A 114,984-nucleotide genomic window follows, 5' to 3' on the forward strand; every position below is an offset into this window, starting at 1 on the left:
CAAACTACCGCACACGTTTTTTCGTGTCGGTTCGCGTTTCGTTCTCCACTTAAACAGCCTTAATACATACGCATGAAGCGTATTTATACTCTTCGAGACTGCACGAGGTTCGAGAGTTTTGAAGCTCGTTTACCTCAGCGCAGGTCGCGCTGTTTGCGAGGTAACATCATACGTTCTTGAGAGATATAAATCCTCCGAACTTCTGAGTGTTGCCAATCAGACGAAAGAACTCGTCCGATTTCTCACAAAACACATAGGTGACTGTGAGCCAACAACATAGGATGAGGAGAGATATAAAGACAGCGAAACAAAATCCGAAGCCAATAGAAAGAAAATCAGAAAACAAACAAACAAAAAAATTACCAAAACAAAACCGATCTCAAAAAAATATCAGAAAAGAAAAATGAGGATGAGGGAAAAATCAGATACTCATCATTCTGCTCAGAGCATCATACACCATACGCCGCCAGTGCTCCGGACCAAACCGATACGTCTCACGCGCAAGAAAAACATCCGCATCCGGCTGTTCTACCAAGGAAGCATCGACTCTCTCCAGTGTCGCGCGAGCAGTGTCTAAAATCCAGAGGTCGCGCGTCTCCTGATCCACAACCAGCACAGACTCCGCACGAACCGAGGTGAAAACCTTCCCGTCCGGCGACGTGTAGACACTCGGTTTTCCGATAACCGCAACAAACACCGGCATCTCAGGATCGATTTTCGCCAGCTGATGCATCGCCTCGGGCTGATACGACCCTGCCGTCACAAAGAATAGACCGGTCGGATCTGAGATCCGCGCACGATACAGAATATTCTGATCACCCACTTTGTCCTTCTGGGTAATCGTACCCACCAAAAGAACGCGGTTACACCGCTCGCCGGTCGGCAGAAGAACATACAGCGGACTTTTTTCATCCTCAGTATCCTTAAACGTCTTCGTAGCCTCACGCAGCTCTGCGGCAAACACCCGTTTTGCCGGCTCACGTTCGTACGACATAAAGTTAGAATTAGCCTCGCTCATGACTGTTCACCTCCAAACACAGAACCCGCGCGATTCATCAGCTCCGCAGTAACTGACGGATCCAGACGGACAAACTCAGCAGACTTCACCAGAATTCTTCCCTCAAAATCATTGCCGAAACAACGGAGATATCTGCCGCAGAGTTTCTCCACAAACTGTGCCTGCACCTCCTCAAGACCAAGAGGGCTCTCTGACGCAAGATCAATCGCCCGCTCCATAGTAAATCCGGTCAGAGCTTCTGTGACCTCGCGGCCGATCAGCACATTGTATGCTTTTTTTCCGTCATCCAGAACTCCCTTGATCCGCAGATCATAATGGAAGTTCGGTTGAATCTCATGAACCGGACAGAAGTTCTGACGCGAAAGAACGCGGTTACATCCTTCCACCGGACACCGCTTCACAAGGCCAGAGCCGCCTGAGATCTGCACAACCGCGCCGGAAAACTCATCAGTTGCTGTACCGACCGCAATATCAACCTCAGGCTCATCAGCCTCATAGGTTGCCGGATTCAGCACGAGCGAAAGCCGTCCGTTGTACTCATCCACCTTTGCATTCGTCACATGATACACGCGGCCAGGCTCAAGCTTCTCCTTTGTATCATCCTTCCAGAGAACAAACTTCACGCGGCCGGTCTCATCACCAACAAGACCGGTCTGCAGCATGCGGTCGCTCCGCGACTCCCACTCCTCAACAAACTTCACCCGCAGCGAAGCATACCCGACCGCGAGATCGCGAACACTCGTCACCGGAAGAGGCGTCGTGGGCGCCACACCTTGCACCGCAATATCCACGTCGTCCTCGACAACCGAGTACTCGGCACTGTTCAGCGCAAGCGAAAGCCGTCCATTATACTCATCCACCTTCGCATTCTTGATCAGATACACCTGACCGGGGACAAGTTTCTCTTTGGAAGCATCCTTCCATAACACAAACTTCACACGACCGGTCTCATCACCAACAAGACCGCTCTGCAGCATACGCTCGCTCCGCGACTCCCACTCTTCGGCAAACTTCACGCGAACGGTCGCGTAGCCCACCTTCAGATCGCGGATGCTTGTTATCGGCAGCTCTTCTTTGGGTGCAGCAGTCACGACAGGGACATCAATCTCTGCATCCTCATCCTCCATCCACACGCCAGAGTTCAGCGCAAGCGACAGCCGCCCGCCGAACGTGTCCACGCTCGCATAGAATATATTATACACCGACCCAAGCGAGAGTTTCTCTCTGCCTTCGTCCTTCCACAGAACAAATTTCATCTTACCTGACGCGTCCGCAACAAGGCCGCTTTGCAGCATACGTTCGCTCCGGGACTCCCACTCCTCAACAAACTTCACCTGCACTGACGCAGCAACGCCCGGAGAAAGACTTGCCAGAGGCACCGGAGGTGCCGGCATCAGACTCCGGTCGTCATCAATCTGGGTAACCTTGGATCCTGAATGAATCTTCAGACTCGGCACGTCACGGAACGAATCAACTACAGCCGACTCGATTCGGTACCACTGCTCAAGCTCCATCAGAGGAATACCATCAGCCTTGGAAAACACCACGAACCGCACCGCGCCCGAACTGTCCGCAAGGACACCGGTCTGCGCAATCGAGGGAGAGTTCGGCGTCTGCAAAGACACAACTTTCACCTCAATGGTGACCCAGTCGTTGGGCTGGATGTCGGCAAGAGCAAACACGCCTCCTTCCGGCGCAGCCGCGGCAGCAGGCTGCTCGTCAGCCGGAATATCATACAGCCGCAGCTGGTCGGACAGAACCTTGCGTTCAGCCTCATATGCAACCACACCGAACTCGTTGATGTAACTTGCAAGTTTTTCCGTAATGCTCTGCCTGTCCGGCGAAACTCCTTTGGATTCTAATTTTTGGGAGATTCTGTCGGTAATCTGCTGGATCTGTTCTGGGTCCATAATGATCTCCAACAAACTGATTGGTGTGTTGGGATATAAAACCCTGACCACGCGTACTGAAAATGCTCAGTTCGGAAACATCAAGTAGTAAAGTAGCTAATCTACTATACATGGCAATCACCATCGATTCAACGATCGCAGAGCTTCTCCGCGAGAAACCGCAGAGCGCCGCAGTTCTTCAGAGCTTCGGCATGGGCTGCCTTGGTTGTGCAATCGCAAACAACGAGACCATTCGCGAGGCAGCAATGGTTCACGGCATCCCCTTAGAAGAGCTTACCAAGAAGCTCGGTATCTAAGTCTCTACATAATTCACTTTTTTTGAACAAGTTTCAGTTCGGCAACGCCAGCTTCAGGATTTTCCAGCAAATGAGAGGCAACGTTCGGCACGTGAACGAGCCGGCAGTCCATGCAGCTCCAGACATCTCCGTTCGGCGTTTCGATCATGGCGCCAAGCGAGAGGTCCATGCATGGATAGAGCGGGCAGTAGCAGAAACTGCACTGTTGCTCAGCATATTTGTGACATGGGTAGTAGGGGCAGCCTTCCGGCACCCACTCGGTCCAGTGATCTCCGCCGTACCGGCTGTAGATAAAATAGGAGGGACGCGTTCGTTTGACAAAACCGGGAGCGTCCCGCGACCATCCACGGGAGACGCCCCAGGTTGAAAGGAGATAGTTGTCAAATCGTATCAGCGCTTCAGTAAGCGCCTGACGAACTGCTTTGGCAATCCTCTCTCCGGTTTCGGTGAGGATTCCTGCAAACATCTCAGGGGTGGAGAGGGATTTTTCTGCGGCAACGACGACAGCGTCCGTGGGGGACGCACCGGAAGGAAGTTTTCGGTCGGCAAGTACCTGCATTTTGACTTCGGTTGCGGTAGTCATTGCGCCAAGCAGTGCGGCGTCGGAGAGAGGACGGGTTGAAGTGACGATGATGTTTATAGTGCGGTTGCTGTCAGAGACGCCTGCGGTGACGAATACGGTGATGTAGTCGTACTTGGCGATGCAGAGATTGGTTATCGGGACTGCGGTTAAGAGGCCGAACTGGGGCTGAAGGAATCCCTGTTCGCTCGAGATGCGGTCGATCTCTCTGGACGCGTCGCCGGAAAAATTTCTTGGGACGGTGATGTTGAGAACTGTCCGGACGTCGGCAATGCCGCCGTCCACTCCGCTGCTTGCGGCGCGGAAGTTTCCCCGAACGATCAGGACATTTTCTCTGAGATAGTACCGCATGAGGAGTTAGACGTCTTTTTGGTAGGTGTAGAGCGAATAGTAGTCGACAACCGTTTTTTCAACAGATTCTGCTGGTTTCTTTTCAAAGATTTTTCCAAGCAGGCCTTTTTTCGACTCTTCGGCAGCCGGGTTCGGGTCGACCATGACTGTTTTGACGTGGCGGTAGCCGCGGGAGATTTCGCCTGCCGGGACGAAACCGGATTTGGTGAGGAAGTTCATTGCGGCAGGGTTCATGCCTGAGATGCGGGGGCAGACGAGTGCGGCAAAGCCGAGTTCACGGGCGGTTTTGCTCGAGTGTTCGCTCATGGTTTTCCCAACGCCAAGGTTGCGGAAGGAGAATTTGACGGCGTAGAGGACTTCGGCGATGTGGGAGCCTTTGCCGAGGTTGAGTTTGCGGAGCAGGTAGACGCCGGCAACTTCGCTGCCGATTTTTGCGCAGTAAACGCGGTACTGGTCCAGAAACTTTTGCATCTCTTCGGGGATGAGAGCGGTTTCTTCGAGGAATGCGTCTCCTTCGGCGATGATGGAGTTCCAGACGGTCATGACATGGTAGAGGTCTGCGGATTCATAGGGACGGATGGTAATATTCATGGTACTATACAGTTATTGGGATGAATCTGATATAAGAACAATCCTGTGAGTACTGTATGATTTTTTTGAAAAACGCGAATGGCGCGAATAGCGCGAATAAAAATCGCCAATGGTGATTTTTCAAAGGTTTACTATAATTACTTATTTTTCAGACAAAACTCTCAATTTCAAAAAACATCAGTTATTTTTTGAAAAATCGCCATTGGCGATTTTTTTATTCGCGTTTTTTTAATTCTTGATCAGAAATCCCCGTCCTGTTCGAAACTTCTGCCGAACCGAATCGCAAGCTCTGCTTTGTAGAGTTCCTTACCGAGATATCCGGCATGGTCAAGGAGCGAGACACCGTTCTCGGCGAGGATTGTCGAGAAGACATCATACCAGTTTGTGCCGCGAACGGCACGGCCGTTTCGCACCGCAACGATCATGCCGCCTTCAATGCCGATGCGGAAATTGCCGCAGGGGTCGTACTGGGCGAGATCGTCTGATGCCGCTGGCGCGTCAGAGATTTTTTCATACACGAGAGGAGGTTCTCTTCTGCATCGTTTTTCTTTGAGGATCAGAAGATCAACGCCGACGTCTTTCGGGTAAGGGCGGCCTTCTGATAACACCATCATCTCTGCGGCACGCCGCATCTCAGCAGTTGCGCCATGGGTTTTATCGGAGTGTTCGGAGACAAGCACGGCAGCAACACCGCACTCTGCGGCGGCTGAGGCAAGCAGGGCACAGATACCCGGGCTGTCGGCGTCAACCATCTCAATCACGTTCACGCAGCCGAGAACTTTGGGGCAGCCGAACTCAGGCAGGTAGCCGGCAAGCGAGGGGACGAGACCGGAAAGCGGCGGCTGAAGAAGCGGGTCGGCGAGAATTTTCGATAAGCCTGCAGCCTTTGCGGCGGCAACGGTCTCTTCAAGCGTTGCATTGCGGGGGATGAGAACCGCTGCGGCTCCGCACTCTCGGACTGCATCAGCAAGGAGGGGGATGGTTTCCTTGGTCAGGGAAAAGATCAGATCGCACCGGAACAAGGCGGCTCTGATAAGCTCAGGGTCGAGGGTATCGACCGAGAGCGGGATGTCGATGTCTGCGATCGCGGAAAAACAGCGGACGACGTCGTCAGCGGTCGCGTCAAATCCGAACCCGATATCCACGACGTCAGCACCGCAGGAGATGGCGGCGAGAACTACGTCCCGCAGGGCAGGATGGCGGTGGGCGTCCATGATCTCATGGATGACTTTGATGCGGGAAGTTCCCCCGAACTTCACGCCGCGAATGGTAAACTCAGGCGTTGCCGTGTCCTCTGATTCGGCAAGTCGGGACGCGGCAAGTTTTCGCCGGACGTCCGCGAGGAGATCATCAGCGGGAATTGTTTTCGAAAGTTTTCCTTCCAGAATCAAAGGAACAGAGAGCCGCATGTCTGCGGCATGGCGGGTTCCTTTTCGCACCGGAACTCCTGACTGCTGCTCAACCGAGTCAAAGGATGCCGTACACATGCCGGAGACGACGACGCAGTCGTAGACTCCTGCTTCGATGAGGCGGGTGAGAACTCCCGGAGAAAGAAAGGATGCAATTTCCCCAATCGGCACGATATCAAAGGTAAACGCATCAACATCAGCGAGAGCGGCACGCAGTGACGCCTCGCTCTGATGGCCGGTAGGGAAGAGGACGTGCATAGATGATTTATTTTATTGTGCTCCAACATCGAAATAGTTGGGGTTGGGTGTAGCCGGAGGATGCGGCTACAAAATAACCAGTGTTTGCGAAGCATTTTGGAAAAATACCTGAGTATGCAGAAGATAAGAATCTTGTAGCCGCTAAATCGACATTGTGATCTTTGGTAAAATATTACTCATAAACAGAATAGCAAAAACTCGGCTACATCGGCTACAAAATTTTTGAAAAACAAAAGAAACCCACTTATTTCAAAAATTACCCGAAATAATTGAAAATTTTGTAGTCGCACATGCGGCTACATTTGCCCAGTTCGTAGAAACACAGTAGCAATGTTAATCAGGAATAAGAGAGAACTCCCTAATCATCAAAATGGTCCTTCTCAAATGTGATCTGCATGTTCACACAAACGCGTCGCGAGACGGCGAGAGTTCGGTCGAAGAGGTCATCGCATCAGCGATTGCCGCAGGACTTGACGCGGTTGCCATCACCGATCACGACACAACAGAAGGAGCCATCCATGCCCTCACCCTGAAAAATCCGGGAATTATGATCATTCCGGGAATTGAGGTCTCCACAAAACAGGGACATCTTCTGGTGCTTGGCACGGCACAGGTTCTTGCGCCAAAACAGGATGTGCTCAAAACAATAGCCGAGGCAAAAGCCCTTGGAGCGGTAACGGTCATTCCGCATCCGTTCCATCGATGGCGGCACGGTGTCGGCCTCAAGTGCCGGATCGCACTGAAAGATGTGGATGCGGTCGAGGCGTTCAACAGCAGATACATTATCGGCACGGCAAATCAGAAGGCGGCAAAAGTCGCGAAAAAGTATCAGCTGCCGGTTACGGCTGGCTCTGACGCCCACAACTGCAAGTATGTCGGTTTCGGGGTAACCGAGATCGATGCTGAGGAGAGATCAGTTGAGGCAATTCTTGCGGCGATGCGAGCAGGAAGGATAACCTGCACCTGCAAAAAAACGCCGCTCCGCACCTATACCCGCCAGTCATGGGACAACACGGTCCGAAAGGTTCGCAGACGCGTGCCAAAGTTCCGGCACCGGCCACGGCGGCGGATGGTTCACAGGAAGAAATGAAGCTGGCATTTCTTCTCGGATACAAGGGTGACGAGTTTGCCGGCTCGCAGTTTCAGCCGAACAAGCGAACGGTCGAAGGAGAGTTTGTTGCAGCAGGCGTAGGCCTCGGCATTTTTTCTGATGCAAAGGATGCGCATTTCCGAATTGCCGGCAGGACAGACCGAGGGGTTTCCGCACGACGGCAGGTTGCATCCATCACTACGGATTATCCGGAGAAGGCTGTTGACGCGCTGAACTTCTGGCTGCCTGATGATATCTGGTGTCTGGGCTCAGCTGAGGTGGATCCAAATTTTTATCCCCGCTATGCGGTTACGAACCGGACCTATCGGTACTATTTTCCCTATCCGGCGAATATTTCCGCAATGAACGAGGCGACGGAGAAGTTTGTTGGCGTCCACGACTTCACGCGGTTTTCCAAGATGGAGGAGGGACGAGATCCGAACCGGACGGTGACGAGTGCTTCGGTGTTTGCGGGAACTGACGGGCGTCCGGTCTTTGAGGTGTCGGCGAAAAGTTTTCTCTGGAATATGGTGAGAGGGATGGCAGGCGTTCTGGCATTGATTGGTGCCGGGATTGCAGAACCTGCGGTAGTTGATGAGCTGTTGAGCGAAACTGGCCACCGTGTGCATCCCGCACCCGCCAAGGCGCTGATATTCTGGGATGCTGAGTGCGGAGTTGTGTTTCAGCCGATGCGGCAGGCACGGGAGACGGCACGGATGCTCGGACGGGCGTCCGCTGCTGCGCGGATGCAGGCGATGATGACCGAGGCACTTATGGATGAAACACCAGAGGAGATGTGGCGGCTGAGGCTTGCGCGTGAGTATCCTGATATCAGGAAGAGTTGAGCAGGCCTGCAATCCGCCGCCCTTCGGACTCGGCCTTTGCCACTGATTCGGGCCAGCCCTTTACCCCGCCGTGCTGATCCATCCCCGGGAAAAGAACATTTTCCGTATAGGAAAATCCGGCATCATTGAAGAACGCACACACCACAGGAAACGCCCCGTCAAAGATGTGGAGAATATCCTGGCCTGATGTCCCCAGATACACACCGATATGGTTTGCAAGGTGTTCTGGCGAAAACGACAACGTCTTCGTAACAAACTTCTGCGCCCAGAGAAACTGACCGCGGTCGATGAAGGACTTCATCTCGGCGGTGACCGTCATAGAGTAGATGGGAGATGCGAGCACGAGGATGTCTGAAGACATCACCTCTTCAAAGATCGGTGTCAGATCATCGGTCAGGATGCAGACTCCTTTCTTGTGGCATGCATTACAGCCCCGACAGTTTTTATGATCAATATCCACGAGAGTTATCTTCGAGATTTCGGCACCCGCACTCTCCGCACCACGAAGAAACGCGTCGAGAACCGTTTCAGTATTGCCGCGTTTGCGCGGACTTCCGTTGATAGCAAGAATACGGGTCATAATTCCTCAATAGCTGCCGCAAGAACTGCGGCGGTTTCTTTTGTTCTGGTGACCGACACCTGGCTGTTCACAAAGTCGGTCTTCTTATCAAGACCATTGAGAAGGAGAAGCATTGTGTGTTTCGGTTTGATGCCTGACACATCAAACAGAAATCTTGCCACAGGCACAGTGTGTTCAAAGATATTCTCACGGGTCTGACCTGCGGTTGCGATGAAAAGGCCGACCTTTTTTCCCTTTGGTTCTTCAAAGGTGTGCAGCACGTACTTCCGTGACCAGAAAACCTGGCATCGGTCGATCAAAGCTTTTGCCTGCGAACAGACCGACATTGAGTAAACGGGGGAAGCAAAGATCAGCACATCTGCTGCGAGGATTTTTTCGGAAAGACCCTGAAAGTCATCCTCCTGAATGCAGCGGCCGAGCTTTTCACATGCCCCGCATCCTTTACAGGGAGCAACCGAGAGGTCGGACAAGACAACTTTCTCCTTCGTGAAGCGGTCGCCAACCTCTTCGAGAACCATATCAAGCGCAGACTCGGAGTTGCCGTGGCGGCGGGGAGAGGTTGTTATGGCAAGAATATGCGCAGACATGATTGAGTATATCGACAGGATGAATGATAAACTCAATGGAATATGCAAATATTTTCGGAACGACCGGAAAAAACAGTGCGAGGGGAGGGATTCGAACCCGCGAACTCCTTGAGAGCAGATCTTGAGTCAGCCTCCGTTGGCCACTTGGATACCCTCGCAAAAAGACGGATAATATATTAGAAGGAGGAGAACATCAACCTGTCGCAGATTTTGGCGAAAGTTTTTCGAGTGAAAAAAATAATTTCCGTGTTTGGGGAGTCTTAGTAGGAAACATTTCTCGGAATAACCACGGAATGCACGGAGCATACGAAGTTTCACGGAAAAAATGCACAGAGAACGCCTGCGCCGCAGGTGTTCTCCGTGCATTCCCGCGAAGCGGTGAGCAGACCAAAGGTATGCGATTTTCAGTGAAGTTCCGTGAAATTTCAGTGCATTCCGTGGTTACTCCAAGTAAGCCACACACAAAATGTCAAAAAAACAAAAATCACTTCTCCGGCATCTCGCAGTGCACATGAATCGGGCACCCCTCATCCGCATGACCACCGTTTCGCATCACCCAGGTAAGCAGGGGAATAAGCAGCTCACGCAGTTCCCATCCCGGAACCGTCAGATAGTACCGCACAACAGGAGGCGTCTGATCCACCACCTGACGGCTGATAAGTCCGGCCTCCTCAAGATCCTTCAGTGTGTTTGACAGCGTCTTCGAACTGATGTTGCAGAGATAACGTTTCAGCTCATTAAATCCCGCAGACCCGTGATTGCCGATAACCGCAATGATCATCAGAGCCCATTTCTTACTGATCGTATCAAGCAGCCCATGCAGCGGACAAAAACAGATCTCAGAATGTACTGGCAACTCCTCAGAGATGATAACCACCTTACTTCAGTACTTGGAATTTTCTCCATGATAAACTACGACGCCCAATTAATCAGGGAGGCCAGTGATAAATCAGAACACAGTGTAAAGATTATTTAACAACCACTCGCATATACTTATTATTATGGGAAAGAACAGCGCGGAAATTGTCGCAGTAGTAATAGCAGTAATGGTAGTATTCGCAGGAATCGCCGCAGGCTTTGGAGGGTTCATGATTCAGGACACAGGTTCCACATATGCAGACACATTTGCACAAAAAACAGGAACCACCCTGACAACGGTTGTAGCACCGGCAGACTATGATGTGGATCAGGTAGCAGTATTCCAGATTCCGGGCGGGGCCTACATCGATGCAAAATCCCTCATCAGCGCATACAACGGCAACACCGACAGCGTAATCGTCTATAATGTTGTGGATGGAACAATCGTTGGCGAACAGAGTGCCCCGATCACCTTCAACCATGCAGCAGGACTCCTGAATACCGCAATGGGAAAACAGCTGATCAATCTCGCAACAGCAGCTCAGACATAAAACCCAATATGCCAAAACATATCAAAGACCCAGTACACGGATATATCGAAGTACCTGCAGATCTTGTGCCGCTCGTGGATACCACGATTGTGCAGCGTCTGCATCATATCCGTCAGCTGGGATTTGCATACTTGGTATATCCCGGAGCAAACCACAGCAGATTTGAACACTCTCTTGGAGCGATGCATCTTGCTTCGCTTCTCTGCGGCAGACTCGGACTCGGAGAATCCGAGACAAAAACCATCTGTGCCGCAGCACTTCTTCACGATATCGGGCACGGCCCGTACTCCCATGCAAGCGAACGGCTCATGCAGGAGTACGAACACTTTTCTCACGACGACATCAGTATTCATCTGGCGGATCCTGCAATAGATGCCCAGCTCAAAAAAATATCCGTCAGTCCTGATGAAGTGGCGGCACTTGTTGCAGGCGGACATCCTCACTCAGGCATCATCCATGGAGATCTCGACGTCGACCGGATGGACTACCTGCTCAGGGACGCCCACTATACCGGAGCACCGTACGGAAACTTTGACACAGGAAGACTCATCCAGTCGCTTGAGATCGTTTCTGGCAAACTGGTGCTCAACCAGTCCGGCATCTCAGCAGCCGAGTCGCTTTTGATCGCACGAACTCTGATGGGACCGACCGTCTACTATCATCATGCATGCAGAATCGCCGAAGAGATGTTTCTTCTTGCAGGCCGCTCCCACTTCGGCAGTGATGCCACAGGAGTTGAACAGTTCATGCATCTTGACGACGTGACAGCAGCCGCAGTTCTGCTGAACTCGCCTTCGGCAACGACGCGGGACCTGATCGACCGCATCAGAACGCGGCGGCTCTACAAACGTTCGGTCTACGCTGGCCGCGAACTCGTGGACATCGACCATCTGCCGCAGACCAAAGAAAGCGTCAACCGCATGCACCAGGCGATTGTGGAGACCGCAAGCGTCAGAGACGAAGACGTCATCCTTGACATCCCGCCGCTTCGTAAGGAAATTCGCATGGACGTTCTGGTCAGAAGGCATCATGACCTTGTGCCGTTCAATGAAATTGTTCCCATGCTTGAGATGATGAACGCAACCCGTCACGGCCAGTGGCGGCTTGGTGTGTATGCACCTGCCGAACTTCGCGACCGGGTCGGGGAAGCCGCCCGCGAAGTACTCTCCCTGCGTCACGCAACAAAACAACATAAACTCACAGGTATAATATAAGAGAGATGAAGCGGATCGTTGTCGGAGTTACCGGAGCTTCCGGTACGCTGTACGCAAAACGGCTCATTGAAGCCCTCACGAAAACGGACGGCGTCGAAGTGTATCTGATAATCTCCGACACCGCAAGAACCGTGGCTCGCCTCGAGGAAGTTGATCTTTCCGGCTATCCGGTTCACTATGAAGAGAACTGCGACCTTGCCGCAGGCATTGCAAGCGGCTCGTTTTTGTTTGATGCAATGGTTGTCATACCCTGCAGTATGAAGAGCCTCGCCTCAATTGCGGGCGGTTACGGAGCAACACTGATCTCCCGCGCCGCAGACGTCTGCCTCAAAGAGCGCAGAAAACTGATTCTTGTACCCCGGGAGACCCCGTACTCCCGCGTGCATTTAACCAATATGCTTGCCGCACACGACGCGGGAGCGGTCATCATGCCTGCCTCCCCTCCGCTCTACACGCATCCGGAGACGATCAATGATCTTGCCGACATGATCGCCGCCCGCGTACTGGATCACTGCGGAATTTCCCACACACTTGGATCACGGTGGAAAGAATGAGAGAATTTATCAAACGAATGATTGCCAACGGACTGGTCGAGGAGATATCTGAGCCGGTCTCTTCCATATACGAAGCACCGAAGCAGGCCTACTACAACAGTAAGAAGATGCTCTACTTCCACAACTGCGACGGACACGAATGTGTGATGAACACGATCTTCGACCGCAGGAGTCTCTCGGTTGCGCTGAATATTCCTGAAGACAAACTCGTGAAGACGCTTGCCTCCTGCACCTACTCAGGGAAAACCCATAACGCAGGAAAACTGACGTTTGTTCCGGCAAAGCTTTCGGCACTGCCAATCATGAAACACTTCCCCAAAGACGCAGGCAGATACCTGACGTCGGGCGTGGTCTTCTCTGCACTGGACGGAGTGGAGAACGCTTCGATTCACCGGTTGGAAGTGCTGGACGACACGCATCTGATCGGAAGAATTGTGGAAGGCCGCCACACCTACAAGCTGCTTCAGCAGGCAAAGGCTGCCGGCAAAAAACTCCCGATCGCAATAACTGTCGGAACACATCCTGCGGTAACGTTTGCCGCATGCACCCGCGTGCCGGAAGGAAAGGAGATGGCGTACGCAGCAGAAATTCTTGGTGAGGACATGCCGCTCTATGAATGCCCGAACGGCATCCGCGTACCGGACGCAGAGATTGTTCTCTACGGCTACATGACCGCGGACCTGCATGAAGAAGGTCCGTTCGTTGACATCAGCGGAACGTATGACCCTATCCGCATGCAGCCAGTGATCGAACTCGAAGGCATGGCATGCAAGCCTGACTTCATCTATCACGGCATTGTGCCGGCAGGCGCAGAACACAAGATGCTGATGGGTGCGCCTTATGAGCCGAGGATTTATCAGGCCGCAGCAAACGTGACGAACGTTCGCGACGTGTACCTGACGCCCGGAGGAGCAGGATACTTCCATGCGGTAGTGCAGGTAAAGAAGATGACCAACGGCGACGGCAAGAATGTGATCATGGCAGCGTTCGCCGCCCACACCTCACTGAAGCATGTCGTCGTCGTTGACGAGGACATCAACATCTATGACCCGAACGATGTGGAGTTTGCTATCGCAACACGCGTGCGTGCGGATCAGGATGTGATGATCATCGCAGGCGTTCGCGGCAGTTCACTTGACCCGTGCAGAATCGGTGACGGCATGAATGTGAAGATGGGTATCGACGCGACGATGAATCTCGGGCATGAGGATGAGTTTATCCGTGCCGGATGGGATGAATAAGTAAGGAGTGAAAAATGGAACTGGATACATACGATCAGGCACTGCTAAACGGCGAACATGGCGAGAGCCGTCAGAAGATGATGGAGATACTGCTTGCTCTCGGCAAAATTTTCGATGCCGAACGCTTTATTCCGGTAAAGAGTGTGCAGGTTTCCGGAGCTTCGTTCAAAACGATTGGCGACGCAGGTCTTGAGTGGCTGTCAAGCATTGATGCAAAGGCAGTCGTGCCGGCATTTTTAAATCCGATCGGCATGCCTCGCGAAGGTTGGGAAGAGCTCGGCATTCCGGGAAGTTTTGCCGAGAAACAGAAACAGGTAAACGAGGCATACATCAGGCTCGGCATCCGGCCGACCTGTACGTGCACGCCGTATTATTTCAGCATTGTTGAGCGCGGCGACCATCTTGCATGGTCCGAGTCTTCGGCTGTCAGCTACGCAAACTCAGTGCTTGGCGCACGAACGAACCGCGAGGGCGGACCTTCCGCTCTCGCGGCTGCCCTGACCGGCAAGACGCCTGAGTACGGTCTGCACATTGTGAAGAACCGGTTGCCAAAGATTGAGTTCCGCTTAGATGATCCTGAAGCCACAAAAAACTGGACGAATGCTGAGTACGGTGCGCTCGGTGTTGTTGCAGGTGCAGTTGCCGGCAACAAAATTCCTCTGTTCATGGATATTCGGCCGAACCGCGATATGCTGAAGAGTCTTGGCGCTGCAATGGCCGCGTCCGGAGCGGTCGCACTCTATCATGTAAACGGAATTACACCTGAGTCAAGGTTCCCGTTCTTCAAGAAACACTTCGCCGAGGACGATCTTGAAGTCGTCACAATCGAAGTTGCCGAAGTGCTGAATGTGTTCGCTGAACTTGAAGTCACGGCGGTTGCCATCGGCTGTCCGCATCTTTCAAAGGAGGAAGTGACACGCGTTGCCCAGCTGCTTTCCGGCAAAAAAACGGTGATGCCGTTTTATGTGTTCATCGCCGAAGAGATGCGGGCATCCTGTTCTGCAGAGCTCGGGATAATCGAGAAGTCAGGGGCAAAAGTTGTGCCTGACACCTGTATGGTGGTGTCACCGTTAATGGATCACACAGGAAGCGTCATGACCAACTCAGGCAAGGCGTTTTCCTATTTGCCTGGAATGTGCGGCGTGACTCCAAGAATGGGAACACTCGAAGAGTGTGTGCGTGTCGGGTGCGGTGAGTAACTTGAGTCTTCTTGAAAAGATCTCTCCGTTTGAAAAGCGGGACCTGCTGATTGCGTGGTTCTGTCTTGCGGTCGCATTCACGCTTGGTATCTCAGGAGGCATTGCATTTGTCACCGACTTTACGAAAATTTCGATCGACACGCTTGCGCTGACGTTTGTTGTGGCAATCATAACGGTCGGGCTGTCTTTTGTTCTGCATGAGATGGCGCACAAGTTTGCGGCAATCCGGTACGGATACTGGGCAGAGTTTCGCAAAAATACGCAGATGCTGCTGCTCGCAGTCGTCATTGCGGTGGTGACCGGCATTGTGTTTGCCGCGCCCGGAGCAACGCTGATCAATACTGCCGGCCGCGAGATGACGAAAAAAGAGAATGGTATCATCTCTCTTGCGGGACCAGCAATAAATCTGATTCTTGCAGTTCCGTTCTTTATCTGCATGATTGCAGGAATTCTTATAGGAGGGGCAGAGGTTAGTCAGTTCACGCTTCCCGGGTTCCTGTTCTATCTGGGAATGATTGGTTTTCAGGTAAATGCGATGCTGGCATTCTTCAACATGCTGCCGGTGGGCCCGCTTGACGGCAGAAAGATTCTCCGCTGGAATGTGGTGGTGTTTGTTGTGACCATTGTTGTGTCGCTTCTGCTTCTCTACGTCTCGCTGCAGCCGTGGATGTTTGTGAAGATGCTGGTTTATAGTTGAGGGATTTCCCTCCGCAATTTTTTTTGTAGCTCCGCCCACGGAAAAACGGAACACACTGAATATTCTCGGAAGAAAAACATCACGGAGCAGACGGGAACAGCACGGAACTCTAAAACATTGATACAACAAAAAAATCTAATTCGTTTTTTGAAAAAAATATCACGAAATATTTGATGACATCGTATGGAAATCTAAAATAATTCATTTCCGTGATGTTCACGTCTGCTCCGTGATGTTTTTCTGTGAGATTTCCGTGTGTTCTGTGTGCTCCGTGGGCGGAGCAGAACGTAATGCACAAGGATGACCAAACCCAAACTTTTTTTACGTTCCCTCCCATATGCTGTAGATATGCAGCTTCCGAAACTTCTTCCGACAACAGTTGTCGGTTCCTTTCCGTGCGTGAAAGGTTCCGGCTTTTTCGGTCTGGTTGATCCCTACAAACATGCAGTGAAGTTTGCGGTTGCCGAACAGCTGAGAGCAGGCGTTGATATCATCTCGGATGGACAGGTGCGGGCCGATATGGTGCAGGCATTTGTCTCAAAGCTCCCGGGCATCAACGGAAATACAGTGATAGGGCCGATCGGCATTTCGGAAAAACCGATCACGGTCGCAGACACCAGATATGCTCTGACGCAGACAAAGTATGTGAAGGGAATTTTGACCGGGCCGTGTACTCTCGCGTATGCGCTGAAGATTGAGACTCCTTCCTACCGCGACCGCGAGGAGCTGGTGCTGGATCTTGCATCAGCCCTGCACTCTGAAGCGAAATTTCTTGCGGCAACCGGAGCATACATGATTCAGGTGGATGAGCCGATTCTCTCAACAGGCGCGATGGATATTGAGACGGCAAAGGAAGCACTGAAAATTATTTTCCGCGGTATTGAAACACCGACATGTATTCACACCTGCGGCCGGCTGAATACGGTCTCGTCAGAGTGGACGCGGCTGCCGGTGGATGTGATTGATTTTGAGTACTCGGTGAGCCCTGAGAATCTCTCCGACATCTCGCGTCATGATCTGCGGAACAAAAAAATCGGATGCGGTTGTGTGAAAAGTTCGGAGACACAGGTGGAGTCGGTCGAAGAGATCGAGAAACGCGTGCGGTTCTGTGTGGAGTCGTTCGGAGCTGAAAATATTCTGATCGATCCGGACTGCGGGCTGCGGATGCTGACACCAGAGGTGGCGTTTGCGAAGCTCGCGAATATGTGCGAAGCGGTGAAGAACGTCAGGGCTGAGTTATAGGACGTTGACATCTGTCACTCGCAATTTTTTTCAGAAAAAAATAAACGAAATTTTTTTCAGCATCACATTTCATAATTCCTATTGAAAAAAATTTCAAAAAAAAATCGAGTGAGTTTTTTTTCATGAATCACAAATAAAAATTCAAGCCAAAAAAAATTATTCACCGAACCGCATCATGTACTCATCATGACCGGTCTCGGTCGACCGACGCAACATAATTACAAAACCAAATTTTTCATAAAATATTTTTGCCGCAGAATTTTCCACATACACACACAACGTAAGATCTTTTGCGATCTCCTGCACATAACGAATCAGTGCAGAGCCGATGCTCTGTCGCTGAAAATTTGGCGCGACAAAAAGTGCGCCGATAATATTTCGATCAAGGATGCTGACAAAACCGCGAATGAGATCATCCTCGACAAAAACATAAGTCTCCGAGATTGGAAGGTACTGATCTCGTACAACCGAAAACTGCTCCTGCCAGTAGGAAGGAGAAATAAAATCATGCGCAACAATACTCGCGTCAAGCCATATTTTCATCACCACATCGGTATCTGAAGAGCGGAACTGGCGAATCATAAAAAAAGTTAGAAGAAGGTTACCGCAGCAACGCCCGCGAGGACTGCGATCACCAGAATGATCACGCCTGCATCTGCGAGATGATACTCCAGTTTTCTCCGGTACTCAGAAGCCAGGCGGTAACCACGCATATCGATCGTTAATCCAAGGGTGTCAGCTTTTGCAAGCGAGTTCAGCATCAAAGGAAGCATGACGGGTCCAAGCTGCTTGAGTTTTCCGACAATTCCTCCGCCAGGGAAGTAGCCGCGGGAGAGCTGGGCCTCGTTGATTCTTGCGCCTTCTCTCTGAAGCGTCGGAATGAACCGGATGGCAATCAGGAACATCAGTGCATAGTCGCCCGGAATCCGCAGAGTGTAGAGGGCATTCACCAGATCACGCGGTTGTGTCGAGATGACCAGCAGCTGGAAGGCAAATATCAGCACCGCGAACCGCAGAGCCATCTGCACCGCGAACAAAATTGCTCCCGTTGTAATTGGCAGAAGATTGTTCGGCAGCAGATAGACGATGACTTCCCCGGTGGCGTTCGTGAGAACCGTCAGCACGACCAGTGCGAGACCGAGAATGAACAGCAGCGGAACCTGACGAAGCAGAACCTTGAAGAGACCACCGGCTGCGGCAATTATCAGCACGACTGCAATCAGTCCTGCGAGGATCGCAAGGTTCGTGGTGAAGATTGCGGCAAACATCATGCCGACCGCGAAGATAATCTTCGTCATCGGCGACAAGCGGTGAACAAACCGGTTGCCTGGGATATACTGCATAATGTCTTCCATTTTCACGCACCTCCATTTGCGGATGCACGAACTTTTGTCACATGCCCAACTTCCATCTCAACAATTCTGTCGGCAAACATCTCGGCAAGCGGGGGGTTGTGCGTAACCATCAGAATGGTTTTGCCATTGTTTCTCATGCCGGTCAAGACCTGCATAATCTCGTATGACTCCTGCATGTCAAGACCCGTGGTCGGCTCATCCATAATGACGATCTGTTGATTCATCGCAAGCACACAGGCAAGAGCGAGTCTCTGCCGCTCGCCGCGGCTTAAGTGGCGGGGGTTGACCTGCGCTTTTCCGGCGAGGCCGACCGTCGCGAGTGCTGAAAGCGCTGCGGCAGGGTCAGGGTTGCCGACATTTTTGAGACCAAAGAGGATCTCTTTCTCGCAAGTGTTTTCAAACAGCATAGTGTCAGGATTCTGGAACACAAGGCCGACGGTTTTTGCAATCTCGGAGACGGACTTCTGGATGATATCCTCGCCATTCAGAAGAACTCTGCCTGAGTCAGGACGAAGAAGTCCGTTCAAGTGTTTGACAAGAGTCGTCTTGCCTGAACCGTTCTCGCCAAGGACTGCAACAATCTCACCTTTGGCAAAGGTGACAGAGACGTTGTCAAGCGCAAGCACGTCACCGAAGCGGTGGGTCAGGGACTCTGCCGCAAGGACGGTTTCTGTGCCGGCAGGGGTCTTCGGAATTTTCGCGAAGGAGAGGTTGTCGGCTACGGGCTTTCCATCGTAGACAATTTTTCCTGCATCAAGCCGGATCATTCTGGTGGCAAAGTCAAGCGTCTCATCGGTCATGTGCTCGACAAGAATGATCGTGTGGCCGCGGTCGGTCAGGCTCCGAAGGAGGGTGTAGACCTGACGGCGTGCATTTTTGTCGAGCTCAGACGTTGCCTCGTCAAGTACGAGGATTGGGGTTTCGCGGGAGAGAGCAGCAGCCATTGCGACACGCTGCTTCTGACCGCCGGAGAGGGCGTGTGGTGCCCGGTCTTTGAGATGGCCGGTGCAGGTGACTTTGTAGATCTCATCCAGCTTTTGTGCGACCTCATCTGCGGAGAGTCCGCGGGTCTCAAGAGCGGTGAGAATTTCTTCCTCGACTGTTGTGAAGATCAGCTGTGCGTCAGCGTCATCGAAGACCATGCCGACCTCTTTTGAGAGAGCTGTCACATCCTCGTACTCGTCTGCGTACTTTCCGGCGATCGCAATTGAACCGGTAAGGTCACCGCCGTAGGCATGGATGAGAACTCCTGAGACCGCACGGGCGAACGTAGTCTTGCCGGCACCTGATGGGCCGGTAACCACGACGAACTCACCCTTCGCAAAGGAGAGGGAGATGTCGCGAAGCGAAGGAACGTCTGATGCCTGATAGGTGAAGCCGACATGATCGAGAACTATCGGAGCATTGGTCGGGGCAGGCGTTGTGTGCGGGGAGGCGGTAACATTGCGGGTTTTTTGCATGACGGCTGTTGCCGGCATTGCGATTATCTGGGCAATGATTATGTTGACAACTGCGGCGCTCGCAACGATTGGGATCATGGCGATGGCAAACGCAAGCACGGTTCCAACAGTTGCGTCCGGAGCTGTTGCCAGCATGACGCAGCAGGTGATGCCGATGAAGGTAAAGCCGCTTGCAGGTGTTGCAATTGCGGTCGCAATTGCCGGAGCAAGTCTGGTGTGATCTTTGATTAGTTTATAGACCGCAAGACACACGACCGCACCGATGGGTTCGGAGATGAGGTTTCCGAGAGGAAATATGGAGTGCGAAAAGACCGCACAGATGATACCGGCCACAAGGCCGATGCCGAGTGCTTCCCGAAACTTCGGAACTACAAGGATGATCGCAAGACAGTAGAAGGCAATCGTTAGGTTTGCAACGATTGCTCCCGGGACAAACAGGGAGATGTACCGGGCGATGGCACCGGCAGCAAGCAGTATGCCGACCAGTGCAATATCGCGTGATTTCATGAAGGTGACTTCCAGATATTGATATTATGAATTATGAGAATTTTTCACGAAGCTCGCGTCTGAGGAGCTTCCATCCGTTTACGCGGGGAAGAGCGTCCACCGTGTAAATTTTTCTGGGAACTTTGTACCCTGCCAGATGCTCCTTGGCAAATGCAAGGAGACCGGCTTCATTGCCCGAGCCGTCCCGGCCCGCCCGCCAAACAACAGCGGCTGCCGGAACTTCACCGCGATGCGGGTGCGGGATACCGAAGACCGCAATCTCGGCAACTTCCTGATACTGAAGAAGGGTCTCTTCGACCTCGGTCGGATAAATTTTCCAGCCTGACATGACGATCATGTCCTTTTTGCGGTCAGTTAAGCAGAGCCTCTGGTCTTTGTCAAGGTAGCCGATGTCGCCGGTGAGGAACCATCCGTCCGGAAGAAATGCCCGTGCGGTTTCTTCCGGCAGTCCCCAGTATCCTTTGGCAACGGCGGGCCCCCGAAGCGCAATCTCGCCCGGGGTTTCGGGAGGCATTACTTTGGACGCGTCAGCTTCGTCAACAATTTTTACTTCTGAGAAGCAGACCGGATGCCCCACACTCTGGAACCGGTCGGCGGAAGCATAGTCTTCCGGCCGGATCACGGTTCCGGTACCAATGACGACGGTCTCTGAAAGGCCGTAGGCGTTGATGACCGGAATGTTGTACCGGTAATGGAAATTTTTCCAGGTTTCATGGTGCAGAGGCCCTCCGCCTGAAATTATTTCGCGGGTGGTTGCAAGCATCTCTTCGGTTCCTGCGGGCGCCCCTTCCAGAAAGTGAATGACCGGCGGCATGCCTGAGAGAACGGTGACATGATGTATTTTGCAGAGGGAAAGATAGGTATCAGGGTCATACCTCTCCATCATGATGTAGAGTGCGCCCGCACGCATTGCAGCAACTCCCCATGAGAGACCGACGTGACCCATCGGGTAGATGCCGAGATACACGTCGTCCTGCTTGAGGGTGAGCACATCGCATTCGTTGTGAACTGCGGTAAGCCAGTTGCCGTGGGTGAGCATGGCACCTTTTGGTTTGCCGGTTGTGCCGGAAGTGTACTGGAGCTGGCAGAGGTCATCTGACTCAGTCGGTTCGGGAAGAAGTATGGGAGCAGTCCGATAAAACTCGATATTTTCCGGAACGAAAACAATCACACCCAGATCTTTTGCGATCGCGGTGCCCTCGGGATCAGTAATGAAGACGTTTGCCCCGGCATCTTTGATCATATAGCTGAGTTCGGTTGCGGTGTAGACGCGGTTTGTCGGAACAGCGACCGCACCAACTCTCCAGACGGCAAGGTACGAGAACAGATATTCGGGGCTGCTGTTCAGGTAGAGAAGTACCCGGTCACCTTTGGCAACGCCAAAGGATTTGAGGGTGCGGGCAATCTCTGAACTGATTCCAAGAACTTCGGATGAGGTGTAGGAGGTGTTCCTCTCAGGACAATAGAACACCGGCTTTGCAAGACGGCAGGCATTGGCATCAAGGAACGTGGTTATATTCAGCATCATACATCACAACATACAGACGTTGATGTATAATTATGTTCATCATAGATATAAATGTGATAGATTTAGCGGGAGTGTCTGAGGGCGTCCCCGCGAAATTATTTCATGAGAAAAATAATTCTTCAGAAAGCGAGATTTCACAGAAAAATGGTTTCGTCACTGACAAAACATCTATGTGCGAAAACACGCATATATTCACGTATCTATGGCAGATGCACCAGAGGGGATGATAGCACATGAGCAGCAGGTCTGCGCATGGGTGATTCCTCCAAAAATAGGGGAAGAGGAGGCTACAGCAATTGTCCGCAAATGGCTGGGGTCAGATACGACTCCCTTCATTTCGATGGACAAGGTTCGTTTTGGAAAAGCCGTGATGGTATACTATCCGTTCTGGCGATACCGGCGTGAGGACGGCGGAGAAGACAAGACTCTCTACCGGCCAGCCGCAGGCACACTGCTGACCGGACTGCAGAACATCAGGTACTATGAGGAGACGGGTCTCATTGAAACTCCGAGTGATGCCGTCATTCTTCCGGCAACTGTGGATTCTTCCGTGTATCTGCCAGACCTTCACGGAATTGCTCGCGGAGAGGAGCTGATCGGTATTCCGCTGTGGCTGATCAGCTACAAAGTGAAGAGCAATGTCTACATGATCAAGGTGGATGCGAACTCAGGCTCGGTGTATCCTGAGTGGCACCCGATCAAAGAACCGATAAACTGGAAGAAGACAGCACTCACCGCATTTATTCCGATGTTCGCCCTCAGTCTTATTGCGATCTATCTCAACCCATGGGTTTTCATTATTGTGGTGATTCTTCTGTTCATCTTCCTCTACCAGAGTGAGATGCTCGGAATAATTACCAAGAAGGAGAAGGAGGAAGCACATGGGCCTTGAACGTTCGATTGAGGACCGCATCGCCGAGGTGATGTACCGTCCGAAGATAACAAAGGGAGTCGCAGACCGTACCGTGCGCGACTGGTTCACGAAGGGAATCAAGGCACCTGACCTTCCGGCTAAAGCGAACATGAACGAACTGTATATGGTTTACATTCCGTTCTGGCGGTTTATTGCTCAGGGGAAAGCGATCGCATGCGGGTACTCTGAGTTTGAGGAAAAAACCGGCAATGTGATCCGCAACATCTTTGAGGAGATCATCGATGATGAGTTTGTGTGGACTGAGGCGGCGTGTGATACCGGAAAGTACGGCATAACAACACTCTGGCTGGACCCCGGGAATGAAGTTCCGTTCACTCCGGGAAAAGTTGTTTCGATGGAGCCGGGAGGTTCAGCCATTGAGGCAAGCAAGAAAGGGCGGACGGCTGTCCGGCAGATGATCGATGATGCGGCAGCAAAGCGTATCGAGACGCTGACTCTCGAGAAGTCGTTCCTGCTGCCGAAAGTGTTCGAGCTGGTGTATGCACCTATCTGGGTTGCGCACTACGAGTATCTGGACGGAGACTACACAGCAATCGTTGATGCGGTGCGTGGAGAGGTTCTGGGAGGGACCGCCCCCATGAATCTGACGGCGAGATCAAGAATGATGATTCTCGCTCTTGCTGCGGGAGGTATCATGATTGGATCTTCTGTTGCGATGCTGCTGCACACAGGGACCCATCAGATATCCGAGCTGTTTCAGGTAATTTTGCTGCTGCTCGGTATTGCGATGTCGATGGCTGCGTATCCGGCATTTAAGGAAGGACGAACGTTTGTGACTTCCGGCACGATGAAAAACATCAATGCTCTCAGGCCTGCAACCCGCGTGCCAAAACAGCTGACTGATCATGAGATTCTCAAACGCGACTCAACCATTCTTGTCTGCCCGAAGTGCGGAGAGGCAGTTGAGCAGCCCTGGGGAGAGGTCATCTCGGTCTGTAAGAAGTGCAGCAGGCTCCTGAATGTAACAGCAGACGAAGTAAAAATTGTGCCGTACGATATTGCGGAGGCTGATATTCTTGCAAGAACTGCGATGGAGGACGAACCAGAACATATTCCGTTCTGGAAGTTTGATGTGGATATTTCGGTGACCGACAAACTCGCAGGCGGATCAACCGAGACAGGTCTTCCGGAAATTGCAGGAAAACGCAGCTACTACATCTGTGCGGCAAACACTCCCCGCTATCTTGCGGAAAAGTGGGAGGTGGATCTCACCATCCGCAATCCAGTAATTGCCGAACTGCCGCTGGATCAGGAGGTTGAACTCCAGCCGATCGTTATCAATCAGAACACGGCACGGGAACTGACAGAGTTTTTGTTCCTCAGATATGAGGCGGAAAAGCCTGGTGTGTTGCAGGTGCTGCGGTATGAGTATGCGGTTGATGAGGCACGGATTGTGTATGTGCCGTACTATCAGATGAATAAGATGTACATTCCCGGCATCTGAAATTTTTTTTCTTTTTTTAGACGTGGATGGATTTGCCGCCCACGATTCGCATGCCTTCGGCCTGCTCACTGCTTCGCAGGAAAAACAGAAGACACGGAGCTTCACGGAAAAAAGATCACGGAGCAGATGTAATGGAAAAAATTATTCGATCTCAAGACTCACGTCGGCGTACTTCACCGAGTGCGTAAGAGAGCCCATGCTGATAACATCCACATCAACCCCCGCCCACTTCTGCACATTCTCCGCAGTGATGCCTCCCGAGACCTCAAGCACCACACGCTCCCGGAAACCCCGGGAAGCAAGTGCGGCAATAGATCCATGCACCGCAGAAGGCGTCATGTTATCAAACATAATAATATCAGCGCCTGCTTCTGCTGCCGCGACCGCATCGATCAGATTTTCCACCTCGCACTCCACCTTGTGGTAGACCGAGTACGCCTTCGCACGGCGAACGGCTTCGGCGACCGGAAGGAGTGCACGGTGGGTATCCTTGATCAAAAACGCATCCGATAAACTGTCGCGGTGCGGCTCACCGCCGCCGAGACGAATCGCTTTCTTGTCAAAGTAACGAAGGCCCGGAGCAGTTTTTCTCGTTCCCGCAACCTTCACATGATCATTCACTGCGGCCACAAGCATTTGCGCAGCAGCGGTCGCGGTCGCAATCCCGCTCATTCTTCCAAGAAGATTCAGACAGGTACGCTCAAGCGACAAAATCGCATGAACCGATCCTGCGAGCGAGAGAATTTTTGTTCCCGCAGAAATTTTTTCGCCGTCATCAGCGTGAACCGTTGCCCCGACACCGAAGTGTTCAAAGAGCCAGACACACTCCTCAACACCTGCGAGAACCATGTCACTCCGCGCCTCAACGCGGGCCGCGACAACCTTGTCCTCGACAAGAGCAAGTGTCGTGATATCTCCGAAGGGAACATCCTCGGCAAAAAAAGAGAGAAGTTGATCAGTTGGCAGCATCACTTCGAGACCTCAATCATCCGCTCGATCGCGGTCCGAGCCTTTGCGGCGATGTGATCAGACACCTGCACAGGATACACACCGTCGCGAAGCGTCACATAGAGATCAGAGAGATCAATCAGCTTCATGTTCGGGCAGACCGCAGACGCCATCACGTGAAAAATTGTGTCAGGATATTTTTTCCGTAACGGGTGAGCGATGCCTTCCTCAGTGAAAATAACCCACTCCTTTTCTGTTCCGCAGTTGCGGATCATGTAGCCGGTCGAGCCAACCATGTCGCTTGCCAGCTGAACCTCTCTGCTGCATTCTGGATGGCAGATGATCGTTGCATCAGGATACTCACGGCGGGCGATCTCAACATCCCGCACCGAAAAGTTGTGATGCGTCGGGCAGCCGCCGTTCGGTGGAACCGGGATGATCTCTTTGTCCGGCAGCTGGGCCTGCACCCACGCAGCAAGATTTGCATCAGGGCCGAACAGAATTTTTTTCTCGGGCAGGGATGCTGCGACAGCCGCCGCGTTTGCTGAGGTGCAGGTGATGTCACATTCAGCTTTTGTTGCTGCGTTTGAGTTCACATACACCACAAACGGCGAGCCGGGATGAGCGGCCTTTGCCGCACGCACGATTTCCGGAGTCAGCTGATCAGCCAGCGGGCATCCCGCGTCAGGACGCGGGATGAGGACGGTCTTTTCCGGCGAGAGAATTTTTGCCGTCTCTGCCATGAAGTAGACGCCGCAGAGAACAAGTGTTGACTCCTTTGCTTCCTTGGCAAGCCGGGCAAGCTCGAGTGAGTCGCCCGTGATGTCGGCAGCATCCTGAATCTCAGGCGGCTGATAGTTGTGGGCAAGGATCACCGCATTTTTTTCTGCGGCAAGTTTTTTGATCTGCTGTTCGTAGTTCATGCGCCTATCACCAGAGGGTTGTCAAGATTTTTCAGGAGTGTGAGAATCGATAAGGCCGCAAGGTAGCTGGTTGCCGGGTTGTCGGGCGAAGGGAGGTTTCTCACTCTGATGTATGCTTCGCCGAACTCTCCTTCGAAGAATATTTCATGCATGTTGCGGTCTTCGTTTGGGTCCATCCACAGTTCGACGTCAACGTCGCGGCCGCAGGCGATCGACAGCGACTCGGCAACGTTGGTGTTCTTCGGATACTGACGGACACAGTCATGAGCTTTTCCTGAGAACAGCTGGGTCCGCTCGGTTGCTTCGCGGGCGAGGGATGCCGGGTTCTTGGTTGTTCTCAGAACAAATTTGTCGATGCGGCTGATCTGGCCGATGCTGATGTTGTCAAGGCCCATGATGGCGCCGGACGGGATATGGATCTTGCGCTTCAGCTGCCGTGCGGTCTCGATAAGTCTGGAGCGGTACTCAATATCTGCAAGTGCCCCGACACTCATGATGACGATGTCTTTTCCGGCCTCGAGTACCTCCTGCGCATGTTCGGTGGCGGCGAGAACTGACGCTGCTTCGACGATGATATCGGTTGGTTCGGCAAGGAAGGCGGTGAAGTCTGAGAATGGTTTTGCGTCGAACTCTTTACCGAATGCCTCTACCCGCGCCGGAACTACGTCATACACGGCGGTTATTTTGAAGTTTTCCTGACCTGCGGCGATAACGCGGCCGATATTTCCGCATCCAAGCAGACCAACGGTGATCATATTACTAAATATCAGAGTTTACGTAGTTAAGGATTATGTAGAGGGGCGTTTTCGATGCTTTGATCACACTTGATTTAATCGAGGAGAGCAGATTTTATTTTACTCATGTCAACGAAGCAGACGGCGGTTCTTCTGATACTATTCCTTGGAATTTTTGCTGCCGTTCTGATCTTTGTTCCGTCGGAAATTCCGCAGACTCCTGAGGAGATTGTCGTACCTGCTCCGGCAGAGATTCCACAGCAGATGATTGACACCAAAACCGTGATTAAATCCTACGGGACAACATGGAACGAGAGAGGGGACCGCTATGATCATGACTATGATGTGTACCTGATGTGGGAATGGTTCAATAATGATACGACATTTGACGTGAAAGTTCAGAACCATTACGGAAATAACAGCCCCATACATGTGATCTTTTACGGAGAGTCAATTGGGTTCGGAGTGTATCCGTCCACCACTGTAGAAGAGATGGACATGATCTACGAATGGCTGAATGAGTCAGCAAGTGAAGCAGGATTATGGCGTATTCCGGCAAAGTTCCGGTACTTCGGGAAACTCATGATCGGGCCTGCCCCGACAGTGGTGCGAACCCCTGAGTACAATACTGTTATCCAGACTTATGGGGCAACGTGGGAGGAGATATGGGAGCGGGAAGGAAAGGAGTATGATTACGGACGGGTCTGGAGCTGGTACTACAATAACACCAACTATCAGGGAGAGTTCTGGGAGAGTGTGGAAAACTATTATGGAGATGTCAAAAAAAGTCCGATAAACCGGATTGAGTACGGCTGGACGATTACCGTCTGGACTGATCCGATCTCGCTTACGGAGATGGATCAGGTCTATGAAAAAATAAATCGATCAATGGCCAAAGAAGGACTCTGGGGAATTCCTGTTCAGTTCAAGTACGGAGAAAAGTTCATTGCAGGTTCCGAGAACTACACTGTCTACATCACCGGTCATCTCACGTCAGGGTTGACGCTTACTGCGGAAAAAGATTCCATCGTCCGAACGCGGCCGCAGCAAAATCATCTCAAATCATTTCTTCTCATCCTCCTGACCGCTGTGGTTGCGGTGGTAGGATTTTTCCGGATTCTTGAACTCCCAAGCGACCCTGAGTCGCGGCCGCAGAGAATTGCAAAATTCATCGAAGCACATCCGGGCTGTTCGCAAAAAGAGATCATCGATGCCACCGGCTACTCGCGGGGCTCGGTTCTCTACAATCTCAAACTGCTAAAACAGAAAAAAATCGTGCAGGAGGACACATACTATGGAACCATTCGCTACTTTTCGCGGGAAGCGAACACGTCGGCGATGGAGAGAATGTTTCACACCATCCTTGATCAGGAAAAACCTGCACGCGTACTTCGTGCGATTGCAGAAAGTCCCGGGATCAGTGACGCCGAGCTCGCAGAAAAAATTAGCGTTGCCAAAACAACGCTTGCCTGGCATCTTGGCAGGTTTGCCGACGCAGGCATTGTCATGAAGACAAAGGAGGGAAGTACACTAACGCCAGAAGCTCTTGACGTCTGGCAGCAGCTGGCGGAAGAGCCGCATCACTGACTCTCTTCATCAGGCTGATACTCAAGAATATCGCCCGGCTGGCAGTTGAGCGCCTTGCAGATCGCCTCAAGCGTCGAGAATCGTATCGCACTAATTTTTCCGGTCTTGATCTTCGAAAGATTGACATTGGTCACGCCGACTTTTTCTGAAAGCTCGTTCAACGACATCTTTCGGTCGGCCATAACGCGGTCAAGTCTTAAAATGATGGACATACTACCTCACAGGGTCTCGTCTGCCTGCTGCTGCAGGAGAACACCGTACTCAAATATATGGGCGAGGCTGTAAATAACTGCCGAGGCAATCAGAAGCTCAATACCCAGTGGTATCAGCTCAATGTAGACGCCTATGATGAGACTTCCGACAACACCGATCAGGTACGGAACAATCGCAACGAGAGCCATATAGATGGCAGCCTTCTTCAGCCGCTGAGCGTTTGCAGCGGTAAACGGCAGCAGGGTTTTTCTGACTTCGGAAAATATCTGCCCCATCGAGCGAAGCATTCCTGCAAGCAGTCCCACATAAACAATTGCGGAAACAAGAAACACCGCGCCGGTCCGTACAAACATATCAAGGGGAGTAACTCCTGCTGGAAGAACAATTCCCGGACCGAAAACTTCCATAACATTTTCAGTGGTGATAAACACGGAGAATCCTTCCGGCCCTGCAGCCGCATAGATCAGAAGCGTCAGCAGAAACACTCCGCCAAAGATCACAATGATGATCCACAAAAGGATCCATGCGATCTTCACGGCAATGTCGGCAATTCGCGCACTTTTTTCAATATTTACTTGAATGGTATTCATAGAGATACACGTTTTTCTACATATAAATTTGGTCTTTGTTCTATACGAAATTATCGTGAAACGATAAAAATTCTCCATCAGAGACGGAGTTGAGTACTTTTTTTTGTCGTAGACTTTGGTGAGTCAAATTATTTTGAATACAGATTGGTTCATGTTAGAGTTCCTTCTGCAAGCCGCCAGCACAACCGGTTATGGGAGCCGCAAGGGCTCCACGTTTCTGAATTTTGCGGGTGGTATGCAGGTACATGGAGATTGAGCGGTACAACAGTGTCATCCAGAGAAGGAGGTACATGATGCCGGAGGTGAGTATGACAACAGCGGCAATGGAAAGAAATACAGAGATCGATACAAGGTGAATGCCGGAGAGTACCGCCCATCCAAGGAGGATAAGGAACACAGTGAATGCCGCCGCAGTTATGGCGGCGGCAAGAGTCAGCCGGTAAAGGTACTCGGATTTTGCTGTTGTCATGGTTTTCTTGGTTGTGTTTGGGGTTAGTCGAGATCAACTTTGATGCCGCCAAAAATTCCGGCGGCGATGTTGTAGACGAAGGCGGCAATAGCACCTGAGATGAAGCCGACGATTATTCCGGTGACGGCAATAATGAGCATGGTGAAGGCCAGCGTGGCGAGGCCGCCTGAGAGAGTGAGCGTGGTGGTGTATGCGTCAACCATGTTGATGCCGAAGTAGAGGAAGATGGCAGAGAAGGCTGCACTGATCAGCGAAAAGATGAGGCTGATTGCGGCACAAAATTTTGCGACGGAAAATACGCCGACATGTTTGATCTCGTGGGTTTCCATCAGAAGTTTCTCCGGGGGTTGCGGGTCGATTTGTTCAGGGAGCTGTTGTTCTGTTTTGTTGAAGATGCATTCATGTTGAACGTCATCACATACCTATGCGTTAGCATACGTTAATAAATTATCGTTTAACGATAAATAATATCTGACAAACACCAAGTAGTTCGGAAAGGAATGGTTCATGTAAGAGAGAGGTCAATAGAGTATCAGAAGGGCCATGAGCGAAGACACGCATGTTGCGGCGGTTGATCTTGGCGCAACGAACATTCGTGCGGGAATTATTCGTAAAGACGGGACGATTGTTGCATTTTCCGTGGAAGGTGTTCCGAAAAATTCCTGTGAGAACGGCAGTTTCGTGACTGAGAGGATCGCATCCATGATCTCGTCCATGGTAAAAGAAACCGGCATCACTCCTGATGCGGTCGGCATCAGTACAGCAGGGCCGGTTGATCAGAAGGCAGGGTCGGTTATTCAGTCGCCAAATATGCAGTGTTCGGAAATTTTTCTCCGTGAACCGCTCGCTGATCTGTTCGAGGTTCCGGCAGTGATGCTCTCTGACTGTAAGGCAGGAGTTCTTGGCGAGTACTTTTACGGCGACGCCGCATCAGCTCACACCGTAGTTTACCTGACATTTTCAACCGGGATTGGCTGCGGCGTGATTGCAAACGGATCGCTTCTGACCGGGGTTGATGGAAATGCCGGAGAGGTTGGGCATGTTCTTGTTGATACGAGCTATCATGTCCGGTGCGGCTGCGGAGGTTTCGGCCACTGGGAGGCGTATGCGAGCGGGACCGGCATTCCGAAATTTTTCCGCTCATGGTACGAAAAAAAGTGCGAAGGCCGCTGCGTGGCAAAGGCAGATCTTTCGACCGGGCAGGTTTTACAGTCTGCAAATCTTGGAAGCAAGATGTTTCTTGAGTTCACCGAAGAGCTCGCGGTGGTGAACGGACGGGGACTCTCAACAGTGATTGCTGCATACAATCCTGATCTCGTGATCCTTGACGGTCCGGTTGTCAGAAATTATCCGTCCCTTGTTGCGGGAAAGATGGCAACGCAGGTTGAAGGGTATTTGCGGAGGCCTGAAATCAGGCTGACAAAACTTGAGGGGAGAGCCCCGTTGATAGGGGCGGCTGCGGCGGCGTTTCGGATCGGGGTTTTGTAACTATATATTTTGCAAAGAGTCAAGTCGGAGTATACCTTGTAAAAGGATTTGGCAAAACACATCAATCTCTGAGAACTGTTGGGACTGAGCCTAAATTCGTTTACCGAGAGAAAACCCTCTCAATACTTCGTGATTCCGCGGTGAATTCACAAATAAATGTACAAAGTCACGATTGGAGTTACTTTTATAATAGGTTATACTGAATATACTATTATCGGAGGATTTTTACCCGCTAAAAAAACCACATTTGTCGTAGAAAATAATTGATTTATCGAATAATCACGAGAAAATCAATTTGATCTGAAAAACATCCGATAATCGTGGAGTCTGCCTTGAGTTTGGACAGAACATGATTTTATTGCGAAAGTCATGTTGATGAACACAGCCTTCCTTCGGATATCGGTATCAGAGCAGAGGTTGCGGTTATCCGGCAATTAAGTCAGAATCTCACGGCTCGGACTGCTGCGACAGAAAAAAAACATGTGTGTGAAACCAAGGAAAATACCAAAATGGCAAGTTACAAACAACCCTGTATTCATTGTGGAACGCTGGTTGATCGGGACGTTCGATTTTGCCCGTCATGCGGGAGTCAAAGTCCATTCGGATATCAGTGTCCCTCATGTCTTCTGCCGATTGCAAAAGGCCAGGCACGATGTTCCGGATGCGGCAGGCCGCTCTATGTTATCTGCCCGCACTGCGGAGAACAGACCTTTGTACAGGATACATGCGAACGCTGCCGCGAGAGCATGATGGTGACGTGCGAGAACAAACGCTGTGGTGTTCTGCAGTTTTTTGAAAACACCAAATGTACCGCCTGCGGAAAAAAGATCAAACCAAAGCTTGACAAAAAATGAGGTTGAGAGAGTATGCTGAAATCATTTACCCGGAACTTTGAGGACAACTCAACAGATGCCGGATTCCAATTTACCTTTTACTGCGACATCTGCAGTGACGGATACAAAAGTTCCTTTATCGAGAGTGAGACCTACAAGAAGAAAAGCGGCCTGAAAGGACTGGGTCAGGGCATAGGGATTGTAGGAAGTCTATTCGGGGGAGTGGCAGGTTCTGTCGGCAACGCCGCACAACGAGGAGGAAGTGTTCTTTCCGAACGATTTGACGGAAAGAGCCCTGAGTGGCAGAAAGAGCATGAACGTGCCTTTGAGATGGCACAGAATGAATCAAGGCAGCACTTCCACCGCTGTCCGTCCTGCAACAAGTACGTCTGCGATGCCTGCTGGAACGAGGATGAAGGTCTCTGTACTGACTGCGCCCCGCGTCAGGAAATTTATGCGGCAAAAACCCGTGCGGGTGCGATGAAGCGTAACATCGATTCGGCAGGCGAGACAGCAACGGTCTGGCAGGGAACGATTGAGAGCAAAACCACCATATGTCCGGTCTGCGGAAAGCCTGCCGGAAATGGAAAATTCTGCAACAACTGCGGAACTTCAATGGAGCTGAAGGCCTGTCCAAACTGCGGAGCGAAGAATGCTCTGACAGTTCGGTTCTGTAACAACTGCGGTACCAATCTTGCTGAAGCCGCAGTACCGGCACCGAAACCGGGTACATGTCTTTCCTGCGGAGCAGAAAATTCTCCGGGAACCAAGTTCTGCGGAGAATGCGGAACAAAACTCTGAGTAACAATCGGGCAGGGGATCCTGATGTTTGATCAGCTGATGAAAGGTATGTCTCCGGAGGGAGAAGAGAAGACCAAAGAGGAAAAACCGAAAAAATCAGAGTTCGAGGGGTTTACAGAGTGTCTGCTGTTTTCCGAAACTACGAAAATAACCGTTGATGAAGAGGGGGTCCTGATCTCCGCAGTGCTTGATCAGCTGCCAATCCCATACGATGAGATCATCAGCTTTGTGTTCACAAACTACCGGTTGGAGATTGTGACCGTTCACGGAACGATCACAATCTCACGAATGGGGCAGTCCGGGCAGTGGTTGTATGATCATCTGTATGCTGCCTATAATGCGGCGGTGCTGAAGGCACTGCTGGTAGAGGGCAGTCATGAGGCAGAGGTCAGAGGAGTATTTGAAGCTGAAGAGAACGGCGAGATCATTCGTGGAGAGGCGTTTTTCCGACTTTACAAGGACTGCGTCTGTATTCTTCCGGCAGATGATCACGGCCGTAGGCTTCCTCTCTGTTTTGTTTCCGGGATGGAGAAGGACAGACTTCGTGTGACTCTTTCCCTTGCAACCGGAGAGCGGTACATGTTCTCGATGATGGGATCTGAGACCGATTTCTTTATCGAAAAACTTGCTGCGGCACTTCGATCACTTCGAGAGCGGTCAATGAAACAACTGCGGGATATGGATGATTCTCTTGGTTCGATGCAGGCATCGATAGCGGCAAAGCTGATGCCTGAAGGTGTACATGCTGCAGTCGAAAAACTTTCCTTGGCAGTTCCCACACTGATGACAACGTTCGAACATCTAATTCAGGAGAGCAGAATTTCAGACAGTTACCAGGTACTGAAAAGTTTGTGCGGAAATGATCGGCTATTCCTTGGTATAAAGAGTTCCACAAAAGAAGAAAAAACGCAGTCGATGCTAACGGAACTTTCTGCCGGAGAGAAAGTAGTCGGTCAGCTCATCTGGCTGATAGGTGTGAGTCGTTCCGGTACAAGGGCAGCAGTGGAACTGGCACTGCCGGGTAATGAGGCGGCCGCAACCTATCTTTACGATGTGCAGGGAGAACCAGAAAGATTTGCGATGATGTTGAACCGCGGGATGGAGGCAACGAAGTTCCAAAGAGAACTGTTCACATTGTCGAATGAGGAGCTTGTAAAATCCGGGCACAGGACTGAAGCCATGTTGATTCACCGAACGCCTTCGCTGCAGTTGATGCGGAAATGTTTTGTCGGACGCGTGATTCACTCAAGTCAGGATAAGTGGAAGAAAGAGATGGAAAAATATTTCTCATCCGTACGTGAAGACGAAACTCAGGAGAGAGAGGGAAAGGGAGAGCAACAGACGCGATTCTGCACAAACTGAGGTGCAAAGATCAGTAGCGGCGCTAAATTTTGTGGAGAGTGCGGAGTGAAAATATCACCCTGAAATTTTTACAAATATTTTCAGAAAAATACTGCGATGAAACTTTGTGGATGAGCTGATGAGAAACCATCACAAAACTTTTTTGCAAAATGAAATGACAACAACGCCGAAAAAAAATTTTAAAAAAATTATGCAGCATCCTCACCAAGACCGCTGGAAATTTTTCTCTCCATCAGATGCGGGAACGCAATACCTGCAAGAATGATCAACACACCAAGCCACTGCCATGCGGACACCGCTTCAACAAGAACGATCGCTGCGGCAAGCACCTCAACAGGAAGCTCGATAGAGTTTAAGATCGTCGCCATACCGGTACTGATTCTCGGAGCACCAATTGCAAGGAAAAGAATTGGCAGCGCAACACCAAACAGACCAAGGGCAATACCATAAACAATCGCATCACTGCCGAAGATTCCAGCAGGAATTGCCGCCGGGCTGTCGATGCAGGCAATAAGAGCACAGACAAAAATGAATCCGGCAGTCGCAATGAAGAAACTCCGGTTCATCGGCCGCATCGAAGGCTCAACACGTCCGCTCAGGAACACGAAGAGTGCGTAGAAGAATGCTGCAAGAAGACCAAGCACAACACCGAACGGATTGATGTCCATACCAAATCCGATTGTTCCTCCGGCAAAGATCGTACCGACAAAGATAATCAGCACCGCAATAAGCTGATTGCGTGACGGCATCTTGTGGTTTGCCACAGCCTCAATGACCACACCCATCCATGAGAACTGGAACAGAAGAATCACGGCAACCGAAACCGGCAGATAACTTACCGAGTAGAAGTAGCAGACCGTCACCAGACACATCACAATTCCGGTGAAGAAGAGAACAACACCGCGTTTCCACGGCGGCAGCGTGCTTTTTGCCGGCTTATCAGTTCGCGGAAACAGGAAGTGAACCACAATCACAAGAGCCAGAAGGATGACCCATCCGTAGAAGAATTTGCCAACCAGAATTACCGGGATTCCCACACCGTTTCCAAGAGCGATCTTTACGATCGTTGATAAAATACCGTAACAGCAGGCGGCAAGCAGCACGAGGACTGAGCACAACACCACTGAATTGGAAAGTTTTTTCAGATCCATACCAATCTGAGGTATAGTGGGTGAAGAATCCTATAATAATTATGTATTTATTTTTTGTAACACAGATTTACTTGATAATCGAACAACTAAAAATGGGAAAAACTACTTTAGCAGAAGAAAAGATCTATTGAGTATTATGGACTTCTCGGAGATTGAAACAATAACCCAAGGAACGCTCCCAATCATGAATCCGATTTCCGAAGAGAAACTCATCCGGGCAGGAAATATGGCAGGACTCGCTCCCGGAAAGCGGGTGCTTGACATCGGCTGCGGCAATGGAACCACGCTTTCCCTCTGGCACAAAACCTTTGGCATCACTGGAACCGGCATTGAGTTGCGGCAGAGCTCTGCGGCGAAGGCGAGAAACATTCTTGCCGGAACCTCGATTGAAATCCGCTGCGTTGATGCCACAACAGTTGTTCCAAAAGAGTATTACAACACAGTTGCGGCTCTTGGCACATCCTTCATCTTCGGGGGAGCTGAAAAAGCCCTCGCATATCTTGCCGAACATGCGGACGAAAACGGCAGTACAATTGTTCTCGGCGACCGGTTCTGGCACACCGACAGAGTGCCGGCAGAGTTCGCACGGGAGTGGACCGAGGTTCCGACAGCCTACGAAATTGCCACGACCGCACGAGATCTCGGGTTTACGCTTGCCAGCATGATAACCGCATCAACTGAAGAATGGGATGCGTACGAATCAGCAATCTGGAAAAATGCCCTTGAGTTCATCGATGTACGAGGCCGCGATCCCGCAGCGGAAGAGGTGGCGCTCTACCTTGAACAGATACAGAATGAGTACCTCGCCTACGGCCGCGAGTTTATGGGATGGGGACTGTTTGTCCTGCGGCAGTGAACTGAGATTCTGAAACAAACGCGAATCGCGCGAATAAAAAATCGCCAATGGCGATTTTTAAGAAATTATCAAAATAATTTATTTTTAGACAGATCCATTCGTTCAGAAAAAAAAACAAAAAAAATATTTTTCTAATGAAAAATCGCCAATGGCGATTTTTTTATTCGCGCTATTCGTGCTATTCGCGTTTCTGAATCCCCGCCAGCCCATCACTCATTCGTTTTTCTTTTCAAAAAAAATTAGTGTGATAAATTATAATCGTAGGTCAGAATCTCATTCCATTTTAACGACTGCCAGGAACCATCACGAATAACCATCAGATCGTACGCAGGCTGCACATCGCCGTTATCATCAAACACTCTGGGGCCCACAATGCCGACGTGTCTGATCTTATCGAGTGACTCCTTCACTCCCTCATACGTGTACCCGCCATCCGCAATGCAGGTCGCAAGAAGTATCACCGCATCATAACCGTACGAAACCGGGAACGAGATAGACGTCGTCTCGTTATAGATCTCCTGATACCGCTCACCAAAAGACGGAGTCGTCAAGCGGTGAGCCTGCGTGAATCCGATCATTCCCTCCGCATACTCACCGACCTCGATTGGAACATCATGCGAGGTCATCGTATCCGAACCAAACCAGATAGGATCAAGACCCGCAGCTTCCGCGGCCTGCATGATGTCAATGCCCTGATCAGGATACACGATCAACACGACTGCATCAGGATCAGCCTCTTGCATCACAGCCGTCACCGCTGCCGTGTCGATCGGTTTGTTTTCATCAATCTCGACCGTGGTAACTGAGGTCATCGGCAGATAATAGCCGGTCTCCTCCTCAAACGAGTGAAGCAGACTCTTTCCGTACTGATTTCCCAAGTAAAAAACAACCACGGAATCCATATCCTCAACGCCGCCGAGGATTTTGGTCATGCCGCCTCCCTGATACACATCAGAAGAGACCGTCCGGTATGCATCCTGGAAGTTGGTCAGGGCCGCCGCGGTTGAGCCCGGAGACAGCATCAGAATATCATAGGCCTGCGCGTACGGAGCGATCGCAATCGAGTTTCCGCTGCCGATCGCACCAATCATTATCGGAATTTCCCTGTCCCGTATCTCATACATCTGTTCAACCGAGATGTTCACATCGCCCTTATCGTTAAAGTACTCAACCCTCAAAGGAACGCCGCGGATACCACCCGCCGCATTCACATCCTCCACCGCCATCTCGATACCGTGCTGGTACTCAACACCGAAATCATGCAGAGGACCTTCCAAAGGAAGCATCGCGGCAATCACCACTTCATCCTCAGGGAACGGCTCTGAGAGTGTTGTCCCGAACGGATGAAACACGATGACGAACAAAATGATCATTATCGCAATCAGCAGTACGTCGATAAGATTCGTCCATTTCGTACGCGGCGGTTTACTGTGATGGCTACCTGACATTGTTGTCCTCCGTTTCTGTTTCTTTTTCCTCTTCCTCTTCTTCCGGCGGATTCATCAGCTCACGCAGATCATTGCGGAATTTTTGCAGATCAAAGAGCCGGGCAGTTCCTGAGGCGAAGGCGTCATATGTTCGCACAAAGTAGGCAAAGATCAAAAGACCTGCGATGTTGACCATACACATCGGAAGAATGGTAATCGTAATGACACTGAGAACACCTTCCGCGGTCATTGTTCCAAACGGAATGGTAAGGGTCGGAAGAACAACCAGCAGGTGCAGACATTCAACAAAGATGGCGAGGACCACTGCCCGGAACATCGAGAGTCGTCCCTTCCAGTAATGAATCATCAGTCCGGCGACAATTCCGGCAAGAACGGTCGCGGCAAAACACGGCAGTGCGGTCGGCCCTCCTTCGAGATAGCGGTGGATGCCGCCGATAGCTCCAGCCGCAGCTCCGATAAAGGGACCGCCGATCAGACCCGCAATCATGGGGCCTACATCGCGGAAGTTGATGATGATGCCGCCAACATCAACCGGAATGCCGCGGACCGTTCCGTAGATGGAGATGGCGCCAAACAAGATCACCGTCCAGAATTTGTCAAGAAGGTTGGCGGTTCCGTTCAGCATCTTTTTGAACAGCTGGGTTTTCGAGAAGATGAAGAGCACGAACGCAACGACCAGCATCCGTTCGATTAAGGGGACGCCGTAGGTGAGGAACGCGGACTCCAGCAGGAGAGCGACGTAAATCGAGATGACGCTCCCGATTCCCATGATCATCAGCCACAGTCGGTTGCCGCGGGCGTACTTCGGGAGTTTAAGATCCAGATAGATGACGATGAATCCGAAAATACCAAACACGATCGCAGAGAACGCGGCAATTCTTCGGATGATCAGCATCGGGTCGCTGATAACAAAGGAGGCGATGATGATTCCTGAAAAGACGAGGAGCATTATCTGGTAGAGCGTGTGTTCGGAAGGAAGTTGTCTGCCGGTGTCCTCGCCGACTCTGCCGATGACTTTTGCTATTGCACGGGCACGGCCGTCCATTCCGACAACGACCGCTCCAAAGAAGATGAAGGCGACAAGTGCGAGGAACACGTAGGCACCGTAGGGGATACTGCCGACGATGTAGAGTACCTGGGTGATGAGGGTGTCAAGGCTGAGGGTTGCACCGTGACCCATGAAGGAGACGGTGTAGCCTGAGTAGCCGAGGAAGAGGAAGCTGATGGTGATGAGGGCGACGAAGAAGAAACCGATCAGAACGTCAACATTGACGCTGCGGATGTAGCGGCGGAAGTGGGTCTCGTTCAAGAGGTCGCAGGATTTGTCGATCACTGCATGGCGGCTGGCTTTTTCATGCAGCCAGACAGAGTAGAGCATGAGGTTGAGACCAGAGCCAACCACTCCGATAATTGCAAGGATTGCCATCTCGGAGCCTGCGGGAATTGTGGGAATGACTCCTTCGAGGAAAAGGTTGAGCGGAATCGGAAACTCAACTAAGGAGATGACGATTGCAAGCGAGAGAACGCCGACGAGGACTGCGATGAACAGTTCGAGTATTTCATACGAGTTGGTCCGAAGCATTGCAAGGGCAACGACGAGTAAGAAGAGGGCTATCAGTACCGCATTGTAGACTCCGGGCAGCAGGTAGTCGAGGAAGTATGCGGCGAACATGAGCATGCCGCCGATGGCAAGCATTTCGACTAAGTAGACGATGATGACAAGAACAGAACCCCAGTACTTGGGACCCGGAATACGGTTGAGGGCATCAAATATTGTGTGGCCGGTCGCAAGAGTGTAGCGGGCGATGCCGTTCGTGAATGCGTATTTGAAGATGAGTGTAAACAAAACAACCCAGATAAGTGCGAGACCGTAGTGCGCACCAATCTCGGTGGCCTCGGTTACTCCTGCTTCACCTGCTGCGGTGATTGCAAGAAGGAGACCTGGACCGAAAAACACGAAGTTTTCCCGGAACCATTTTTTGAACTTGTGCAGTAGAGAGGTTTCACTCATCGTTCGTTTTCGAGTTTATGTTGAAAAGGAGACCATATATAATTTGGGGGAGGACGAACCCGCCCTCGCTCTTTTCGAAGGGTTTTGAGTACGGCGGCCGAAGATGAAAGGCCCAAATCAGGAAAAATTTCCGTCCGCGCCATACATCTGTTATAGATATGTCAACGTCAGTTCAGAATGAGTGTTAAGATATGGACGAGCGATGATGAGGTTTCGAAACGCGAATAGCGCGAATAGCGCAAATAAAAAATCGCCAATGGCGATTTTTGAAGATTTACGAAAACAGAAGTATCACGATGATGAATGTTTTGAAACACGAATAATTTTTTTTTGAAAAATCGCCATTGGCGGTTTTTTATTCCGCGAAGCTGCGAAGCAGTGAGCAGGCCGAAGGCATGCGATTCGCGTTCTTCGCGTTTCAAAAAAATCATGGCATTACAGTATTCCGGATAAAAAAAATATGGGGAGATCAGAACAAAGGAAGTTTTTTGTTCTGACTGAAAACGGCGAACGCGAGATAAACCGCAATTATCAGCTGAATCACATTCATGGAACAGAGAAAAAGCGCGTTTTCGTCGCTGCCGAGGATCGAAAACAGCAGTACGCAGGATCCTGACAGTACGACCATTATCGCAGGAAGAATTCTTTCATCATCTCTGAGTGCCAGGAAAAGTCCGACGAAGATAACCATCATACCGATAGGGACAAGCATTTCGATTGAACTCGTCTGCGAACCGAGAGCGAAGAAAAATCCGAGAAGAAAGAACATGATCGGCGTGAACTTCATTTTTGCAATCGCCCAGAGAAGGATACCGACAAACATCAGCATAAGACCGGTCGCAATCTCAAGTGCCACGACGTTTTCGGATGCGATAATTGTCCAGCCGGTAATGTGCAGGACTGCCCACATCGCAAAGATCATGCCAAGCAAGAGATATCCCAGAACCGAGGCACTGGCTTTGAAGTCGGTCTCGGTATCTGTTCTGAGTATGTCTGAGCCAGGCAGTTCAATTAAATCACTCACAGAAGCGAAGGCATAGTAGCTCAGAATTACTGCGGCAACAACGGAAAGAATCGCAGTGAAAATGCTCTCTCCAAGAATCGACATCAGGATCCAGTAGACGGCGATAAGAATGAGAGGAATAGATAACAGGTATTTTGTTTTATCCTTTGCAGTGAGAATAACCAGGGCTAAAATGAGAAGGAACACTCCGGTAATGAGGGTGGCTACGTCAGGAAAGGCATTCGTCACCGTCTGAAGTGCCGGAAACGCGGCTACCAGTCCGGTCATGAGAAATACAATTGCGGTGATGTCGCGCTTTCCCTCAATCGCAAGAATTGTTCCAAAAATTATCAGCGCAAGAGCAGAGAATAAAGAAATATTTCCCATCGAGGCCGCAGGTACTATCTGGCAGATAAAAAACTCCAGAAGAATAAATGCCAGAACGAGAAACCCTGCCGCAGTGGTGTAGTTTCTCATCTCTGATAATGAGAATTCATTCATGATTTTTTATATCGACTCAAGGGTGATAAAAATATTCTTGGGCTCGGGAATTATGTTATTAATCTTCGACACATACATTTAGTAACTGTCCCATGTTGTTCCGTTACCAGATTGATGACCGGGTTCCCCTCAAGGAGTTGATAACATCCGGCATCATGTGGTCGATCTGTTCCTCAATTTTCGTCATAATTGTCGCGAGTGTGGTCGGAAACCTCTACGGTTTCACCCTCGCAGATACCATCTGGTACACCCAGAAGATGCTCATCATCTCAGGAGTCGCCGTAATTTTGCAGGTGCTGTTCGGCCACAAACTGCCGGTGGTGTTCGGGCCGTCCGTGATATTTCTGACAGCTGTTGCCGCGTCGGCTGATTTTTCCGTGGATGTTCTTGCAACATCCATCATTCTCTGCAGTGTCGCAGGAATTATTATTGCGAGGACACGAGTTCTTGAGTTCGTGGCACGGCTGTTTACGGTGAGGGTTATTGCGACCGTTCTGATGCTTTTGTCGATCACGCTTGTTCCGACATTTGTCCGCCTTCTGGTAAATATGGATCAACCGGGAGGGACTGCGGCGAAACTTGTGTTTGCGTTTGTGCTTCTCGTCTGTATCATTGCCCTGAACCATCGGCTGAAAGGATTCTGGCGGGCGACGTTGATGTTGTGGATGCTGGTTGTTGGAACGGTTGCGGCACTTTTCTGTTTTCCGGGAACAACAATACCGTTTGTGGACGTGTCAGAGCAGACCCAGGCCTTTTCAGGCCTGTTCATCACGCCCGGGTTTGCTCCCGGAGTGTTTCTGTCGGTGTTCATCTGCTATCTTGCGGTGATGGTAAATGACATCGGGAGTATCAAAAGTGTGGTTGAGGTTACCGGAGCCGATCAGGCCCAGACCGAGCCGCGTCTGCGGCGTGCTCTTTCGATTACCGGCATGATGAATATTATCTCGGGAGCGTTCGGTCTTATTGGCGGTGTCAACTATTCTATTTCTTCAGGGATGGTGCTTGACACGAAGAATGCGAGCCGGTATCCACTGATTGCAGGCGGAGTTCTGATGATTGTCTGCGCCTGTATTCCAACGCTGATACTTCTCATCGATTCCATTCCAACGGTCGTCACCGGCTGCCTGCTGATTTTTATTATGACCAGTCAGCTTGCCGCAGCGTTCGGTGTTCTTGCCGGACGAGACGATGCTCCTCCGATGACCTTCAACGGCGGAGTTATTATCGGATTTTCCTTACTGATAGCGGCAACCGTTGCGTTCCTTCCTGCGGAGTTAGTGGATACGATTCCGGCAGTGCTGCGGCCGGTGGTTGCAAACGGGTTTGTGGCAGGAACGGTTGCGGTGATGATTCTGGAACATGTGATATTTCGGAAATCTGATGATGAAATTTTGAAACGCGAATAGCGCAAATAGCGCGAATAAAAAATCGCCAATGGCGATTTTTCAAAATAAAATTATTTGTGACTTTCGCAACATAGAACTGTATCTAAAAATAAGTAATTTTAGTAAATTTTCAAAAATCGCCATTGGCGATTTTTTTTATTCGCGCTATTCGCGTTTCATCCAAAAAGTCAGATGACCCGCTTGTGGAACAAAAGCCACAACAGAATCGCCGAGACACTGAGGGATCCTGCAATCAGCAGCAGGAATGCAAACGGATTGTCGGAGAAAAGATCAGGGATGATGACGTTCATGCCAAAAAAGCTCGCGATCATGGTGGGGATAGTGAGAACGATTGTCACAACAGTGAACAGCTTCATGATGCTGTTGACATTGTTGTTAATGATAGAGGCACACGTATCCATGATGCTGCCAAGGGTACTGCTGTAGGTCTGCGCCATCTCGAGTGCCTGACGGTTTTCAATGATGGTGTCATCAAGGAGATCCTCGTCCTCTTCGTACATGCGGACCTCGGGTGTGGGAAACCGGGAGAGTTTGTCCAGCACGGCACCATTCGCCTTGAGAGCGTTGGTGATGTAGACGAGGGATTTTGAGACGCGGAGCATGTCATACAGCTCCTCGTTTCTCGTAGCCTTGTAGAGTCTGTGTTCTATGTCGACCGTAAGCCGGTCGATTTGACGCAGATGCATGATGAAGAGTTTGGCATTTTTGTATAAGAACTGAAGAAGGAAACGCGTTTTTTTCACGGTGGAAAAATTTTTCACTTTTCCTTCGATGAACGACTGAATTACGGGGTTTTGCCGAAGAGAGACGGTGAGGATGATGTCTTCCATAACTATGAAGCCGGAAGGTATGGTGGCGTAGCTTGCAACACCATTCGTTGTGCGGGCGGAATTTTCATCAAGATCGTCGGTGTCGATATAAGGTGTGTCAACAATGATGAGGGTCCTGCCTTCGTCATGTTCAATGCGGGGGCTTTCCTCATCATCGAGAAGTGTGATGATGTCGTCGCGGGGTATTGACAGGGTGGTACAGACGCGGGTGATCTCTTCTTCGGTCGGCTGAATCAGGCGAACCCAGCATCCGCTGGTGATCTCGCTTACGCGGGAAGGGGTCGCGGAGTTATCTGTGGTTCGGTAGATTTCAAGCATCGAAATTTCCCCGACAGTAGTTTGTGCGGGTTCTAATTGATGTATTTGTATGGAGAATATATAGGTCCTCGGGAAGTACTGGAACTATAGGCTTTGATTATAAGTTCGTTTGTTGGCAGCCAATATTTGGTATTGATCGCAGCTCCGCCCACGGAAAAACGGAACACACGGAAATTGATTATTTTAGATTGTTTTTGGATTCCGTGCTGTTCACGTCTGCTCCGTGATGTTTTTCTGTGAAGCTCCGTGTTTTCGGCTTTTCCGTGGGCGGAGCTACGAGAAAAAACCGAAAGTGCCGGAACTACGAAAAAAATAATGAGAAGTCACTCATGCGGAAATATTCGCATACCGCGGCCTGCCCGCTCGACCGTGACAAGATCATTCTTCTCAAGCCTGCCCAGATGCCACGTGAGTGTTCCTGAGGTGATGCCCGCACATGAGGCAAGTACGGTTCCGGAGATGCCGGGATCTTGTTCGATGATCTCCAGAATTTTTTCGGTGGTGGGATTTTTGCACAGCGTCATTTTGACAGTGTCATGATAACTCAGTGTTGAACCGTTGGGGAAGTAGTAGTAGGTGTGTCCTGCTTTTCTTGAGACAATCCGTTGTTCTCTTTCCAGAACTGCGAGATGATATCTGAGTGTTGCGTGATGGATGCCGGTTTTTTCCCTGAGAGCTGATGCGGAGCTGCCGGGTGCTTCGCGAATCTCGGAAAAGATTCTGTCGCGCACCGGACTTGGCGGAGCCTCGCGGGTTTTGCCGATCATAATCGGGAGAAAGTGAAGGGAGGCGAAGACGATTACGGCAATACCGGAGATGCCGGCGGCTGCAAGAATCCATGAGGGAACTTCGGACTCGGGGCGGGCAGAGTCGGCACGATTGATGTCTGAAAAACCTCCCGGATGTTCGGGAGGATTTTCATTGACATAGTAGCCTCCTTCAGAAGGAGTTTTTACTCCAAGTCCTCCGATGATCCATGAGGGAACATCAGCAAAACTGCGGGAAACTTCGTTACTCGCGGCGGTCTCGTCATCTGCGGCCGCTGCGGGTATGAAGCAGAGACAGATGATGAGGACGGCGGCAACCAGATTAAATAGTGTAGTTCTGAACTCCATCGACTTTCACTCCCTGAATGCAGTACCACCATTCGCCTTCGGCAACGTTGTCGGGACGGACAATGTAGGTGTGAATCTGCATTTTTTGCGGATTACTGTAAAACGATTCTGCTTCGATGAACGGACCAAACACACATCTGTCCGGTGAATAAATGGTGATGCTGAGATTGTTTTGGACGTTGGCGGGATTTTCCCACTGGAGATCAACAGAAATTCGGGTCACATTTGCGGTGACATTTTTGGAGAACCATTGTGTCTCACCTTCGGTGATGGAGGCACCACCGCGAACGCCGGCATCCGGACCACGCTGGGCACGCACCATACCACTCATATGTTTTCTGAGATCATCAGAGAGATCTAAATAAATCTCAGTCTGAGCAATTGCCTGATACTCACCTTCGGTGATCTCCAGTTTCTCAATGGCATCCATCAGAGCAAAACGCTCTCTGCCGATCGCTTCATTGAGAGTAAATCCAATACCTGTTCCGCCATCAGTTCGATCAAGCTCTTTCAGCTCCCAGATATGAGTGAAAGCAGCGAGTTTTTTCTTGTGTTCGGGAGAGATTTTTGCATACACCTGAGGCCAGATAATTTCCAGATATTCAGCGGTGGTCATCTCGGTCCCGTTGTACTGTTCCATCAGATCAAGACTTTTTTGAATCTGCAAATAATTTACCTCTGCTGGATCCATGGCGAGAGCGGGGATTGTCAGCAATAAAAACAGGAAACCTGCCAGAAGAATGGTTTGAGATATTTTCTTAATTGGTAGCACCTCCATCGTTCGATATGCTTTCATTCGCAGGGAGGCGTATATAATATCTCTGGCAGTTGTGTCAAAATGAATGTGAAAAAAATTTGAAAAATTATTTTTTTCTCCAGAGAACGGCAAGCACACATGCCAAAGCAAATGTAATCAGGCCGACGATCATGCCAAGTGGTGTTCCGGTTTGTGTAGGCTGCGGAGGCAGAGCTTCTTCTATTGTTGGATGAGTCGTGGATTGTATGGCCAAAGGCATGTCAAGTGTGGCGAGTTGTACCACAAGTCTGCCGGTAGATTCATCCTTTTTCCAGAATGTAGCGTACGGAGGATAAATATTCAAAGGACTAAGATGCTTGGAAAACGTCACCGGTTTGGTTTCCTTCGTTCTCAGATTGATGAGATAATATTCTCCGAAATAATTTCCATTCGCATCACCCTTTACCGGCACCTGATTATACAGAAGTGTTTCTCCCCAGATGCAGTCAATCGACTGAACATATCCGTCCGGACGCTCAATGTCATAGGTTTCCTTGGAGCTGATGGTGTAAACATGAATGTACCGGTCTGTTGAAACAGGGCGGTCCCGCCCATCATCAGCATAAACCACATAATCTCCGGACACGCCAAAATGATATGAATCCGGTTGATTTGCGATAGGAAGACGTTCCCATTCGCCTGTTCTCAGATCAAATAGTGTGAGAGTTCGTTCAAGTACTCCCTCACGCAGTACTTCACTTCGTATCATGGCAAGATGTACTCCATCAGTCGCAAAACGACTCAAATGACAGTTTTGCGGAATTGCAATCTCAACAGGGGCAGGATCACCAGGTGTGTACTGATAGTAGTGAGTGGTGTACTCCAGATACTCAAAACCATCGGGGGCAGTAACTTTCTTTCCATAGGAACCATCTATCCAGTACACCGTTCCGCTTTCCATGATCGCCCATTCAGAAGGAATTTCTCCGGGAATTTTTTCCAGTATTCCTCGTTCGATATCATACAGATACAATGAGCCGAGCCATCGATATCCTTCAATGGGCTTACCGGTTTTTTGGGCATCATTGGGTTTTCTTTCCGCGATAAGGACGTAGTTCCCGTCTGTTGCCACATTGTTAAAGAAATAACCTTCCTGAAACTCGTAGATCGTCTGTGGCTCTCCAACAATAGTAATTGGAACAGCTGCGGCAGACGCGGTACAGATGATCGTTATCAGGAGAACGAGGGGAAGAAAAACAATTTTTACCATGCGGCTGTTTTTGCTGCAAGACATATTTATGTTCTCTCGCAGTTCCGTCAAAAGGTCAGCACAAAAAAAATTCAAAAAAATATTTCAAAAAAAGAAAGGGAAAATTATCAGATCATTTTTCTAATCAGATATTTTTCCGCATGTTTGGTATGCGGGCAAGATTTTCACGTGTACTATCATCCATATCCAGATACAACTCAGGATTGACGATCTGCATATACTCAGCCTCGGAGATATTCAGCTTCTCAACAGCATCCTGAATCGCGAACCGCTCCGGTCCCTGCGGATCATTGAGTGTCAGACCGATTCCGCGACCGCCCTCCGTAACATTCAGAGGTACCAGTTCCCACACATGGGAAAACGTCGAAAGCTTCTCTTTGTGTTCCGGCGCAATCATCGAATACACATCCGGCCAGACTTTTTCCAGAAACTCAGCAGACGTCATGGCTGTTCCGCTCAGTTCCTCAATAAGAGCAAACCGTTTTTTACCGGTCAGATCATCTACAAGTCTGGCAGCAAGGCGATCACGTTCCTCCTCGGAAACAACAACCGGTTGAGAGATTGTGGTCTCTTTTGGACGGTGCATATTCGGCATGTGGGCAAGCTGTTCACGATTTGCCTCGCTCATATCTGCATACAACTCTGGCCATACAATCTGCATATAGACAGCTTCAGAGATGTCAAGATCTGAGACGGCATCCATCAGAGCATATCTCTCCACAGCCTGCGGATCCTCAAGCGTCATGTCAAGACCATGACCACCTTCGGTTTTCTTAATTTCTTTGTACTCCCAGACGTGAGGAATGGAAGAGAGAATATCTTTGTTTTCAGGCGTGATCTGGGAGTACACGTCCGGCCAGTACGTAGCAAGGTACTCTGCCGAACTCATCGGCTGGTTGGCGGGTTCCTCAGAAGCACTCATCGGAACTGCTGCAAATGCAAGCAGCAGAATTACGACGACAACTCCGAGAATACCTGCAATTTTATAGGATTGTTTCATGATAATTCACCTGTTCTATCAGGAATATTCCTGACATACAGCAAACTGGGCATTACAGGATATAAGAAAACTCTCTCAGATCTATCAAAATATCAGAAAATTGCAGAGGATAGGATAAAACAGATCATGAAAAGAGTTGGGGAGAACCAAAAAAATTTGTGAAGGACCAAAACAACGGGTACTGTCATCTGTTTTTCAGTTCATGTGGTGTTACAAAATAAAATACGACATATCAGCATATAAACCCCGGACCGCGCGTACTGAAAGTGCTCAATATTCATGCTCGAACCAAAAAAACATAACAGAAATAACACCCTCGAAAACGAAAAACTCCGATGTCCAAAATATTTTGATCATCAGTCACAAATTCCTGCGAAAAGAGTAGAAGAGGCAGGGACTCATGAAGGACCAAAACCAAGGGTACTGTCAGAGGGCCACTGTCTCGAGGGGTGTTACAAAATACAATACGACATATCAGCATATAAACCCCGGACCGCGCGTACTGAAAGTGCCCCACGAATTTTCGAACGAAATACGACTCTCCCAAAAAGGCAGAGCCAGAAAACAGAATAGCTGTCTGAAAGGATCGAAAGGCATGCCAAAAAACCCTCATATATTCGAATTTTCAGGTTTTTGAGGACTATTACAACACAAACCCTCATTTTCAGAAGGATGGATTACTCCATGGCACTATATAAAGTGGCTTAAAAGGCGTTTATAGAGGTCAGAGATGAGACAAGTATCCGAGCAGAATAAAAAGATGAAAATTTTAACAAATTTAGAGAGATCTTACCATCTCAATACCCCCACATGGCGGAGATAGAGAGTTGACGCGATAGTGTATCTTTAATGCCCGAAAACTGAAAAATTTTACCTGATATTCACGCATAATTTATTAGGTAATTAACGGAAATAACTTATCTGAGTAACTATGGATATTGTGATTCTCGCCTGTTTTTTAATTATAAACCTCGGTCTTGCGGCATTGTCCGGTTATTACCTTGGGAAGACGAAGCTGTTGGATATTGAAGGAGGCAAACTGACCGGCTGGGCCCGCAACCTCTGCGGAATTGTGATTTTTGGGGCAATCTCAATTATTGGAACTCTGTCTGCAATCGATGTGAACGGCACAGTTCTGAATAACCGGGACAGCGGGCCGGTTTCCGGCGGTCTCTACTTCGGACCGGTAATCGGTATCGGGGCTGCAGCACTGAGTGCACTTTTCCGCGTAACGCAAGGGGGCGTTACGATGATCCCCTGCAGTCTTGGAACATTCTTCGCAGGATGCATTGCCGCAGCTGCAGGATACTACTTCCGCGAACGTCCGTCCATCTGGCTCGCCGCAGTTATCGGAGTAATCGTTGTTCTGGTACACTCGATTCTCGTGATCTTCCTTACCGAGGGAGGGATTGAAACAGGATGGCACATCGTCATGCAGACGCCGGCCGCCGCAGGATACGGAATCACGGTAATTATTTCGATCATTCTGTTCTCGTGGACTTTCCGTATCGCGAGAGAGAAAACAGAATAATTTTTTCTTTTTTCGATCTCGTTTCAAAGATTGATCTGCTCCGCCCACGGAAAAACGGAGCACACTGAATATCTTTGAAAAACATCACGGAACAGACGTGAACAGCACGGAACTCACATTCAACGTGATATTTCCGTGGTGTTCACGTCTGCTCCGTGATGTTTTTTTCCGTGAAATTTTCTGTGCGTTCCGTTTTTCCGTGGGCGGAGCGATCAAAGCCAAAGTCACCCACACCTTATACCATTCAAACACAAAGAGATCATAACGAATGTCCTTTCGCTACAACGTCAATGACAAAGTCCCCGCAAAAGAGATGGCAACGTCCGGCCTCATGTGGACGATCTGTTCCGCGGCATTTGTCATCATCTTTGCAAACGTTGTAGCAGGACTTTATCAGGCAAGCCCTGCGGAAACCGTCTGGTACGCCCAGAAACTTTTAGTGATCACCGGAGCTGCGGTAATTTTGCAGGTGATGTTCGGTCACAAACTTCCGGTGGTGTTCGGGCCGTCCGCAATTCTTCTGACCGCCGCAGTTGCCGCGACCGACTTTGCACCCGCGGCATTTTCAACAGCCCTTGTTCTCTGCGGTGTTCTCGGTATTGTGATTGCGCAGACAGGACTGCTTGGCATGCTTGCAAAACTGTTCACACCCAGAGTAATCGGGACAGTGCTGACGCTGATTCCTCTCACGCTCGTGCCGACATTTGTGAGTCTTATCGCAAATCCAAGTCAGCCAGGGAGCCTGACCGGAAAAGTCATCTTCGCATTTGTTCTGCTGATTGTAATCTTTGCAGCAAATCATCGGCTGAGAGGATTCTGGCGGGCGACGCTGATGCTGTGGATGCTGATTTTTGGAACGGTTGCGGCTCTCGTCTGTTTCCCGGGAACGATGCTTTCGTTTGGAACACAAGGAGTTGTTCCCCTGACCGAGGGGCTGCTGCTTTCGCCGCTTGTTGCTCCGGGCGTTATCATCTCGGTATTCATCTGTTATGTGGCGTTGATTGTGAATGATGTGGGAAGTATCCGCGGCGTTGCGGCGGTGGCGAAGTCGCCGGTAACGGAAATCAAGGGTCAGCTCCGCCGCGGAATTACGATCACCGGCATTGCAAATATTTTGTCGGGCGGGGCAGAAGTAATCGGCGGAGTAAACTACTCCATCTCGACAGGAATGATTCAGGATACGAAGAATGCGAGCCGGTATCCTCTGCTGATCGCAGGAGTCGTGATGATCATCTGCGCCGCAATTCCGCAGGTGATTGCGTTGATTTCTTCGATTCCAACAGTTGTCACCGGCTGTCTTCTGATCTTTATTATGACGAGCCAGCTGTCTGCGGCTCTGGGTATTCTGATCGATCGTACAGAGTCAACGCCGTTCACGTTCGACAACGGGGTCGTGATAGGATTTGCGATAATTATTGCGGCGACGTTTTCGTTTCTGCCTGAAGCAGCGGTTGCGGCAATTCCTGCGGTCATCCGGCCCGTGCTTGCAAACGGATTTGTCGCGGGAACTATCGCGGTGATGGTGCTTGAGCATGTGGTGTTTCGAGAGAGGAAGGGGCGGTAAAAAATACACCAGCGTGGAAAAAATATTTTCAGATAGGAGTTACGCGGTGTGGTTCTGTGATATGTGGTTTTGCTTGAAATAACCACGGAGTGTACAGAGCACACAGAATTTCACGGAAAAAAATATGGCTATGTCACGGTAAAGCGGGCGTAGTAATAGGATTCATTCCAGATAAACGGGTAGCCACCGTATCTGTTGTATGGCTGCAATGCCTCCAGTTCAGGTTCAAAGACACGAACCGAACTGCCTTCATCCGTCAGATTACAGAGGAAAATCTCATACAACACCGGAATTTCCAAGAGTTCTTCTTCATGAAATGCGTGAGCATTGGGATACAAAGAATACTCTTTCTCAGAAACTGGGACAAGACGTAACCAGTGCTCTTCTTGCGCTCCAAGAATCTGACGTCCATAGCCGAGATTGTGCCGAAGAAGGTACTCAGCAAATGTCACCTGAGGCTGGGTCTCAAGATATCTGTCATAATCGATTGAATACCGTAGGGGAAGATAGTCGGCAAATGATCCTTCCGGCGTCTGGTTGAGATACTCAAGATATTCCTGATGTTCTTTCAGACGTTGCTCGCTGTACATCTGACGCTGTTTCTCCTCATCTTGGCTCGTCATAAAATATTTGTTAAAATTTTCCAGCGAATCATTCTGGCGGTACAGTGTATAATACTCAGGGATTGCCTCAGGTGTTTCGTAAAACGAGGAAACCGGTTCCAACACCTCCGGCTGATCTTCAGGCTGAATGCATCCGGAAATCAGAACGACACCAATTATCAGAACGACCGCCCAGAGTAGTTTACGCATAGCTGTTTACTATTTTGTTCGCGATCTACGAATTATTTTGCGTTATGAAAAATTTGATATCAGGAGATACGTGGTGTGATGTGGTAAAAAAGATCTTAGTTCTTTTTTTCAATAGAACTTACGCGGTATGAAATAGTATAAGGAAAAAGGGATTTTCTGTCCTTGGTTTTGTTTGAGGTAACCACGGAACACACTGAACACACGGAATTCCACAATGAAACTCATCACCGCGTAACTCCGAATTGAAAAAATATTGAAAAAAATTCACTCAATAAAATTCGTCATAAGATGTTCCTCGTACACAGGCCCCGGAACGCCCGCCTTCCTCCCAGCCTCAATACATCGAAGAAGCCACGCCATATTTTCCGCAAGCGTTCGCATCGTCTGAAGACCCTCCGCATCCTTTCGCACATCCTCAGGCGTAAACCCGTGAACCTGATTCCAGTACTGCGAAGAAACAATCGGCATATTACTGATCGTAAAATACTTGTTCAGCCGATCAAACGCAGCAGACGCACCGCCTCTGCGGCAGGACACAACCGATGCACCAAGTTTTCCTGCCATTTTGCCGCTGGTTGAAAAAAACAACCGGTCCAAAAACGCAGTCAGCTGGCCCGAAGGACCCGCATAATACACAGGTGATCCAAAAACAATCGCATCAAACTCATCAAGGCGGGCCGCAACCTCATTCACCTGATCCTTAAAGGCGCACTTCCCCATCTCCCGACACTTCATACAGGCAATACAACCCGCAATCGGTTTCTTCCCAAGATACAAAATCTCAGTATCGACATCATGACGATTCAGACTTGACGCAACCTCAGACAACGCCGTAAACGTACAGCCCTCCTTATTCGGACTTCCGTTGATCAACAGAACCTTCATACAACCGACCTCCCGAGCGCCTCAGCCTCAAGAAGAACAGGCTTGCCGGAAATATCCCCGACCTCCATCACGCCTCCCGCAAGAATCATTCCTACATCTTTCCATCCAAGATTTTCCGCAAGAGTCTGATAATAACTCACTACCGGAGCAAAATTTTTCTCAGAATCCTCCTCGGCAGGCATCAGAAGAATACACTCCTTTCCACTCGAGCTTTGAAGATCGCTCTCCATCACCGCAAACAAGCGATCAACACATGCCTTCAACTGCGCAGTAAAACTCCAGAAGTACATCGGGCATGCAAACACCACAACCTCCGCCTCCTGAAAGACCGGATAAATCTCATCCATCGCATCCTTCTGAACGCACGGACTTTTTGGATCCTTTCCGCCGGACAGACATCCAAGACACGGATGAATATCCATCTTCTCCAGATCAAACCGCGTAACAGAATTTCCGGAAGCGACCGCTCCCTTCACAAACGAATCAATCAGCACCGCAGTATTGCCTTTCGGTCGCGGGCTGCCGTTGAGAATCAGAATTTTTTTGCTCATACCAAAACACCTGAGAATTATAAATAAAAGATAAAAAATTTCACCGCACTCAGAACTGACGCTGTAAAAACTCAAACGCCGACAGAACTTCTGCGTACTCCTTTCTTCTGTACGGATTTACTGATGGATCATACTTATCGCGGAGATCACGAAACGCTTTTGCTGTCGTCGAAAAATCCGAGCCTGCCGGAACACCAAGGATTGCATATGCCCGTTCCGTCGTCATCTCATCAGCCATAGTATAACCTCCGCAGTAAAAGAAGAAAAATGTTCGGGAAGGATTTCAAAGATCCTTCATCAGAAGATACCAGGTCTTCTTGTCAGGACTCGAAATCTTCTCGCGTTCCTCCATCTCGGCCTGAGTCCTTGGCGCAGGAACAATAACCTTGTCTCCCGGCTGCCAGTTTGCAGGCGTTGCCACATGATACTTCTCATTCACCTGCAGTGCATCAATCACCCGCAGAATCTCAGGCACATACCGGCCGGTCGTCAGCGGGTAATAGATCATCGCACGAAGAACGCCATGTGGATCAATGAAGAACACCGCACGGCACGCGGCGGTTGTGCTCATTGCCGGCTGGATCATGCCGTAGAGTGAGGCAACTCTCGTATCCAGATCAGCAATGACCGGGAAGGGAACGGCAACTCCGAGCTTTTCCTTGATGTCTTTTATCCAGGCGAGATGCGAAGAGGCGCTGTCAATCGAAAGACCGATTAATGCAACGTTTCTCTTCTCAAACTCTGGGTAGACTTTGGAAAATGCCGCAAACTCGGTCGTGCAGACAGGAGTGAAGTCTGCCGGATGGGAAAACAGCACGACCCATTTCTTGTCTTTGTAGTCGGAGAGTTTGATCTGGCCGTGCGTAGTTTCCGCGACAAACTCCGGAGCCGGTTCACCGAGACGGGGCATCTCGTGGTAGTAGTCAACGCAGTCGCACTCGTTGTCAAATGAGTCGCATGTACAAGTCTGGTCGTCGCACATTTTTTTGTTTCACCTGATCTGTCTTTTGCATCTGTAAGAGAATAAGGGTTCAGTTGTCGGCAAAAAATCAGGTTTGATTTGGAAAAACTTTATTCGGATTTTGTGTCTTTATCTGATGGGTCGTCCATGAAAATCCGAAATACATGGAGTAACCACGGAATGCACTGAGCACACAGAGCTTCACGGAAAAAGAAAATGCACGGAGAACGCCTGCGGCGCCGGAATGCACGGAAAGATCTCCAAGACAATTTATTCTCTTTTACTCTCTCAAAATATGAATGTGACACCACGAAAAGATTTAGTCGATTTTTTCTGGGAAAAGTAAGAGGGTAAGTGGTGAGCGTGGATTTGCGGTTTCCTTTTCTCATCATGCCCACTCACCACTTACCCGCTTACTTTTCCAGAAAAAAACGGACTAAATTTTTTTGTGAGAGTACACTCTCAAAATATGAAAAATATATTCCGTGCATTCCGGCGCCGCAGGCGTTCTCCGTGCATTCAGTGAAGCTCCGTGTGGTCTGTGCATTCCGTGGTTACTCCAAGCAAAGCCTAAGAGCACATAAATAGCATGTTGACAAACTAAGTAAGTTGCAGTAAGTTCGCGTATTTGTGCCCGAAAGCCCGGTGTGGGGCTGAAGGAAAATACCACTGCCGGGGGAATATTTTGTGTTAGATTGGAACTTAATTGGTATCGGAGCGGCATTCATAATTTATTTTGCCGTAATGATCTACATCGGGTTCTTCTATTTTAAGAAGACCAAAACCACAAGTGACTACGTTCTCGGAGGCCGTAAGCTGCACCCGTTTGTTGCGGCAATGTCTGCCGAAGCATCAGATATGAGCGGATGGCTCCTGCTTGGTCTGCCGGGTCTTGCCTATGCAACCGGCATGTCTGCGGCAGGCTGGACTGCAATCGGTCTTGCAATCGGTACCTACCTGAACTGGAAGTTCATTGCAAAACGCCTGAGAATCTATACCCACAAGGCAAAGGATTCTCTGACCATTCCTGAGTTCATCACGAACCGTTTCAATGAGAAGAGAGGATTCATCACTGCAATTGCATCAGTTTTCATTCTGATCTTCTTCATCGTCTACACCTCTGCCCAGTTCAAGGCAGGAGGAGTTCTGTTCAGCTCCCTGATGACGATCTACGGCGTTGACTTAAGCGCAATCGGTATCACGGATGTTTCCACACTCTATGTCGCAGGCGTTCTTGTCTGTGCACTGATTGTGGTCTGTTATACCTTCACCGGAGGATTCCGTGCAGTGTGTATCACCGATACCATTCAGGGTCTTCTGATGCTGTTCGCTCTGATTCTTGTGCCGGTCATTGCCTGCATTGTTCTCTTCGGCGACGGCATTACGTTTGCAAGCGCAGGAATTGATCCTGAGATGTTCTCGCTGTTCCATCAGTATGATGCGGCAAGCGGTGTGTTTGAGTTCGTGTCGGTGTTTACGATTGTATCAGGACTTGCATGGGGATTCGGTTACTTTGGCCAGCCCCACATTCTGCCAAGATTTATGGCAATCGAGAATCCCGAAGAGGTGCCAAAGGCACGTATGGCTGCAATGGTCTGGGTTATTCTGTCTTTGTCTGCGGCAATCTTTGTTGGTCTGATCGGTCAGCTGATGTTCCCGGATCCGGCAACTCTCGGCGGAAACCCTGAGGAGGTTTTCATCCAGATGACGGGATCGGTGTTTGGTGCTCTGCCGTTTATTGCAGGTATCATCTACTGTGGTATCCTCGGGGCAGTGATGAGTACTGCTTCGTCCCAGCTTCTTGTTGCATCCTCTTCGATCTCGCAGGATATCTACAAGAATCTGATCAATAAGTCTGCACCTGACAGAAGACTTCTGATGATCTCTCGTGTGACGGTGCTGGCAGTTTCTGCAATTGCAATCATCCTTGCCTTAAATCAGGCAAGCACGGTGTTCAATATTGTGGCAAATGCCTGGGCAGGTTTCGGCTGTACGTTTGGTACGGTAATTCTGCTTGGACTGTTCTGGAAGAGAATGAACTGGCAGGGGGCACTTGCTGGTATCATTGTCGGAGGAGTGGTGTCTCTTGGCTGGGGTACGTATCTCGCAGGCCCGACCGGTCTGTATGAGATGGTGCCCGGAGTTATCGCGAGTCTGATTGCAATTTATGTGGTCTCAAAGCTTACGGCAGAGCCGGAGAAGGAGATCACGGATTTGTACGATGAGTACGTTGCAGAGATTGGCGACCGAAGTACCTGAACGCGGATCAAACTCCGCATTTCTTTTTTTTTTGTTTACGTTTTGCTCCACCCACGGAAAAGCGGAGCGGAACATAAGTGAGCGAAACATAAGTAAGCAGAACGATAAAACGAGTATTTGTCCACAGTACTCATATACTGTGAAGGATCAATGACAGAAGTACACAAAGATGATGAGTATTGATTCTGCGGCAACGGGTGAGATGGCGAGAGTTGCCGCATGTATCCGGGAAAATCCCGGGATATCATCAGATGCAATAGCGCAAAAAACCGGCATCCCGCAGTTCTGGACAGATCATGCAGTCCGAAAACTGAAGAGACGATCACTCATTCTGGTAATCATGAGAGACGGGGTCTCTACCTACTGGGTGCGGCGGGAACCAAAATGTGCCGAGGAAAAAATTTTGCAGGAGATCATGGGCCGTGATGTTCTTCACCGGATATTTTCAGAAATTTTCGAGAGACCGGGAGCTTCAGCAGAAGAGATTGCAAAGCGGACCGGGCTGTCCGGAGTGCGGGTCGGCTGGCATCTCTCGAGGCTGGAGATGTTTGGTGCAGTTGTTGGAGAAGAGGTTTTGGGATTGAAAAAATATCGGACTGCGGATATGTTTAGAGAAGCGTACGAAATATATCAGTGAAAAAATATTTTTTCAGGAAAAAAATTCCATGAGAGCTGAGAGTGACTCATCGGTTGCGTCATCATCAAGCGTGATGAACATTTTTTCCGCGAACGAACTCACGTGACCTTCAGGAGTACACGTGAATCTGACGATGTGAGCGATCAGATCTTTTGGTTTTTTGTCGCGGTTCCATTCAAGAGAGATCTCTGCGTATGTGGTACTGTTGTCTGAGAGAATTTTTTCCGAGATGAAATTTCTGGTTGACCACACTCCTTCTTCGGTCCAGTTGGTAAAACCGGTCGCATGCTCTCGTAGGACCGGATGGGGAATTGGAGGATTCACGCCGTCGTACTCAAAGACCATGACGATGCTGAGGTTCGTCGATGGTCTGCCAAAGAAAGCTCCTTTGTCAGAGGAGGACTCTTCTTTTGATGCAGTACGCAGTTTTTCTCCATGAAGGGAGAAGAGATCATACACTGAACTTGTTTCTGCGGTGATGATTCCATCAGGCGAAAAGGTGATCTGTAAACGGCAGCCGTAGATGTCAATGCGGGTGCTGCCGTCGGGACCAGACAGATTCGGATACCGGGCCTGATATGCTGAAATAATTTCTTCGTGAAGAGCGGGAGCGGTTGTGTAGAGAGTGCGGCCCAGCTCTTCTCTGAGGAGAGTGAGATTTTTGGATGACGGAATCTCGGATGGATCGAAGACTGTTTTCAGCGGCAGTGCTGCGTGTTCATCATACAGGACATGATCGCTCTGATTGTACTGCGTTTCAATGACTGCGGCGGCTGCCGGAGACGCGGCAAGACAGAGTGAAAAAATCAAAAGAAGGCAGAGGCAAAAAGTTCTGGGCTGCATGTTTGAATAAACGTCAGCCGGATATTTATAGAGAGTGAGCAATTCTTCGGTTTGAAGAGTTGCTCAAATGATTAGGACTTACGCGGTATGAAATAGCATAAGAAAAAAGGGTTTCTCTGTCCTCGGTTTTATTTGGAGTGTACTCTCACAAAAAGATTTAGTCGATTTTTTCTGAAAAATGTAAGCGGGTTAGTGGTGAGTGGGGTTTCGCTTGAAAGAAAACCGCAAATCCACGCAAATCTCGCTCGCTGATGCTCGCTCCGCAAATCGCGTTTGCTATTTCGTCGCTCTCATCCCGCCGGGTTCCGGCGGGCTCGTTGCTATCGCAACCGCGACGGCAAACGCTGGACGGCGCCAGTCGGGCGCCGTCTATTGTTTATCGATAATATTCATGGTGTGGCACTGCGTGAAAAGTCGTTGCGTCGAAAACTTTCAGATCGTCCTCACGTCGGCGATCCATTCAACCCATGGCGGCGCCCGACTGGCGCCGTCCAGCATTTGCAGTCGCGTCACCGATTAGGTGCTCCACCCGCCCAATCTTGGGCGGGAAGGAGAGCGACGGTTCGCAAATGCGATTTGTGGAGCCCGAAGGGCGAGATTTGCGTGGATTTGCGGTTTCTTTTTCTCATCATGCCCACTCACCACTAACCCGCTTACATTTTTCAGAAAAAAAACGGACTAAATTTTTTCGTGTTATCACATAGCGAGACCACCTACAAAAAATCCCAAACGATGAAACTCATCACCGAGTAAGTCCTATTATAATCAAAATTCTCTCCATACCATGTATCTAATATTCAGTCAGACGTCCATAATCATTCCAGTCTCCGAACATCTTTCCTGCCGCAGACTGCTCAATCAGTTTTTTCACTCTTTTTTCAAACACAGCTCTGTCTTTCTTTTTGTCACGCTGTATGGAATCGATACGGACACGCTGATAGAGAGAAGGAAAACTTTTGAAATTATCCCATGCCGCCGGATTTTCTTTGAACGCCAGCATGATCTCATCATCTATGACAAAGCTCTTCTCCGACATATCCGGCAAAACCGCACGCCCTGCGTCCGTCACAAGCCCCAGTTTTTCTAATCTGCGGCAACGTTCCTTATTTAATTCCGACCACGGGCTCCTCGGTGCCCGGGGAGTGAACTTCTGCATATCCACGCCATCGATGTTTTTATGTGTTGTATCTATCCATCCAAAACAAAGGACTTCTTCCACTGAATCAAGATACCAGACAAAATCTTCAGGCGGTATTTTTCCTTTCTTTGCGATCATCCAGCATTCCGTTTCCTTGTCATGATTTTCTGCTAACCACTCCCGAAATGCCTCTCTTGTGGTGATGCCAAGAATATTTTTTGCCTCCATGGTAATCCGCCCTGTTCAGTAATTGTTCGACTGTTCTGCAAAGAAAGTATTTGGATTCATACTTGAGTCCTCCTTTGTTTTTGTCACGTCGCAGCACACAGCCGGATATTTATAGAGAGTGAGCAATTCTTCGGTTTGAAGAGTTGCCCATATGATACACATCAAAATCCTCTCCATGAATGAGGCTCATGATCTCCTTCCATGCATCCTTGAGTTCCTTAAGAGAGCCCGGTCTTTGGAAAGAGTTGGAGTTGGTATAGGGTAACTCGAGTGACGCGGGCGGAGTGTCGGTGTACTCAGTGGAAAAAGTTCCTTTTCCAAACGACCCGTCAGGCCTGAACTCAAGAGTCAGCCGGTTGCCGTAATGATAGATATATTTGGCATCTCCATAAGGAAGTTCAGGATAGCGGGCCTGATATGCCATCACAATTTCTGAGTGAAGCGAAAGATTTGACATATAGAGATCATACCCCAGTGCCTCGCGGGCCGCGGCGCGATCATAGGTCTGTGGAATGGAGGTTGGATCAAAGCTGTCTGCAAGTACCAGACCCCTTTCTCCATAGGAAAAACGATTTTCTGTATCAATGTCGATGACCACGACCTGAAGAGAGTCGTCACTCTCACTGTATCGGGAGACAGAGTATCCGTAGGAAAGTCCGTCATCAGAGACGGTATCATTTCCGTCAACAGTTTCTCCAGCGGCAAATCCTGTCACAAAAAAACTGAACAACAGAATGCAGAAGAGAGCAAATGCCCCACCGTGACGGTTCATACTACAAAGTAGGAGAAACCGGTATTTATAGAGTGTGAGCAGTTTCTCGGTTTACATTTTTTCCAGAGTTATCTCCAGATCCTGCAAATCGATCATCTGGCCGGAGCCGGACTTGGCAAGTCTGATGTTTTTGATATGATAGACATAACCTTTGGTGAAACTGAAGTTTTCGAGAGTGAGTGAATCATATCCTTCAGCCTCAATGCGAACAGTATGTACTCCCGGGCTGATGCCCGTGATGTGAATATCCGGATAGTACACACTGCCGAAGAAATGTTTTTTATCCACATACACCTCGGACTCGAGCGGAACTGCATTCACCACAAGTCCTGCCGAAGAGACTGATCTGTTCAGAACAGCAGCGATCTTAGCGTTCGATTCATCAGAGATGTTCACCTCCATGCAGTACTCATCATACCCTGCCTTCGCAACTTTCACCATATGGTTTCCAGTCGGAATGTTGGTCCATGGATGATGACCGTCAGCGTACCCGATAACCACATCATCAATAATGACATACGCGTCCGGCGGCACGGCTTTCACCAGAAGTGATCCGGTTTTTTCTGCAGGATACACAGGCGAGTGGAACACAACATCCGGATCATCACGCATATAGACGATATGCACCCGATGAAAAGATCCTACTCCCTCTTTGGTGGTTGGAATCTGTGACACATATTTTTCTGATTGAATGGGATGTATCTCGATGCGTTTTTCCTGCCAGGGAATGCTCGCTGAAACAGCGTTTCCATAACCGAGCCGAATATTAAACAATGTTGCAGGATCTTCGGTGAGCTGCCCCCAGTAGATTCCATAATATCTGCTTTGATTGGGAACACTGTTTTTCAGAATGCAGGTGTACGGGTCTCCGTAGATCAGAAAGGTGAGCTGAATGGTTTCCGGCGGATCCAAAAGATAAGGATTGTCAAAAAACATCAGCGTGAAATCCTGCACATTCGTCGGAGGAGAAAGCGGGCCATAGGTTTCATTGTATTTTTTCAGATATTGATCAGAGGTCAGATTCTCCTGCGGAAGAATGGTACTGTGTCCAAAAATTGCGAAAGGAACTTCTGAGTAATCTGTTTCGGTTGGCGTCCCGATACATCCGGATGATGCAAAAACGATCACAAGGAGCAAAACTATCATATAGCGATGTATGCGGATCATCTGAAGTCCTGTACTGATACCTGAGTTGTTCTGATATTTATAGTCCGTGAGCAGTTTTTCGGTTTTGTTCAAACCGAAAAACTGCTCACACCCTTAATATATTCAAAAAAACTATTCATTCCATATACCAGTTTCATGAAGCCCAGCAGAAGATACGATCTCTCACTCGCACTCAACATACTTCTCATAGCAGCTCTCTGCCTCCTCGCATTCACCGCTCTTGGCACAACGCCTGATCAGCTGCTGCGGGATCAGATGATGCGGGGAGAGTATCCAAAAGAAGACTACGAAGCATACCAGTCCTCACTCGATGCAGGGTTTTTCATGAGCTATGAAACCTATCTTCAGAAAAAATATCCTGTCAACTTTATCGACTGGAAGGAACAGGGACAAAAAATCAGCTTCCTCCATTTGCGCGAGGTGACAAAGGATGAGATTGACAAAAATCCTGAAGCGGTCATAAAAGATCTGACCGGAGACGAACTCGCCCTCTATCCTCTGCTTGACGACCTCTTCATCGCAGACACTCCCTTCTCCCTAAAACAGGCGTACCGGTACGAACTGGAAGCGGTTGAACCCTTCACCGCCAACAACACCTATGTACTCTGGCACAACAAAACCTACCGGCTGTGGGAACAGGAGGTGTAAAAACGGATTCAAAAACGCGCCTTCGAATTTCACTTCTACTTAATCTTCTTCTGCTCGCAGCAATATGCTGTCTTCTTCTCATCTCAATCACCGGAGAAAATTCTGGATCATATTCAGACGACGAGTACCGTGCCTACCAGAACTCGGTCTATTACGGACTTGACGCAACCTACCCCGAGTACCTCGCACAAAAGTATCCGGAAAAATATACCAACACAAAGCTCGGCATCTTTTATCTCGCAGACGTTCGGCCCATCACCTCAGACACGCTGAAGATCAGCGAGATGAAGACTGTGATCAAAATCACCGACGAAGACTTCCGCAGTCATCCTGCACTTGGAAAAATATTCATCGCAAACGCTCCCTTCACCACCGTACAGCTGAGTCAGGAAGAGTACAACAATCTGGCGATCTACTTTCAAGAAGGAGTTATCATCGAATGGAACGGTACCCTCTACCAGTCATTCGTCGTCTCAGGCATCATGCTCGGAGCGGCCGCAGTACTTGGAACAGGACTCTTTCTCTTCGCCTGCACCAGAAGAAAGATCTCAGATGACCCGGCGTCTCGTGTGATGCAGATTGCCGAGTACATCAAAACGCATCCCGGCTGCTCCATGAGTGACATCATCACCAACACCGGATTTTCCAGAGGTTCTGTTTCCTACAATCTTCACAGGCTTAGAGCCGCAGGACGGATACAAAAAATCACCCGTCACGGTGTCGTCCGCTACTACTCCTCGCATGCAGAGACGAACACTCTTGACGAGTACCTCTCAGACATTCTCAGAAAAGAAAAACCTTCACAGATTTTTGAAGCAGTGCGGAATCATCCCGGGATTACCCAGAAAGAGATAGCAAAAGCAACAAAACTGTCGGTCTCAACCGTACAATGGCATCTGACACGAATGGTTTTGGACGCTGTCATAGAACAGACGCGGGAGAAGAAGATGAACCATTATATGATACGACCTGAGTACCTCGATGTGCATAAAGAGATGCAAAACAGAACAACCAAACATAAATGACCAAAACAGGCACTCAGTCAAAGCCTGACCAGAACAACCGGCCGGGGAGTTAGGCTCTGACCAGAGTATTTGATAGATCCCAAAGCGAAAGTCGTGTGGAAAATCACCCGTAAAATCATCAACTGTCTTGACATTTTTGCGGTAATACCTGATGGAGAGATTTGTGCCAACAACAAGCATCACCAGCGGCAGAAGAAATTTTGAAACCTGCTTCAAACATTTCTCGGACGCGGGGGATACATAACTCCATCAAGTAGTACAATTTAGCAATCTCTCATTCTGAGAAGATAAATCTCTTGGACATAAATTAGGTTTGCCCGAATACCAGATTATTTGAGAAATTTTTGGAAAGCAGGGAACAAAAAATAAATCAGGGCAACTGCATGGAAATATCATAAAAAGCATTCATTCTACAACAAATTGAGAAAAAATATTCTGGCTTCGGAAAAAAATCCGCGCCAAAAAAATACGAACAAAACGTCAGTTTGCGTCAGCTACCCCCAATCATCTGACCGCGAACTGCTTTCCCCAAACACCACAGCATATGCTTTTATCATACCAAGAGAAAAGCATACAGTAGTATGATCAAGGTCGCAGTCAACGGATACGGAACCATCGGAAAACGTGTGGCTGATGCAGTAGCCGCACAGCCTGACATGGAGATCATCGGCGTCTCCAAAACCAAACCCGGTGCAGAAGCATTCGTCGCAAAAGAACGCGGGTACCCGCTCTATATCGCAGACATCACCAAAAAGGAAAGCTTCGAGAAAGCAGGCATTCAGGTTGCCGGCAGTGTCTCGGACATGATCCAGAAGGCTGACATCATCGTTGACGCAACTCCCGGAGGAGTTGGCGAAGGCAACAAAGCCCTGTACGAAAAATACGGCAAAAAAGCAATCTGGCAGGGCGGCGAGGACCACGAAGTCGCAGGATTTTCCTTCAACTCCTCCTGCAATTACGCAGAAGCGATCGGAAAACAGTTTGCCCGCGTGGTATCCTGCAACACCACCGGTTTATGCCGGATCATCAACCTGATCGACACAGCCTTTGGCGTCAAAAAAGTACGGGCCACCATGGTTCGCCGCGGAGGCGACCCGGGCGATGTCAAACGCGGGCCGATCGATGCAATTGTTCTCAATCCGGTGACCATTCCCTCCCATCACGGCCCTGATGTGCAGAGCATTCTGCCAAACATCAACATCGTCACCTCTGCAATGATTGTGCCGACAACCTTGATGCACATGCACTTCCTCAACATGGAGCTGAAGAATCCTGCAACCAAAGAGCAGGTCATCGAACTTATCAAAGCGCACTCAAGACTCGGTCTTATTGAGAAGAGCACTGGAATTATCAGCACCGCAGAACTCAAGGAGTATGCCTGCGACCTGCTTCGCCCGAGAGGCGATCTCTGGGAGAACGGCATCTTCAAAGACTCCATCTCGGTTCTCGAAGGAACGGATCTCTATCTGTTCCAGGCGATTCATCAGGAGGCAGACGTTGTTGTCGAAACTGTTGACTGCATCCGTGCGATGGCTGGCAGCGTGAAGACCGCATCCGAATCGATTGCGATCACCAACAAAGCGGTCGGCCTTACCGCCATCAGATAATTTTCTTTTTTTATGAACTTCGATGATCTGATCCCAAGCTCAGACAGGACGCATCATCTCTACGAAGGGATACCGATCTATGAACGAAGATTCAAAGATATCGGGCCGTTCAAATTTCCGGGACTCGCGGTTGCCTGCGATGCGGCAGGGGCATGTCACATAACATTCTCCGGAGAGCCTGCGTATGCTGAGCGATACGACTGGACCGGAGACTTTGCCGAAGGAGTTGCCGCAGTTAGGGACGCAAACGGCCGCTACTTTCACATCGATCAGAACGGAAAACCGATCGCTTACGACACGTATCTGTATGCGACGGATTTTGTCGCTGGTTCTGCGGTTGTGTATCATGAAACATTCGGGGCGACCCACATCACCACCGCAGGCGAGCTGCTTTACGGAGACTGGTACTTTGATGCCCGGCCTTTCAAAGAAGGAGTCGCCGAAGTTCGGGATGAAAACGGCTGGCTGATGATTGATCCGGCAGGAACAGTCCTTGGCCAGGCCAAAAAGCCTGTAGATATATTTCCCGTCCACGGAAACGTCCGCCGCGTTCTTTCGGAAAACCAGATCCCCAAAGTTTTGCAAACCTCAGACTGGGACGCGGCAGCAGTTCTGATGCGGCATGGAGAACGCCAGCCGTTCATCAAAGGAGAGCCCGGCTCAACAAAAGTTCTGACCGCACGTGGAAGAAGGCAGGCGCGGGAGTTTGGAGCTGCACTTCCTGATGTGCCTGTCTGCACATACGCAAGCCCGATGGTTCGATGCGTGCAGACCGGCAATGAAATTCTTGCAGGAGCAAAAGCATCCGGAACAACAGAAGAGAGTCTGATGCTTGGAACGCCGAGCGCGTATGTTGCAGACGATGAACTGGTCCGGGAGTTTTATGTGGTAAATCCGGTTAAGACGATGAGCCTCCGCTATGTCGCAGGCGAAACCCTGCCCGGGCATTATCCTGCGGATGTCGGTACCCGCCGGATGTTTGATTTTGTTTCAGACACGCTTGCCGACGGAGAAATTTCCGTCTGCGTCACGCATGATGCATGGATTGTTCCTTTCGTTTCCCTCCTAACCGGCTATGATTTTACGAATGACTGGCCCGACTTTCTGGACGGCTGCATTCTGATGCGGCGTGACGGGAAATATTTCCTGTGGTGGCGGGGAAGAGAGTATCCGATAGCTCGGTGAAATTTTTTTGAAAAAAATTATTTTTCTTTTTCGGGATTTTAGTATGTGGACTCACTTGGAGTAACCACGGATCACACAGAAATATCACGGAGCTTCACAGAAAAAATGCACGGAGAATACCTGCGGCGCCGGAATGCACGGAAAAATTTCCGAAAATTTTTTTATTTTTATTTTACGTTTACAAAATCAAAAAATGAAAAAAATATTCTTCCGTGCATTCCGGCGCCGCAGGTATTCTCCGTGCATTTTTTCAGTGAAGCTCCGTGTGCTCTGTGCATTCCGTGGTTACTCCGAGTGAGAGCAAAGCCCGAAAAATCTCAAACAATGAAACTCATCACCGCGTAACTCCTATTCAAAAAAAATTGAGAGAAAAAATTCATGCCGGAACCGCAGCCCCGGCAGGAGATCTTTTCAACACTTTCCTCGCGATCGCCTTTCCTGCCTCGCCCAGAAACAGAGCAATGACTGCTATCATAATAGCAACAAACCATGCCTGTTCGCCCAACGCCGCAGTGCCGAACAGACTCTGCATGAATCCGATCTCGGTGAGAATCACCGCCCAGGCAATCACCACCAGAAACATGATGAAGAGGGCACGGTTCGTCAGGAACTCACGGGTGAAGATGCTCGTGTCCGGGAACCGCAGGTTTGCCGTGAACGGAATATGGAGCAGGATAAACGTAATCATCGTCATCGCAATCGCCTGTTCGGGCGTTCCACCGGTAGCTTCAATCCAGATGTAGCCGGCGAGAGGTGCTGCCCCCCAGTAAATACCGACGAGAATCATCCTCACCGTAAACCACCCTGACATGATCCGCTCATTCTTCGGTCGCGGCTTCTTCGTCATAATGCCGGGCGATGCCGTATCATAACACAGCGCTATGCCGACAGGGACCGTAACAAAGTAGCTGATAAAAAGCGTCTGGACCGGCGCAAAAATTCCTGTGTAGGCGCCGACAAAAAGTGCGGCGAACAGGAACAGAAGAATGTAGGCCATCAGGTTCGCCATCTGGAACCTGATGAACTTCAGCATGTTGTCGTAGAGAACACGCCCCTGACGAACAGCTGTTACAATTGTGGCAAAGTTGTCGTCGGTCAGAATCATCTCGGCAGACTCCTTTGACACCTCGGTTCCGGTAATTCCCATCGCAACACCGATGTCTGCGGCCTTCAATGCCGGAGCATCGTTGACACCGTCTCCTGTCATCGCAACGATATCGCCTTTTTCCTTCAGAGTCTGCACAAGCCGTACTTTGTGTTCAGGCGCGACGCGGGCAACAACGCCGATATCATCGATCAAAGAGCGAAGCTGTTCATCCGACATCGCAGACATCTCAGCACCTGTGATCACTTTTCCGGAGATGCCAAGCTGATCGGCAATTGCTCCGGCAGTTGTTCCATGATCCCCAGTGATCATCCTGACCCGGATGCCGGCGGTCTTACAGGTGGTAATTGCCTCCTTCACCTCAGGACGCGGCGGATCAATAATGCCGACCATCGCAACGATCGTGAGATCTTTGATACTTTCAGGCGTAACTGAAGAAGAATCAAATGTGATCGGCTCAAAGTCGCGGTAGGCTATCATCATCACTCGCAGACCTTTTTTCGCAAGATCATCGTTTGCCGCAAGAATCGCGGACTCGGATCCGGCAAGGGGAGAGACGGTTTTGTTCGTATCAATATACGAAACACCGCGGGAGACGAGAACGTCAGGCGCACCTTTCACATAACATCGGACAATTTTTTTGCCGGAGTTCGGGTCGGTCATTGCATGAAACGTTGCCATGAACTTGTACTCGGAGTCAAAGGGAACTTCAGCAATTCGCGGGTACTCTGCCCGCGTCGCCGCAGTGTTGAGGCCTCCCTTCTCCGCAAGAATCACAAGAGCCCCTTCGGTTGGATCACCGACGAGCTTTCCGTCCGATACTGTCGCGTCAGAACAGAGAACCATCGGCAGAAGAATCGGGTCAAGTGAAGCGATCGGGGCGCCGCCAACATGCTGAATCTGACCGTTCGGATAGTATCCCTCTCCGGTAACCGTGAGAGTGCGGCCCGCGACAACAATTTCTCTTGCAGTCATCTGGTTCATCGTCAGGGTTCCTGTTTTGTCCGAACATATGGCAGAGGTTGAGCCGAGCGTCTCAACAGACGGGAGCCGCTTCACAATTGCTCCGCGTTTGGCGAGGTCCATCGTGCCGACCGAGAGCATCATCGTCATCACGACAGGAAGGCCGGTCGGTACTGCCGCGACCGCAAGCGCAATGCCGAGCGTGAAGAGATCATCAAACGACTCGCCGTGATAAAGGCCGATACTGATCAGAAGAATGAGGGCAATGGCTGCAATAATTGCAATCGCGATGCTGAGCTGATCGATCTTTTTTGTCAGTGGGGTCTTCTCTTCCTTGACCTCGCGAAGCATACCGGCAATTTTTCCGACCTCGGTATTCATGCCGGTGCCGGTCACGATCATTTTTCCTTTGCCGCGGGTCACGACCGTGTTCATGAATCCCATGTTGGCCTGATCACCAATCGGCATATCGCCTGTCGGAAGAACGGTTATCTCCTTTGGAACCGGCTGGCTCTCACCGGTCAGGGCCGACTCTTCGATCTCAAGGCTTGCAGAGTAAACAATTCTGCCGTCGGCAGGAACAATGTCGCCGCTTTCAAACTCCACCACGTCTCCCGGAACGAGCTCTTCGATTGGGAGCGTTATCAACTCGCCGTCACGAAGGCAGCGGGTGGTGGTCTTCATCATTTTTTTCAGCGCCGCAACACTGTCTGCGGCCTGGCGTTCGGAACGAATGCCAAGAATGGCGTTCAGCAGTGTTAAGGCAAACAAAAGTAATGCGGTGCTGAAGGTACCGACATACAGACTCAGGGCCGCAGCTGCAAGCAGAATTATCTGCATGTAGTCGCGGTACTGGCGAAGAAAAACCCTGATGAAACTTGGCTTCTCCTCATTTTGCAGTACATTGCCGCCAAATGTTTTCCTGCGCTCCTCTACCTCGGGGAACGAGAGACCCTGCTCAAGAGAAGTTGCAAGACGGCTCTCGGTATCCGAAACAGACAGGGAGTACCAGGATTGCCCGGAGGAAAGATCCTGTTTATCCATTGCACTATCCTGTTGTGAAAATTAGCGGGGAGCATTCATTAACCTGCGTATGAGGTCATATTTTTCAAGTTATAAAAATATACAAAAAGGTTATTTTTATAAACATAAAGGATCAATAGAGTGGTAGAGAGTCCGCACAGACTCGAAGGAAAAAACATCATGACAAACGAAGCAATGGAATTTATGAAAAACAATCCGGTCCTCTATCTTGCAACTGTTGACGAATCCGGCAACCCGAAAATCAGACCGTTCATGTTCATGCTTGAGAAGGACGGAAAGCCCTACTTCTGCACCTCGAACAAAAAACCGATGTACGCACAGATGAAAAATCATCCAAACGTTGAGATAACAACAGCGTCCCCGGAGTTTGCCTGGATCAGAATCTCTGCAAAGATTTCGTTTTCAAACGATCTTGAGATCAAAAAAGCAGTTATTGCATCAAGCCCACTCGTCAAAGGCATCTATCAGACCGCCGAGAACCCGGATTTTGCAATCTTCACTCTTGCGGATGCAACCGCAGTCATCGCAGACTTCTCCGGCAACCCGCCAAAGACCTACCGTCTTTGAAATCTCAATTTTTTTGAACTATATCTTCATCTGATCACAAAGGAAATTATCTACTGAACAATGGAAGACGTTTTGGCTGCCGAACTTCGCGAAGAGATCAGATCGCTCAGAGCCGAACTTCGCAGATACATTACAGCAAATTCTGACAACACCGCAGCACTGGAAGCGTTTCGGAAAAATTCTGCTGAGATACTAATCAAGGTTGAACTTGAGCATGCGAAAAAAATTCTTGAGGCCCAGGCGGAAAACTGTCCTGCAAAAGATAAATGTCTGCCCCAGTTTTCCAGAACTTATGAAACACTTCTGAAAAGTCTGAAGACCGGCTCGATCTCTGCTGAAGAGATGACAAAGATCCGCCACGAGTACGAAAATGTCCAGAAGCTGTGCAGCAGCGAAAACTGTACCGGCTGCCTTACAGAAGCAGACAGACTGTTTGCAGCCCAGACAAAACTGCTGAAAAGTGCCGGCGTGTATGCAGGAGACAGTGTCGCCGAACAGATTCAGGAGCTGTCCGATGACGCAGTCGTTGCATGGATTGGTGAGCCGCTCGCAAATGTCGTCCGCGTAAAAATTCTCAAGTCCCTTGCAAGCGAGCCGAAAGCCTTTGTTGATCTTTCAAAGCTCACCGGACTTCGCGGAGGAAATCTGCTGTTTCATCTGGAGAAGCTGACAGCATCCGGCATGATCCTGCAGAAGGGAGAACGTAAGGATTACGCGATCACGTCAAGGGGACGGGAACTGCTGCATGCGGCAGCTACTCTCATCGAGAAAATCGGATAAAAAAATTCTCTTTTATTTTTTTCAACCTGTCTACACTGTATCACACATCCTTTATCTCATAGTGCTTCCAATGTAGTAGGATATGGACGCATACGAACTCGTCACCCGTAACACGGCGGAGATCGTCACCGAAGACGAACTCCGGCAATTGTTGAACAAACCAACAAAGCGGGTCTATACCGGGTATGAACCCAGCGGCGAGATTCACCTCGGTCACCTGGTGACCATCAATAAACTGATGGATATGAAAGAAGCAGGGTTTGACGTCGTGGTCTTGATCGCAAACCTGCACGCATATCTGAACCGGAAGGGAACCTTTGAACAGATAAAAGAGCTTGCCGAGTACAACAAGGCATGCATTGAGGCATGCGGTCTGAAGGGTGCTGAGTTTGTGCTTGGGACGGATGTTCAGCTGACGCCCAAATATCAGACCGAAGTTCTCACACTTTGTCAGGAGATAACCCTGAACCGTGCGACCCGAAGTATGGATGAGGTCGGTCGGGCAATGGATAATCCAATGGTTTCGCAGATGGTGTATCCTGTTATGCAGGTCGTTGACATCCCGACCCTCAACGTTGATGCGGCTGTTGGCGGGATTGATCAGAGAAAAATCCACATGCTTGCACGCGAACACCTGCCAAGCCTTGGTTACAAACCTCCAGTCTGTATCCACACACCGATTGTGAACGGACTCGATGGTCAGAAGATGTCCTCTTCAAAAGGAAATGTCGTCTCGGTCGCAGACTCTCCTGAGGAGATCAAGAAGAAGATGAAGAAGGCATTCTGCCCGCCGGAGACGGAAGGAAACCCGATTCTCCAGGTGTTCCAGTACAATATTTTCCCGCGGATGTCTGAGGTTGTCATCCGCCGCCCGGAAAAGTTCGGCGGAAACTCTGAGTACCAGAGCTATGCAGAACTTGAAGCAGCATATGCTGCAGGAAAAATTCACCCGATGGATCTTAAAGCCGCATGCGGCGACTCCTTAACAGAGTTACTCGCTGATGCGTATGCATATGTGCAGAGCTACAAAAACAAAGCATAATTTTTTTTTGAAAAATTTTTCCAACTATTTTTTCGCTAACTGGTAACTTTCTTCTATCCTAGAAAATATTTCTTCGGCAGAAACAGAGCCGTCAAGACATATCGTGAACCAGTGTTTTTTGTTCATATGATATCCGGGAAAATATTTTTTGTTATCGATGAGAGAGGAAATTTCCTCAGAAATTATCCGCAGGTCGATGATCTCAATCAGCTCGTCATCATCAATTCCCAGTTTTCTTTTCGGTATTCTGAGCAGGGCAGCGTACCATTTCGCGGTGTCCTGCCTTCGGAACACGGCATTCTCCGGAAACCTGTTCCATAAAAACTCAAGCTCATCGCCATAGGTCTCGCGGACATGGCTGATGACTTCCTTTGTCATGCTACTTTTGAACACGTCACGCTCAAAACAGGCATTATTGATAGTGGCGAGCACACACTCGTACTCGTCCCGCACCCGTCCGACGAACTCGCCTTCCGCATCAGCGACACGATGCAGAACGTACGCGTACTCTGAGATGGTATCGATAACTTCGGTGAAAACTTTTCCCTGTTCAGATATGATGACGGACATCTGAAATCGTCCGTCAAGAAGAGGGGCCGCATAGCTGTAGCCTTCATTCTGCCGGACAAATCCAAAGGAGAGGAGTCGCTCAGGAATTATTTTTCGGTTTTCAAAAATTTCATCGATCTCCATCTTGCGTGTTCCTTCTGTGCAGAGACTGTGATATGTATGAGAAGTCTGCTTATATGCCATATATTTTTTGTGAGGGAGAAAAAGGCCGAAAGGATCAGCACAACAAATAACCCAAAGACAAAACATACTATAACTCTAGACACAGCACCCCAAGAAAAAAAATCATGAAATCAACACCAGACCCACAAAAATTTCTGGAAAAATATTTTTCAGATTATCATTTCACCGCCATTGAAGAGATCAACAGAGGCTGGTCCTCAGACAAAAAATATCTCGCTGAATCCATCCGCAAAGAAAAATATCTTCTCCGCATAACAACGTCCGCAAAAAAACTGCCGTATAAAATACAGGAGTTTGCAGCACTCAAAACTCTTGAAAAATTTGAACTGCCGATTCCAAAACCAGTAGACCTCAAAGTTAACGAAGACGGAGAAACAGTTCTGATGCTTCTCGGCTGGGTGCCGGGCCGAGAACTGGAGGAGGCAATTCACGAACTTTCACCAGAAGATCAGTACAGGCTCGGCGTTCGGGCCGGAGAAATTCTTGCACAACTTCACACGATTCCTGCGCCTTTGGATATTCCTCGTTGGGATGAATGGTTCTCCAAAAAAATCGATAAACGTCTCGCGGAGTATGCTGCGTGCGGCATCCGACTGCCAAACGATGAAAAAATTCTTGAATACATCAGAAGCAACCGGCATCTAATCCAAAACCGTCCCCAGTGCTTCCAACACGGCGACTACCATATCGGGAACATGGTCTTGGACGAACAAAAAAATCTTGGTATCATCGACTTTGACCGGATGGACTACGGAGACCCCTGGGAAGAATTCAACAGAATCACCTGGTGTGCAAATGCAAGCAAATATTTCGCATCAGGGAGAATTGCCGGCTACTTTGAGGGATCTGTTCCAGAAAATTTCTGGAAACTCTTCCTTCTCTATATTAGTGTAAATATGATCGGATCCGTTCCCTGGGCAATCCCTTTCGGGGACAACGAGGTCGCAACGATGATGAAAACTGCACAGGATGTTCTTCTGTGGTTTGACAACATGAATAATCCGATACCAAATTGGTACTGCTCAGAAATACCGGACTTCTTCATCGATAATTTTTCGGACGGTCAGAAGAACTAATAATTCATAAGAGAAATATAGTATAATTAAAAACACATCACCCCCAAAAATCATGAAATCAACACCGAAATCACGAGATCACCACCACGAAAATCAGGATCGGATCGAAAAACTCGATCGGAAGCTTGCCGAGCTCGGCGTCCGCATCAAAGACGAAGACTCGCGCAAAGTTACCGACGAGGTTTTTGATGAGGTCACTCTTCTTGCCCTTTACAAACTGGTGAACAAAAAAATCATCACCTCGCTTGGCGGATCCATCTCCACCGGAAAAGAGGCGAATGTATTTTCTGCCAGCAAAAAGAACGAAACCGGAGAAGAAATCGGCGCAGCAGTCAAAATTTATCGTCTCCGGACCGGCAATTTCACCACCATGAGCGATTACATCATTGGCGACCCCAGATTTTCCAATATCCGGAGAACCCACAAAGACATCATCTTTGCATGGACCAAAAAGGAGTACAGCAACCTTTCCCGCACCCGGGAGGCAGGCATCCCCTGCCCGGAACCTTACGCATTTGATCGCAACATTCTGATCATGCAGTTCCTTGGAGAAGGTATTATTCCATACCCGCAGATGCGCCAGCTTCTGCCAAAAACTCCGGAAGAAACCTACGAAGACGCGATTGGCATCATTCGCGACCTGTACCAGAAAGCCCGCCTTGTGCATGGAGACCTCTCCGAGTACAACATCCTGACCGGACCAAACGGTCTCATCGTAATCGACATGGCCCAGGCCGTAACCCCGGAACATCCGAAAGCCTACAATTTCCTGTTCCGCGACATTAAGAACATCAACAGATTTTTTGCACCAAAATGCAAAACAATCGATGAACATGAACTCTTCCGCACCATAGTCGGAGAAGAATTTTTCGAGATATAACATGACCCAGGAACTCAAGATCCCCAACGACCGTATCGGAGCAATCATCGGAAAGCATGGCGAGACCAGAAAAACTCTGGAAAAAATGCTGAACGTCACCCTCGAAGTGGACAGCAAAGACGGAATCGTTGTAATCGAAAACGAAGAGGACGCACTTGCCGAGATCAGATCAATGGAGGTCATCAAAGCAATCGGCCGAGGATTTTCTCCTGAGCGTGCGAGAAAACTTCTCGAAGACGATGACATGATTCTCGACTTAATCGACATCTCTGACGATGCCGACACGCCCCAGAAGCTTGCCCGCGTCCGCGGAAGAATCATCGGCCGCGACGGAAAGGCCCGCGAACAGATCGAGAACATGACCGGAACGTTCGTTTCAGTCTACGGAAAAACGATCGGCATCATCGGCATGCCGGACCAGGTCAACGATGCCCACACCGCAGTTCTCATGCTGATCAGCGGCTCGGATCACAACGCTGTCTTCAACTTCCTTGACCGCAAGAAGAAGGAAGCAAAGATGAATGTGATAAGCTACTACTATTGAGAAACTATCTTTCACAATCTTTATTTACCAAGAGGGATTTCTCCATAGTTCCACTCGAAACAAAGGGGTTCAAATATTCCACCGGCTATTTCATGAAAATAGACTCACTGCCCATTCCAATTTCCCTGCGCACGAAGTATTCGGCTCTGGGGATCACCGAACTGTATCCGCCGCAGGCGAAATGCGTAGAGGCGGGTCTGTTTAATCGAAAAAACCAGCTGGTGGCAATTCCTACCGCGTCCGGCAAGACACTTGTCGCAGAAATGGCGATGCAAAAGGAGATTTCGGATGGGGGAAAGTGTCTCTATATCGTTCCCTTGAAAGCGCTTGCCGCAGAAAAATATGAAGATTTTTCAGGAAAAGAAGTAAAAGTTGGTATCGCGACAGGGGATCCTGATCAGCGCGACGAATATCTGGGCCGCTATGACATCATTGTCGCGACGTCGGAGAAGACCGACTCACTGCTTCGCAACCGTGCAGAGTGGCTGAAGCGCGTTTCCCTACTTGTCGTGGACGAGATTCATCTGATCGGCGACCCTTCCCGGGGTGCGACACTTGAGATGGTGATAGCAAAGCTGCGGTACCAAAACCCGAACCTTCAGATCATCGGCCTCTCGGCAACGATGGGCAACCCTGAGGAGCTGGCGAACTGGCTGAACGCCGCGCTCGTCACGAGCGAGTGGCGGCCGGTTGACCTCCGCGAAGGTGTCTACTATAATGGTGCGATCCACTTCCATGGTTCGGAACGAATTCTGCAGACGCCGAAAAAAGATGATGACCTGAATCTTTTACTGGACACGGCTGAGGAAGGAGGCCAGTGTCTGGTGTTTGTTTCATCCCGCCGTTCTGCAGAAGCCTACGCAAAACGGGCCGCAGTTGTGCTGAAGAAAAAGTCCGAAGCTCTTGATTTGTATGCAGAAAAAATTGCCAAGGCCGACACAACTCCTTCAGGAAAAGTTCTGGCAAACTCGGTGAAGAACGGAGCCGCGTTTCATCATGCAGGTCTCCCCCGCGCTGCCCGTGAAGCAGTCGAAGAGGGATTCCGGAAAGGAGAGATTCAGGTCATCGCCTCAACTCCGACGCTTGCTGCCGGCCTGAACCTTCCTGCAAGGCGCGTGATCATCCGCGATTACCAGCGCTACGAGGCAGGTGTCGGCATGAATCCGATTCCTGTGATGGAGTACCGACAGATGGCAGGGCGTGCCGGACGGCCGAGGCTCGATCCGTACGGAGAAGCGGTGCTGATAGCAAAGGACCGCGATGCAGTGGACGTGCTGTTTGAAAAGTTCATCGATGCACCGGCAGAAAACATCGCGTCCCAGTGTCAGAAGGAGAATGAGTTGCGGAACCACTTGCTTGCGCTGATCACAACAGGTTTTGCAAAGAACCGTGCAGAGCTTGACGGATTCATGGAAAAATCCTTCTATGCAAGTCAGAAGGCGGTACACCGAAGACTTGACAGAAATATCGGCAAGGCACTCTCCTATCTGATCGAGTCAGGCATGATCACCGAAGAGACCGGGGGAGAACTCCTTGGAACTTCGTTTGGAGTTCTTGCGTCGCGCCTCTATCTGGATCCTGAGACCGCATCGCTTATCCGCGATATTCTTGGAAAGCAGGAGACCTTTTCTGCGTTTGGCATGCTGCATCTGTTGTGCATGACGCCTAATATGTTCAGATTTTATCTGAAGGCGTCTGATGAGCGGTTGGTGGATGAGGTGTTCTCTGAGCGAGGCGATGAGTTGTGGTGCGAGGAGCTTTCCGAGGAATTTTTTGCGGCCGTGAAGACAGCGCTCGTTGCCGAGGCATGGTGTGAGGAGGTGCCGGAAGACGTTATCTGCGAGAACTTTGGCGTGGGTGCGGGGGATATTCATGCGGTGGTGGAAAATCTCAGGTGGCTGATGCATGCATCAGCCAGAATTGCACATGAGTTTGCGCCGCGGTTTGACACGGACGTCCGGGACTTAGAGATACGGATCGAGAACGGTGTGAAAGAGGAGCTCCTGCCCCTCATTACCCTAAGGGGAATCGGTCGAATTCGTGCGAGGAGATTGTTTGACCGGGGCATTACGACACCCGAGGATCTGCTCTCAGCAGAGCCGAAGGATGTTGTCGGAATTCTCGGCACAGTGCTTACGAAGAGTGTTCTTGAACAGGCAGCAAAAAAAACCGGACGAACGTTGGACGCAGTCCCTCTTCTCATCGAGGAGGAAGCGGTTCCCGTGAAAGCGAGTGAAACAAAACCGCAGAAGACCCTGTTTGATTTTGGAGAGTAAAGGCATGAAAACAAATTTAGAAATTTATCAGGCAGAGGCTGTGGTGAGTGATGTTGCATCCGCCCTCACACAGGTAAACGCTGCAGCGAAAGTCGCGGACGCCGTTATCGTACTGTTTGATGCTGGAAAAATTGCCGGACCAAATCATATCCGCTCTGCGGTGATGCATGCAGAGCGGTCGTTTGCCTCAGGAAAGCCGGTTGCACGAACATTATCGATGGAAATTTTGCTGTATGCGTCCGGCCAGCGGCAGTGTTCGCTTGCTCCGCAGTTTGGTCTGCATCCTGGGCAGAACTTTTTGTATGTTGCAGTGCTTGGCGGAGATTTCGCAAAGGCGAAGGATCTTCTTTTGGATCTTGCGGTGCCAAAAGATCATCAGATGACGGCAACTGCTTCAGTGCTGATGGAACTTTTCGGAATCACGGAGGAGGAGATCGAGGTTGTTGGTATCGAGCGGATCGAGGAGTTGGTGCTTGAGCGGATTGCGATGATGGATGCGTACAAGTAATTATCGTAAAAAAATGAAATGGATCTATACAGGCATCGGTCTTCTTCCAAGTACATACATTGGAATTTTACCGCAAATTTCTTGAACACTCAGAGAAATTTCATCCAAATAATTATCATTCATAACAATGATGCCGGATATCTGCATATGATGTAATTTTTGAGGAGAAATAATTGGATGTGCTGTTTTCGGCATATATCTTCCTTGTTTTTTTGGATTAATGTCAACAACTGCGGAAATGGTTTGCCGTTCCGGATCAATCTCGCGTAAAAAGGTCGCTCCTTTCGCACCTGCTCCCCAAATCACAAAATAACCTGACGAAACGAGAGACTTCCATGCAGAAACACATTCCGAGAACTGCAAAACTGGTGGTGAAGACAGGTGATGCGAACTTGTATCTGGAGAACGAAGGTCCTCAAGTTTAGCAATAACATAACAGTACTGATCTCCAAAAAATGTTCCTGTACGTAACACATCAGAGAACAAGCCTGTTAAGGCCGGCAGGGAAAAATAGTTACAGTGCTCAAAGAACACATCATAAAATGCATTTTTCTCAACAATCCAGCGAAAATCAGGGACTTCAATATACAGTAATCCCTGATAATCATTGGCCTCTGCAATAGACTGAAGAAATTGAAGGGGATGTGAAATATGTTCAAGGACATGACGCAAGACAATCAGATCAGCTTTATCAAAAGGCTGCTGCGCAACTGTATCATGAGAATAATATTCCTTAATGATTCTGGGATCCATTCCCTCATATGCCGGATCATATCCATGGACAGTATATCCAAGCTCTCCCAGTTTCATGAGAAAAGTTGCTTTTCCACAACCAATTTCTACGATATGTGACTCTTGGGACAGATGGGGAATGAGAATATCGCAAACATTCTGGAGATGAGACTGAAACATAGGAGAGTACCCCTGCTCATTCTGATAATGTTCGTCATATTCCAAGAGAGATGGATCAAAAGTTGCATTCCAGACAAATCCACAATTTTCGCAAAAATACAATGAAACATTTCCACAGATCACAGATTCAGCAATTTGTTCGGTAGGATATGCCTTATTCTGAAATGCAGGAACATTCATTGCAGAGTACAAAGGCGTGATCTGTCCTGAAGAGCAGATAGGGCAGACCATCACATAACCTCTTGAGAGGGGAGGGAATGGACAGGAAATACTGAAAGAAAGTGAATTAGGATATACTTGGGTGGGGGGTGCAATTAACACTCAATACATCAAACATTTTTTAAACTATGGTCGTGAATCCATATCAACCTATTGACTCGATATCCCATTTCAGTTTGTGAATATGTGAATCAGGTACAACTCAATAAGTTCAGAGATACTTTTCCATCACATAATCATCCATCGCGTAACCATTTCCGATGTCAGTTATCATCTCACGGGCACGGACAAATCCAAGTTTTTCATAAACCGCAAGCGAAGAAAAATTTTGTTTGTTCACCGTCAGATAAATAGTCGTGAGACTCTCTTGCCGACAGATCTCTTCGATGAACTGTAAAGCTGCCCTCGAAAAACCGCGGCCGCGGAAACTTTTTTCAACATAAAATTTGCTGAGAAACATTACATGGCTTTCAGGTTCGAAGTGAAGACTGATGTAGCCTGCGCTGGCTTGACCAACTTTAAGCAGATAGTACAGATAATTTTCTTGTTCAATCTGACTGTGAATAGCATCAGCTGACTGAAATTTTTCAATCATGTACCTGGTTTGATCTCTTCCGATGATCGGAACATAATGTTCGGTCCAGATGCTGTCGGCAAGCTCTGCGGTGCTGTTGATATCCTCACTCGTTGTCACCGAATGAAGGGAAAATTCTTCCATGTTACTGGGCCGCATGCGTGATGATGTGGCGGATTTCCGGAACAATGATCTCTTCGGTTGCAAGTTTCACCGCTTTCGGGGAGCCTGGGATACAGAAGATAGCGCAGCCATTTGTGATGCCGGCAGTTGCTCTGGAGAGAATCACCGCATTTTTCACCTGCTCATAACTTTTTATTCGGAACAGTTCACCAAACCCGTCCATCGTTTTGTGAAAGAGGGGAGCGACCGCTTCAATGGTGCAGTCATCATGCGTGAGACCTGTTCCACCATTCACTACGATGCAGTTTGCGATTCTGAGCGCAGAAAGAACTGCAGTTCTGATAGCAGAAATGTCATCCTTCACAATCTGCATGGAGACAATTGGGATATCAGCAGCAGTAAAAGCATCACGAATTATCTGTCCGCTCAGATCAGTTTTTTCCGTTCTGGTGGTTGAGACTGTGATGATAGCAGTCTGGATGGAAATAGCTGTGAGATGTTCAGCTGGCATGAAAATAGATAGGCTTTCCATGATATTAGGCAGTTTGTATCAAACATATAAGATAAACCATCTTAACACTGCAAAGAAATTGAAAAATTGATCTCATCTGAATATCTTTTTTTCAAAATTTTTGCAATGTTTTCTAGAAAAGTCCCCCACCCCTTTGTTTCGAGTGGAACATATGGAAGGTATCTTTGCAAAAAAGATACTTCATACGAAGTCCCACTATTCATTAGTAAGTCTACCTCTCATAATATAAAACTTTTCTTTTTAAACATTGTAAAAATTTTTTGTTGATTATAAAAATAAAAAAACTATAAGAAAAATGCGAGCCTGAAAGATGAGAAAATGTCTGGGTAGCGCAATTTTCGCGAATCACACACTCGACTTTCCACTCGAAACAAAGGGGTGGGGGAGTATTACTTGTGAACTATCCATATCTTGGTATTTGAGTTCTGAATTCAAGTATTTTTTTCTTGGGATCTCTGACAGGCACAAACCCTTTTTTCCAGTGGAAACAGCGGTATATTAATAGGAACAACAGCGTAATGGTAATCTAAGGATCTGGTATGTCATGTCTGAGGAACCATTCAAATCTACAGGACTTTTCAAAAAATACACAATAAAAAATAAAATTTTTCAGAATCGTGAAGTTCTCCGCCACAGTTACAGCCCTCGTGAACTGCCGCACAGGGTAGATCAGATTGACTCGATTGCAGTAATTCTTGCCCCTGCACTGCAGGGAGCAACCCCTTCAAACATCCTCATCTATGGAAAAACCGGTACCGGAAAGACTGCCACCGTCAAGTTTGTCGGATCCGAACTTGAGAATGAAAGCTCGGAATTTTCCAGATGCAGAATGGTTCACCTCAACTGCGAAACAATCGACACTCAGTACCGGGTACTTGCGCAGATTGCAAATCATATCAGTGGTCATGACCTGAAACCAAGCGACCGCGCCAAAAATACCATCCCCGCAACCGGCTGGCACACCGATCAGGTCTACTCAGAACTCAAGAATGTGCTTGAGCAGGCGGGCGGTCTGCAGATCATCGTGCTGGACGAGATCGACAAGCTGGTCAAGAAAAGTGGTGACGACACCCTCTATAACCTGACCAGAATCAACAGTGATCTGAAAAATGCCAGAGTGAGTATCATCGGCATCTCTAACGATCTCACCTTCAAAGACTTCCTTGACCCCCGCGTGCTTTCCTCTCTCTCTGAAGAAGAACTCGTGTTCCCTCCTTATGACGCAATTCAGCTGCAGGACATTCTCCACCAGCGTGCAGAGATGGCATTTCTTCCAGACTCCGTGAACGAGGATGTCATCGCCTTGTGCGCGGCGCTTGCCGCTCAGGAGCATGGTGACGCACGCCGCGCACTGGATCTTCTCCGAGTTTCCGGTGAACTTGCCGAACGCGAGTCTTCAGAACAGGTCCTTGAAGTGCATGTCCGCCGCGCCCAGGAAAATATTGAGACCGACACCATGAGCGAGTGCGTCCAGACCCTTCCGCGCCAGGGAAAGATGGTGCTCTGCTCCATGCTTTTAGTCTCCTCCGCAGGCCAGAAGGTGTTCACGAGCGGCAGCGTCATAAACGTCTACCGCGAACTTGCCAAAGAGATGGATGTCGAACCCCTGACGCATCGCAGGGTTTCTGACCTCATCAATGAACTCAACATGCTCGGTATCGTGACCGCCCGCGTCGTCTCACACGGCCGGCATGGCAGGACAACAGAAATCTATTTCAACAGTCCCACTAATCAGATACGTACAGTAGTAATGAACGATCCAAGACTTCGGGAGTGCAGCATTTTACATCCACTCCTGTAAGTTTTTTGGAATAATTCACAAAAAGGTGAAAAATCATGGACGAAAAGGATACAGTAATCCTCAGGGAACTGCAAAAGAACGGTCGTATCACCGCAGGTGATATTGCCGTCATGCTGGAGGTTGATGAAAACGAAGTTGAGAATCGTATCGCAGCACTCCACGCAGCAGGCATTCTCAGGCGCTGCACTGCAGTCATCGACTACAGTGCTGCGGGGGTAGAAGAGGTGGCTGTCATTCTGTCCCTCAAAATTACTCCCGAACGCGGACTTGGTTACGACGGCATCGCCGCCCAGATCGCCAGATTCCCGCAGGTGGAGTCCATTCTTCTCCTGACAGGAACCTATGACCTGCAGGTGATTATCCGCGGCCAGTCGATGTCTGAGGTTTCCCGGTTTGTTGCCGAGCAGATCGCCTCAATTGAAGGCGTCCGCGAAACCATGACGCAGATCGTCATGAGAACCTACAAGGAGCAGGGCGTCGAGATGATGCGGCCGGGCAGCCGCGACCGCCAGCTCATCACATTCTAAGAAGGCTTGGGGATCATGAGAAATTTTGTGTCACGGATGGCCGGAGAGCTTCCTCCGTCCGGCATCCGGAAATTTTTTGATCTGCTGCTCACGATGGACAACGTGATCAGCCTTGGCGTTGGCGAACCTGATTTCGATACGCCGTGGAACATCTCGCAGGTTGCCATCTCATCCATTGAGAAAGGCATGACGATGTACACCTCAAACCGCGGTCTTGCGGAACTCCGGGAACTGCTCTCAGCAGATCTTGACCAGCGCTATCATACGAAGTACTGCCCGGAAACCGAGATGATTGTAACGACCGGAGTCTCTGAAGGCCTGGACATCGCGGTCCGTGCAGTTGTTGATCCGGGAGACGAGGTCCTCGTGGTTGATCCATGCTTTGTCTCCTATCAGGCAGAAGTTCTGATGGCAGGAGGCAGGCCGAAGACTCTACCCTGCTCGGCACAGGACGGGTTCAAGGTAACTCCTGATGTGCTGATGGAATCAATCACGCCGAAGTCCAAAGTTCTGCTGCTCAACTTCCCGACCAACCCGACTGGCGGCGTGATGGGAAAGGATGATCTCCAAGCGATCGCTGATATCATCATCGATCACGACCTGCTGGTCATCTCTGATGAAGTGTATGCAGAACTGACGTATGATGGTCATCATGTCTCGACCGCTGCGATTGACGGTCTCTGGGAGAGGACGATCACGCTGAACGGATTTTCCAAAGCCTATGCCATGACCGGCTGGCGGCTCGGCTATCTGTGTGCTCCAAAGGAGATGACTGATGCTGCGCTGAAGATTCATCAGTATGTGATGATGTCTGCTCCGACTGCGTCGCAGTTTGCCGGCATTGAAGCATTGAAGAATGGTGAGGAGGCAAAGAATGAGATGATCGCCGAGTACAGAATCCGGCGAAATCTTTTCGTCAAAGGACTCAACGATGTTGGTCTCCCCTGCCATCTGCCGAAAGGTGCCTTCTATGCATTTCCCTCGGTTGAAGGAACAGGACTTAGCGATGAGGAGTTTGCCGAACGTCTTCTGCGTGAGCAGCATGTTGCGGTGGTTCCCGGAAGCGCGTTTGGAAAGAACGGACGCGGTCATGTGCGGACCTGTTATGCGGTGGATCGGGCGAAACTTTCCGAGGCTGTACGTCGGATTGGAATCTTTGTTGAGTCGCTGCACAGCTAAACTATTTAACCCCTTTGTTTCGAGTGGAGGAGTTTATATGCTCCCCACGATTTTTTCATGCAGAAGAGAGAGATTGTTGCACGATTCCTTGAGGCGGGACTTCTGGTTCATCCGGATGTTGTCACGTACATCAGCGAAAGCGGCGGCTCCGGAGTCATTGAAGGAATTATCAGCTCGCTTCCTTCAGGAATTTCGGTTGTAACCACCAAAGAGGTTCCCGGCATGACCGCCCCGCGGCTTGACAAACTCAACGTCGGCGTGAGCCCAGTTCCCGAAATTCTTGCGGGCCGTGAAGGCTCTTCGATACCAACGGCAAACCCTGAGGAGTCGTTTGCTCTGTTCCGCGACCGGTATGATACGCTTGCTGCAATGATGCGGCCCCGTGTGAGCCCGATTCCGATCGAAGCCCTGGTCAAACAGAACAGCAGATTCTCTGACACTGATATTGGTGCGATCGGTATGGTTGTCGAGGGCTCTACGAGTGCGAAGGGTCACCGGATTGTGGAGATCGAAGATCCTACCGGAACGATCAAAGTTCTGTTCAACAAAAATCGCGAAGGGTTTGATGAGGCGGAAAAAATTATTCCTGACGAAGTCATTGGTGTCCGCGGAAAACTTTCCCGGGACAATGGCGGAGGTGGAGGAGGAATGATATTTTCTGATACTTTGTTCAGGCCTGAAATTCCGCTGACGCATGTGATCTCTCCGTCCAAAGAGCCGGGCAAAGCGGTGTTCATCTCTGATGTGCATGTAGGCAGCGACACGTTCCTTCCTGATGCATGGAACCGTTTTGCTTCATGGCTCGACAAAACTCCTGAGGTCAGGTATCTTTTGATCGCTGGAGACGTGGTGGACGGCATCGGCATTTATCCGAATCAGGACAAGGAGCTGCACATCAAAACGATCTATGAACAGTACGATGCCGTAGGCGAGATGCTTTCGGCCCTGCCATCCCATCTTCAGATCATTCTCTCGCCCGGCAACCATGATGCGGTGCGGGCAGCTGAACCCCAGCCTGCTCTTCCGGAGGAGTTCAGAACCCAGTTCCCAACCAACGTGACGTTCGTTGAAAATCCTGCGATGGTAAACATTCAGTCGGTGAATGTTCTGATGTATCATGGCAGAAGTATTGATGATCTCATCAAGTTCATCCCGGGCTCGAGCTATGAAAAGCCTGGTGATATTATGGAGGCGATGCTGAAGCGCCGCCATCTTGGCCCGATCTATGGCCAGCGCACACCGCTTCTCTCAACACCCGCAGACAATTTAGTTATTCGCGATGTTCCTGATATTTTACACACCGGGCACGTTCACATTACAGATGTGGTGAACTACCGCGGAGTTCTCGGCATCAATGCAGGAACCTGGCAGGCTCAGACCTCGTTCCAGAAACAGATGAACATCACGCCGACGCCCGCTGAGGCGGTCGTGGTGGATCTTGCAACGATGCAGCATGAGATCCTGCGTTTTCTTGACCCGCCCACGGAAAAGCGGAGCACACTGAATTTCGCGGAAAAACATCACTGAGAGGCGTGAACATCACGGAATACAAATAATAATTGTGATTACAAAAAATTTAGTTTGTTTTTCCAGAAAAATCATGGCCGAATATTTTCGTAAAATTGCAAACACAAATAATAAATCATTTCCGTGCTGTTCACGTCTGCTCCGTGATGTTTTTCTGTGAGATTTCTGTGTGCTCCGTTTTTCCGTGGGAGGTTCGTGAATCAAAACGTCCCCACCCCGCGCTCTTCATTCGTCAATAATCGAAACCATTTCGTACGCAAATATTTTTGTCCCTACCGGAAACTCTTTTTACAGTAGTATTATTAGGTAGCCTGCCCTCTACTATAGAGAGAAACCAATCCGGATTACCGGAGGTTTTTGATTCTTATGGATCTGATCTATCTCGCTCCAATATGTGCCGTTATCGGCCTTCTCTTCGCACTCTACTCTTACTCCGTGGTGAAGAAAGAGGGAACAGGCGATGAGATGATGCAGAAGATCGCTGCAGCCATTCACCTTGGCGCAATGGTCTTCCTGAACCGTCAGTATCGTGCAATCGGAGCCTTTGTTGTTATTATCGCGGTCATCCTTGTCGCTCTTTCCTTTGTGACTGACGACAGTCTGAGCATCTGGGCCGCACCGGCATACGTTATCGGTGCAGTCCTCTCCTCAGCAGCAGGATACGTTGGTATGCACAGTGCAACCAAGGCAAACGTACGAACTACCAATGCTGCAAAACGCGGTATTGCTGCAGCAGTCAAAGTCTCCTTTGCAAGCGGATCCGTCATGGGTATGACCGTGGTCGGACTTGGTCTTCTTGGAACCTCTGCTGTCTTCCTCGCCTTAATCGCCATCTTCGGTGGATTCGGCGACATTGCAACCGTCAACACTGTTGTCTCCAACATGGCGGCATTCGGTTTTGGTGCATCCTCTGTTGCACTCTTCGCCCGTGTCGGCGGCGGTATCTTTACCAAAGCAGCTGACGTTGGTGCTGACCTTGTCGGCAAAGTCGAAGCAGGCATCCCTGAAGATGATCCCCGCAACCCGGCAGTCGTTGCAGACAACGTCGGTGACAACGTCGGTGACGTCGCAGGTATGGGTGCAGACCTGTTCGAGTCCTATGTGGGTTCGATTGTTGCATCCATGGCTCTTGGTATTGTCGGCGCAACGTTTGCCACCACGCTCTTTGGTGAGAGCGTTGAAGCACTCAATGTCATTCTCCTGCCGATGCTGATCTCCGCATTTGGTATCATCGCAGCAGCAGTTGGAACTCTGTTTGTTCGAACCAAGAAGAATGAGAACTCCGCAATCCACAAAGCATTCAACACGGGAACCGTCATTGCACTGGTCATCTCTGTTATTGCAACCTACTTCCTGACCTCCAATCTCATTGGCGGATCCTTTGGTATGGGTATCTGGTTTGCAACCATCGCCGGTCTTGTCGCAGGATTTGGTATCGGTCTGATCACCGAGTACTACACCTCCTTTGACTACAAACCAACGAAGGCAATCTCCGAGTCATGTCAGACCGGAGCAGCAACCAACATAATTAATGGTTTTGCAAAGGGAATGGAGTCCACCGTCTGGCCGGTTCTGATCATTGCAGCCGCAACCTATGTTGCCTACTACTTCGCAGGCATGTACGGTATCGGTATTGCAGCGGTTGGTATGCTGTCCACTCTTGGTCTTACCCTTGCAGTTGATGCTTACGGCCCTGTCGCAGACAATGCCGGAGGTATTGCAGAGATGTCCCACCAGCCCAAAGAGGTTCGTGAGATCACCGACACCCTTGATGCAGTTGGAAACACCACTGCAGCAATCGGTAAAGGATTTGCAATCGGCTCAGCCGCACTCACTGCTCTCGCACTTTTCAGTGCATACGCAACCGCAGTCGGTCTTGAGGCAATCGATATCTTAGACACCAATGTGTTTATCGGTATGCTGATTGGTGGTATGCTTCCGTTCCTCTTCTCTGCACTTACCATGACCGCAGTCGGTCAGGCAGCACAGAAGATTGTGATCGAAGTCCGCCGCCAGTTCAAAGAGATCAAAGGTCTGATGGAAGGTACCGCAGAGCCGGACTACAAGTCCGTCATCTCCATTGCAACCGACTCCGCAATTCACAAGATGATTCTGCCGGGCGTTATTGCAATCCTTGCACCGATCGTTGTCGGTCTGGTTCTCGGTCCTCTTGCACTCGGCGGTCTCCTTGTTGGAGCACTTGTTGCCGGAGTCCTTCTTGCACTTACCATGGCAAACTCCGGAGGAGCATGGGACAATGCAAAGAAGTACATTGAACTTGGAAACTATGGCGGCAAAGGCTCTGATGCTCACAAGGCAGCAGTTGTCGGTGACACTGTTGGTGACCCGTTCAAGGACACTTCCGGACCTGCATTAAACATTCTGATTAAGCTGATGAGCATGATTGCACTGGTGTTCGTGCCGGTCATTCTTGCTTTCGCAATGTAATCTGAATTCAATCATACAACATTTTTTTCGAAGCCTTCGGGTTTTTTCTGATACGTTTGTTTCATCGTTTTTCCTGCGAAGCAGCGAGCAGGCCAAAGGTATGCGAATCGTGGGCACCAGAAAGTAACAGACAACACCTCACTTTTTTGTAATCCCTGCGTTACTCCTTTTCAATACTGTGATCCGTCAATGGTATATAATTAACAAACCCAACACAATTCAAGAAATTTAATCATATCTAAAAAGACAACCAGTACACACATATGGCTGATGCAGTTCCCTCCCCTCAGGAAACAGAAAGGAGACTGCCGAACTACCGGCTCAGATTTGTTCTCCTGATACTTGCCGCAGTCGCCTGCATCATCATCTCGTTTTCTGTCGGCAGGTACTCGCTCAATATCGCTGATGTTCTTCTGATTTTTCTTTCCGCATTTTATTCTGCCGGAGAAACTGCAGTTGAAAATGCTGAGGCATTCCTCTCAATTCTTCCCCCGCTCTCTCCTCTTTCAGGAATTCTCTGGATATCATCTGCAATAATCTCATGGATTCTCGCACTTCTCTCCCAGATTCTGCCGGGTTCGGGGACCGTAGACTTTGCGACCTACAGTGTTCTCTTCAACATCAGACTCCCGAGAATTCTTGCAGCACTCCTTGTCGGTGCCGCTCTTTCAACCGCTGGAGCTGCGTACCAGGGAATGTTTCAGAACCCGCTTGTCTCGCCTGACATCCTTGGAGCTTCGGCAGGTGCTGGTTTTGGTGCCGCAGTTGCCATTTACTTTTATCTTGGAACAGGAGCAATTACCAGCCTCGCCTTTGTTGGCGGCCTCATTGCGGTCGGTGCCGCATATCTCATAAGTCGCCTTACGAAAGGATCTGCAACCCTGAGCATGGTGCTTGCCGGCATTCTCATCGGCAGTCTTTTTTCTGCTGCAACTTCTTACATCAAACTCGTCGCAGACACCAATGATCAGCTGCCAGCAATCACCTACTGGCTGATGGGAAGCCTTGCCAGCGTCACCATGGATGATGTCTACTTCGCAGGAACCGTCATTCTTCTCGGACTCATCCCGCTGTATCTGCTTCGCTGGAGAATGAACGTGCTGACGCTCGGTGAGGACGAAGCACGAAGCATGGGCATCAACACCAACATGCTACGGCTTGTGGTGATCATCTGTGCCACACTCGTGACTGCCGTATCGGTTTCCATCTCCGGCATCATCGGCTGGGTGGGCCTCGTCATCCCTCATTTCTCCCGCATGGTCTTCGGCTACGATTACCGGAGAATTATTCCTGCGTCCATTGTGATGGGAGCCGCATTTCTTTTACTCGTGGACGACTTCTCGCGAACGATCGCCAGCACCGAAGTCCCTCTCGGAATTCTCACGGCATTTGTCGGCGCACCAATATTCGCATATCTCTTGATGATGGGAGGAAAACGATCATGAAGCTTGAAGTTGCAGGCCTCTGCTTTGCCTACAGCAAAAGTTCGCGGCAGGTGCTGAATGATATCTCCTTCTCGGTTGCCGAAGGAGATCTTCTTGCCGTGCTCGGCCCGAACGGTGTCGGGAAAAGTACGATGTTTCGGTGCATTCTCGGATTTCTCAGAAACTATCAGGGCACCATTCGGCTGAATGGTGTCGACATCAAAACTCTCGATCACAAAGAAATAGCAAAACACATCGCCTACATTCCGCAGTCAACCCATCCGGTGTTCAACTACACGGTGCTTGACGTTGTTCTGATGGGCCTGACCAATCAGGTGAATCTGCTTGCAGCGCCAAATCAGAAACATGTCGATGAAGCATATCTCGCGATGGAAAGTCTCGGCATCGGTCATCTTCGGAATGCGGGTTATGGTGAGATCAGCGGAGGCGAGCGTCAGCTCGCCTTGATCGCACGGGCACTTGTGCAGAAGGCAAAAATTCTCATCATGGATGAACCGACCGCGAACCTTGATTACGGCAACCAGTTTCGGGTGATGTGCCGGATCTCAGATCTCGCAAAAGAGGGTTACCTCATCATCCTTTCCACGCACAATCCGGATCATGCATTTCTCTACGCGAACCGGACGCTGATGATCCATGGAGGACGGGTGATTGCTGACGGAGCGCCGGAGAAAGTGCTGGACGCGCAGCTGATCAAAAACGTCTATGGCGTGGACGTTCACATCGAAGACTACGCATATGGCTCCCGCCGCCATAAACTCTGCATCCCGATTGATGGCGGTGTTGGAAAGCATGACTGATTTTGTTAAATTTTTCTATTTTACTTGTCCCTCATAACGAGTTATTGTATTTTATAGGGTGCCGTCAAATAGTAGCTGTAGCTGCTTTCCAAATAACTCGGGGAGTTTGCTTGAACATCCCAGATTTGGGAGGTGTATGAATGAGAAATGGTGGAATAATTTTCGTCCTGATCCTTCTCGCAGCCATGGCATTTGTCGGTGCTGCGGCTGCTGAGGAGACGAGGGAGTTTGTCGATGATGTTGGCCGACAGATAGTTTTGCCAATCGAGATCGATGCGGTGTCGCCTTCAGGCCCGCTCGCACAGATTGTACTCTACTCTCTTGACCCTGATCTGTTTGTCAGTGTTTCGAGCGAGTTTACTGACATTCAAAAAAAGTATGTTGATTCACGGCTTCTGACTCTGCCGGTTACCGGTCAGTTCTATGGATCGAAGGCTTCGACGATGAATCCTGAGTCGATTATGGAGCTGAACAAACGCCTCAACATCGATGTGGTTTTGGATATCGGCGAGGCAAAGGAGACCATGAAGCCGGACCTTGATGATATTCAGGGAAAAACCGGCGTCGCATTTGCATTTGTGACCCAGAACAAACTTGCTGATATTCCTGGTTCCTACGAAAAACTCGGTGAGCTTCTCTCACGCCCTGAGCAGGGAGCGAGACTCTCAACCTACACATCAGATCTTCTTGCTGAGTTTGATTCCGGCATGAAAAAAATTGGCAGTGACAAAAAATCTCTGATCTATGTGACTGCGATTGACGGCAACTCGGTCTCGATGGTTGGCAATGGTTCGTATCATGCCGAGGTCATCGATTATGTGGGAAGAAATCTTGCGGCAACGTCTGCAAGCAGCAGTGGTACCGGAGACGGGTATACGATGGAGGACATTCTGCAGCTGAATCCTGATTTCATCATCGTTTCTTATGCTGACAATCATGCCTACTACCAGAAGATCATGAGTGACCCGATGTGGAGATCGCTTTCTGCGGTTCAGAATGGTAATGTCTATGAGGCTCCATCCGGCCCGTACAACTGGATGGGAGGGCCGCCGTCGATTCAGCGGCTGCTGTCGATGATCTGGATCGGGAATCTGATGTATCCTGATGTGTTCGATTACGACATCGACACCCGCGTGAAGGAGTTTTACTCGCTGTTCTTCCACTACGATTTGACGGATGCTGAGCTGGACGATCTGATGATTTATGCAAAATCCGGGTCCCCAACCGGGGCCATCCCTACGGAGACGAAGTCTCCTGCCCCGATCTTTGGCGTGCTTGCCGGTCTTGCGGCTGCAGCTCTCATCGTTAGAAGAAAATTCTGAGAAAAATATTATGGCGGTTGACTACATTTCGCTCTGGAATGCCCAGCATGAGGCGGCCAACCGCCAGAAACAGATTTTTAGTGACGGTAAAAGTTTTTGGGAGGATCCTAAAAACGTCAGCCGTTTTCTGGATCGTTTGTTTGACAAGGACCGTGCGAGGATCGAAAACCAGCTTGCGATGATGCGGATTCCAAAAGAATCTTCGGTTCTTGATATCGGCGCGGGTCCCGGCACGCTTGCGGTGCCTCTCGCTCTCGCGGGATGTTTTGTGACGGCAGTGGAGCCGTCAGGTGAGATGCGGTCTGCAATGCAGGAGTATCGAAAAAAAATGCATGCTCCGGAAATTCAGAAGATACCCTGCCGGTGGGAGGATGTGGACGCAAGCGAGCTTGGTACGTATGATTTTGTGATAGCTTCGCTGTCCCTTGGATTGGATGATATCGGCCCTTCCCTTCTGAAGATGGATGCTGCGGCACGAAACGCAGTTCATTTATTCTGGTTTCTTTCCCCTCCGTCATGGTCTGAGGTGAATGCGGCTCTGTGGCCGAAGCTTCACGGGGCCGAGTTTGTGACTGAGCCGAGAGCTGATCTTCTCTGGGGATGTCTCTGCCAGCTTGGGATATATCCGAATCTTTTCGTTGAACATGTGAAAAAAGAGCGGCGGTGTGCTGAGGCGGATGAAATTATTTCTCATTACTGCCGCAGGTTGTGCATCAGGGAAGAGTGGCAGCAGGAGATTGCCGCTGCATATCTGCGGGATCATATTGCCGGTTTACCCACCTCCGGTGTCTCGAAGACTGCACACATTTGGTGGGAGAAAGATCTCCATCGGTAAATTATTTTTGATTGATTTTTTCGATGTGCTTGGGAATAGTTGATTACATCTCAGCGCTTGTTATAGAGTGTATGAGTTCTCATGTTTCCGGTGCGTCTCTGACAACCATCGACTACTGTCGTCTGTGGGATGAGCAGCATGCCAGATCTACTGCGCAGAAGGAGAAGATGGGCGAAGGCGGTGGAAAGTTTTGGTCGGACCAGGGTGTGGTTGACCGATTTTCCCAGAATGTTATCTCCGGCGATCCGTCAAGGATGCAAAAGCAGATAGAAGAGATGAGGATTCCCAAAGGATCTTCAGTTCTTGATATCGGGGCGGGCCCCGGAACTCTTGCGGTGCCGCTCGCACTCGCGGGTTGTTCGGTGACAACAGTCGAACCATCAGAGCCGATGGGAGTTGCGATGGAGCGTTATCGTAGAACGATGAATGCTCCGCCAATCCGGGAAATTCGCAAACGCTGGGAGGATGTAACTCCTGAAGAGGCAGGCGTGCATGATGTTGTTGTTGCGTCACGATCATTGATCATGGGAGATATCAGAAACAGTCTTCTGAAGATGGATGCGGCCGCACGCCATGCTGTTCATCTCTACTGGTTTTTAACGCCGCCTTCTTCTTCGGGCGGAAACGTGGAGCTTTGGCCGCTTCTTCACGGAGAGCCGTACTGCAGTGAGGCGGACGCGGACATTTTGTGGAATGCTCTCTGCCAGCTTGGCATCTATGCGAACATCATGGTGGAGACAAAGGACAAAAGTCAGCATTATGCATCATTCTCCACGATGCAGGAGGATTACTACAACCGGATGTCGGTCTCCGAAGAATGGCAGAGAAATATTGTAGATGCATTTCTTCTGGATCGTGCGGTTCGTGAGGAGTCAGGGTATGTGGTTCCGGGCGTTTCGCGGACGGCGCATATCTGGTGGGAAAAATAATTTTTTATCACTCATTTTTTCTGAGTGAGATAATAACTCCGAGACTCCCGTCATCAAACACTGCCGGTGACAGCCAATAGAGTACTGATCCGCCGGAAACTTTTTTCCAGATATTTGTCTCCGCAGCCTCTCCGTCAAGTGCCTTCCGGTACTCTGAAAAATCTGCAATCTCGCGAAGCGCAGGAAGCGGCACATCCTTAAGAGAAACACCCGCGAGCTGATTTTTTTCTATGTTCCAGCAGATCTGAAATGCTTTGTTTATCTTGCGAACAGTTCCATCATCGCTGACAGAAATAATTGGATCAGGAAAACGGTTCAGAGCCGCGGACGACATAGGAATGCGGGAGGACAAATGATACACCCGTGCGGGACCGACGATCTGCATCTCCACCTGTCCGAGAGTAACAAGAATTGCCAGGTATTTTGCCGCAGAGTTCCTGTTCATCCCGGATTTTCTTGAAATTTCTGTAATGGAGAGGCCGTATTTGGTATCCTTGAGAGCATTCATGACAATATCTATTCCGGCATCACGATCGTTTTGTATCACACAGCATCACGTACTGGTGATATAGTTAGTCTGATGTAACTAAATATTTTCTTATGTAAAGCAAATTTGCATTGCAAACTCACATCTACATGACTGCCCCTCCCTTGGATATTTTTCCGTCGAAAAAATTAGTAGAATTTTTCCTTTGGGAGAATAATCTCAGAATGCCTGATCGTTTGTGAGAGGGCCGCTGTAGTACACTTTGCCGGTCTTCATATCCATCAGAGTAATCAGCGAATTGCCGTCCGAACTGATCGCACCACTTATTGCAGTTGTGCCGTCTGTATTTCTGGCTGCAAATCCGATCATATAGGAAGTTCCGCTCTTCATAACGTACTCGGCAAGAACCACAAACCGTTCACCGGGCTGAACGAGATTATGGTATTTTTCCTCCTCACTCCATCCGGTTCCAAACTTCACAATCCGATGATCAACCGAACTTGCCGGCTGAGTCAGACGACTTCTCAGTTTGCCGGCTGACGCTGTCCCGCCTTCACCGCTGCTGATCCAGTCGGGGGCAACGGGAGTATTGTAGGATACCGCAAATGATCCTCCTCCTCCAACAGAGCCGGAACCGGAGAGACGCAGATTCGTGATGTCAAGCGGAGTGTTTCCGATGACTTCAAACACCATCCCTCCCTCTCCAAGATTTGTCGCGGCCGGGAACCCCTCGCCAAGAGAGTATCCTGCGGCATACAGTCCGACGAATTTCACCTCAGCACTGCCGGCGGATGAACTCGTCGAGTCAAGAAACCCGGCAGCACTCATACTCACCACTGCTGCAATAATGATTGTTATCACCAGCATCAGCATAACGCCGACAACCGGCGAAACTGCAGAATCTTTTTCCTGTGTCATTACCATACTGCTCTCACATCCTTATCACTCAGAACAGTTCCGGTTGGTGTATGTATCACTGTTATGTGAACGACTGATCCGTCGCCGAAACCATAAGCGATTCTGTCTCCCACATCAAATCCGAGAAACTGATTAATGTTCTTGAACCACCAGGTGGTGCCGCTTGCAATCGGAGCTTTTCCGCCGAAGAAACGGTAATCATTCATCCCTTCACCAACAGTGAGGCCGTTTCCTGAGATCGGTACAACGTCAGTTGTGTAAAGATGAGTTCTCGGAATAAAGGGATCATCGTCTTTCGACCATACCATATCACTTGGCCAGCTTGGATTCGTAGAATCACCAATCAGTGACATACCGTAATTTTCCAGTCTGCCGTCAATTGTGTGGGTGATAACTTTTCCCGCATTACTTAATGCAACTCCGTTGTAGGTTGCAGGCACGGTATATGAAGTCACAATCTGCAGATCATTAGAACTGAGCTGTCCGGTACAGGCTGTCACCTCGACAATAACAGGCGGCTGCTGTGTCACGGAAACGTACTGCGCAAGGCCCGCGTGAATGGTGTAATCAAAACCTGCCGAAGGAGCAGGAGTTGCCGAAGAGGCAAGACCGGTTGAAAAGCCTGCGACAATTGCTGCGATGATGATGGTAACAATCAGCATCAGCATGACTCCCACAACCGGAGACACTCCCTCTTCCTTTTTTCCAAAATAAGAAGAAGGTTTGTGTGAATTCCGCTTTCGAATAAATTTTCGCATATAGTGCCTCCGGTTACCGGATCGTAATCGTTCCGGCCTGCATGCGACCGCCGCTGTTTTTGTCGAGGACAACATACTCAATCGGTACATTCAGCTGAACATCAAAAGTTCCTCCGTCGACCGGAGTCCAGCGAAGGAACTGGCCCTTCTTTGTTGCAGCTGCGTCCTGACTGTTGTCAAAGTAACCGTCAACAACAATGGAAAATGTCTCACCAAGGCCGATAACATCATCCTGCTGTTTTGGAACCGCGAAATATGTCTCGCTGACACCGTTCGATCCAACCATGATGTTCAGTTTATCAGTATCAACATTGCTTGCTGTGATATCCCGGTAAACATTTGAGTCAAAGGTGATGGTCGAATCACCGTTTTTGAGCTGAACCGCTATGTCCTGCAGTCTGAACGAGTCTCCGCCGAGGAGTCTGAATGTCAGGCCGTTGTTGGGTTTGCTTCCGGATTTGTAGTTGGGTTCACTGTTCATTTTGTCAGTATCAATGATACTTGCGGTGTAGGAAACATCCAGTGTTACCTGCGGGGCAACCTTCTGTTCTCCGGCAAGACCTCCGGTAAACGAGGCAACCATTGCTGCGATGATGATGGTCACAACCAGCATCAGCATTACGCCAACAACCGGTGACACACCGTCATCTCTGCTGCATTTCTTCATTGTACAATTACCTCCTTGTTGTACAGGACCGCCTGACTCGGGGTATGAATGATGTTCACTGATACCTTGGAGCCTTTCGTAAATCCGTACTGTTTGATGATCTGATCCTTTGATTTTGCTTTAAGCTGGGCTTCCGTGCCAAAACCCAGAGCTATCCATGTTCCGAGTGAATTGTAGGTAGTTGCGATGGTACCTGGGGCAAACTCATACTTGCCGAAGTTGATCTTTGAGTCACCTAATGATCCGGCAGTTACATCAGACAAAATAGGTACCACGATTTTTTTGTTCACTCCCGCTGAATCCGTGACGGTAAAAATGGGCATCGACTGGGCAAGCACTTCTCCCCGTATGACAGATCTTTCGTCTCCGGTGGAGGTGTAATATGTTGTAATCTTCAGATCAGATGAAGGGATGCTGCTGCCTCCCACATGTTCGATGAGTATGACGTCCTGCTTTCCATCCGTTCCGCCGCTGGATAAAATTTTCACATTCAGTACTGTTGACGGTGCAGCCTCGGTGTCGGCAAAGGTTGTGCCGGCAAACATTGAGACAAACGCGGCAATGATGATGGTCACAACAAGCATCAGCATCACACCGATAACCGGAGAAACCGCGTCATTTGTTTTTCTGGTGTTTGATTTTTTGATAACATGCATAGTAAGAACCTCTTCGTTTTACCATAGATCATAGTCAAGTGTGCGGCCCGAAAGATCACCTGAGGAAATGCTCGCGCCGGATTTTGTGTCAATCAAAGAGTACTGGGTTTTTGCACTGAGTTCGAACTCTCCTTCAGAGTACGCAGTGCTTCCGCCACGGTCTGCAATGAGGTAGATGTGGTTATAGGACAATCCCTGCACCGCGATGATTCTGTCTGCAAAGATGATGAACCGGTCTCCGGGTTTGATGAGCGTATTTCCCTGTGTTGCAACAGCAGTTGAGAGTACGCCGATTTTTTTCATACGGGTTTTGACCGTATCAGGCAGTCGCGACTCGCCAGGTTTCTGAATATTTTTGTAGATGGCTGACGGTGCGTCATTGTAGGAGATGGTTACTTCATTTCCTCCGGTACGGGTGGCTTCTTTGAGATCAAGCTGAAGATTGAACAGCGAGATCTCTTCTCCTCCTTTGTGTTCAAAGACAAGACCGACTTCACCGAGATCACCAAGACTGCTGGACAGGTTTCCCGCCATTACGCCGACATACTGTATCTGAGCCTGCGGAGTTTTTTCCGTGTTTGCTACCATGTTTCCGGCAAATCCGCTGACGACAGCGGCTATGATAACAGTGATCACAATCATAAGCATGACGCCGACAACTGGTGACACCGCATTTTCCTCTGTTGCTCTCTTCATACCATGGTCCTCACGTCTTTGTCGAAGATCACTTTACCGCTTGGCATGTGGATGATCGATATATGGGCCTCTGACATTCCGGTGGAAAATCCGTATTTTCTCCAGTCATTGGTCGTGCTGAATCCGAGGAAGTAATCCAGATCAAAGATCAATTTTCCTCCTGAGGTGAGAATCGCATCTCCGAACAACCGGTTGACCGTTTTTGTGGTGACGTTTTCCTCATTGTTTGTTACCTGATGGACGAACGGATAGCCCACGGCCTCAGAGTTGAGATCATTTTCACTTGTGGGTTCGAGTTTTCCATCGATTGTGTGCATGATTACTTTTCCGCCATCTCCTAACTTTTGTCCGAGAAAACGATCAGGTACGGTGTACGATGTTACAATCTGCAGATCGCTTGTCGGAAGGGCTTCCCCTCCCAGATGTTCAATGACCGCTTTTTTTTCAAGCGTTCCGCCATACAAGGAGACTTGTAACGAGACGGTGGGCGCTGCCTGACTGCTGGTTCCAATGCCGCTGGCAAAACTGCTGACAACTGCGGCAATGATGATAGTGACAACGAGCATCAGCATGACTCCTACAACCGGAGAGATCCCGTCCTCTTTTTTCGGACGACTCCGGTTTTGCAGGTCTGATTTTTTCATGATTCACATACTCCACCCAAATTAAGAAAATCATTTTTAGATAATGAAATTAATTTGGTTTATACTGATTTGTGTTAATTCCTAAAAATAGATGTCGCGTATCGGGTTTGTTTTGCGGATTCGAGGTGAATTATGCGTGTATTATCTGCATTGCATATTGGGTTTTGTATGTGTACGGCAGAGGGTGTGGTGGTGTGAAGTGCGTTATATTGTGTGTATATCCATTCTGTCGGGATTTTAGCCAAACTTCGATAAATTTTTCATCTGTGTTCTATGTTTGCCGATGCGGTTTAAGTGACCTTCATAAATGGATTTTGAGGCTGTTTTTTGGGTGGGAAATGGTTTTGGTTGTTGAAAAATAACGTGACTTTATTAGACTGTTTTGATTGTCAGCCTATTCTCTATAATGGTGTTTGATTGTATTTTTGAAAATAATCGATGTTAATTTGGTAAATTATGGTTATTAACCCTGAATTTTCACGATTTTTTCACCGGTATTCATGCGCGTTGTGAAATAATATGTGTCAGAGTATATTGAACGCGATTGACAGTGTAAATATGTTGATGTTTACTTATTGTAAAAGTCATACTATTAACTTATAAGCGGTGTCCACGTATCCTAACATGTTATCTCCTGAGTTGTTACCTGTGGGGGATACGAATGTGTGATATTATGCAGCGCAGAACAAACACCAAAAAGGATGATGCAGTATCGCCGGTTGTCGGCGTAATGCTGATGCTCGTTGTGACCATCATCATTGCAGCCGTTGTCAGCATGTATGCGGGCGGCCTTATCGGCAGTGCCGAAAAAGCTCCGACACTGACGATGGATGTTACTATCAAAAACACCGGTTACTATGCAACCAGCGTTTTTGAAGCAAAAGTCATGTCAGTCAGCGAACCAATCGCTACAAAAGATCTGAAACTTGTTACCTCTTGGAAAGCAAGCAACAAAACGGTGACAGGCACTCACTCAAAAACCGGCGCTGATCTCATTGACGGAAATATTTCCATCGGAGGTACAACCGTTACTTCTGCAGGGAACGTTTTTGGATGGGGTTCAGGCGGAGGATTTGAAGGAATGACCGCTCCATGGGGATACGGCAACGGTGTTCAGTCAGGAAACTCTGGAAAACCCAATGACAAGGAGCAACAGTTTGGAAACTACACACTTCTCGGCGGCACTGTCATGACGGCATGGCCTGCCGGACAGAGTGGTGGATACGTTACCACTACCGGTGGCAGCGGTTATGGAACCACAAATCAGTATTACTACGACGAAGGTGCATGGGCATATTCGGAAGGTACCACGGTTGACGGCATGCAGGCTGTTCTTGGAGAAAACTGGCAGTATCTGCGTACAGGAGACACGGTAAATGTGAAACTGATTCACCTGCCGAGCGGACAGACAATTTATGACAAGAATGTGGTGGTGAGCTAACATGAGAAAAGAAAAAATCAACGATGCAGTATCGCCGGTTGTCGGCGTCATGCTCATGCTTGTTGTGACTATCATCATTGCCGCACTGGTGAGTACATTTGCCGCAGGCCTTGCGGACTCTCAGTCGACTCCTCCGCAACTTGCCCTGAAGGGAACCTACAGTCAGTCAACCGGCCTTGTGATCACCCATGCGGGAGGCGATCCAGTAGCTCTTGCTGATGTCGCTTTCATAACTACTCCCTCCGAACTGTTTGGCGCGGATGGAAACAAATTTGCATGGGTCATCGATAAATCGATCATCTCAAACTCGAAAAATCAGCCTATCCTCAACAAAACCAGTGGATTTTATACAACATCCGCCCTGGTCTCAGGTGACTCCCTCCATGTTACGCATGAAAACAGCGTGGATTTCAGTACCGATAGTAGCTGGAAAGGCCCGAACCCGGGTGTCAATTACAACGCGCAGACTCTCTGGGAAGGTGAGGGTAAATCCCTGTATTTCGGAGCATATGCATTCTGCAACCCGGACAATGTCGGCAAGTACTTCTACCTTGACATGGTTGATCCGGCAGGAAGCACCATTGCCAGAGCAAAAGTTACCATCACCGCGTGATGGTACCCCCTCTCTTTTTTTCAAGTATCCGATCACACCGACACTCTTTTCACACTCAGTAAGTTAAATTAACGTGCCCTATTTATACTAAAAATAAAATACATTTAGTTTGAAAACACCTGAACCCCTTCGAAGAAAAACCAGCTAATTATATTAACCACAAAATATAGATCACTAACTAAAAAAAATATTACTAAACATCAATACATTTGAAACACGATAATGTTCAGCCACTCCCCGCCATGACATTGTCCACCTCACAGGAGTTTTCTAAACCATGAATCCACAAAAAATTCTCATCGTCGCCCTTCTTGCAGTCCTCGTTCTCAGCATATGCGCAGGCCCTGTCTCGGCGCGATACCCGACCGTTCAGGGAGAAAACGCGGGAATATCAGTACTTGACACTGTCTACATCGGAGAAAAAAATCTGAATTTTTCTGCATTCGCAGACTCAGGAAAAACTCTTGATGCAATGGCAAAAAAAGAGAACGGCGACATCATGGGGGAGTACTTTCAACTCACGAACGACGTTGCAAGCCAGATTACCGGAAGTCCCGGAACCTACTACGCACACTACACTGACGGAACCTTCGGCACCAGAGTCTGTCAGGTAAAAACTCTCTCGCTTGGCACACTCAAAGTCAGCGCTCCCGACAACACCGAGATCTTCACCAACGATCAACCGGCGAACATCCCCACAACTCTTGGCGTCATCTTCTACATCGAAGGCGGCAACCTCAACGATCTCATCGGACAAAATCCCAGTGGCGACTGGAATGAGTTCAAACTCACCAACACCAACTCCGGTGTCGGCATCACCCAGATCGTCAACATCGCCGGCATGCAGCAGTCCCTTCTCGGCATCGCAAACCCATCCGACAAAACAAACACCAACTACGAGTTCCGGTTGGGAGATCAGACCAACATCCCAATCGACGAAGACACTCAGGCGTCGATGACGTTCAGGATCAACCTCAACGGACTGCAACAGACCGCATCCTACTCCTTCACCGCGGTTCGGGGAACACTGGATCTCTCGCTTGACCAGAACGAAGTCCAGCAAAACAGCAACATCGCCGCAACCCTCACCGGAACACCGTTCACCGACTACATCCTCCAGCTCTCGCCCTCCTCTAACGCAAACTCCCCGTATTTTCCCGACAGCGGAACCTACACAAAAATCGATGACTACACCATCAGAGTGCAGCCGGGATGGGACGGCAAAGCACTGGTTCAGATAATCGTGCCCGCAGCAGCACCGATCGGCAGCTATCAGGTAACTGCATCTGTTGCCGCATCTCCCCTCGAAAAGAAAACCGTTTCTTTCCGCGTAACAAGTGGCGCGCTGACTCTTACCTTCGAAGAACCCCCGGCCGATGTCAAAAACGGAAGATTTTCCGTTGGTGACTCCATCACACTCAAGGGAGTGGTTACCGGCGCACAAAAAACCGTTCCCGTCTATCTCTACATTACCGGCCCGAATCTTCCGGCAAACGGAGCCTCGCTCACCGACCCGTGGTCTGAAGTCGTTGACGGAGATGCCTCAACATTTACTACAACCATCTACAGCCCGAACATCGGGAAATGGGAGTATCTGTGGTGGACCAAAAACTTTGAACCGGGAACCTACACCATTCATGCAAACCTCAACCCATACGGACACCGCGAAGGAGGAACCGTCGGGGGCGCGGGGACCGACATCGACGGCAGTGTCGCTCTTTCCTGGGATTATCCCATCAGTGAACCAAGCATTCAGGCAAAATCCTCTGACAAATCCGGCGGCTACTTTGCCAAAGGCGACATCCTCTACTCATGGTGGATAGCCCGCGGCAGTCCGGGTGTTACCGACCAATCGAAAACCAGCGGCGAAGTACGCTGGTATATCTTTGGAACCAACTTCCGGTACGCGGACCGCGAGACAAACTTCCCGCTCTTCAGTGGAACCTCAGACTCGTCCGACGGCGGCGAAGTCGGAAAAACCGCGCCATGGGGAGAGTACGGCTTTACCTACAACCGCACCTTCACCTATGGCCTCTCATCCGGAGTCTACTATCTCGTCTATCAGCATCCAGGCCCGAACAATGTCTTTGACGTGAGTGCTACGGGCGCAGCCCTCAACGGAGGAATCCTGACTACGGTTACCACAACTTACGGGGCCTCCTCTGACTTCACCTATATGCAGGGCAAAACTGCGGCAGATGCTCTCACCAAAATGTTTGAAGACCCAAAATCCGACGACCTCTATATCATGACGCAGTTCATGGTGGAAGAGCCCTGGATAAGCTTCGACTCCATCAGCAACACTGCGGTTGGAGACAAACTGAAAATTTCCGGCAGAACAAATCTTGCTGCATCCGACAAAACAGCGGACAAAACAAACACTCAGGACACGCTCTGGCTGACTATCAGCAGACTTGATCTCAATGTCGGCAGCGAGACAAGCACCGCGATGAAAATTCCAGTGGACACCACGTCCCCTTCTTCTCCGACACCGTTCCGCGGCTACCGGACGTTTGGCTATGATGAGATCGATACCAGCAGCTGGTATCCGGGAACCTACGAAGTCACCGTCACCTGCAAGGACGTCAGCTTCAAACAAAGCTACAACTTTGAACTTCTCTCTCCTGACGCGAAAACCAGCAGCACAACCACTTCTCCGACCATTGATCCCGATCTTTCAACAAATCCGTATCAGACCACACAGGCGACACCTCTTCACACACCGACCCAGTCTGTTGCATGGACTGCCGAACCCACGCTTACTCAGGCGTCAGGTTTTGGCATAGGACTTCTTCTCGCGGGTCTTGCCGCGGCATTTTTCATCAGGAGGTATTAGACAATGGCGTTCAAACTCGACAAAAATGCATTCAAATGGATTATGATCGCGATGGTTGCCATATTTGTCGTCATGGCAGGCCTCCTTGTCTTCCATTTTGCAGGCGGTCTCTCTCTCTTTCAACCTGAACCAACTCCGACACCGTCTCCCGACGGAACACCTGCAGAAGAAACCGGACCCTGGGGACAAAAAAGTTTTTCCTGGCAGTATAACGGCATCACTCATGCGGCAAACGTCTACATCACCAAAGATATCTATAAAAAATATCAGTACGGCATCTCAGGCACTATCTGTCCGGAAGACCTCCCGGACTACATTGTTACTTATGGCGACGGCGGAGTCGTTTCCGATCTCGCCGGACAGATGAAAAATATCATTCTGCGACAGGGCTACACGAGTGATGCAGACATTGTCGGTCTCGTGCTTGCTTTCTCAGAGTCAATCACTTATCAGACAGACTCAGAAACCGGCCACTCATCCGCATACCCGCGGACGCCGGTCGTCACTCTTGCAGAACAGACCGGCGACTCTGCGGATCATGCAATTCTCGCAGCCGCGGTTCTGGAAGAGCTCGGCTACGGCTGTGCTCTTCTCTATTATCCGTCCACCTATGATCGCCTCTCACTCATTCCTGACGCAACAGCTCTCGGCCTCATCAGCGATGACGACAGCTCCCGGCCGGTTTACACTGCGGTTCTTGAAAACATCACAACGTTTTCGGTCGCTCCCTTCTGGGCTGTTGACACAAACAGCCAGGGCTTCCCGACCGCTGCCTACAATGGAATCACGCCGCAGATTCTCACAAGCGAATCCTTCTGGACCGGCAAACATTACACACCAACCGATGGAGAATATCCAGGCCTCAACATCACATCAACCCTTCTCATCAAAGACTCGAACAATCTCACCTTCACTCCCCGCAACTGGCAGAAGGATGTCGCCGACTACTATGCCGACAGCTGGTATAAGACTGGAATCTCATGGTCGATGAATGATAAATGGCAGCTTTATCAGCAGTTCGTCAAAGTCGCTGATGTTCCGACAACTCTCTACACCCCATGGGGAACTGCTGTGCACAATGCAACCGTTCCCTGGCGGATGGTGTATGAGATTACCGGAATGGACGATGACCATTCCGATAAGGAGATGACGCCGTACAGCGATGTCCGGATCGCGGTTTACTCATACAATGAGAAAACCGATTCAGCAGAACTGATCAAAGTGTTTGGCTGGCAGGGACTCTACGGTGCTGACAAGTACCGAATGGTCGGCCCCTTCTCTCCTGGAAACTACGCGATTGCCGTCTTCGTCAGAAACGCCGGTGTCGATATCTCACTTGAGTATCACGGCAAGTCAGGTACTCCATCCTACACCGGAGGCATCTGATGCCGTTTCTCCGGACAAAAAAATCTGAAGAAGATCCCGCGACCGAGGAGACCAAAAGTCACAGTCTTCGAAATATTTTTTCAGACAAAAAAAATTCCTCTGAAAATATTTCTACAGAAAAAAAATTTACCAATTTTGATCTTCATGAACTTTTTTCTTTTGGAAAAGAGTCAGAGTCTCCCGAGGAACAGGAAGAAAAAATTGTAAAAAAATTTTCTCTGGGAAATCTTTTTGAAAAAAAATCTAACGAACAAAAAATTATTTTTGAAGAGCCTCCGCAGATCCTCGAACTCCCTGAGTTCGAAACAGAACACGAAGTGCTTGATCGCTACTGGCTCACGCCGCCATATGCCTACGCCAACATCTACCGCGACGAAGTCTCGCACATTCACTATGAGATAGTTGAGCCGAAGATCTCAGAAAAGGAACTCGTCGTGCTCGAAGAAACCTTCGAGCACCTGCGGTCCATGCTGGTCTATGACACTGTTCGCAAACGCGGAGAGTTTGGTCTGGACCTTGGCATGCTTCGTGACGTCATCAGCACCTTTGATCCTGAAATAACATCAGATCGGATCGGTGTTCTCATCTATTACCTCAACCGCAACTTTCTCGGCTACAGCCGGCTCGATCCTCTCATGCACGACGAAAAAATCGAAGACATCACCTGTAACGGTGCTGACATTCCGATTTTTTTGTATCACCGCAGGTTCGCGAACGTTGAGACCAACTGTCTGTTCGACGCGGTCGAGCTGAACAAGTATGTTCTGAAGCTTGCCCAGAAAGCTGACAAACAGTTGTCGCTGACAACGCCTCTTATCGACGCGGCCCTTCCTGACGGCAGCCGGGCACAGCTGACTTACTCGGACATCATCTCCTCCAAAGGAAGTTCGTTCACCATCCGTAAATTCAAAGTCGACCCGATGACGCCTGCTGATCTCATCGCGTCCAACACCTATAGCGCTGATCTCATGGCCCATATCTGGCTTGCTGTTGAGAACCGCAAAAGCATGATCATCGCAGGAGGTACCGCAAGCGGCAAGACCTCGACCATGAACGCGGCGTCCTTTTTCATCCCCTCGGTTGCGAAAATTGTTTCCATCGAAGACACCCGAGAAATTCAGCTGCCGCACACCAACTGGCTGCCGATGAAAACGAGGGAAAGCGTTGCCAATGTTTCCGGCATGGGAAACATCAGCATGTTCTCGCTTCTGAAAGCTGCACTCAGGCAGCGGCCAGAGTACATCATTGTCGGAGAAGTCCGCGGCGAAGAAGCCCAGACACTTTTTCAGGCGATGAACACCGGTCACACCACCTACTCAACGCTGCATGCAGGAAATGTCAAGGAGGCGATCAACCGGCTCACGCATAATCCGATTAACGTTCCGGTCGCCATGTTCGGCGCCTTAAACCTTATTCTGGTTCAAAGTCTGCTCTATGGCGAGGGCAAAGGGTTTCGCCGATGTCTTTCCCTGAACGAGATATCGGTCGGAGAAGGTGGCATCAACTGGCAACCGCTCTTCACCTGGGATCATCTGACGGACACGTTCGTCAAAAGTTACGAAAACTCCTCGGTCTTTGACAATATCGCCTACCAGAACAACTGGTCAAGAGAACAGCTTGAGAGAAAACTTGCAGTCCGAAGGACTGCGCTTGAACAAATGGTTGCCTGCGGAAAAACGACGCCTCCTGATGTCGAAGCCGCGATACGCGAGACGATCATTACGGAACAGAGGAGTCGATGACCGAAACAAAAAATTTCATTGACCGGCTTCTCTTCAACAAACAGATGGCCGGAACGCTTCGTTCAGCCCACATCACCGTTCCGGTCGATCAGTACATGATGCTGACCGTTCTTCTTACGGTTCTTTCAGCTCTCCTCATGATGATGGTCGGAGTTCTGTTCTTTGTCTTTGACATCAGCTTCAATCCGATTCCGTTTCTTCCCCAGTGGCTTGTGATGCTGTTCGCTGTAGTCCTCGCCCCTGCCGGCGTTTTTGCCGCACTCTACTACTATCCGCAGCTTGAGGCGCAGGGAAGAAAAACGAAAATCGACATGGACCTGCCGTATGCAATCACCTACATGCAGGCCCTTTCTTCCACGATCACGCTCTACGACATTTTCCGCAGCGTCTACGACGCGGCTGATCTCTACGGCGAAGTCTCCAAAGAGTGCGGACTCATCGTCCGGGATGTGGAGTTGTTCGGCGAGGACCTTCTGACCGCGATGGAGAACACCATCTCGGTCACACCTTCGGAAAACTTTCGCGAACTCTTGAACGATCTGATGCTGGTCTACCGCTCGGGCGGCAACCTCACGAACTTTTTCAATGCAAAGTCTGAGTCGTACCGCGAACTCGCAAGACAGGAGCTTGAAGCACTGCTGCAGTTTCTGGAGATGATCGCAGAAATTTATGTGACCGCGTTTGTCGCAGGACCCATTGCTATCATCATCATGCTGGTCGCCCAAAATCTTTCCGGCCAGAGTACACTTGCAGGAATCATGCCTCTGATGTACATCGGGCTTCCGCTCGGAGCAATTGCTCTCATCTTCATTCTCTACATTCTTCTGCCGCCCGACAACCTTGACATCACCCGCCGCGAAGTAAGAGACAGCGAGTACGGCACTGAACTTCTCACTCCGGGCGTTGAGACAGCACCTGATGCCGCGTTCATCAAACAGCTGAACAACCGCAAGCAGATGCTCAAACTTCTCGAAATTGTCAGGCACCCGATCAAATTTTTCATCTCAGACTACACGATCCCGATGATTGTCGGTTGCATTCTTGCAGCTGTTGTGTTCCTCTCCTACCTGACCGGAGCGTTTGCAAACATCTTTTCCAGTTTCACCTTCCAGTCTCTCATCTGCATTATGGGAATAGCCGCGATGTTTCCTCTGATGACTGCGTATGAGATCCGCCGCAGATATGTGAACAAGGTTGAGACCCAGCTGCCGGAATTTCTGCGTGAGATTGCTGACATGCGTGATATCGGCATGACCCTTCAGGGAGCCATCTTCATGATCTCAGGCAACAAGACCGGTGTGCTCTCCTCTGAGATAAGAGTGGTGTCTGATGAACTCAAATACGGTTCATCGCTTGCGGGGGCACTTGTCAGAATGGAGGAGCGTATCGGTCTTGTCTCGGTGAAGCGGGCCATCTCACTTCTGGTAAAAGCGAGCGAGGTGACTGATTACATCAGGGAAATTTTAACAATTGCAATAGCGGACCTCGAACATTATCTGAAGATGAAGTCAAAGCGGCTGAATGTTTCGTTCGTGTATCTGGCGGTAATCTATCTGTCGTTTGGTATCTATCTCTACTCGGCGTACCAGATGAACGTCGCGTTCATCTCCAGTTTTTCTGCGTATGATATCAGTTTTGATCTCACTTCGAACAAGACCGATATGTTTCACATCGGTATCATTCTTGCATTCTTCTCCGGCATTATGGCAGGCCAGCTCTCGGCGAACAGTATTCTCTGCGGGCTGAAACACTCGATCATTCTCCTCTCGGCAACGATTGTGATGTTTGTCTTTATTCTTTAGGAAAAAATCATGAGCTGCGATACATCTGACAATGCAATCACCTCGGTTGTGGGTGAGATGCTGATTTTAGTTCTGGTGATAATTTTAGTTTCACTGTTTGCAACGTCTGCGTTCAATCTTCTGCCTGGCGACCGCGAAACGGTCGCGACCGTTTCGATGAGCCACAATGATTCCCATCTGATCTTCTGGCACAAGGGAGGCGACTGGGTGGACAAAAAAGATCTGACGATTACGGCAACGCCGAAAGCCGGCGGTGATCGGATTACTCTTCCAATCGATGAAGTGTCTGATTACTCAGGAAGTCCGGTCGAGGTGTTTGATCTCGGCGGAAGCATCACCACAAAGACGGAAAATCTCAGTGAAGGAGTCGTCTACGAAATACGGGTCACAACCCCGAAGAATGTCATCTATGCAAGGGAGTTTACCCGATGAAATCCGATCACGATGAGGCGGTCTCGACCGTAATTGCCCTGATGCTGATTCTTGCGATTCTTTCGACATGCGTTGCCGTCTACTCGGCAACCTATGTCCCGGGACTCAAACAGCAGTCTGAGATTTTGCACAACGGCGAGGTGCAGTATGCATTCCAGCGTCTCTCTTCTGATGTTGATAATCTCTACTCGCTTGGCCGGTCTGCCCAGTTCTCTGAACCCGTTCCTCTTGGCGGCGGAGACATTCTCTTAAGCCCCGTGAAGTCGAGCGGAACGATTGAACTTCACCAGAAAAACATTGCTAACATTACTGTCGGCAGCGACGAGTTTGAAATTGGGACAACCTCTGTTTCCTACACGCCATCGTACTCTTCATGGGAGCTTCAAGGCTACCTGTATCAGAATGGTGTCGTCTGGATTACGAAAGGCACCAAGAAAACTCCTGCTGATCTTATCCTTCATACGGTCAAGATGGGAACAGATCAGGAGAACGAGACGATCAACAGATCGCTTGATGCGATGCGTCCGGTCCGATCTGGTGAAAACTACACGATGCAGATTGTATCGATGACTCCTGCTGACGAAAAAAGTTCTGTGACCGGTTCAGGGATTGCAAAAATTCGGTTGAACGCAACCGAAGAGACGAGATATTATGAGAATACACTGGTAACGTTCGACTCTGAATCAATTCTCTCTTCAGTAAACGTCACGCTGAAAATTCTGCGCATTGAGGTGAGTGTTGCATGACCCGCGACTCTGCCGTGTCTCCGGTTGTCGGCGTCATGCTGCTTCTTGTTCTCGTCATCATCTTCACTGCGGTTCTTGCTGCCTATGCAGGCGGCCTTGCCCAGACGTCAGCACCTTCTCCATCGGTTGAGATTGCCGCCGGTAGTTCTGGCAGCGGCGAAGATTTTTCTCTCATCTTCGAACATCGCGGAGGCGAGGCCCTTCCTGCTGCTGACTCCAAGATCACCGCATTCATCGACTCGCATGAGAGTTCCTTCCTGGCTTCCGCTATCGCCGAAGGCAGCAGCTGGCGTGCCGGAGAGATCGTCAGCACGAAAAATCTCACCGAAACTGCATCACTCCTCAAAATTTCCGAGAGTCAGCTCACCCAGTACATCAAACGCTCCACCCCTCTTGAGCTTCGCATCTATCATCTCCCTACCAACTCGATTCTCTTCAAAGACACCATCCTTCTGGAGGAACCATGATGAAAAAAACCGATTCCGCAGTCTCCGAGGTTGTCGGCGTTCTCTTAATGCTGACGATCACGCTCATTCTTGTGAGTCTTGTGGCCGTTTCCATGAACAGTGCGGTCAGCAGTACCGAAAAACCAATTACTGCTACGATCATCGCGTCAGGTGTTCACGGTAAAAACATCACCTTCGAAAACACTGCCGGCGATGCTTTTGTCCTGAATCAGATTGAACTTCGTCTCGGCATCCGCGAGTATCCTTCACAGTACACAACGCTCCGAAACACCGCCGAGAAAGAGCGGCTGATAAGTTACTCGGATTCTCCGACGATCGCCCTTGGCGACCGGTTTTACATTGAGTCAGAAGGGGGTGAAAAACTTCGGTGGGGTTCCTTTGAGATCTCTTCCGGCAGTCATCTGACGTACCGGTTCTATGATCTCCGGACCGGCAGCCCGATCTCCTCAGGTGAAATTTCTGTACCGTAAACTGAACAATTAATGTTATGTAACAAAATAGTGTGATTAACCATGAAGTATATATTTCTCATCGTCCTGATTCTCTGTCTATTCGCCGGAACCGTCAATGCAGAAGAGTGGAAACCCGTCTCCATTGTTGATGATTATGGATATGTTTCCCAGATATCTTCCAAGCCCGAGACTATCGTCTCTCTTGCACCCACAAATACAGAAATTCTCTTCGCCCTGGGCCTTGGAGACAAAGTGGTCGGTGTAACCGAGTACTGCAGCTATCCTGAGGAAGCAAGAACAAAACCGATTGTCGGTGGTTACTCAACCATCAACATCGAAAAAATTGTTGCACAAAATCCTGATATTATTTTTGGAAATACCCTCAATGGAAAGGAAAACATCGAACATCTGAGAGAACTTGGGTTTACGGTTATCTGCCTGAATCCTGACAGTGTTTCAGGAACATACTCGGCAATCAGTACCATTGGTTCTGCCGCCGGATGTCCCGATGTTGCAGAGAGCTACATTCTTTCCATGCAGAAAAAAATTGACAATGTTACTCAGTCGGTTGGAAACACTACTACGGTTCCGTCGGTTGCTCACATGCTGAGTGTTGATCCTTACTGGGTCTCGGGAAACTCCACATTTCAGAATGAACTGATTGAACTTGCCGGAGGAAAAAACATTTTTTCCGATGTGAACGGATGGGGCGTTGTGAATATTGAGCGGCTGATAACAGCAGATCCCGACATCATTCTCGTGAGTTCCGGATCCGGCATGGGTGAGGATAATGGAAATGTTCTCCTCAACACACTTGTATCAGACCCCCGTCTGTCCCAGTTGTCGGCGATAAAATCAAATCGTTTGTTTGTTGTGGATTCTGATACATTTAATCGCGGAGGCCCCCGCATTGTTGATGCTTTAGAAGAGCTCTCGGTCATCATCCCCTCTTCAGGCTCCGGCTCTCCGACTCCGACCACTGCATCCGGATTTGGAGGTTTGGTTTTGTGTATTGCTCTTGCAGGAATTTTTCTGCGGAGAAAATAACTCCTTATTTTTTCAATCCATTGAGATATGCCAGGCTCTTTTCGACAGACTCCATTTTTGCAACCTCGATAATCGCAGTTGTTGATCCTATCCTCGGAAGAACTTTGGAAAAATCGATGCTGCCTGTTCCACATGCCAGATGTTCGTCTCCTGTTCCATGATTGTCATGCAGATGAAAATGATCCGGCTGCCTGTCAAGAAATTCAAAAAGTGTTCCTGTGAGATGGGCATGACCAACATCCAGGGCAAACCCAAGACCTGATGACCGAATTTCTTCTAAAAGATCAGGTGTCTGAAAGTAACAGCAGGTCCAGCTTCCGAGATTTTCTATGACAAACTTGATTGAAAAATCCTGCTGCATTTTTCCGATCTCTATGATCGAACGGGATAATGCGTCACCTGCTGCGGGTCTGTCAGAGTCTATCAGGCAGAATCCCGGATGAATCACCAGTTTTTCTGCCCCGATCCGGTCGCCGAGTACAGCAGTTTCCCGCAGTACTTCCAGACTTGCCTGGCGCATGGGTTCAAACGGAATGGCAATATTTCCGTCTCCGGTCGGAGCATGGATTGTGTACCGAAGATCAAAGGAGTCACAAATGTCGGCATGAGAAAATAGCGAATGGTTTGCATCACACTGAATCTCAACAAGATTGGTAATCAGGGAAAAATCTTCCAGAACATCAGCAAGACAGTCTGCCATTCTGCAGTTGGTTGAGACACCAAACCGGTTCATGGAAGAATCCTGGATAAAAGTTCAGGAATGTTGGAGACAGTAAAAGCTCCTTTTCTGATCAGATCTTTTTTTATTTCCTCTGCGGCTCCCTTGGTATAATCCTGTATCTCTCCAATGAAGTAGACGGGTTTTGTTGTCTCTTTGAGAATTTCCAAGTTTGCGAGATTTCCATATCCGATCGGCATTCCGGTAACAACTATCACATCAGTATCTTTGATGATCTGTGATACCTGATCGATTGAGTTGTCTGATATTTTTTCAAAGGGAGTTTCCCGGACTGTTTCAATACCCAGTACACGTGTGGTTAATGCATCCGTGTCATTTGCAGCAAGTACTCCTGCTGTTATCTGACAACCGCGGGAGTACAGGGTATGCAGCAGATCAGTTCCTGTTCCGCCGCCCGAGATAACATGGACCCGGAGAGATACCTGTTCTTCTTTTCCGGTATATGCAGGGATGAGATGAGGTTTTCCGGTATTTGGATGGATGCATGCAATCATGTCCACCTGAAAGCAGGCACCAATCATTTCAGTGGTCAGCACCTCTGCCGGAGTTCCGTCCGCAAGGATTGTTCCCTTTCCCATCAGAATTAACCGGTCACAAAACTGTGCAGCAAGGTTAAGATCATGGAACACTCCGACCACGGTAATTTTCGGGGTGAGGTTTTGAATGAGAGACAGAATTTCGATCTGGTGCTGGATATCCAGATGGGAGGTTGGTTCGTCCAGCAGGAGAATCTTGGGTTGTTGGGCAAGTGTTCGTGCTATCAGTACCCTCTGACGTTCTCCTCCTGATACTTCGGTTATCAGACGACCGGCAAGATGAGTTGTGTTTGTAATCTGCATCATCTCATCTGCAATCTTCAGATCTTCAGCTGACAACGGATTCAGGCGGCCTGCGTACGGATGGCGTCCCATGAGAACAATTTCCCGGACGGTAAACGGGAACACCACGTCTGTTTCTTGTCTGACGCATCCGAGATTTTTTGCAAATGTGCGGGAGTCATACTCCTCAAGCTTGTGTTCGTTGAGATACACCGTCCCCTGATTCGGCGAAAGAATCCTGGACAGGGTTTTGAGAAGTGTAGATTTTCCGCATCCGTTTTTTCCGAGAATCCCGACAAAAGATCCCGCCTCCACCGTCATGGACAGATTGTGAATAACGGTAAAATCTTCGTAACCGGCGACGATTTCTTTCACTCTAAGAATCGGTGTCATGATCGCGTCCTCCGTCTGAGGAGATAAATGAAGAACGGAGCTCCGAAAAATGCGGTGATAATGCCGACGGGAACTTCTGCCGGAAGTGTTCTTGCCACTGTGTCTGCCCAGATTAGCAGAAGAGCGCCGGCCATCATGGACCCGGGAATGAGAGTCCGGTGATCAGGACCAAGAACCGTTCGCATGATATGAGGGACGATAAGTCCGATAAATCCTATACACCCTGCAATGGAAACGGCAATTGCACTAATAAATGCCGAAGCCAGTAACAAAATCCGTTTGGTTTTCTCTGTATTGACACCAAGATGTACTGCATCTTCTTCTCCCAGAGCCATGATGTTCAGGTCGCGGGAAAAGAAAAATACCAGAATACAGGCCAGCGGAATCAGCAGTGCGAGATACACGCTGTTCCAGTGAATGTTCCATAATCCTCCCATCGTCCAGAATACAATCTGCTGAAGACTGTTTCCTGAGATGTACATGAGAAAGGACAGTACTGCGGAGAGGAAGAGGGAGACTGCAACTCCGCAAAGAAGCAGCGTCTCTACTGATACTCTTCCGTTTCTTACGGCGAGACTGTAGACAAGTACTGTTGACGCTGTGGCTCCGAGAAATGCAAACACAAGGATGCCCAGTCCTCCGAGAAATACAATTGCTGCTGCAGCCCCAATAGCTCCACCCGACGATGTTCCAATAATGTACGGGTCAGCCATGGGATTGCGAAACAATCCCTGCATGACACATCCGGCTGCTGCAAGTCCCATTCCGACAAGTGCAGCTCCCAGCACTCGGGGAAGCCGCACATCTAAGATCAGTTTTTGCATAATGTCCTGATCAAAGCTGAAGATAGACAGCCCGGAAACCCCGATGCAGGTGGCAACAAGAATACTCCCAAGAAGTGTGAGAAACAGGAGAGAGAGGGAAACAACCGACCGGTGGAACATTAAGTCAATATATTTTTCTTATATCAAATAAATATGTCTAAATGAAATATGTGTCGCATGCAAAACGTTGCCGAACAAATTTACGGACAAATTTCTTCATCCGAATTCTCCCTTTTCCAACTGACCTTCTGACCGGTGGAGTAGATTCTGTCCATATCCAGTCCCTGTACAATCCTTTTTGCATGATCTGCATCACGAATCACAAACGAGGAGATGTCATCAACGCCGAACTCGAAAAGTGTTGGAGCAAGAGGTGTTGAAGGGCCCACGATAACCACGTTCTCCGCATCTTTTGCCAGCTTCAGATATCTTGGCAGGGTTTTGTAGATGATGCTTGCGCAGGTAATGAACACGAAGTCAGCCTCCGGTATCAGATAATCACTCGCTGGTTCCGGATAATCCTCGGGTCCCGGCGTCATTTCAACAATCGAAAGATCACAAACCGGTGCAAACAACTGTTCCAGATGCGGAAAGTGGCCGACGACACAGACTTTTTTGTTTTTGATCCTGTTCTGGGACATGATGAAGGGATCATTTTTCCGGTCCTCGGTGATTCTGGATGCCGAAAGTTCGACGCCATTCGAGGTTGTTACTTCCGGATTATTGTAATAGGCATTGATCGCCGCAAGGCCGATTGATGCCTCCACATAGTTCCAGGATTTCACCGCCTCGGCAAGCTCACGAAGCGGCATGCCAAGTTCGCGGCGCAGGAGCCCTGGACGGCTGTCGATAGGGATCAGTCCTGCAGTTCCGGCACCGCTGCCGCTTCTGACAAAAGAGGTGTAGCAGCCGTTAATCAGATCGTCAACAGTGCATTCCGCGGGAATCCCTGCAATAATTTCATCGTAAATTTTCCACATAATATTTCCTCAAATTGTATCAGGAGTGATTCTCCCTCCGGTCCGCAGTCTGTTTCTGATGGACTGCAGCGTGTTGTCCAGCATCTCAATTTTTGCAAGGCTCTCGCGTTCCTCAGGAGTTGTTTCGATGACTGCGTGAACCCCGCCGTTTTTGATCACAAGCCGCTTTCCTGCTATTAAGGCGAGGAGGGGATCATGCGTTGAGATGAGAACAATTTTTTCGTTTTTCGCGAGCATGCGAATCGCCTGCCTCCGGTCAACACCGGCGTTCTCGATCTCATCGATCAAAACGATCGGGGACGCACTCATGCATGCAGTGTCTGCAATCATCAGAGCTCTCGACTGTCCGCCGGAAAGCTGCGTGACTTTGGTATCGGGTGTAAACTTTTCTCCGGCGAGTTCGTTTGCCGCAGCAAAACATTCGGCTGCGACCCTTTCGGGCTCGGGATGCAGTCTGCTTTTTGCATGCATCTCCAGGAATTCTTCGACCGAGAGGTCCATCACGAAGTTCATGTTCTGCGAAAGCTGGGCGACGAGTCGTCCGTCCATCGCAAACCGCTCCTCATCCTCAAGGGTTTTTCCGTTGACAAGGATCAGACGTTTTGTCGGAGTGTCTCGCTGGGCAAGACATTCAATGTCTGCAAGAAGTCTGCTTTTCCCTGATCCCGTAGGCCCGACGATGCTTACGATCTCGCCAGGTTTTATCGAGAGCGTGAACTCCTCGGCCTCTCCGGATTTTGTTTGGCCGCCGAGGATGGTGATCTCCTCAACCGCTGCGGTCTGTTTCTCCTCTGCAACGGTCTGGAGAAACCGGACAAGCTGATCGAGTACGGTTGCTTTGTCCAGCCCGAAGTCGATGAGGGTGTTTTCATCTGCATAATCCAGGGCTTCGCTGAGCGGAAGATCACTCTTCAGATTCTGCAGATTGTAGTTGACGAAGAAATCTGCGGCAACCGGATGGCTCGCAAGAAGTTTTCCAAGGGTTGTTCCTGCGATGATTTCATAGAGATCTTCGGTCATGGAA

At 49.5% G+C, this 114,984-nt stretch carries 111 protein-coding genes and 1 tRNA gene (1 of these 112 only partly in view); 56 read left to right on the forward strand and 56 right to left on the reverse strand.

What is annotated here, in order from left to right:
- Positions 1–421: 421 nt before the first annotated feature.
- Positions 422–1,018 carry an RPA family protein gene (locus tag McpCs1_RS01985; RefSeq protein ID WP_338095581.1) on the reverse strand — a complete coding sequence of 199 codons (597 nt, stop codon included), beginning with the start codon at positions 1,016–1,018 and terminating at the stop codon, positions 422–424.
- Positions 1,015–2,928, reverse strand: coding sequence for a hypothetical protein (locus McpCs1_RS01990; protein WP_338095582.1), 1,914 nt, complete (start codon positions 2,926–2,928; stop codon positions 1,015–1,017). Before McpCs1_RS01990 ends, McpCs1_RS01985 begins: the two co-directional genes overlap by 4 nt.
- Positions 2,929–3,038: 110 nt before the next feature.
- Between McpCs1_RS01990 and McpCs1_RS01995 the strand changes: the two genes are divergently transcribed.
- The gene (locus McpCs1_RS01995) at positions 3,039–3,224 is read left to right on the forward strand and encodes a DUF1858 domain-containing protein (protein ID WP_338095583.1); all 186 of its coding nucleotides are present in this window, start codon (positions 3,039–3,041) and stop codon (positions 3,222–3,224) included.
- Positions 3,225–3,237: 13 nt separating this feature from the next.
- Here the strand turns inward: McpCs1_RS01995 and McpCs1_RS02000 are convergent, their stop codons facing one another.
- From McpCs1_RS02000 to McpCs1_RS02010, 3 genes are all read right to left on the reverse strand, one after another.
- Positions 3,238–4,155, reverse strand: a complete 918-nt coding sequence (locus tag McpCs1_RS02000; protein WP_338095584.1) for an adenosylcobinamide amidohydrolase — start codon at positions 4,153–4,155, stop codon at positions 3,238–3,240.
- Between the two features lie 6 nt (positions 4,156–4,161).
- Complete coding sequence (locus tag McpCs1_RS02005) at positions 4,162–4,746, reverse strand: GNAT family N-acetyltransferase (RefSeq protein ID WP_338095585.1); 585 nt, start codon at positions 4,744–4,746, stop codon at positions 4,162–4,164.
- A gap of 239 nt (positions 4,747–4,985) precedes the next feature.
- Complete coding sequence (locus tag McpCs1_RS02010; RefSeq protein WP_338095586.1) at positions 4,986–6,413, reverse strand: DUF4346 domain-containing protein; 1,428 nt, start codon at positions 6,411–6,413, stop codon at positions 4,986–4,988.
- 370 nt (positions 6,414–6,783) lie between these two features.
- On the opposite strand from McpCs1_RS02010, the gene McpCs1_RS02015 reads away from it, so the two are divergent.
- Both McpCs1_RS02015 and truA read left to right on the forward strand, forming a co-directional pair.
- A complete protein-coding gene (locus McpCs1_RS02015) occupies positions 6,784–7,503 on the forward strand; it encodes a CehA/McbA family metallohydrolase (protein WP_338095587.1) in 720 nt (239 codons plus the stop codon).
- Positions 7,500–8,348: a tRNA pseudouridine(38-40) synthase TruA gene (truA, locus tag McpCs1_RS02020; protein WP_338095588.1), complete on the forward strand. Its 849-nt coding sequence runs from the start codon at positions 7,500–7,502 to the stop codon at positions 8,346–8,348. Before McpCs1_RS02015 ends, truA begins: the two co-directional genes overlap by 4 nt.
- Here truA and McpCs1_RS02025 read toward each other — a convergent pair.
- From McpCs1_RS02025 to McpCs1_RS02040, 4 genes are all read right to left on the reverse strand, one after another.
- The gene (locus McpCs1_RS02025; RefSeq protein WP_338095589.1) at positions 8,335–8,928 is read right to left on the reverse strand and encodes a flavodoxin family protein; all 594 of its coding nucleotides are present in this window, start codon (positions 8,926–8,928) and stop codon (positions 8,335–8,337) included. The genes truA and McpCs1_RS02025 overlap by 14 nt on opposite strands.
- On the reverse strand, positions 8,925–9,515 hold the full coding sequence (locus tag McpCs1_RS02030) for a flavodoxin family protein (protein ID WP_338095590.1): 591 nt from the start codon (positions 9,513–9,515) through the stop codon (positions 8,925–8,927). The genes McpCs1_RS02025 and McpCs1_RS02030 overlap by 4 nt, the downstream gene beginning before the upstream one ends.
- 76 nt (positions 9,516–9,591) lie before the next feature.
- Positions 9,592–9,673, reverse strand: a tRNA-Leu gene (locus tag McpCs1_RS02035).
- Positions 9,674–9,999: 326 nt separating this feature from the next.
- Positions 10,000–10,392 (reverse strand): winged helix-turn-helix transcriptional regulator, encoded by a 393-nt coding sequence (locus tag McpCs1_RS02040; protein WP_338095591.1) that lies wholly within the window; start codon positions 10,390–10,392, stop codon positions 10,000–10,002.
- A 124-nt stretch (positions 10,393–10,516) separates the two neighbouring features.
- On the opposite strand from McpCs1_RS02040, the gene McpCs1_RS02045 reads away from it, so the two are divergent.
- From McpCs1_RS02045 to McpCs1_RS02075, 7 genes are all read left to right on the forward strand, one after another.
- Positions 10,517–10,924 carry a hypothetical protein gene (locus McpCs1_RS02045; RefSeq protein ID WP_338095592.1) on the forward strand — a complete coding sequence of 136 codons (408 nt, stop codon included), beginning with the start codon at positions 10,517–10,519 and terminating at the stop codon, positions 10,922–10,924.
- Between the two features lie 8 nt (positions 10,925–10,932).
- Complete coding sequence (locus McpCs1_RS02050; RefSeq protein WP_338095593.1) at positions 10,933–12,138, forward strand: HD domain-containing protein; 1,206 nt, start codon at positions 10,933–10,935, stop codon at positions 12,136–12,138.
- Positions 12,139–12,143: 5 nt separating this feature from the next.
- Positions 12,144–12,692, forward strand: coding sequence for a UbiX family flavin prenyltransferase (locus McpCs1_RS02055; protein WP_338095594.1), 549 nt, complete (start codon positions 12,144–12,146; stop codon positions 12,690–12,692).
- The gene (locus McpCs1_RS02060; RefSeq protein WP_338095595.1) at positions 12,689–13,933 is read left to right on the forward strand and encodes a UbiD family decarboxylase; all 1,245 of its coding nucleotides are present in this window, start codon (positions 12,689–12,691) and stop codon (positions 13,931–13,933) included. Before McpCs1_RS02055 ends, McpCs1_RS02060 begins: the two co-directional genes overlap by 4 nt.
- 14 nt (positions 13,934–13,947) lie before the next feature.
- Positions 13,948–15,132: an aconitase X gene (locus McpCs1_RS02065; RefSeq protein WP_338095596.1), complete on the forward strand. Its 1,185-nt coding sequence runs from the start codon at positions 13,948–13,950 to the stop codon at positions 15,130–15,132.
- On the forward strand, positions 15,125–15,829 hold the full coding sequence (locus McpCs1_RS02070; RefSeq protein ID WP_338095597.1) for a site-2 protease family protein: 705 nt from the start codon (positions 15,125–15,127) through the stop codon (positions 15,827–15,829). Before McpCs1_RS02065 ends, McpCs1_RS02070 begins: the two co-directional genes overlap by 8 nt.
- A 348-nt stretch (positions 15,830–16,177) precedes the next feature.
- Complete coding sequence (locus McpCs1_RS02075; protein ID WP_338095598.1) at positions 16,178–17,071, forward strand: methionine synthase; 894 nt, start codon at positions 16,178–16,180, stop codon at positions 17,069–17,071.
- A gap of 156 nt (positions 17,072–17,227) precedes the next feature.
- On the opposite strand, the gene McpCs1_RS02080 is transcribed toward McpCs1_RS02075, so the two are convergent.
- From McpCs1_RS02080 to McpCs1_RS02095, 4 genes are read right to left on the reverse strand one after another with little or no spacing between them, the layout of a single operon-like run.
- A complete protein-coding gene (locus tag McpCs1_RS02080) occupies positions 17,228–17,653 on the reverse strand; it encodes an N-acetyltransferase (RefSeq protein ID WP_338095599.1) in 426 nt (141 codons plus the stop codon).
- An 8-nt stretch (positions 17,654–17,661) separates the two neighbouring features.
- Positions 17,662–18,426: an energy-coupling factor transporter transmembrane component T family protein gene (locus McpCs1_RS02085; RefSeq protein ID WP_338095600.1), complete on the reverse strand. Its 765-nt coding sequence runs from the start codon at positions 18,424–18,426 to the stop codon at positions 17,662–17,664.
- A gap of 2 nt (positions 18,427–18,428) precedes the next feature.
- Positions 18,429–20,393, reverse strand: a complete 1,965-nt coding sequence (locus McpCs1_RS02090) for an ABC transporter ATP-binding protein (protein ID WP_338095601.1) — start codon at positions 20,391–20,393, stop codon at positions 18,429–18,431.
- Positions 20,394–20,424: 31 nt separating this feature from the next.
- Positions 20,425–21,921 carry a class I adenylate-forming enzyme family protein gene (locus McpCs1_RS02095; RefSeq protein WP_338095602.1) on the reverse strand — a complete coding sequence of 499 codons (1,497 nt, stop codon included), beginning with the start codon at positions 21,919–21,921 and terminating at the stop codon, positions 20,425–20,427.
- Between the two features lie 202 nt (positions 21,922–22,123).
- Here McpCs1_RS02095 and McpCs1_RS02100 point away from each other — a divergent pair, with 202 nt between their 5' ends.
- Positions 22,124–22,813, forward strand: a complete 690-nt coding sequence (locus McpCs1_RS02100) for a hypothetical protein (protein ID WP_338095603.1) — start codon at positions 22,124–22,126, stop codon at positions 22,811–22,813.
- The gene (locus McpCs1_RS02105; RefSeq protein ID WP_338095604.1) at positions 22,803–24,299 is read left to right on the forward strand and encodes a hypothetical protein; all 1,497 of its coding nucleotides are present in this window, start codon (positions 22,803–22,805) and stop codon (positions 24,297–24,299) included. The genes McpCs1_RS02100 and McpCs1_RS02105 overlap by 11 nt, the downstream gene beginning before the upstream one ends.
- 141 nt (positions 24,300–24,440) lie before the next feature.
- On the opposite strand, the gene nadC is transcribed toward McpCs1_RS02105, so the two are convergent.
- Genes nadC through nadX form a run of 3 tightly spaced genes read right to left on the reverse strand, consistent with a single transcriptional unit; the run spans position 24,441 to position 26,925 of the window.
- Positions 24,441–25,268: a carboxylating nicotinate-nucleotide diphosphorylase gene (nadC, locus tag McpCs1_RS02110; RefSeq protein WP_338095605.1), complete on the reverse strand. Its 828-nt coding sequence runs from the start codon at positions 25,266–25,268 to the stop codon at positions 24,441–24,443.
- Complete coding sequence (gene nadA, locus McpCs1_RS02115) at positions 25,268–26,170, reverse strand: quinolinate synthase NadA (protein WP_338095606.1); 903 nt, start codon at positions 26,168–26,170, stop codon at positions 25,268–25,270. Before nadA ends, nadC begins: the two co-directional genes overlap by 1 nt.
- The gene (nadX, locus tag McpCs1_RS02120) at positions 26,167–26,925 is read right to left on the reverse strand and encodes an aspartate dehydrogenase (protein WP_338095607.1); all 759 of its coding nucleotides are present in this window, start codon (positions 26,923–26,925) and stop codon (positions 26,167–26,169) included. Before nadX ends, nadA begins: the two co-directional genes overlap by 4 nt.
- A 105-nt stretch (positions 26,926–27,030) precedes the next feature.
- Here nadX and McpCs1_RS02125 point away from each other — a divergent pair, with 105 nt between their 5' ends.
- Positions 27,031–28,491: a winged helix-turn-helix transcriptional regulator gene (locus McpCs1_RS02125; RefSeq protein WP_338095608.1), complete on the forward strand. Its 1,461-nt coding sequence runs from the start codon at positions 27,031–27,033 to the stop codon at positions 28,489–28,491.
- Here McpCs1_RS02125 and McpCs1_RS02130 read toward each other — a convergent pair.
- The 4 genes from McpCs1_RS02130 to McpCs1_RS02145 all read right to left on the reverse strand — a co-directional run bounded on the left by McpCs1_RS02130 (position 28,485) and on the right by McpCs1_RS02145 (position 30,092).
- Complete coding sequence (locus tag McpCs1_RS02130; RefSeq protein ID WP_338093531.1) at positions 28,485–28,703, reverse strand: helix-turn-helix domain-containing protein; 219 nt, start codon at positions 28,701–28,703, stop codon at positions 28,485–28,487. The two genes, McpCs1_RS02125 and McpCs1_RS02130, sit on opposite strands and share 7 nt — an antisense overlap.
- Positions 28,704–28,709: 6 nt before the next feature.
- Positions 28,710–29,294 carry a hypothetical protein gene (locus tag McpCs1_RS02135; RefSeq protein WP_338095609.1) on the reverse strand — a complete coding sequence of 195 codons (585 nt, stop codon included), beginning with the start codon at positions 29,292–29,294 and terminating at the stop codon, positions 28,710–28,712.
- A gap of 154 nt (positions 29,295–29,448) precedes the next feature.
- Complete coding sequence (locus tag McpCs1_RS02140) at positions 29,449–29,763, reverse strand: hypothetical protein (protein ID WP_338095610.1); 315 nt, start codon at positions 29,761–29,763, stop codon at positions 29,449–29,451.
- Between the two features lie 23 nt (positions 29,764–29,786).
- The gene (locus McpCs1_RS02145) at positions 29,787–30,092 is read right to left on the reverse strand and encodes a DUF3566 domain-containing protein (RefSeq protein WP_338095611.1); all 306 of its coding nucleotides are present in this window, start codon (positions 30,090–30,092) and stop codon (positions 29,787–29,789) included.
- A 214-nt stretch (positions 30,093–30,306) separates the two neighbouring features.
- Here McpCs1_RS02145 and McpCs1_RS02150 point away from each other — a divergent pair, with 214 nt between their 5' ends.
- The 4 genes from McpCs1_RS02150 (at position 30,307) to McpCs1_RS02165 (ending at position 34,247) form a co-directional block, all read left to right on the forward strand.
- On the forward strand, positions 30,307–31,251 hold the full coding sequence (locus tag McpCs1_RS02150; RefSeq protein ID WP_338095612.1) for an ROK family protein: 945 nt from the start codon (positions 30,307–30,309) through the stop codon (positions 31,249–31,251).
- A gap of 509 nt (positions 31,252–31,760) precedes the next feature.
- Positions 31,761–32,105 carry a zinc-ribbon domain-containing protein gene (locus tag McpCs1_RS02155; protein ID WP_338095613.1) on the forward strand — a complete coding sequence of 115 codons (345 nt, stop codon included), beginning with the start codon at positions 31,761–31,763 and terminating at the stop codon, positions 32,103–32,105.
- Between the two features lie 12 nt (positions 32,106–32,117).
- Positions 32,118–32,885 carry a zinc ribbon domain-containing protein gene (locus McpCs1_RS02160; RefSeq protein WP_338095614.1) on the forward strand — a complete coding sequence of 256 codons (768 nt, stop codon included), beginning with the start codon at positions 32,118–32,120 and terminating at the stop codon, positions 32,883–32,885.
- A 24-nt stretch (positions 32,886–32,909) separates the two neighbouring features.
- Complete coding sequence (locus McpCs1_RS02165; RefSeq protein ID WP_338095615.1) at positions 32,910–34,247, forward strand: hypothetical protein; 1,338 nt, start codon at positions 32,910–32,912, stop codon at positions 34,245–34,247.
- Between the two features lie 188 nt (positions 34,248–34,435).
- Here the strand turns inward: McpCs1_RS02165 and McpCs1_RS02170 are convergent, their stop codons facing one another.
- Entirely contained in the window at positions 34,436–35,398 is a 963-nt protein-coding gene (locus McpCs1_RS02170) for an EamA family transporter (protein WP_338095616.1), read from the reverse strand.
- 136 nt (positions 35,399–35,534) lie between these two features.
- Here McpCs1_RS02170 and McpCs1_RS02175 point away from each other — a divergent pair, with 136 nt between their 5' ends.
- A complete protein-coding gene (locus McpCs1_RS02175; protein WP_338095617.1) occupies positions 35,535–36,254 on the forward strand; it encodes an SAM-dependent methyltransferase in 720 nt (239 codons plus the stop codon).
- 239 nt (positions 36,255–36,493) lie between these two features.
- On the opposite strand, the gene McpCs1_RS02180 is transcribed toward McpCs1_RS02175, so the two are convergent.
- From McpCs1_RS02180 to McpCs1_RS02190, 3 genes are all read right to left on the reverse strand, one after another.
- On the reverse strand, positions 36,494–37,702 hold the full coding sequence (locus tag McpCs1_RS02180; RefSeq protein WP_338095618.1) for an ABC transporter substrate-binding protein: 1,209 nt from the start codon (positions 37,700–37,702) through the stop codon (positions 36,494–36,496).
- Positions 37,692–39,713: an Nramp family divalent metal transporter gene (locus McpCs1_RS02185; protein ID WP_338095619.1), complete on the reverse strand. Its 2,022-nt coding sequence runs from the start codon at positions 39,711–39,713 to the stop codon at positions 37,692–37,694. Before McpCs1_RS02185 ends, McpCs1_RS02180 begins: the two co-directional genes overlap by 11 nt.
- Positions 39,714–40,182: 469 nt before the next feature.
- Positions 40,183–41,217, reverse strand: coding sequence for a hypothetical protein (locus McpCs1_RS02190; protein WP_338095620.1), 1,035 nt, complete (start codon positions 41,215–41,217; stop codon positions 40,183–40,185).
- Positions 41,218–41,309: 92 nt separating this feature from the next.
- Here McpCs1_RS02190 and McpCs1_RS02195 point away from each other — a divergent pair, with 92 nt between their 5' ends.
- The gene (locus tag McpCs1_RS02195; protein ID WP_338095621.1) at positions 41,310–42,623 is read left to right on the forward strand and encodes a uracil-xanthine permease family protein; all 1,314 of its coding nucleotides are present in this window, start codon (positions 41,310–41,312) and stop codon (positions 42,621–42,623) included.
- Between the two features lie 167 nt (positions 42,624–42,790).
- Here the strand turns inward: McpCs1_RS02195 and McpCs1_RS02200 are convergent, their stop codons facing one another.
- The 5 genes from McpCs1_RS02200 to McpCs1_RS02220 all read right to left on the reverse strand — a co-directional run bounded on the left by McpCs1_RS02200 (position 42,791) and on the right by McpCs1_RS02220 (position 47,892).
- On the reverse strand, positions 42,791–43,771 hold the full coding sequence (locus McpCs1_RS02200) for a magnesium transporter CorA family protein (RefSeq protein WP_338095622.1): 981 nt from the start codon (positions 43,769–43,771) through the stop codon (positions 42,791–42,793).
- 323 nt (positions 43,772–44,094) lie between these two features.
- Positions 44,095–44,886: a winged helix-turn-helix transcriptional regulator gene (locus tag McpCs1_RS02205; protein WP_338095623.1), complete on the reverse strand. Its 792-nt coding sequence runs from the start codon at positions 44,884–44,886 to the stop codon at positions 44,095–44,097.
- Positions 44,861–45,577 (reverse strand): hypothetical protein, encoded by a 717-nt coding sequence (locus McpCs1_RS02210; RefSeq protein WP_338095624.1) that lies wholly within the window; start codon positions 45,575–45,577, stop codon positions 44,861–44,863. Before McpCs1_RS02210 ends, McpCs1_RS02205 begins: the two co-directional genes overlap by 26 nt.
- Before the next feature lie 172 nt (positions 45,578–45,749).
- Complete coding sequence (locus McpCs1_RS02215) at positions 45,750–46,892, reverse strand: hypothetical protein (RefSeq protein WP_338095625.1); 1,143 nt, start codon at positions 46,890–46,892, stop codon at positions 45,750–45,752.
- A gap of 124 nt (positions 46,893–47,016) precedes the next feature.
- Positions 47,017–47,892: a hypothetical protein gene (locus McpCs1_RS02220; RefSeq protein ID WP_338095626.1), complete on the reverse strand. Its 876-nt coding sequence runs from the start codon at positions 47,890–47,892 to the stop codon at positions 47,017–47,019.
- 931 nt (positions 47,893–48,823) lie between these two features.
- Here McpCs1_RS02220 and McpCs1_RS02225 point away from each other — a divergent pair.
- Together McpCs1_RS02225 and McpCs1_RS02230 are read left to right on the forward strand one after the other, a co-directional pair.
- Positions 48,824–49,423, forward strand: coding sequence for a LytS/YhcK type 5TM receptor domain-containing protein (locus McpCs1_RS02225; protein WP_338095627.1), 600 nt, complete (start codon positions 48,824–48,826; stop codon positions 49,421–49,423).
- Between the two features lie 268 nt (positions 49,424–49,691).
- Entirely contained in the window at positions 49,692–50,987 is a 1,296-nt protein-coding gene (locus tag McpCs1_RS02230; RefSeq protein ID WP_338095628.1) for a solute carrier family 23 protein, read from the forward strand.
- Between the two features lie 128 nt (positions 50,988–51,115).
- On the opposite strand, the gene McpCs1_RS02235 is transcribed toward McpCs1_RS02230, so the two are convergent.
- From McpCs1_RS02235 to McpCs1_RS02255, 5 genes are all read right to left on the reverse strand, one after another.
- Complete coding sequence (locus McpCs1_RS02235) at positions 51,116–51,799, reverse strand: hypothetical protein (protein ID WP_338095629.1); 684 nt, start codon at positions 51,797–51,799, stop codon at positions 51,116–51,118.
- Positions 51,800–52,063: 264 nt separating this feature from the next.
- Complete coding sequence (locus McpCs1_RS02240) at positions 52,064–52,684, reverse strand: flavodoxin family protein (RefSeq protein ID WP_338095630.1); 621 nt, start codon at positions 52,682–52,684, stop codon at positions 52,064–52,066.
- Positions 52,681–53,235, reverse strand: a complete 555-nt coding sequence (locus tag McpCs1_RS02245; protein ID WP_338095631.1) for a flavodoxin family protein — start codon at positions 53,233–53,235, stop codon at positions 52,681–52,683. Before McpCs1_RS02245 ends, McpCs1_RS02240 begins: the two co-directional genes overlap by 4 nt.
- 49 nt (positions 53,236–53,284) lie before the next feature.
- The gene (locus tag McpCs1_RS02250; RefSeq protein WP_338095632.1) at positions 53,285–53,473 is read right to left on the reverse strand and encodes a hypothetical protein; all 189 of its coding nucleotides are present in this window, start codon (positions 53,471–53,473) and stop codon (positions 53,285–53,287) included.
- 45 nt (positions 53,474–53,518) lie between these two features.
- Complete coding sequence (locus McpCs1_RS02255; RefSeq protein WP_476738684.1) at positions 53,519–54,217, reverse strand: peroxiredoxin; 699 nt, start codon at positions 54,215–54,217, stop codon at positions 53,519–53,521.
- A gap of 666 nt (positions 54,218–54,883) precedes the next feature.
- On the opposite strand from McpCs1_RS02255, the gene putP reads away from it, so the two are divergent.
- Together putP and McpCs1_RS02265 are read left to right on the forward strand one after the other, a co-directional pair.
- Positions 54,884–56,455, forward strand: a complete 1,572-nt coding sequence (gene putP, locus McpCs1_RS02260; RefSeq protein WP_338095633.1) for a sodium/proline symporter PutP — start codon at positions 54,884–54,886, stop codon at positions 56,453–56,455.
- Between the two features lie 169 nt (positions 56,456–56,624).
- The gene (locus tag McpCs1_RS02265) at positions 56,625–57,092 is read left to right on the forward strand and encodes a winged helix-turn-helix transcriptional regulator (protein ID WP_338095634.1); all 468 of its coding nucleotides are present in this window, start codon (positions 56,625–56,627) and stop codon (positions 57,090–57,092) included.
- 12 nt (positions 57,093–57,104) lie between these two features.
- Here the strand turns inward: McpCs1_RS02265 and McpCs1_RS02270 are convergent, their stop codons facing one another.
- The 4 genes from McpCs1_RS02270 to McpCs1_RS02285 all read right to left on the reverse strand — a co-directional run bounded on the left by McpCs1_RS02270 (position 57,105) and on the right by McpCs1_RS02285 (position 61,240).
- A complete protein-coding gene (locus McpCs1_RS02270; RefSeq protein WP_338095635.1) occupies positions 57,105–57,935 on the reverse strand; it encodes a hypothetical protein in 831 nt (276 codons plus the stop codon).
- A 790-nt stretch (positions 57,936–58,725) separates the two neighbouring features.
- Positions 58,726–59,301: a YdeI/OmpD-associated family protein gene (locus McpCs1_RS02275; RefSeq protein ID WP_338095636.1), complete on the reverse strand. Its 576-nt coding sequence runs from the start codon at positions 59,299–59,301 to the stop codon at positions 58,726–58,728.
- A 109-nt stretch (positions 59,302–59,410) separates the two neighbouring features.
- Positions 59,411–60,073: a hypothetical protein gene (locus tag McpCs1_RS02280; RefSeq protein ID WP_338095637.1), complete on the reverse strand. Its 663-nt coding sequence runs from the start codon at positions 60,071–60,073 to the stop codon at positions 59,411–59,413.
- Positions 60,074–60,124: 51 nt separating this feature from the next.
- Positions 60,125–61,240 (reverse strand): PEGA domain-containing protein, encoded by a 1,116-nt coding sequence (locus tag McpCs1_RS02285; RefSeq protein ID WP_338095638.1) that lies wholly within the window; start codon positions 61,238–61,240, stop codon positions 60,125–60,127.
- Positions 61,241–61,375: 135 nt separating this feature from the next.
- Here McpCs1_RS02285 and McpCs1_RS02290 point away from each other — a divergent pair, with 135 nt between their 5' ends.
- The 4 genes from McpCs1_RS02290 (at position 61,376) to McpCs1_RS02305 (ending at position 65,705) form a co-directional block, all read left to right on the forward strand.
- Positions 61,376–61,888, forward strand: coding sequence for a hypothetical protein (locus McpCs1_RS02290; protein WP_338095639.1), 513 nt, complete (start codon positions 61,376–61,378; stop codon positions 61,886–61,888).
- Positions 61,870–62,913: a winged helix-turn-helix transcriptional regulator gene (locus tag McpCs1_RS02295; protein WP_338095640.1), complete on the forward strand. Its 1,044-nt coding sequence runs from the start codon at positions 61,870–61,872 to the stop codon at positions 62,911–62,913. Before McpCs1_RS02290 ends, McpCs1_RS02295 begins: the two co-directional genes overlap by 19 nt.
- A gap of 581 nt (positions 62,914–63,494) precedes the next feature.
- Positions 63,495–64,520: a type II glyceraldehyde-3-phosphate dehydrogenase gene (locus McpCs1_RS02300; protein ID WP_338095641.1), complete on the forward strand. Its 1,026-nt coding sequence runs from the start codon at positions 63,495–63,497 to the stop codon at positions 64,518–64,520.
- A gap of 12 nt (positions 64,521–64,532) precedes the next feature.
- Positions 64,533–65,705 (forward strand): histidine phosphatase family protein, encoded by a 1,173-nt coding sequence (locus tag McpCs1_RS02305; protein WP_338095642.1) that lies wholly within the window; start codon positions 64,533–64,535, stop codon positions 65,703–65,705.
- 376 nt (positions 65,706–66,081) lie between these two features.
- Here McpCs1_RS02305 and McpCs1_RS02310 read toward each other — a convergent pair whose 3' ends face one another.
- Entirely contained in the window at positions 66,082–68,817 is a 2,736-nt protein-coding gene (locus McpCs1_RS02310; protein WP_338095643.1) for a cation-translocating P-type ATPase, read from the reverse strand.
- Positions 68,818–68,976: 159 nt separating this feature from the next.
- Between McpCs1_RS02310 and McpCs1_RS02315 the strand changes: the two genes are divergently transcribed.
- From McpCs1_RS02315 to McpCs1_RS02325, 3 genes are all read left to right on the forward strand, one after another.
- Complete coding sequence (locus McpCs1_RS02315; RefSeq protein WP_338095644.1) at positions 68,977–69,384, forward strand: pyridoxamine 5'-phosphate oxidase family protein; 408 nt, start codon at positions 68,977–68,979, stop codon at positions 69,382–69,384.
- Positions 69,385–69,444: 60 nt separating this feature from the next.
- Positions 69,445–70,164 carry a winged helix-turn-helix domain-containing protein gene (locus McpCs1_RS02320; RefSeq protein WP_338095645.1) on the forward strand — a complete coding sequence of 240 codons (720 nt, stop codon included), beginning with the start codon at positions 69,445–69,447 and terminating at the stop codon, positions 70,162–70,164.
- Positions 70,165–70,246: 82 nt separating this feature from the next.
- On the forward strand, positions 70,247–71,206 hold the full coding sequence (locus tag McpCs1_RS02325) for a tyrosine--tRNA ligase (protein WP_338093486.1): 960 nt from the start codon (positions 70,247–70,249) through the stop codon (positions 71,204–71,206).
- A 24-nt stretch (positions 71,207–71,230) separates the two neighbouring features.
- Here the strand turns inward: McpCs1_RS02325 and McpCs1_RS02330 are convergent, their stop codons facing one another.
- Positions 71,231–71,959, reverse strand: coding sequence for an MmcQ/YjbR family DNA-binding protein (locus McpCs1_RS02330; protein WP_338095646.1), 729 nt, complete (start codon positions 71,957–71,959; stop codon positions 71,231–71,233).
- 104 nt (positions 71,960–72,063) lie between these two features.
- Between McpCs1_RS02330 and McpCs1_RS02335 the strand changes: the two genes are divergently transcribed.
- The 5 genes from McpCs1_RS02335 (at position 72,064) to cgi121 (ending at position 77,243) form a co-directional block, all read left to right on the forward strand.
- Positions 72,064–73,035: a phosphotransferase family protein gene (locus tag McpCs1_RS02335; protein WP_338095647.1), complete on the forward strand. Its 972-nt coding sequence runs from the start codon at positions 72,064–72,066 to the stop codon at positions 73,033–73,035.
- A gap of 52 nt (positions 73,036–73,087) precedes the next feature.
- The gene (locus McpCs1_RS02340) at positions 73,088–73,915 is read left to right on the forward strand and encodes a serine protein kinase RIO (protein WP_338095648.1); all 828 of its coding nucleotides are present in this window, start codon (positions 73,088–73,090) and stop codon (positions 73,913–73,915) included.
- A gap of 1 nt (position 73,916) precedes the next feature.
- Positions 73,917–74,459, forward strand: a complete 543-nt coding sequence (locus McpCs1_RS02345) for a KH domain-containing protein (protein WP_338095649.1) — start codon at positions 73,917–73,919, stop codon at positions 74,457–74,459.
- A gap of 92 nt (positions 74,460–74,551) precedes the next feature.
- The gene (locus McpCs1_RS02350; RefSeq protein WP_338095650.1) at positions 74,552–76,735 is read left to right on the forward strand and encodes an ATP-dependent DNA helicase; all 2,184 of its coding nucleotides are present in this window, start codon (positions 74,552–74,554) and stop codon (positions 76,733–76,735) included.
- A 4-nt stretch (positions 76,736–76,739) separates the two neighbouring features.
- Positions 76,740–77,243, forward strand: a complete 504-nt coding sequence (gene cgi121 / locus McpCs1_RS02355) for a KEOPS complex subunit Cgi121 (RefSeq protein ID WP_338095651.1) — start codon at positions 76,740–76,742, stop codon at positions 77,241–77,243.
- A gap of 24 nt (positions 77,244–77,267) precedes the next feature.
- Here cgi121 and McpCs1_RS02360 read toward each other — a convergent pair whose 3' ends face one another.
- The 3 genes from McpCs1_RS02360 to McpCs1_RS02370 all read right to left on the reverse strand — a co-directional run bounded on the left by McpCs1_RS02360 (position 77,268) and on the right by McpCs1_RS02370 (position 79,582).
- A complete protein-coding gene (locus McpCs1_RS02360) occupies positions 77,268–78,386 on the reverse strand; it encodes a class I SAM-dependent methyltransferase (protein WP_338095652.1) in 1,119 nt (372 codons plus the stop codon).
- A 199-nt stretch (positions 78,387–78,585) separates the two neighbouring features.
- The gene (locus tag McpCs1_RS02365; protein WP_338095653.1) at positions 78,586–79,092 is read right to left on the reverse strand and encodes a GNAT family N-acetyltransferase; all 507 of its coding nucleotides are present in this window, start codon (positions 79,090–79,092) and stop codon (positions 78,586–78,588) included.
- 1 nt (position 79,093) lies between these two features.
- Positions 79,094–79,582 carry a MogA/MoaB family molybdenum cofactor biosynthesis protein gene (locus tag McpCs1_RS02370; protein WP_338095654.1) on the reverse strand — a complete coding sequence of 163 codons (489 nt, stop codon included), beginning with the start codon at positions 79,580–79,582 and terminating at the stop codon, positions 79,094–79,096.
- 565 nt (positions 79,583–80,147) lie between these two features.
- Here McpCs1_RS02370 and McpCs1_RS02375 point away from each other — a divergent pair.
- The 10 genes from McpCs1_RS02375 (at position 80,148) to McpCs1_RS02420 (ending at position 92,416) form a co-directional block, all read left to right on the forward strand.
- Complete coding sequence (locus McpCs1_RS02375; RefSeq protein WP_338095655.1) at positions 80,148–81,404, forward strand: ORC1-type DNA replication protein; 1,257 nt, start codon at positions 80,148–80,150, stop codon at positions 81,402–81,404.
- Between the two features lie 35 nt (positions 81,405–81,439).
- On the forward strand, positions 81,440–81,931 hold the full coding sequence (locus McpCs1_RS02380; protein WP_338095656.1) for an Lrp/AsnC family transcriptional regulator: 492 nt from the start codon (positions 81,440–81,442) through the stop codon (positions 81,929–81,931).
- A 15-nt stretch (positions 81,932–81,946) separates the two neighbouring features.
- Positions 81,947–83,110 (forward strand): aminotransferase class I/II-fold pyridoxal phosphate-dependent enzyme, encoded by a 1,164-nt coding sequence (locus McpCs1_RS02385; RefSeq protein WP_338095657.1) that lies wholly within the window; start codon positions 81,947–81,949, stop codon positions 83,108–83,110.
- Positions 83,111–83,167: 57 nt separating this feature from the next.
- Positions 83,168–84,637, forward strand: a complete 1,470-nt coding sequence (locus McpCs1_RS02390) for a DNA-directed DNA polymerase II small subunit (protein WP_338095658.1) — start codon at positions 83,168–83,170, stop codon at positions 84,635–84,637.
- A 366-nt stretch (positions 84,638–85,003) separates the two neighbouring features.
- Entirely contained in the window at positions 85,004–87,085 is a 2,082-nt protein-coding gene (locus McpCs1_RS02395) for a sodium-translocating pyrophosphatase (RefSeq protein WP_338095659.1), read from the forward strand.
- Between the two features lie 263 nt (positions 87,086–87,348).
- A complete protein-coding gene (locus McpCs1_RS02400; protein ID WP_338095660.1) occupies positions 87,349–88,530 on the forward strand; it encodes a FecCD family ABC transporter permease in 1,182 nt (393 codons plus the stop codon).
- A complete protein-coding gene (locus McpCs1_RS02405; protein WP_338095661.1) occupies positions 88,527–89,330 on the forward strand; it encodes an ABC transporter ATP-binding protein in 804 nt (267 codons plus the stop codon). Before McpCs1_RS02400 ends, McpCs1_RS02405 begins: the two co-directional genes overlap by 4 nt.
- Positions 89,331–89,470: 140 nt before the next feature.
- Positions 89,471–90,652 (forward strand): ABC transporter substrate-binding protein, encoded by a 1,182-nt coding sequence (locus McpCs1_RS02410; RefSeq protein ID WP_338095662.1) that lies wholly within the window; start codon positions 89,471–89,473, stop codon positions 90,650–90,652.
- 10 nt (positions 90,653–90,662) lie between these two features.
- On the forward strand, positions 90,663–91,487 hold the full coding sequence (locus McpCs1_RS02415) for a class I SAM-dependent methyltransferase (protein WP_338095663.1): 825 nt from the start codon (positions 90,663–90,665) through the stop codon (positions 91,485–91,487).
- A 71-nt stretch (positions 91,488–91,558) separates the two neighbouring features.
- Positions 91,559–92,416 carry a class I SAM-dependent methyltransferase gene (locus tag McpCs1_RS02420; RefSeq protein ID WP_338095664.1) on the forward strand — a complete coding sequence of 286 codons (858 nt, stop codon included), beginning with the start codon at positions 91,559–91,561 and terminating at the stop codon, positions 92,414–92,416.
- A 7-nt stretch (positions 92,417–92,423) separates the two neighbouring features.
- Here McpCs1_RS02420 and McpCs1_RS02425 read toward each other — a convergent pair whose 3' ends face one another.
- From McpCs1_RS02425 to McpCs1_RS02455, 7 genes are all read right to left on the reverse strand, one after another.
- Positions 92,424–92,963 (reverse strand): helix-turn-helix domain-containing protein, encoded by a 540-nt coding sequence (locus McpCs1_RS02425; RefSeq protein ID WP_338095665.1) that lies wholly within the window; start codon positions 92,961–92,963, stop codon positions 92,424–92,426.
- 159 nt (positions 92,964–93,122) lie between these two features.
- The gene (locus McpCs1_RS02430; RefSeq protein WP_338095666.1) at positions 93,123–93,821 is read right to left on the reverse strand and encodes a type IV pilin domain-containing protein; all 699 of its coding nucleotides are present in this window, start codon (positions 93,819–93,821) and stop codon (positions 93,123–93,125) included.
- Entirely contained in the window at positions 93,821–94,510 is a 690-nt protein-coding gene (locus McpCs1_RS02435) for a type IV pilin domain-containing protein (RefSeq protein ID WP_338095667.1), read from the reverse strand. The genes McpCs1_RS02430 and McpCs1_RS02435 overlap by 1 nt, the downstream gene beginning before the upstream one ends.
- An 82-nt stretch (positions 94,511–94,592) precedes the next feature.
- On the reverse strand, positions 94,593–95,246 hold the full coding sequence (locus McpCs1_RS02440; protein WP_338095668.1) for a type IV pilin N-terminal domain-containing protein: 654 nt from the start codon (positions 95,244–95,246) through the stop codon (positions 94,593–94,595).
- Positions 95,243–95,902 carry a type IV pilin N-terminal domain-containing protein gene (locus McpCs1_RS02445; protein WP_338095669.1) on the reverse strand — a complete coding sequence of 220 codons (660 nt, stop codon included), beginning with the start codon at positions 95,900–95,902 and terminating at the stop codon, positions 95,243–95,245. The genes McpCs1_RS02440 and McpCs1_RS02445 overlap by 4 nt, the downstream gene beginning before the upstream one ends.
- Before the next feature lie 18 nt (positions 95,903–95,920).
- Complete coding sequence (locus tag McpCs1_RS02450) at positions 95,921–96,598, reverse strand: type IV pilin N-terminal domain-containing protein (RefSeq protein ID WP_338095670.1); 678 nt, start codon at positions 96,596–96,598, stop codon at positions 95,921–95,923.
- Positions 96,595–97,242, reverse strand: a complete 648-nt coding sequence (locus McpCs1_RS02455; RefSeq protein ID WP_338095671.1) for a type IV pilin domain-containing protein — start codon at positions 97,240–97,242, stop codon at positions 96,595–96,597. Before McpCs1_RS02455 ends, McpCs1_RS02450 begins: the two co-directional genes overlap by 4 nt.
- Positions 97,243–97,915: 673 nt before the next feature.
- Here McpCs1_RS02455 and McpCs1_RS02460 point away from each other — a divergent pair.
- From McpCs1_RS02460 to McpCs1_RS02510, 11 genes are all read left to right on the forward strand, one after another.
- Positions 97,916–98,683 carry a type IV pilin domain-containing protein gene (locus McpCs1_RS02460; protein ID WP_338095672.1) on the forward strand — a complete coding sequence of 256 codons (768 nt, stop codon included), beginning with the start codon at positions 97,916–97,918 and terminating at the stop codon, positions 98,681–98,683.
- Position 98,684: 1 nt separating this feature from the next.
- On the forward strand, positions 98,685–99,296 hold the full coding sequence (locus McpCs1_RS02465; RefSeq protein ID WP_338095673.1) for a type IV pilin N-terminal domain-containing protein: 612 nt from the start codon (positions 98,685–98,687) through the stop codon (positions 99,294–99,296).
- 277 nt (positions 99,297–99,573) lie between these two features.
- On the forward strand, positions 99,574–102,132 hold the full coding sequence (locus McpCs1_RS02470) for a hypothetical protein (protein WP_338095674.1): 2,559 nt from the start codon (positions 99,574–99,576) through the stop codon (positions 102,130–102,132).
- 3 nt (positions 102,133–102,135) lie between these two features.
- Positions 102,136–103,518, forward strand: coding sequence for a hypothetical protein (locus McpCs1_RS02475; protein WP_338095675.1), 1,383 nt, complete (start codon positions 102,136–102,138; stop codon positions 103,516–103,518).
- Positions 103,518–105,260 (forward strand): type II/IV secretion system ATPase subunit, encoded by a 1,743-nt coding sequence (locus McpCs1_RS02480; RefSeq protein WP_476738685.1) that lies wholly within the window; start codon positions 103,518–103,520, stop codon positions 105,258–105,260. The genes McpCs1_RS02475 and McpCs1_RS02480 overlap by 1 nt, the downstream gene beginning before the upstream one ends.
- On the forward strand, positions 105,257–107,062 hold the full coding sequence (locus McpCs1_RS02485) for a type II secretion system F family protein (RefSeq protein WP_338095677.1): 1,806 nt from the start codon (positions 105,257–105,259) through the stop codon (positions 107,060–107,062). Before McpCs1_RS02480 ends, McpCs1_RS02485 begins: the two co-directional genes overlap by 4 nt.
- A gap of 9 nt (positions 107,063–107,071) precedes the next feature.
- A complete protein-coding gene (locus McpCs1_RS02490; protein ID WP_338095678.1) occupies positions 107,072–107,494 on the forward strand; it encodes a type IV pilin N-terminal domain-containing protein in 423 nt (140 codons plus the stop codon).
- The gene (locus McpCs1_RS02495; protein ID WP_338095679.1) at positions 107,491–108,240 is read left to right on the forward strand and encodes a hypothetical protein; all 750 of its coding nucleotides are present in this window, start codon (positions 107,491–107,493) and stop codon (positions 108,238–108,240) included. Before McpCs1_RS02490 ends, McpCs1_RS02495 begins: the two co-directional genes overlap by 4 nt.
- Positions 108,237–108,707, forward strand: a complete 471-nt coding sequence (locus McpCs1_RS02500; protein WP_338095680.1) for a type IV pilin N-terminal domain-containing protein — start codon at positions 108,237–108,239, stop codon at positions 108,705–108,707. Before McpCs1_RS02495 ends, McpCs1_RS02500 begins: the two co-directional genes overlap by 4 nt.
- Complete coding sequence (locus McpCs1_RS02505) at positions 108,704–109,177, forward strand: type IV pilin domain-containing protein (RefSeq protein ID WP_338095681.1); 474 nt, start codon at positions 108,704–108,706, stop codon at positions 109,175–109,177. Before McpCs1_RS02500 ends, McpCs1_RS02505 begins: the two co-directional genes overlap by 4 nt.
- A gap of 42 nt (positions 109,178–109,219) precedes the next feature.
- Positions 109,220–110,206: an ABC transporter substrate-binding protein gene (locus tag McpCs1_RS02510; protein ID WP_338095682.1), complete on the forward strand. Its 987-nt coding sequence runs from the start codon at positions 109,220–109,222 to the stop codon at positions 110,204–110,206.
- Between the two features lie 4 nt (positions 110,207–110,210).
- On the opposite strand, the gene McpCs1_RS02515 is transcribed toward McpCs1_RS02510, so the two are convergent.
- The 6 genes from McpCs1_RS02515 to McpCs1_RS02540 form a co-directional block, all read right to left on the reverse strand.
- Positions 110,211–110,939 carry a sugar phosphate isomerase/epimerase family protein gene (locus McpCs1_RS02515; RefSeq protein ID WP_338095683.1) on the reverse strand — a complete coding sequence of 243 codons (729 nt, stop codon included), beginning with the start codon at positions 110,937–110,939 and terminating at the stop codon, positions 110,211–110,213.
- Positions 110,936–112,156 (reverse strand): ABC transporter ATP-binding protein, encoded by a 1,221-nt coding sequence (locus McpCs1_RS02520; protein ID WP_338095684.1) that lies wholly within the window; start codon positions 112,154–112,156, stop codon positions 110,936–110,938. Before McpCs1_RS02520 ends, McpCs1_RS02515 begins: the two co-directional genes overlap by 4 nt.
- A complete protein-coding gene (locus tag McpCs1_RS02525; RefSeq protein WP_338095685.1) occupies positions 112,153–113,100 on the reverse strand; it encodes a FecCD family ABC transporter permease in 948 nt (315 codons plus the stop codon). The genes McpCs1_RS02520 and McpCs1_RS02525 overlap by 4 nt, the downstream gene beginning before the upstream one ends.
- An 80-nt stretch (positions 113,101–113,180) precedes the next feature.
- Entirely contained in the window at positions 113,181–113,960 is a 780-nt protein-coding gene (locus McpCs1_RS02530) for a Rossmann-like domain-containing protein (protein ID WP_338095686.1), read from the reverse strand.
- A 9-nt stretch (positions 113,961–113,969) separates the two neighbouring features.
- A complete protein-coding gene (locus McpCs1_RS02535) occupies positions 113,970–114,980 on the reverse strand; it encodes an ATP-binding cassette domain-containing protein (RefSeq protein ID WP_338095687.1) in 1,011 nt (336 codons plus the stop codon).
- Positions 114,977–114,984 carry the 3' end of a GTP-binding protein gene (locus McpCs1_RS02540; protein ID WP_338095688.1) on the reverse strand. Its footprint extends 679 nt past the window's final position, so the window shows 8 of its 687 coding nt (coding positions 680–687); the start codon falls outside the window, past its right edge — the gene reads right to left on this strand; it ends in the stop codon at positions 114,977–114,979. The genes McpCs1_RS02535 and McpCs1_RS02540 overlap by 4 nt, the downstream gene beginning before the upstream one ends.

Source organism: Methanorbis rubei (assembly GCF_032714495.1).
GTDB classification, from domain to species: domain Archaea; phylum Halobacteriota; class Methanomicrobia; order Methanomicrobiales; family Methanocorpusculaceae; genus Methanocorpusculum; species Methanocorpusculum rubei.

Excerpts from the sequence above, each read along its gene's own strand:
- McpCs1_RS01985 (WP_338095581.1), bottom strand. The coding sequence starts at position 1,018 with ATGAGCGAGGCTAATTCTAACTTTATGTCGTACGAACGTGAGCCGGCA.
- McpCs1_RS01990 (WP_338095582.1), bottom strand. The coding sequence starts at position 2,928 with ATGGACCCAGAACAGATCCAGCAGATTACCGACAGAATCTCCCAAAAA.
- McpCs1_RS01995 (WP_338095583.1), top strand. The coding sequence starts at position 3,039 with ATGGCAATCACCATCGATTCAACGATCGCAGAGCTTCTCCGCGAGAAA.
- McpCs1_RS02000 (WP_338095584.1), bottom strand. The coding sequence starts at position 4,155 with ATGCGGTACTATCTCAGAGAAAATGTCCTGATCGTTCGGGGAAACTTC.
- McpCs1_RS02005 (WP_338095585.1), bottom strand. The coding sequence starts at position 4,746 with ATGAATATTACCATCCGTCCCTATGAATCCGCAGACCTCTACCATGTC.
- McpCs1_RS02010 (WP_338095586.1), bottom strand. The coding sequence starts at position 6,413 with ATGCACGTCCTCTTCCCTACCGGCCATCAGAGCGAGGCGTCACTGCGT.
- McpCs1_RS02015 (WP_338095587.1), top strand. The coding sequence starts at position 6,784 with ATGGTCCTTCTCAAATGTGATCTGCATGTTCACACAAACGCGTCGCGA.
- truA (WP_338095588.1), top strand. The coding sequence starts at position 7,500 with ATGAAGCTGGCATTTCTTCTCGGATACAAGGGTGACGAGTTTGCCGGC.
- McpCs1_RS02025 (WP_338095589.1), bottom strand. The coding sequence starts at position 8,928 with ATGACCCGTATTCTTGCTATCAACGGAAGTCCGCGCAAACGCGGCAAT.
- McpCs1_RS02030 (WP_338095590.1), bottom strand. The coding sequence starts at position 9,515 with ATGTCTGCGCATATTCTTGCCATAACAACCTCTCCCCGCCGCCACGGC.
- McpCs1_RS02045 (WP_338095592.1), top strand. The coding sequence starts at position 10,517 with ATGGGAAAGAACAGCGCGGAAATTGTCGCAGTAGTAATAGCAGTAATG.
- McpCs1_RS02050 (WP_338095593.1), top strand. The coding sequence starts at position 10,933 with ATGCCAAAACATATCAAAGACCCAGTACACGGATATATCGAAGTACCT.
- McpCs1_RS02055 (WP_338095594.1), top strand. The coding sequence starts at position 12,144 with ATGAAGCGGATCGTTGTCGGAGTTACCGGAGCTTCCGGTACGCTGTAC.
- McpCs1_RS02060 (WP_338095595.1), top strand. The coding sequence starts at position 12,689 with ATGAGAGAATTTATCAAACGAATGATTGCCAACGGACTGGTCGAGGAG.
- McpCs1_RS02065 (WP_338095596.1), top strand. The coding sequence starts at position 13,948 with ATGGAACTGGATACATACGATCAGGCACTGCTAAACGGCGAACATGGC.
- McpCs1_RS02075 (WP_338095598.1), top strand. The coding sequence starts at position 16,178 with ATGCAGCTTCCGAAACTTCTTCCGACAACAGTTGTCGGTTCCTTTCCG.
- McpCs1_RS02080 (WP_338095599.1), bottom strand. The coding sequence starts at position 17,653 with ATGATTCGCCAGTTCCGCTCTTCAGATACCGATGTGGTGATGAAAATA.
- McpCs1_RS02085 (WP_338095600.1), bottom strand. The coding sequence starts at position 18,426 with ATGGAAGACATTATGCAGTATATCCCAGGCAACCGGTTTGTTCACCGC.
- McpCs1_RS02090 (WP_338095601.1), bottom strand. The coding sequence starts at position 20,393 with ATGAAATCACGCGATATTGCACTGGTCGGCATACTGCTTGCTGCCGGT.
- McpCs1_RS02095 (WP_338095602.1), bottom strand. The coding sequence starts at position 21,921 with ATGATGCTGAATATAACCACGTTCCTTGATGCCAATGCCTGCCGTCTT.
- McpCs1_RS02100 (WP_338095603.1), top strand. The coding sequence starts at position 22,124 with ATGGCAGATGCACCAGAGGGGATGATAGCACATGAGCAGCAGGTCTGC.
- McpCs1_RS02105 (WP_338095604.1), top strand. The coding sequence starts at position 22,803 with ATGGGCCTTGAACGTTCGATTGAGGACCGCATCGCCGAGGTGATGTAC.
- nadC (WP_338095605.1), bottom strand. The coding sequence starts at position 25,268 with ATGCTGCCAACTGATCAACTTCTCTCTTTTTTTGCCGAGGATGTTCCC.
- nadA (WP_338095606.1), bottom strand. The coding sequence starts at position 26,170 with ATGAACTACGAACAGCAGATCAAAAAACTTGCCGCAGAAAAAAATGCG.
- nadX (WP_338095607.1), bottom strand. The coding sequence starts at position 26,925 with ATGATCACCGTTGGTCTGCTTGGATGCGGAAATATCGGCCGCGTTATC.
- McpCs1_RS02125 (WP_338095608.1), top strand. The coding sequence starts at position 27,031 with ATGTCAACGAAGCAGACGGCGGTTCTTCTGATACTATTCCTTGGAATT.
- McpCs1_RS02130 (WP_338093531.1), bottom strand. The coding sequence starts at position 28,703 with ATGTCCATCATTTTAAGACTTGACCGCGTTATGGCCGACCGAAAGATG.
- McpCs1_RS02135 (WP_338095609.1), bottom strand. The coding sequence starts at position 29,294 with ATGAATACCATTCAAGTAAATATTGAAAAAAGTGCGCGAATTGCCGAC.
- McpCs1_RS02140 (WP_338095610.1), bottom strand. The coding sequence starts at position 29,763 with ATGACAACAGCAAAATCCGAGTACCTTTACCGGCTGACTCTTGCCGCC.
- McpCs1_RS02145 (WP_338095611.1), bottom strand. The coding sequence starts at position 30,092 with ATGGAAACCCACGAGATCAAACATGTCGGCGTATTTTCCGTCGCAAAA.
- McpCs1_RS02150 (WP_338095612.1), top strand. The coding sequence starts at position 30,307 with ATGAGCGAAGACACGCATGTTGCGGCGGTTGATCTTGGCGCAACGAAC.
- McpCs1_RS02155 (WP_338095613.1), top strand. The coding sequence starts at position 31,761 with ATGGCAAGTTACAAACAACCCTGTATTCATTGTGGAACGCTGGTTGAT.
- McpCs1_RS02160 (WP_338095614.1), top strand. The coding sequence starts at position 32,118 with ATGCTGAAATCATTTACCCGGAACTTTGAGGACAACTCAACAGATGCC.
- McpCs1_RS02165 (WP_338095615.1), top strand. The coding sequence starts at position 32,910 with ATGTTTGATCAGCTGATGAAAGGTATGTCTCCGGAGGGAGAAGAGAAG.
- McpCs1_RS02170 (WP_338095616.1), bottom strand. The coding sequence starts at position 35,398 with ATGGATCTGAAAAAACTTTCCAATTCAGTGGTGTTGTGCTCAGTCCTC.
- McpCs1_RS02175 (WP_338095617.1), top strand. The coding sequence starts at position 35,535 with ATGGACTTCTCGGAGATTGAAACAATAACCCAAGGAACGCTCCCAATC.
- McpCs1_RS02180 (WP_338095618.1), bottom strand. The coding sequence starts at position 37,702 with ATGTCAGGTAGCCATCACAGTAAACCGCCGCGTACGAAATGGACGAAT.
- McpCs1_RS02185 (WP_338095619.1), bottom strand. The coding sequence starts at position 39,713 with ATGAGTGAAACCTCTCTACTGCACAAGTTCAAAAAATGGTTCCGGGAA.
- McpCs1_RS02190 (WP_338095620.1), bottom strand. The coding sequence starts at position 41,217 with ATGAATGAATTCTCATTATCAGAGATGAGAAACTACACCACTGCGGCA.
- McpCs1_RS02195 (WP_338095621.1), top strand. The coding sequence starts at position 41,310 with ATGTTGTTCCGTTACCAGATTGATGACCGGGTTCCCCTCAAGGAGTTG.
- McpCs1_RS02200 (WP_338095622.1), bottom strand. The coding sequence starts at position 43,771 with ATGCTTGAAATCTACCGAACCACAGATAACTCCGCGACCCCTTCCCGC.
- McpCs1_RS02205 (WP_338095623.1), bottom strand. The coding sequence starts at position 44,886 with ATGGAGTTCAGAACTACACTATTTAATCTGGTTGCCGCCGTCCTCATC.
- McpCs1_RS02210 (WP_338095624.1), bottom strand. The coding sequence starts at position 45,577 with ATGGATCCAGCAGAGGTAAATTATTTGCAGATTCAAAAAAGTCTTGAT.
- McpCs1_RS02215 (WP_338095625.1), bottom strand. The coding sequence starts at position 46,892 with ATGGTAAAAATTGTTTTTCTTCCCCTCGTTCTCCTGATAACGATCATC.
- McpCs1_RS02220 (WP_338095626.1), bottom strand. The coding sequence starts at position 47,892 with ATGAAACAATCCTATAAAATTGCAGGTATTCTCGGAGTTGTCGTCGTA.
- McpCs1_RS02225 (WP_338095627.1), top strand. The coding sequence starts at position 48,824 with ATGGATATTGTGATTCTCGCCTGTTTTTTAATTATAAACCTCGGTCTT.
- McpCs1_RS02230 (WP_338095628.1), top strand. The coding sequence starts at position 49,692 with ATGTCCTTTCGCTACAACGTCAATGACAAAGTCCCCGCAAAAGAGATG.
- McpCs1_RS02235 (WP_338095629.1), bottom strand. The coding sequence starts at position 51,799 with ATGCGTAAACTACTCTGGGCGGTCGTTCTGATAATTGGTGTCGTTCTG.
- McpCs1_RS02240 (WP_338095630.1), bottom strand. The coding sequence starts at position 52,684 with ATGAAGGTTCTGTTGATCAACGGAAGTCCGAATAAGGAGGGCTGTACG.
- McpCs1_RS02245 (WP_338095631.1), bottom strand. The coding sequence starts at position 53,235 with ATGAGCAAAAAAATTCTGATTCTCAACGGCAGCCCGCGACCGAAAGGC.
- McpCs1_RS02250 (WP_338095632.1), bottom strand. The coding sequence starts at position 53,473 with ATGGCTGATGAGATGACGACGGAACGGGCATATGCAATCCTTGGTGTT.
- McpCs1_RS02255 (WP_476738684.1), bottom strand. The coding sequence starts at position 54,217 with ATGTGCGACGACCAGACTTGTACATGCGACTCATTTGACAACGAGTGC.
- McpCs1_RS02265 (WP_338095634.1), top strand. The coding sequence starts at position 56,625 with ATGATGAGTATTGATTCTGCGGCAACGGGTGAGATGGCGAGAGTTGCC.
- McpCs1_RS02270 (WP_338095635.1), bottom strand. The coding sequence starts at position 57,935 with ATGCAGCCCAGAACTTTTTGCCTCTGCCTTCTTTTGATTTTTTCACTC.
- McpCs1_RS02275 (WP_338095636.1), bottom strand. The coding sequence starts at position 59,301 with ATGGAGGCAAAAAATATTCTTGGCATCACCACAAGAGAGGCATTTCGG.
- McpCs1_RS02280 (WP_338095637.1), bottom strand. The coding sequence starts at position 60,073 with ATGAACCGTCACGGTGGGGCATTTGCTCTCTTCTGCATTCTGTTGTTC.
- McpCs1_RS02285 (WP_338095638.1), bottom strand. The coding sequence starts at position 61,240 with ATGATCCGCATACATCGCTATATGATAGTTTTGCTCCTTGTGATCGTT.
- McpCs1_RS02290 (WP_338095639.1), top strand. The coding sequence starts at position 61,376 with ATGAAGCCCAGCAGAAGATACGATCTCTCACTCGCACTCAACATACTT.
- McpCs1_RS02300 (WP_338095641.1), top strand. The coding sequence starts at position 63,495 with ATGATCAAGGTCGCAGTCAACGGATACGGAACCATCGGAAAACGTGTG.
- McpCs1_RS02305 (WP_338095642.1), top strand. The coding sequence starts at position 64,533 with ATGAACTTCGATGATCTGATCCCAAGCTCAGACAGGACGCATCATCTC.
- McpCs1_RS02310 (WP_338095643.1), bottom strand. The coding sequence starts at position 68,817 with ATGGATAAACAGGATCTTTCCTCCGGGCAATCCTGGTACTCCCTGTCT.
- McpCs1_RS02315 (WP_338095644.1), top strand. The coding sequence starts at position 68,977 with ATGACAAACGAAGCAATGGAATTTATGAAAAACAATCCGGTCCTCTAT.
- McpCs1_RS02320 (WP_338095645.1), top strand. The coding sequence starts at position 69,445 with ATGGAAGACGTTTTGGCTGCCGAACTTCGCGAAGAGATCAGATCGCTC.
- McpCs1_RS02325 (WP_338093486.1), top strand. The coding sequence starts at position 70,247 with ATGGACGCATACGAACTCGTCACCCGTAACACGGCGGAGATCGTCACC.
- McpCs1_RS02330 (WP_338095646.1), bottom strand. The coding sequence starts at position 71,959 with ATGGCATATAAGCAGACTTCTCATACATATCACAGTCTCTGCACAGAA.
- McpCs1_RS02335 (WP_338095647.1), top strand. The coding sequence starts at position 72,064 with ATGAAATCAACACCAGACCCACAAAAATTTCTGGAAAAATATTTTTCA.
- McpCs1_RS02340 (WP_338095648.1), top strand. The coding sequence starts at position 73,088 with ATGAAATCAACACCGAAATCACGAGATCACCACCACGAAAATCAGGAT.
- McpCs1_RS02345 (WP_338095649.1), top strand. The coding sequence starts at position 73,917 with ATGACCCAGGAACTCAAGATCCCCAACGACCGTATCGGAGCAATCATC.
- McpCs1_RS02350 (WP_338095650.1), top strand. The coding sequence starts at position 74,552 with ATGAAAATAGACTCACTGCCCATTCCAATTTCCCTGCGCACGAAGTAT.
- cgi121 (WP_338095651.1), top strand. The coding sequence starts at position 76,740 with ATGAAAACAAATTTAGAAATTTATCAGGCAGAGGCTGTGGTGAGTGAT.
- McpCs1_RS02360 (WP_338095652.1), bottom strand. The coding sequence starts at position 78,386 with ATGGTCTGCCCTATCTGCTCTTCAGGACAGATCACGCCTTTGTACTCT.
- McpCs1_RS02365 (WP_338095653.1), bottom strand. The coding sequence starts at position 79,092 with ATGGAAGAATTTTCCCTTCATTCGGTGACAACGAGTGAGGATATCAAC.
- McpCs1_RS02370 (WP_338095654.1), bottom strand. The coding sequence starts at position 79,582 with ATGCCAGCTGAACATCTCACAGCTATTTCCATCCAGACTGCTATCATC.
- McpCs1_RS02375 (WP_338095655.1), top strand. The coding sequence starts at position 80,148 with ATGTCTGAGGAACCATTCAAATCTACAGGACTTTTCAAAAAATACACA.
- McpCs1_RS02380 (WP_338095656.1), top strand. The coding sequence starts at position 81,440 with ATGGACGAAAAGGATACAGTAATCCTCAGGGAACTGCAAAAGAACGGT.
- McpCs1_RS02385 (WP_338095657.1), top strand. The coding sequence starts at position 81,947 with ATGAGAAATTTTGTGTCACGGATGGCCGGAGAGCTTCCTCCGTCCGGC.
- McpCs1_RS02390 (WP_338095658.1), top strand. The coding sequence starts at position 83,168 with ATGCAGAAGAGAGAGATTGTTGCACGATTCCTTGAGGCGGGACTTCTG.
- McpCs1_RS02395 (WP_338095659.1), top strand. The coding sequence starts at position 85,004 with ATGGATCTGATCTATCTCGCTCCAATATGTGCCGTTATCGGCCTTCTC.
- McpCs1_RS02400 (WP_338095660.1), top strand. The coding sequence starts at position 87,349 with ATGGCTGATGCAGTTCCCTCCCCTCAGGAAACAGAAAGGAGACTGCCG.
- McpCs1_RS02405 (WP_338095661.1), top strand. The coding sequence starts at position 88,527 with ATGAAGCTTGAAGTTGCAGGCCTCTGCTTTGCCTACAGCAAAAGTTCG.
- McpCs1_RS02410 (WP_338095662.1), top strand. The coding sequence starts at position 89,471 with ATGAGAAATGGTGGAATAATTTTCGTCCTGATCCTTCTCGCAGCCATG.
- McpCs1_RS02415 (WP_338095663.1), top strand. The coding sequence starts at position 90,663 with ATGGCGGTTGACTACATTTCGCTCTGGAATGCCCAGCATGAGGCGGCC.
- McpCs1_RS02420 (WP_338095664.1), top strand. The coding sequence starts at position 91,559 with ATGAGTTCTCATGTTTCCGGTGCGTCTCTGACAACCATCGACTACTGT.
- McpCs1_RS02430 (WP_338095666.1), bottom strand. The coding sequence starts at position 93,821 with ATGACACAGGAAAAAGATTCTGCAGTTTCGCCGGTTGTCGGCGTTATG.
- McpCs1_RS02440 (WP_338095668.1), bottom strand. The coding sequence starts at position 95,246 with ATGAAGAAATGCAGCAGAGATGACGGTGTGTCACCGGTTGTTGGCGTA.
- McpCs1_RS02445 (WP_338095669.1), bottom strand. The coding sequence starts at position 95,902 with ATGCATGTTATCAAAAAATCAAACACCAGAAAAACAAATGACGCGGTT.
- McpCs1_RS02450 (WP_338095670.1), bottom strand. The coding sequence starts at position 96,598 with ATGAAGAGAGCAACAGAGGAAAATGCGGTGTCACCAGTTGTCGGCGTC.
- McpCs1_RS02455 (WP_338095671.1), bottom strand. The coding sequence starts at position 97,242 with ATGAAAAAATCAGACCTGCAAAACCGGAGTCGTCCGAAAAAAGAGGAC.
- McpCs1_RS02460 (WP_338095672.1), top strand. The coding sequence starts at position 97,916 with ATGCAGCGCAGAACAAACACCAAAAAGGATGATGCAGTATCGCCGGTT.
- McpCs1_RS02465 (WP_338095673.1), top strand. The coding sequence starts at position 98,685 with ATGAGAAAAGAAAAAATCAACGATGCAGTATCGCCGGTTGTCGGCGTC.
- McpCs1_RS02470 (WP_338095674.1), top strand. The coding sequence starts at position 99,574 with ATGAATCCACAAAAAATTCTCATCGTCGCCCTTCTTGCAGTCCTCGTT.
- McpCs1_RS02475 (WP_338095675.1), top strand. The coding sequence starts at position 102,136 with ATGGCGTTCAAACTCGACAAAAATGCATTCAAATGGATTATGATCGCG.
- McpCs1_RS02480 (WP_476738685.1), top strand. The coding sequence starts at position 103,518 with ATGCCGTTTCTCCGGACAAAAAAATCTGAAGAAGATCCCGCGACCGAG.
- McpCs1_RS02485 (WP_338095677.1), top strand. The coding sequence starts at position 105,257 with ATGACCGAAACAAAAAATTTCATTGACCGGCTTCTCTTCAACAAACAG.
- McpCs1_RS02490 (WP_338095678.1), top strand. The coding sequence starts at position 107,072 with ATGAGCTGCGATACATCTGACAATGCAATCACCTCGGTTGTGGGTGAG.
- McpCs1_RS02495 (WP_338095679.1), top strand. The coding sequence starts at position 107,491 with ATGAAATCCGATCACGATGAGGCGGTCTCGACCGTAATTGCCCTGATG.
- McpCs1_RS02500 (WP_338095680.1), top strand. The coding sequence starts at position 108,237 with ATGACCCGCGACTCTGCCGTGTCTCCGGTTGTCGGCGTCATGCTGCTT.
- McpCs1_RS02505 (WP_338095681.1), top strand. The coding sequence starts at position 108,704 with ATGATGAAAAAAACCGATTCCGCAGTCTCCGAGGTTGTCGGCGTTCTC.
- McpCs1_RS02510 (WP_338095682.1), top strand. The coding sequence starts at position 109,220 with ATGAAGTATATATTTCTCATCGTCCTGATTCTCTGTCTATTCGCCGGA.
- McpCs1_RS02515 (WP_338095683.1), bottom strand. The coding sequence starts at position 110,939 with ATGAACCGGTTTGGTGTCTCAACCAACTGCAGAATGGCAGACTGTCTT.
- McpCs1_RS02520 (WP_338095684.1), bottom strand. The coding sequence starts at position 112,156 with ATGACACCGATTCTTAGAGTGAAAGAAATCGTCGCCGGTTACGAAGAT.
- McpCs1_RS02525 (WP_338095685.1), bottom strand. The coding sequence starts at position 113,100 with ATGTTCCACCGGTCGGTTGTTTCCCTCTCTCTCCTGTTTCTCACACTT.
- McpCs1_RS02530 (WP_338095686.1), bottom strand. The coding sequence starts at position 113,960 with ATGTGGAAAATTTACGATGAAATTATTGCAGGGATTCCCGCGGAATGC.
- McpCs1_RS02535 (WP_338095687.1), bottom strand. The coding sequence starts at position 114,980 with ATGACCGAAGATCTCTATGAAATCATCGCAGGAACAACCCTTGGAAAA.